The following is a 115,013-nucleotide window of genomic DNA, read 5'->3' as shown; positions in this document are numbered from 1 at the left end:
CACACCCGCCAAGACCACGACAAAATCGGTTTCTTGGGCGAACCCCTCTTCACGCGCTGCGCGCACGGCACTTACCACCGCCAGCTTAAAGCGGTCCAGCTCTTCGGTCAGGACACAATTCACACCCCAGCTGAGCGCCAGCCGCCGCGCCGTGCGGACAAGTGGTGTCAGTGCAATGATCGGCACACGCGGACGCTCACGGGCGGTCAATGCGGCAGTTGTGCCGGAATGGGTAAAGCAACAAATCGCTTTTACGTCCGTTGTCTCGGCGATCTCACGTGCCGCAGAAACCATAGCATCGGCAATGCCCGAGCGTGACGCAGTGCGGCTGGCCTCGATAATCTGCCGATATGTGGCGTCGCGCTCGACCTCAATGGCGACATTATCCATCGTTGCGACAGCTTCCAGAGGATAGCTACCTGCCGCCGACTCTGCCGACAACATCACACCATCCGCACCCTCATAGATCGCCGTTGCCACATCAGATACTTCGGCACGGGTAGGCATCGGGCTGTCGATCATGCTTTCCAGCATCTGCGTGGCAACGATCACAGGTTTTCCCACGGCACGACAGCGGCGCACCAATCGCTTCTGGATCGGCGGCACAGCAGAAACAGGCAGTTCAACCCCTAAATCACCCCGTGCGACCATAATACCATCGCTCACTGCCAGAATATCATCAAACCGCTCAACTGCGGATGGTTTTTCAATCTTGGAGAGGATCGCAGCGCGCCCTTTGGTGAGCACACGTGCCTCATCCACATCCTCGGGCCGCTGAACAAAGCTCAGCGCGAGCCAATCAACGCCAAGGTCGCAGACAAATTCCAAATCAGCGCGGTCTTTGTCACTCAACGCCGCAAGCGGCAGTAATACATCGGGTACATTCACGCCTTTGCGGTTTGAGATCGCCCCGCCGAACACAACTTCGCATTCAGCAAAATCGGCCCCACAGGTTTTAACCTTGAGCCTGATCTTACCATCATTAACCAAAAGGGAGGCGCCTTCCTCCAATGCTGCAAAAATCTCGGGATGGGGCAGACAAACACGGCTGGCATCTCCCGGTGTCTCGTCCAGATCCAGTCGGAACGATGCACCTTCAACCAGATCTTCACTCTCTTTCGCAAAAACACCCACCCGCAGCTTTGGTCCCTGCAAATCCGCCAGAATGCCAATGGTAGACCCCAACTCCTCTTCAACCGCACGGATCATCGCGTGTTTGGCACGGATTTCCTCATGGCTGCCGTGGCTCATGTTCAGGCGAAACACATCTGCGCCCTGCTTGTGCAGCGCTGCTATCATCTCATGCGTGTCAGAAGCCGGCCCCAGCGTTGCCACGATTTTCACATTGCGTTGGCGTCTCATTCCGGTCTTCCTCACATCATTAGAAATAAAATATGCCTACAGTCCAAGCATAGCCCGTGTTTACTTCGGGACCAGGTGAACGTGAACCAGAAAATGGTTTCAAATAGATGACAGCGCTACTCACCTCTCCACCTTGACCAAGGCGCTCCATCCCCCCATCTAGAAGGAAACCACAGGAGCCCCCATGTCAGATCACAGCCAGCAAGAAATCGAACTGCAAGCCGCCGCTTTTCGCCGCCTCCAACAGCACCTGATGCAAGACCGTACAGACGTGCAAAACATCGACATGATGAACCTTGCCGGTTTTTGCCGGAACTGCCTGTCGCGTTGGTATCAAGAGGCGGCAGCAGAACGCGGCATAGAGATCGGCAAGACCGAAGCCCGCGAACTGTTTTACGGGATGACTATGGAAGACTGGAAAGCCAATTATCAAAACGAATCAACTGACACACAGCAAGAGGCGTTTGCTGTCGCCTTTAAGGAAAACGTCGGAGGTAAGTGAGCCTTTTTGGTCACAGTAGTGCCGTTTTGGGCCCGATCCACCCCGGAAACAGTCAATTCCCACACGGCATCAGCTCTTTTTCTCACATTTTCGCCTCATTTGGCTTCTAGATACCTCCAAAGTTAACGTTTTATTAACCTGAGGTTATTTCAGATGCTCGCACTCTTCATACTCCCCGCCCTTATTGGCCTAGCCCTTCTCATTGATACGAACAGTGACGACGACGACACAGTCGACACACCAGATGTACCTGAGACTCCCGATACCGAGACAACTCAGCTGACAGACGGCATTCCCGACTTCTTGGGCACCTCAAGCCCTGAACATGTTATCGGCACCGACGGCGACAACTTGATCGATGGCCAAGGCGGGAATGACTTTATTGAAGGTAAAGACGGCGACGACAGCATTGATGGCGGTAGCGGCAGTGACCGGATATTCGCAGGTGACGGCGATGACGCTGTCCTCGGTGGCGAAGGCAACGACCGCGTATTCCTTGGCGACGGCGACGATTCATACATCGGCACAGAAAGCGACAATGAGGGTGAAGGCAACGACTTCATTCGCGGCGGTAGCGGCAAAGATCTTATCCTGGACCAGAGCGGCAGCGACACCATCTTCGGTGACGTCGGCAATGACTCTATCGGCGCCTTCGGCGAAGATGACGAAGCTGATACATTGAACGGTGGTTACGGCAGCGACACTATCGTAGGTGACAACGGCGATCTGATGATCGGCGGCCAAGGCAACGACCTGTTCAGTGTCATCAAAGCAGATAACACCACCCCTGAAAACGTGACAGTAGATGACTTCAACACCGACGATGATACATTCCAACTGCTGGTTAACGCCCCACAAGAATCGGAAGCCGTCAATTTCGGCTATGATGAAGCCAAAGGTGGCGTCACCGCATCATGGCGCGGTGAGGAAGTTGCCATTTTGAAGGGCCTCACAGAAGCCGACATCCCGAACATTAACACATCTATTCGGGATCTGGACGGCGTAGAGAGCGGTACATCTATTTTTGACCTTGTTGCTCAACAAACCGAGACAACTCAGCTGACAGACGACACTCCCGACTTCTTGGGCACCTCTAGCTCCGAACATGTTATCGGCTCAGACGGCGCCAACTTGATCGAAGGCCAAGGCGGAAATGACTTTATTGAAGGTAAAGGCGGAGCAGACCGCATTGATGGCGGTAACGGCAGCGACCGGATTTTCGCAGGTGGCGGGAATGACGCTGTCATCGGTGGCGAAGGCAACGACCGTGTATTCCTAGGTGATGGCAACGATGCCTACATCGGCACAGCTGAAAATGGTGCGGGCAACGACTTCATTCGCGGCGGTAGCGGCAAAGATCTTATCCTGGACCAGAGCGGCAGCGACACCATCTTTGGTGACGTCGGCAATGACTCTATCGGCGCCTTCGGCGAAGATGACGAAGCTGATACATTGAACGGTGGTTACGGCAGCGACACTATCGTAGGTGACAACGGCGATCTGATGATCGGCGGCCAAGGCAACGACCTGTTCAGTGTCATCAAAGAGAATGGCACGACCCCTGACAGCGTGACAGTTGACGACTTCAACACCAACGAGGATACATTCCAACTGCTCGTCGGAGACGCGAACGAAGGGGAAGCAATCGATTTCAGCTATAATGAAACCGAGGGTGGCGTCAGCGCAACATGGCGCGGTGAAGAGGTCGCCTTTTTGAAGGGTCTTACAGAAGCCGACATTCCGAACATTGCGACATCTGTTGTTGACGTGGAAGATCTAGAGGACGGCGCTTCGGTTTTTGACATTAATCCGCAACTACCAGAACCAGAGGAACAAATCGTCAGTGACGGCTACATCGGCACAGATGCTTCAGAACTGCTGCGCGTTGACGAAGAAGGCGGTGACGTAAATGCGGGTCGCGGTGCCGATACAATCTACGGCTCCGACCAAGACGATATCTTGCGCGGTGGCCGTGGGGATGACTCGATCCTCTCTGGCGCAGGTGACGATTCAGTTGCAGGCGGCACAGGCAATGATTTCATTACCATGGGTGACGGCGATGACGTATCCCCGCTGGCCTATTCCCACGGCGCAGAAGCCAATGCAAACGCAGGCGACGACACCATCAGTGGCGGAAGTGGCGACGATGTGATCGTAGATCGTCAAGGCTCCAACAAGCTTAATGGCGGCCTACACCATGACCATCTCGAAGCTCTTGATGGCCCGACAGAAGACCTGAGTGGCAACAACCCTGTTCAAATCGGTACAGTTGACACTCTGAATGGCGGCTATGGAAACGATACTCTGGTCGGTGACGCTGGCGATATCATGACCGGTGGGGAAGGCGACGATCAATTCTATGTTGCCGACTATCAAGATGTTGACGTGGAAGAAGTGCGTATCACTGACTTTGTCACTGACGAAGATACGCTGACAATCTTGCACCGTGGCGAGTCGGAAGACAGTGAACCAGTGCTGGAAGTAACCCCAGAAGGTGTGACCGTTTCCTATGACGGTAAGGCCGTTGCGGTGCTGGAAGGGCTGACCGAAAGCGATCTTCCGAATATCGAAGTCGCGATCACACGCTTGAGCGATCAAGAAGCAGCATAACCTAACAAAGTGCCGCGCTTGGACAATCCCAAGCGCGGCACTTTAACCTACACGGCGGCTTTGCGCATCTCGTCAATATAGATTTCCCGCAGACGCAGCGCGACTTTGCCGGGCACACCATCGCCCAGCGCCACACCGTCTAATTCGACCACAGGCATCACAAAGGCACTTGCCGAAGTGGTGAACGCCTCATCGGCTTGCTGTGCTTCCTTGATTGAGAAAGACCGCTCTTCAACTTCCATCTGCGCCTCACGGGCCATGCGCAACACAGCAACACGGGTGATGCCGTGCAAGATGTCATTGCTCAACTGACGCGTGATGATCTTGTTACCCTTCACGATATACGCATTGTTGGATGTGCCTTCGGTCACAAAACCGTCTTCAACCATCCATGCATCATCGCAACCCGCCTTCTTGGCCATCATCTTGCCCATGCTTGGATAAAGCAGTTGAACAGTTTTGATGTCACGACGGCCCCAGCGGATGTCCTCGATGCTGATGATCTTCGCGCCCTTCTTGGCCGCAGGGTTATCCGCCAGACCGGGCTTGTTCTGTGTGAACAGCACAATGGTCGGCGCGGTTGTCTCGGGATCAGGGAAAGCGAAATCGCGGTCGCCCGCAGAACCACGTGTGATCTGGAGGTAAATCAAACCCTCGTCAATCTCGTTCACACGCACCAATTCGCGGTGCACTTCCAGTAAATCTTCTTTGCTGATCGGATTACGCATGTCCAACTCATCCAAAGACCGCGCCAAGCGCACGATATGGCCTTCAAAATCAATCAACTTGCCGTCCAGCACGGATGTGACTTCATACACACCATCGGCCATCAAAAAACCGCGATCAAAGATCGAGACCGTAGCTTCGGTCTCTGGCAGGTATTCGCCGTTCAAATAAACTGTCCGCATTCTCTTATCCCCAAAGCTCGCGGCTGGCGGGATGTACGCCTTCCGCATCAAATGTCATTGCCGCATCGCGGTCTTCTGCCAGCAATAGCGGCCCGTCAAGGTCTACGATCTGCGCACCCTGTGCGACCAGTAATGCCGGTGCCATCGCCAATGATGATCCAACCATACAGCCAACCATCACGTCATAGCCTTCGGCCAAAGCCGCTTCGCGAAGCGCCAGCGCCTCGGTCAACCCGCCTGTTTTGTCCAGCTTGATGTTTACCACATCATATTTACCCTTCAGCGAAGGCAGGCTGGCACGGTCATGGCAGCTCTCGTCGGCGCAAACAGGCACAGGGCGGTCCATCCCGAGCAGGGCATCATCCTCACCGGCAGGCAAAGGTTGCTCAACCAAGGCGACGCCCAGCCGTACCAGATGCGGCGCAAGATCGGCATAGACCGCAGCCGACCACCCCTCATTTGCATCAATAATAATCGTACTATCAGGCGCACCCGCACGCACAGCCTCAAGGCGAGGCATGTCGTCAGGCGTACCCAGCTTGATTTTCAACAGGGGCCGAAACGCATTTTTCGCTGCCTGCTCACGCATCTTTTCGGGCGTATCCAATGACAATGTATAGGCCGTGATTTCAGGCTTCAAAGGTGCAAGCCCTGCCAATTCCCAAACGGGCGTGCCTGTCTGCTTGGCTTCCAGATCCCACAAGGCGCAATCAACGGCATTCCGCGCCGCGCCCGCAGGCAACAGATCATACAAAGCCGCCCGCGTGAGCACGCCTGACAATCCTTCAACCTGTGCCGTCACACTTTCCAATGTCTCGCCGTAGCGCGCATAAGGAACACATTCCCCCATACCCGTCACACCGCCATCCGTAATCCGAACCGTCAGCACTTGTGCCTCCGTCCGCGATCCGCGCGAAATCGTAAACACTTGCGCCAGACGAAATACGTCCCGACTTACCTCAATTTGCATAAAGCACCCTCTCTTTTAAAAAGGACGCACCCCATCTCAAATAGCGTGCGCCCCTTTTCTCTAATTTGCCTTTAAACTCAATTCCGCACCCTTTTCAGGCACAGCTGCTCAAAGAGCTTCCAACGCCTCGGCCAAACGCTCTGCACCATGGCGGAACGGGTCAACCGCCGGCAAGCCCATTTCGGCTTCAACCTTAGCCAAATAGGCACGCGCCTCGTCTTCGGACATATGTTGCGTGTTAATCGAAACGCCCACGACTTTACAATCAGGGTTCCCAACCTGCGCCAGCGACAAAGCAACATCGCGGATCGCTTGCATTGTTGGCACTTTATAATCAGGCAAACCGCGCATGTGCGTGCGTGTCGGCTCATGGCAGATGATCAACGCATCCGGCTGCCCCCCATGGACCAACGCCAATGTCACACCTGAATAGCTGACATGATGCAGGCTACCCTGCCCCTCGATCACATCCCAATGATCCGCGTCATTGTCTGGCGTCAAATATTCAATCGACCCCGCCATGAAGTCCGCAACAACCGCATCCAACGGGACGCCTTCGCCAGTGATCAGAATACCTGTCTGGCCAGTCGCACGGAATGTGCTTTTCATACCGCGCTCACGCATCGCTGCATCCAGCGCCAATGCTGTGTACATTTTCCCAACGGAACAATCTGTACCTACGGCCAGCACACGTTTGCCTGTGCGCTTGACGCCGCTTGCAATCGGGTAATCGACTGTCGGGATACGTACGTCATGCAAGCTACGCCCGTGCTTTTCAGCCGCGGCAACCAGATCTGCCTCGTCGTTCAACAGATTGTGCAGGCCAGATGCCAAATCATAACCAGCTTCAATCGCTTCAATCAGAACGGCTTTCCACGCCTGTGAAATATGTCCGCCACGGTTGGCCACGCCAATCACCAATGTCTTGGCACCCGCCGCCTGCGCCTGCGCCAGCGTCATATCTTCAAGACCGAGATCTGCCTTGCATCCGTCCATACGGAATTGGCCAACAGCATTTTCAGGACGCCAGTCCTTAATGCCCTGCGCAACTTTCGCAGCAAGTTGATCCGGCGCATCGCCCAAGAACAGCAGGTAAGGTGTTTGAATCATGATCCGAATCTCCGTTGATAAAAGTGTTATGCGCAAATTGACGCAAAGCGGGCGCAAATCAATCTCATAAACGCGGTCAAACCCGATTTGGACGCACATATCACTCGCAACTGGCCTTAATCGCGCATTAATTTTGCACACAACAGAAATGCTGCGCTTGCAAATCCCCTCTTGCAGCAGGTCGCGCAATTTTATAACCAAGTCGGGCAAATATACGACATTTTATGTCTTGAAAGGAAAATTCCTCATGAGCTTCCGCCTTCAGCCAACACCTCCAGCCCGCCCCAACCGCTGCCAGCTGTTTGGCCCTGGTTCAAACACCAAACTCTTTGCCAAAATGGCCGCTTCCGAGGCTGACGTTATTAACCTTGATCTGGAAGACAGCGTCGCGCCCACAGACAAAGACATGGCCCGTGCCAATATCATCGAAGCAATCAACACCATCGATTGGGGTACTAAAACCCTCTCGGTGCGGATCAACAGCCTTGATACCCCGTACTGGTACCGCGATGTGGTGGACCTGCTGGAGCAAGCGTCCGAGCGTCTTGACCAGATCATGATCCCCAAAGTTGGCTGTGCCGAGGATGTCTACGCCGTTGATGCGCTTGTCTCGGCGATCGAAACTGCAAAAGGCCGCAAAAAGCGGATTGCCTTTGAAGTCATCATCGAATCCGCCGCAGGCATCGCCCATGTCGAAGCCATCGCAGCGTCGTCCCCACGCCTAGAAGCGATGAGCCTCGGCGCGGCAGATTTCGCAGCCTCTATGGGCATGCAAACTACCGGTATCGGCGGCACGCAAGAAAACTATTACATGCTACATGAAGGGCAGAAACACTGGTCTGATCCTTGGCATTGGGCACAAACCGCCATCGTCGCCGCCTGCCGCACACATGGCATCTTGCCCGTAGACGGCCCCTTTGGTGATTTCTCGGATGACGAAGGTTTCCGCGCACAGGCGCGCCGCTCGGCGACATTGGGCATGGTGGGTAAATGGGCCATCCACCCCAAACAAATCGCCACCGCAAACGAGGTCTTTACCCCCTCTGATGAAGCAGTTGCCGAAGCCCGCGAAATCCTTGCGGCGATGGAAACCGCCAAGGCAAACGGCGAAGGCGCAACAGTGTACAAAGGCCGTCTGGTGGACATCGCCTCCATCAAACAAGCCGAGGTCATCGTGCGCCAATCAGAAATGATCGCAGGCAAATAAGCCAAACCAAAAATCAGACAAACGGCCCGCCTCGTGCGGGCCGTTTTGTATTCAACCGTCAGCGCCCGCTATGACAGCAGCATCCATAGGGCAACCGCCGCCAGAATTCCGCCAAACATCACATTCAGTTTTTGTGCGCTTTCTGGGGTTCTAAAATATCCAGAAATCCTGTCTCCGACAAACGCCCAGAGCGAAAATACGATGAGGTTATTAAGCGTGAAAACAGTAGTGATCAAAACCACTGCGGCGAGGGTTCCCATTTCTGACTGATCCAGAAATTGGGTGAACATCAGCGCAATGATCACATATGCCTTTGGATTCAGAACGAGCAGGATAACACCGTCTGTAAATGTCGCGGCTTTAGCGGCCTCATTCCCGTCCAGCGTGCCTGCGCGAAACATTTTCCATGCAATCCAAAGCACATAGAGAGAACCTGCAACTTTTAGCACAGTAAACACCTGCGGGAACTGTTCCAATGCGGCCATGAAACCAAAGCCGATTGCGGCTGTCACGATCCAAGTGGCAACGTGATAACCAATATTGGCAGGTACAGTTGCCCTAAATCCAAACCGTGCGCTATTGGCCGCAAAGAACATGTTGCCGGGGCCGGGGCTATACGCCAATGGAAAGAGGAAAAGGAGAAGCGCAATTGTCTTCTGTATCATGTCGAGACACCTTGTGTTTTTCAGGCATTAAACGCCAACCAAACAGATGAAATCGACCCGAAACATGCGCATTGCCGCCTAAGCCCGTTCATCCTTGGGCGATCCCATCACAACATAGGATGTGATCGTCGCGACCTGCGGCAGCGCCCCCAGATGATCCGTGTGAAACCGTTTATAATCGGCCAAATCCGCACATTCGATCCGCAGCAGATACTCAATGGTGCCGGTGATATTGTGGCACTCCCGCACTTCGGGTGCGCGCGCAACAGCGCGTTCAAACGCCTCTTGCGACGCTTTGGTGTGGTTGCTTAACCCCACCCCGATATAGGCCACAAACCCCGCCCCCATTGCGGCACGGTCCAGCACCGCACGGTAGCCCTTGATCACCCCGCGCCGCTCCAACTCTTGCACACGGCGCAGACAGGCTGACGGCGAAAGCCCCACACGCTCGGCCAGCTCCAGATTGCTGATCCGCCCATCAGCAGTCAAAACTTGCAATATACGCTCAGATTTTGAGTCAATATCCGTCATAAGTTGTGCAACCTCCTACTTTACGCTTAAGTTTGCAATTTCATGCCTCACATTTCAATCAATCATTGCGCATGACATATGAAACCCTCACCGCTCTCGCGATTTTCGCCTTTGTAAGCTCCGCCACACCGGGGCCAAACAACCTGATGCTCATGGCCTCAGGTGCCAACTTTGGCTTTCGCCGCAGCATCCCACATATGCTGGGCATCTCCATTGGCTTTATGCTGATGGTCTTTGCTGTTGGTGCAGGCTTGGTACAGATATTTGACCAATTCCCCGTCATCTATGACATCCTGAAAGTCGTCAGTGTGGTCTATATGATCTGGCTTGCGTGGAAGATCGCAAATGCCGCCCCTGTCACCAAAAGCGCAGAGGCAGGTGCGCCAATGACATTCCTGCAAGCCGCTGCTTTTCAATGGGTAAACCCAAAAGCATGGGCAATGGCCCTGACAGCCATCACCGTTTACGTCGGCGAAGCAGGGCTGACATGGCTGGCCGCTGGCGCCCTGATCTTTGCCGTGGTCAATCTGCCCTCAGTTTCCATGTGGACAGTCGCAGGCCAGCAACTCCAGCGGTTCCTCACCAATCCCAGCCGCCTGCGCGTCTATAACTGGACCATGGCCGCCCTGCTGATTACTTCGCTTTACCCTGTGCTGGGCACTTCTCAGTAGTCGCGCAACGCAATCTTACCTGCATCACAAAGCGCGCGGCAGTCTTTGGCATCTTTGCCAATGTCTTCGCGCAGTTGAACCCCGTCTGATCCCGGCCCCTCGAACCGATAATCGTCACATTCACCGTCACCCGCCCATTCAGACGAATTATCACCGTAGTTCACCTTGTCACATTGGGTCGCCGCACGGGCTTGCACAAAGTCCCAGACCTTTAGCTCCCCCATGTCGAAACCGCGTTTGCAATCTGTGCGGTCCTTGCCGATGTCGTCTTCATCCAGACCGTTGGCCATACCAGCTCCGTAAAAGCGGCGGTCGTCACACTCATTGTCATTAGACCATTCGCTGCTGTCATCGCCAAAGCTGATTGATTGCGCCATTCCAGACTGTGGAAGCGTCACCAACAAGCCCATTGCCAAAAAAATATGCTTCATTACTCGTCCCCAAATTTCCTTCTCGAAGGGTAACGCGCCTGCCACGCGTTGCAAACCGTCAAATTGACAGCCATATAAAGCACAACACCAGTGTGGAGCGCGTGATGACCCAATATATGGATTTTGAAAAACCCCTCGCCGAGATCGAAGGCAAAGCAGAAGAACTGCGTGCCATGGCGCGGCGTGACCCTGACACCGATATGACAGCCGAGGCAAAAGCACTGGACGTCAAAGCCGCAAAGATGCTGGATGATCTGTATAAGAACCTGACACCGTGGCGCAAATGCCAGGTGGCCCGTCACCCCGACCGCCCCCATTGCAAAGATTACATCGACGCATTGTTCACCGAATACACGCCGCTGGCGGGTGACAGGAACTTTGCCGATGACCATGCCGTCATGGGGGGGCTTGCCCGTTTTAACGATATGCCAGTGATCGTGATCGGCCATGAAAAGGGAAATGATACCAAATCGCGGATCGAACGGAACTTTGGCATGGCCCGTCCCGAGGGCTATCGCAAAGCCGTGCGCCTGATGGATATGGCCCACCGTTTTGGCCTGCCTGTGATCACCCTTGTTGACACCCCCGGTGCTTATCCCGGCAAAGGCGCCGAAGAACGCGGTCAATCAGAAGCCATCGCACGCGCCACAGAAAAATGCCTCGCTATCGGCGTGCCGCTGGTCAGCGTTGTCATCGGCGAAGGCGGATCAGGCGGCGCTGTCGCTTTTGCCACCGCCAACCGTCTAGCGATGTTGGAGCATTCAGTCTACTCTGTCATCTCTCCCGAAGGTTGCGCCTCGATCCTGTGGAAAGACGCCGAGAAAATGCGCGAAGCCGCCGAAGCCCTGCGCCTCACTGCGCAAGACCTCAAGCAGCTGGGCGTGAATGATCACATCATCCCCGAGCCCAAAGGCGGCGCGCACCGCGACCCTCAAACAGCTATTGCTTCGGTGGCAGCCGCGATCACCGAGATGCTCAAATCTCTTGAGGGCAAAAAGCCCAAAGCACTGATCAAGGACCGCCGCGACAAATACTTGAACATGGGTGATCGCGGATTAGCCGCCTGAGCACGCTCTACCCCCTGATAGACAACCTGCCGGGCGCGCTCTTTATAACCGCGCGCCCGCAGGTACTGCCCAACGATTTGAACAGCATCAAAAGCGCTGGCATCGACACCATTATTTCCCTGCTAGAACCGTCAGAGGCCGCAACATTGGGCCTCTAGTCCGAGCCTGAAATTTGCGCCGCACTTGGCATCACATTCCTCAACCACCCGATCCGCGATATGCACCTGCCCGCCCCTGTGGCCTTCGGTATATGTGTCGCAGAAACCGCAACGCGCCTGCGCAATGGCTCCAACATTGCGATCCACTGTTACGCCAGCATAGGCCGCTCTGGCATGCTTGTTTGCGCCGTTCTGGGGCACTTCGGCTATACGCCCCCGCATGCCATCGCTCATGTCTCAAAAATGCGCGGCGTTCCCGTCCCTGACACCGCTGAACAAGCGGCCTTCATCCACCAGATCATGACAACGCCCGCCCCCTGAACTCAACAAACTCACCACTTCATGCGAAACCGCGCGCCAGAGACTGGTAAATCCTCAAACCCCGCCGCACGGTACACCGCCTGTGCTGCGCGATTGTCAGGATGCGTACCCACTGTCAGATAGCGGCACTCCTGCGCCTTGGCATGTGCAATCGATGCGTCGATCAGCGCACGCCCCACGCCAGAACCGCGTACAGATTCAACTACAAACAAATGATGCATATCCATCCCGCGCACACCAAATTGTAACTGCACCAGCGGGCATAAAGCGGCATAGCCCAGCCCCGGTGCCACCAGAACTTGCAGCCAAGGGTGCATGCCCAGCGCATCGCGGCGCAAATCCTCCAGCGTTGTGACAGGAGCATCCCCATGATGCGCAGCAAGCGCGTGTATCATGGACAAGACTTCGGGAAGGTCGATTTCAAGAATAGGGCGAATCAAGGTCATGAGTCAGGCTCCATATGCAGGCCGCCCATGCCATTGCCCGCACAGACGGCGGCACAATCAGATTAAAGAATTGGGGGATTGTCCGCGTGCTATCAGGAGCGGCGGTAATACGAAGAGATAAAGGCGTTCGACATTTTCATACGCCCACCATTGTCTGATTCGGCTCTTGCGTCAACTTGCCAACATGCGCAGACCTTGCGTGACGTCTGATCGCACGGCCAGTCGCAAACCCGGCTCATCCCCCGCACGCAACGCAGCGATGATCAGCTTGTGATAATGCGGCGGCTCGGTCCTGCGCAAACGCCCATAGAGTGCGCGCATCGTCGGCCCCATCTGCAACCAAACCGTTTCAGCCATCGCCAACATCGCCGGCGCTTGCGCACGCAGATACAAGGTCCGGTGGAATTCCAGATTAGTGCGGATATAGCTAACAGCATCACGGTGCGCGACAGCCTCTCCAACTTTAGCATTGATGTTTTGCAAGCGCTCAATCAGGGCCAGATGCGCCCGCGGCAAGGCACGGCTGGCCAGCTCCACTTCGATCAACGCCCGCAAGGCTGCCAGCTCTTCGATCCGCTCGTTACTCAGCAACGGTGTCGATATCCGCCCCGAATTCGACATGCTCAGCGCCCCCTCGGCAACCAAACGGCGCACTGATTCGCGGGCGGGTGTCATAGACACCTCATACTCCGCGCCAATTCCGCGCAGGGTCAGCGCATGACCGGGCGGGATATCGCCATGCATAATCCGCGACCGCAAATGCCGATAGACGCGGTCATGGGCCAATGGGGCAGGATCAACAGTGCGTGAAATAAGGGTCATACGCCCTTGTGATCACAAAAGGCAGGACCGTCAAGAAGCTGCATCTAGAACTTATATCGGTGCAATGTGCTGCCATGGGTGCGCAGCCAGTTTCGCGCTTGCGCATAATCCCCATAAATCCGTGTCACCCCCGCCCAAAACGCAGCTGAGTGATTCATTTCCGCCAGGTGGGCCACCTCATGTGCGGCCACATAATCCAGCACCGCTGGCGGGGCCATAATCAACCGCCAAGAGTACATCAGCCCCCCATCCGAGGTGCAGGACCCCCAGCGCGAGCGCGTATCGCGCAGTGATAACCGTGTGTAACTACGACCCAACCGTGCGGCATAATCGTCACTGGCCCCCGCCAAACGGTCCCGTGCAATTTCTTTCAGATGTGCGCCCAGTCTCTTACCCACACTCTCGGCAGGGCCGGGCACAAATATCCCGTCAGGCGTGATTTGCACCCGTCGCCCTGTGCCGGTTTGCACAAGATACTCTTGCCCACCGACAGGCAGTTTGGCACCGATCCCCACCTGCACATCCTCGCCGCGTGCCTCTAAGTGCTTGCGAATCCACTCTTCCTTGCTGCGGGCAAAATCCATCGCTTCGCGCTCGGCCAACCGTTTGGGCATGGTTAACGTCACCCGCCCATCCAACTGGCTGATCCGCAGCGAAATGCGTCTTGCCTGCGCAGAGCGCCGCAAAATCAGGGGAATCGGTGGGTCTCCGGGCAAATGCAGGTCAGACATGCGGTGCTCTTGATTTAGGGGCAAATGGCTTTGGGCTGGACAGCATGGCTTGCATATGGCAATTGCCCTCGGAACTGAATACATCATTATCTAGACACAACACCAAGCATCAAAGGGGAAATACATGCCCAACGAAGAATGGGGAACCAAGCGCCTGTGCCCCACCACGGGCAAGCGTTTCTATGACCTGAACAAAAACCCGATCATCAGCCCCTATACGGGTGAGGTTGTGGAAATTGACCAGGCCAAATCACGCATGATTGCAGCCGATGAAGCAGACGCAGCATCCGCAAAAGCAAACGCATCAACAGCTACAGACGACGATGATCTGGTAGATGACGACGATGTAGATGTGGATCTGGACGATGATCTGCTGGACGACGATGAAGACGATGAAGATACAGTCCCCCTCGAAGAGATTGCGGACGTTACGACAAACGACGACGATTAAAAAACTTAGGCGGCGGACAATGCGTTTTTTCGCTTGATCCCGCCGCCGGTTGTGCCTAGTACACGGCGCAGAACGATCGACACTTTACAGTGTCACACTCAGATCCTCTAGGGGATACCAATCCACGCTTGCGTGATTTGGGGCATTAGCTCAGCTGGGAGAGCGCCTGCATGGCATGCAGGAGGTCAGCGGTTCGATCCCGCTATGCTCCACCAATCCTCCCCTGATATGCGCCTCTTAATAACTTATTTTTGGCAGCATATCTTTTCCATTCACCCAGCACGGTCCATCAACGGACCTTCACCCACTATGCGGCGAAGGTGTCCAAAGATCCTATTTTGACCGATGCTGCGCCGTGGACGTACGGCTACTTCTGAAGACTATTGGAGCTGGCAGCAATCGTCGGAAGTGAAATAGGGATCAACGCACCCCGGTGCAGCTTTCTTTCTCTATATTGCCTTTGTTGAAGCAAGAATTAGTCAATATTCCAGAATAGGTGTGAAAAAGCTCTCGAAAGGCCTGCTAATGTTCCGATTCACCACGTCCACATGCTTACTCCTCTTTTCGTTTATTTCTTTGCCTCAGACCGCCCAAGCTGCAAATTTTGGATTTGTCCGCTGGCCGGGTTACCTTGACATGCCAATTATCGCTGCGATGCTCATGACAGGCCTGTCGTTCGTCTTGCTAAAAACGCAGATGCCTAAGGGTGCGAAGGACTTTGTATCTGTACCAAAAGATGAGCGCTCTGTAATGCTCAAGGCAAGTGCGTTCCTCATGCTCGTATCCTTTGTCGTTTGCCTTGGAATGATATTCGTGGGAATGGGTTTGCAGCGCGCTGTGGAATAGTGATTTTGCGGCAATTTCTTGTCGGCCATTGCTTTCGCCCCCAATATGTCAGTAGCGAACTTCCCTGCGGTGGTAATCGTCGAAACCCAAAGGAACTGCTAGCAGGTTAAAGTTGCTTTTCATGGCCAATTCTCGAAAGCAGTCGTTGGCACAATCACAGCGAATGTCTCGAAACTCCCGCACAGCGGCCAACTGAGCATCACATTGACGAACACTCCCCAGCAAACTCCTGCTAACAGCACAGCCTTTCCATTCTTGGAAGAATCGGCAGCTTTGCCAAAGCTGAGCCGTTGAGCAAACTAAACTGGCAACGCTCATACTTTGGCAGGTCCCCGCATTCTGACGCGGTTTGAAACTAGAGATCCGACGCATCACCGTGACTTGCGCCTGTAATTTTTTGCAAGGTCGGACCAAGAGTATCGTGGCGAAATACAAACCCGCTATCGAGGAGGCGAGATGGTACAACACGCTGCCCAGCCAACATGGTTTCGCGCCCCATATCACCGAGTACGCCAGACAGCAGCCAGTGTGGGAAACGAAGCAAAAGCGGGCGATGAAGTGCTGTGGCCAAGGCGCGGGAGAACGCGTCGTTTCGCACTGGGTTGGGGGCCACAGCATTGACCGCGCCGGACATAGTGCCAGTCGCCATCGCGAAGGCAATCACGCGGATCATGTCGTCATGTTCAATCCACGACATCCACTGGCGTCCATGCCCCATGATACCGCCGCCGCCGAACTCAAACGGAGTCAAAAGTTTTGCCATTATACCGCCATCGACGCCCAGAACGAGACCGATCCGCAAGACCACCACACGCACACCTTGCGCGCTGATCGGGAGGGTTTCGCGTTCCCACGCCTCGCAGATATCATGCACAAAGGCAGGTTTCGAAGCCGCATCTTCGGACAGTTTGGTATCGTCACCGTCGTCTTGCAACCCGTACCACCCCACCGCAGAACCATTGATCAAACAGGCGGGCTTGTGGCTGAGCCTATCGATCAGAGCGTGCAGAGCGCGGTTCATTTCCACACGTGATGCGATGATTTTCATGCGCTTCTTTTTGGTCCATAGCCCCCCCGCAATCGCATCGCCTGCAAGGTTCACGATAGCATCAAAATGGTCGAGGTCATCAATCAAGTCCAAGCTTGAAATCACGCGGACTGGATGGGCCAGCTGATCTGCTTTGCGCGGATCACGGGTTAGAACAGTGACGTGATGGCGCGCGGCGACCAAGGCTTCAACTAAACGGGTGCCAATAAAACCTGTCCCACCTGTCACCAAAATGGATTGGCGTGGCTCCAAGCCTGCCACCAACACAGCAGGGTCACCGCGATCAAGCCGGTCGCTTCGTGCAGCCGCCAAAAGATCACGCGCACTGAACACTCCTACGCCAAAGGCTGAAATGGTGGCCATGACGCTCCACCAGCCATAGCTGACGGGGATCAAAGCGTTTGGCATAAAGGCCCATTTCCAAAGATAGGGTGCGGCCAATGTCAGGATCGCGCCGTAGTTCAGTGCCAATAAGGTGTGGTTGATGCGTTCGGTCGCGGGAAGTTTGCGGGTCATGTCTTCTTCGACGAAATCCCACAGCGTAATCAGAACTTCGACGGTTAAGATACCAGCCAGAATAATTGTGTAGATTCCATGAGGTTCAAGCCACGCAAAGCTCATGAAGATAACTGCATAAAAGAAGTTGCGCACACCGTGCAAACGCAATTCGTGTTTTTGTGACGCGCGCCACGCCAGACGTTCAGTGCCTTCATGATGCACAAGCGTGTCGAACGCGCCCATGAAAACCTGTACTGAAATCAAGCTCCAGAGGATCGGGTTATCCATTATCTATTCCTTTGCGTCGTTAAAAATTGCGTCTTGGCAAATCATCTGGCCAAACAAGCGATGGCTCAGATCGAGGGAAAACCGGAACTGCCGATTGCCGCTATCGTCGGCCCCCAAATCATAATGGCCGATGACCAACACACCTGGGCTGAAGGCTTTGGGGAGGCGGATGCGTCGCCCAAAAACCTGCATGAAGTAATGGTCGCTCTTGAACAGCAGGTCTTGGCCTTCTGCGCAGACATTCAGGGCCATGCCGATGCCATAGCCGATGTATTCTTCAAGCCCGGTTGGACCCGCAAACCGTTTCGAGCTTTGGACGACCTGAGGAAAGCCTGCCTTCCGCCCATACTGCCTGATCCAGAACTGGCCACTACCGGCGATGTCTTCGGTTACAGTCACGATGGCGGGTTGATTGACGCTGGACATGTCATAAGGCAGAGGCGCACCGATGATGCGGGCCAAATACGCAAGGGTACGCCCCGCAAAGTTCATCCGCATTGACACGACCTGACCCTGATAGGTGACGCTGACTCCCCCTTTAAGGCGTTTGCCAAACCGCTTGCGAACTGCCGCAGGGAGCGCGCGCCATGCGGTGCGCCCCACGAGATTGGCAAACCGGTCATCTGGATCACTACCGATTGAGAAGTCACTAAGTTTCATAACGCCCATCAATTCCAAAAAGACTGTTATTTCTGTAATTACAGAAACTAATGACATTCATGCGCGAATGTCAACAGACTTACCAATCCCGTCGGGCGATGATGACATAAACAACGCCCTTTCATACCGTTCTTAGATGGCAAAACGCCTCCACATGAAAACCGTCAGAAACTATCAAGCTTGCTAGTCGGGTTTATGTAACGATACTCTGACACAATATGGGACGATTTTTCTCTCGGGGAGGAGAGCGAATGAATACACGTAAGACAGTAAGCCAGCGCAGCGATTATCCGCAGTTCTGTGACATTCAGACAAGATGGCAGGACAACGACGTGTATCAGCACGTGAACAATGTCACCTATTATGCGTTTTTTGACACCGCAGTTAACCAACACCTGATCGCCAATGATGTTCTTGATATCCTCAATGGAGACTTAATCGGCTTGGTTGTGGAAAGCGGGTGCCGTTATCTCAGCCCGATTTCCTTTCCCGACCAACTTGAGGTCGGGCTAAAGGTCAGCAAACTGGGAAATAGCAGCGTTACCTACGCATTGGCGGTATTTGTACGGGGTGACGAAACGCCTGCTGCCGAGGGTCACTTTGTGCATGTCTTTGTAGACCGCCAGACACGGCGGCCTGTGCCAATGCCAGACGATCTGCGTGCAGTGCTGGGGGCATTACAAGCTAATTAAAATACCCTAGGCATCCTCGATCAAGATTGCGCGGAAATCATTCACATTTGTCCCCGTTGGGCCGGGTTTAAAAATGGAACCCGCCGCGTCAAACGCACCCCACGCATCATTGCGCCGCTGGGCATCCGCAGGGTCAACACCCGCCGCCCGCATCTGCGCGGCGGTTTCGCCATTGGCAAAAGCGCCAGCGTTATCTTCTGAGCCGTCAATCCCATCGGTATCAGCCGCCAGCGCCGTGATGCCCGCCACGCCATCAATAGCCTGTGCAAAGCCCAGCAAAAACGCCGTGTTCCGCCCGCCGCGTCCGCCTTTGTGGCGCAGAGTTACTGTGGTCTCGCCTCCAGACAAAATCACAACAGGCGCTTTGAACGGTCTGCCTTGTGCCACAACCTCACGTGCAATCGCCGCATGCATCTGCCCGATCACATCCGCCTCGCCCTCTATCGCATCCGATAATATCACCGCAGGCACACCCGCCGCTTCGGCCGCACGCGCCGCTGCCTCAAGGGACAACCGCGCCGAGGCGATGACACGCACCTCATGCCCTGCAAAAATCGGATCATCCGGCATCGGGGCGCTTTGCAGGCGCGCCACCACCTGCGCGGGCAGTTCAATCCCCCGCGCCGCAATCAATGCCTTAGCATCTTCCAACGTGACTGCATCCGGCACCGTCGGGCCAGACGCCACTTGCGCAGGGTCATCCCCCGGGACATCGGACACAACAAGGCTGACCACTTTGGCGGGATAAGCCGCAGCCGCCAGACGGCCGCCTTTGATCCCACTGGCATGTTTGCGGATCGCATTCATCACACCAATCGGCGCACCAGAGGCCAATAGCGCTTCATTCAATGCTTGTTCATCCGCCAACGTCAGCCCCTCGGGAGGAGAGGGCAGCAATGCCGATCCCCCACCACAGACCAAAGCCACCACCAGATCATCTGGCCCCAGCCCCGCAACAGCATCAAACATGGCCTGCGTCGCCTGCATCCCTGCGGCATCAGGCACAGGGTGTGCCGCCTCCATCACGCGGATGTGCTGCGTCGCACAGGCATAGCCATAGCCATAGCGCGTGACAACAACGCCCTCTACAGGCGCGTCCCACAGCGCCTCAAACGCTGCGGCCAGTTGCGCAGCACCCTTGCCAGCGCCCACCACCACCGTGCGTCCCTTGGGACGTGTAGGCAGGTGGGGCGCAAGCGCCGCCTTGGCATCCGCCGCCGTCACAGCCGCTTCGAACAAATGCGTCAAAAACGCCTGTTTAGCAGGATCAATCACCCGCCGAACTCTGCTCGCAAGGCAACCTTTTGCACTTTGCCCATCGTGTTACGGGGCAATTCGTCGATCACACGGTATTCACGGGGCTGCTTGAACCGCGCCAATGCCGCCCCTGCCGCTGCTTTCACTGCGTCCAGATCAATTTGCGCGCCCGGCAGTGGCACCAGCACCGCCAAAGGCACTTCGCCCATATCAGCATGTGGCACGCCAATCACGGCGCTCTCCAACACGCCGTCTTGCGCGTCCAGCAGCAGCTCTAGTTCTTTGGGATAGATGTTATACCCGCCAGAAATGATCAAATCCTTGCCACGCCCGACAATGGTCACATAGCCCGCTTCGTCCTGCACCCCCAGATCGCCCGTGATAAAGAACCCGTCGGCGCGCATGTCTTCGGCGGTCTTTTCGGGCATGTTCCAATACCCCTGAAAGACATTCGCACCTCGCACTTCGACCACACCCGTTTCGCCACGCGGCAGCTCCACACCATCCGCATCTGCCACGCGCAGCTCTACATCAGGCAGCGGCAGACCAACTGTTCCTGCACGGCGCTCCCCCTCATAGGGGTTGGACGTGCTCATATTCGTTTCTGTCATGCCGTAGCGTTCCAGAATACGGTGGCCTGTCCGTTCCTCAAACGCCACATGCGCATCCGCCAACAACGGCGCAGACCCCGAGATAAACAGCCGCATCCCCGCCGTTAGGTCACGGTCAAACCGCGCATCATCCAGCAGACGTGTGTAGAATGTCGGCACCCCCATCAGCGCCGTGGCGCGGGGCATCCATGCAATCAACTGATCAATGTCCAATTTGGGCATGAACACCATCGCACCGCCTGCCATCAGCATCACATTCGTGGCCACAAACAACCCATGGGTATGGAAAATTGGCAGACCATGCAGCAACACGTCCTCTTTGGTGAACTGCCACAGGTTTGTCAGCGTCGCAGCATTGCTGATCAGGTTCTTCTGGCTCAGCATCGCGCCTTTGGAGCGCCCCGTCGTACCAGAGGTATACAAAAACGCCGCCAGATCATCTTCGCTCCGCGCAACCGTCTCAAACGAATCCCCCTGCTCATCGGCACAATCAGACAGCGTACCGCCTGCCGCATCCAATGTCGCAAAAGCCGCGCCAGCGTCCTGTGCTACGGCGTTCAGCTCCTGCGCGCGTGCAGGCGCGCCCACCAACAAGGCCGCTCCGCTATCGCCAACAAAATACGCAAGCTCGGTTCCTGTGTAAGCAGTATTCAGCGGCAAGAAAATCGCCCCCAACTGGGCGCAGGCCGCGTAAAGCGCCAGCATATCAGGACATTTTTCAACTTGAACCGCCACACGGTCACCCGTTTTCACGCCAAATTTGCTCAGCGCATGTGCCAATTGCGCGGCGCGGCGTATGAAATCAGCGTGGCTGATTACGCCACCTTCAGGCAAATACAAGAACGGCGTGCCCTGCCCAGCATGGGGCGCAAACATCGTATCATAAAGCGGGTTGTTCATCGTGTAACCTTCATATAGTTTGCCTTACCTTAACCCAGCAAATTCTGCGTGCAAATCACCAGATGTCGGGACCTCTTACTGGCCGCCCTACCACCAAGGCAAAGGGCACTTCACAACGGCTTAGCCCGCGCGCAATGGCGCTGCGGGTAATCATCCGTATACAAATGCACCTTAACCCAGTAGGGGCAGGGGCAACTCCACCTTTATCCGCTCAGGAAATTTCCCTTGATTCAGACGATCGCAGACGCACTAGCCGCTCAAGGCTATGATAAAATGACACCCGTTCAGGACGCCGTTATTGCGCCCGAACTTGACGGCGCAGACCTGTTGGTTTCCGCTCAAACTGGCTCCGGCAAAACCGTGGCTTTCGGCCTTGCCATCGCCCCCACATTGCTGGGCGACGAAACACATTTCGGCCGCGCAGCAGCGCCTCTGGCCCTTGTGATCGCCCCTACCCGTGAATTGGCGATGCAAGTTAGTCGTGAATTGACATGGCTTTACGGCAAAGCGGGCGCAATTGTCGCCACTTGCGTTGGTGGCATGGACACCCGTACCGAGCGCCGCACGCTGGACCGTGGCGCACATATCGTTGTCGCCACGCCGGGCCGCCTATGTGACCACATCAAACGCAACAACATTGATCTGACTGATCTGCGCGCCGTGGTGCTGGATGAAGCCGACGAAATGCTGGATCTGGGTTTCCGCGAAGACCTCGAATTCATTCTCGGCGAATCCCCAGCGACACGCCGCACGCTGATGTTCTCGGCAACTGTGCCAGCGGCTATTGGCAAACTTGCCAAAAGCTATCAGCGCGATGCACAGCGCGTTTCTGTTGTCTCCGACGGCAAACAGCACTCGGACATCGAATACCGCGCCCTGACCGTGAACCCCCGCGACACCGAGAATGCGATTCTCAACATCTTGCGCTTCTATGAAGCCAAGAACGCGATTGTGTTCTGTAACACCCGCGCCGCTGTCGCCCGCCTGACTGCCCGCCTGACAAACCGCAACTTCTCGGTTGTGGCGCTGTCTGGCGAACTGTCCCAGACCGAGCGTACGAACGCCCTGCAATCCTTGCGCGATGGCCGTGCCCGCGTTTGTGTGGCAACCGATGTTGCTGCCCGTGGTATTGACCTTCCAAACCTTGAATTGGTTATCCATGCGGATTTGCCCACCAACGCTGACACGCTTTTGCACCGCTCGGGCCGTACAGGTCGTGCGGGCCGCAAAGGTGTTTCCGCGCTGATCGTACCGCCAAAAATGCGCTCCAAAGCAACTCGCCTGATGGGCTGGGCCAAACTGGATGCAGAATGGGCCCTGCCCCCTTCCGCCGCCGAAGTAAACGCTGCGGATCAAGAGCGCCTGCTCAACGATGAAGCATGGACAACACCAGCGCCCGAAGATGCCGTGGAATTCGTGGCCGAATTGGTTGAGCGTTACACGCCTGCGCAGCTTGCGACCGCCTTTGTGAACCTGCACCGCTCACGCGGCTCCGCGCCCGAAGAGCTTTCTAACCCTGGCGACGGCAAAGAAAACGCGCCGCGCATGGAATTCGGTAAATCCATCTGGTTCTCCATCTCTACAGGCCGCAACGATGGCGCCGAGCCGCGCACGCTGTTGCCTATGTTGTGCCGCGTCGGTGACATGACCCGTGATGACATTGGCGCGATCCGCGTCCAGCCGCGCCACTCCTACGTTGAAGTGGCCGAAGGTGCCGTTCCTAAACTGGTGAACGCGCTGGGCAAAGACATGAAGGCCGAAGATGGCGTGACCCTCACCCGTCTGGACGGCGTGCCAGATTTTGGGCCCCGTACCGGACGCCCCGAGAACAAAGGCAGCGGTAAACCCCGTTTCGACAAAGAGGCCAAGCCTCCGCACCGCGGCAAACCTGCCTATGATCCCGACGCGCCCAAGCCAGCACGCAAGCCACGCCCCCCGCGTGATGACGCAGCACCGGCCGAATACAAACCACGCACTGCCGAGAGCAAACCACGCAGCGCACCTGCGGCCAAGCCAAAGCGCGATGCAACCCGCCCGCCAAAGTCGCACAAGACTGAGCGGACACCGATGAAGGCTGGCGAGAAGCCAAAGTCGAAACCCGTGTGGAAAGACAAACCAGCAGGCGCAGCCAGCGACAAACCTGCTGCGCGTGCAAAAGCAGTCTGGAAAAAACCCGCCAAAGAAGGCGCACCCAGCCGCGATGCAAAACCGACAGGCGGCTACAACCGCGCCTCGGACGCCTCCAAACGCTTTACACCTCCCGGCAAAGGTAAAGGCCCGAAGAAGTAAGAATTGGGAATGGGGTACTTGAAAAACCGTTTCCCTTGCGAAGCTAAGAAACGACAAAAAGGCCAGTGTATTTGCGCTGGCCTTTTTCGTTTGATTTACCCCCGATGCCCTGCCCCACGTATAAATTGCACAATAATAGGGCACTTCTCTTTTTCATTTGCCAAAGCGATGGCTATGCATTCCACTCCCTAGGAAGCGCACATGAACAGAAAATCCTCATGTATTGAGCTTTATCCAGCCTGCGCCAAGCATCGCTTGATAGAGCAGACTCTCCCATTTTTCGAAATCTGGCTCTAAACTTCCGCCCCTCTGGACCTATTTAGTTTTCGATTTTCTCTGTCTAGTAGGGCACAAGTCAGACCAAGACTCCTGATTTCCCTGTTTCCCGCTCAATCGAAAGGTCGCCATCATGGACGGTACATTCAACGAAAATGACATCTCCCGCATCGTGGAGGCTGACCGCGCCCACGTTTGGCACCACCTGAGCCAGCATAAACCCTATGAAACAAGCGATCCGCGCATCATCGTTGAGGGCAAAGGCCTGCGCGTCTGGGACCAGTATGGCAAAGAAAGCATTGATGCCGTCTCGGGTGGCGTTTGGACCGTCAACGTCGGCTATGGCCGCGAATCAATCGCAGATGCCGTGCGTGACCAATTGGTTAAATTGAACTTTTTCGGCGGTACAGTCGGCTCTATCCCCGGTTCCATCTTCTCCGAGATGCTGATCGACAAAATGCCCGGCATGAGCCGCGTTTATTATTGCTCCTCCGGTTCCGAGGCGAATGAAAAAGCCTATAAAATGGTGCGCCAGATCGCCCACAAACGCTTTGGCGGCAAAAAGCACAAAATTCTCTACCGTGACCGCGATTACCACGGCTCCACCATTGGCGCGATGGCATGTGGCGGCCAAGACGAACGTAACCTGCAATATGGCCCCTTCCCTGACGGTTTCATCCGCGTGCCCCATTGCCTTGAATACCGCAAACACGAACAAGCCGGCGCGCCCGAGGAAAACTACGGCATCTGGGCTGCCAATGAGATCGAAAAAATCATTCTGCGCGAAGGCCCGGAAACCGTGGGCGCATTGTGCCTAGAGCCTGTGACAGCGGGCGGCGGTGTCATCACGCCTCCAGATGGTTATTGGGAACGCATCCGCGAAATCTGCGACCAATATGAAATTCTGCTGCACATCGACGAAGTCGTCTGCGGTGTAGGTCGCACAGGCACATGGTTTGGGTATCAGCATTACGGTATCAAACCTGACATGGTCAGCATGGCCAAAGGTGTCGCCTCTGGCTACGCGGCCATCTCTTGCCTTGTCACAACTGAAGCCGTGTTTGACATGTTCAAAGACGATCCTTCCGATGTTCTGAACTACTTCCGCGATATCTCAACCTTTGGTGGATGCACCGCTGGCCCCGCCGCAGCGATTGAGAACATGAAGATCATCGAGCGCGAAAACCTACTGGAAAATACCATCAACATGGGCGACTACATGCTCGATCAACTCAGCGCCCTGCAAGACAAGCACAATGCCATCGGCCAAGTGCGCGGCAAAGGTCTGTTCCTTGGTGCCGAGCTGGTCACGGACCGTGCTACCAAAGAACCCCTGCCTGAAAAAACCGTTGGCGCGATCGTTGCGGATTGCAGCAAAAACGGCGTTATCATCGGGGCAACCAACCGCTCCATTCCGGGCCAAAACAACACATTGTGCTTCTCGCCAGCGCTGATCTGTACCAAAGACGACATCAACCAGATCGTCGAAGCCGTAGACGGCGCGTTGGGCCGCGTTCTAGGCTGAACAAGTGCACAATAGGTGTCAATCTTGGCTCACCCTTTTGGGTGGGCCATTTTTTCGCGCGCACCCCATTTTCCAATATCTCCTTAATCTTGCGGAACCTTTTGACCCAGACAGCGTTAGGTACTCAGACACACAGGGAGATATTTTATGAAAAAGTTCTTGATTGCAGTACCTATGATCGCAGCCCTCGCCGCATGTGAAACACCAGACCGCACATTGGCTGCCACGTCATTGGCCGGGGCCGCAGTTGGTGCCACCGTTTCAGGCGGCGGCGACAAAGCCAAAGGCGCAATCGTCGGCGGTGCCGCGGGTTTAGCCGCGGGTGCATTGATCAACCGCCAGAACAACGGAAACTGCCTCTATCAACGTCCAAACGGCACGCAGTATTCGGCAGCTTGCCCGTAACAGTCAAAAACACCAATTCATTTGACCTAAAAGGCCCCGCTTCACTGCGGGGTCTTTTGCTTTTCACCCATAACGCACGCCCATTTCCCCTTCACACTTCCACCATATTCAACGACTAATCTCTGCATGCTATCAGTTCCTTTAGCAGACTGGAGATGCCCCCAGAAATGCCCGCCCTATTCCGTTTCGCTTTTGCCAGCCTGTTCCCCGCCGCACTCCTTCTGCTCGCTTGCGCTTTTGGCGGCATTTGGCCTGCACTTGGCGCACTCAGCATCACAGTGTTTGTCTTTATCCTTGATCGCAGGGCTGGCCGTATTTGGGCCACGCCAAAACAGGCATCAGGGCATAGACTCTCATTATGCCTCGCAGCTATGCATTTCACTTTACTTGCCGCCAGCGTCTGGGCCATTTCCCAAAACGCCGACCTGTCGGTCACAGATAAAATCCTCATCTTCACTGGCACGGGTCTCTGGCTGGGCCAAATCTCAAACTCGAACGCGCATGAGATGATCCACCGAAGCAACCGCACAGCGCGGCGCGTGGGCGTAGCGATCTATTCTTCGCTACTGTTCGGCCACCACGCAAGCGCCCACCCAAAGGTGCACCACATCCACGTCGCAACCGATCAAGACCCCAATTCAGCCCGCTACGGCGAAGGGTTTTACCGATTTTTCCTGCGCGCTTGGGCTGGCGGATTCAGGGCGGGACTTCACGCTGAAAACGCACAACGCAAAAGGGCGCAAAATCCTGCCCCCGTTTGGCAGCACCCCTATGTCAGCTACATATCGGGTGCCGTTGCAACTTTGCTTGCAGCTGCATTTCTAGGCGGTATCCCAGCCATTGCCGTACTTTGCGCCCTAGCAGGCTATGCACAACTTCAGTTGCTTTTATCTGACTATGTCCAACACTATGGCTTAAGGCGTCAATACGACGAAAATGGCCGCGCTGTACCAGTTGGCCCTCAACACTCATGGAACGCGCCACATTGGTACTCTAGCGCAATGATGTTGAATGCACCCCGCCACTCGGATCACCACATGCATCCTGCCCGCAGCTTTCCAGCGCTTGAATTAAAGGCCGGTGAAATGCCTATGTTACCCCATTCTTTGCCCGTGATGGCCGCGATCGCCTTATATCCAAGGCTTTGGCGGCGGGTGATGGACAAGCGTGTCAACAAGTGGATGGTCAACTAACGATCCCGAATTCATTTCGCTCCAACGTATATCCAGATTGCACTGCAATTAAGGCCAGCCTACAGTCTCCACATGGCCCTTCCTGTAGAAACCTTTTTCCTCCAGCCCGACGCCCAAGGCACCCTGCAATCGCAGATCCAACAGATGATCGCCCGAGGCATTTTATCGGGCAGGTTCCAGCATGGTGAAAAGCTCCCCTCCACCCGCAAATTGGCGCAGCATTTGGGCGTCAGCCGGATCACTGTGACCATCGCCTATACCGAGCTGCTGGCGAATGACTACCTGAGCTCAAAGGGGCGTTCAGGCTATTATGTGTCTGAGAACGCCCCCAGCCCTCCTGCATTTTCCCAAGCGCCAGACACGCAAGACGCCATTGACTGGACCCGCGCCATCGGCCAGCGGTTTAGCGGCGGCGTCACCCCGCGCAAGCCCCAAGACTGGTCCGATTACCGCTATCCGTTTGTGTATGGTCAAGTAGATCAATCCATGTTCGATCACGCCAATTGGCGGCTCTGCGCCCTTCAGGCATTGGGGCAACGCGACTTTACGTCGATGACATCGGACTATTACGACCAAGACGATCCGCAATTGATCGAGTTCATTCTGCGCCATACATTGCCCCGCCGTGGCATCACTGCAGCGCCCGAACAAATCCTGATTACCATGGGCGCACAAAACGCGCTTTGGCTAACGGCCCAAGTCCTGCTGACACAACGCAGACGCGCCGCGTTGGAAGACCCATGTTACCACGCCCTGCGCGATATTCTTGTGCAATCACGGTGCCATGTGACCCCCGTGCGTGTCGACCAAGACGGCCTGCCCCCCGAGGCCATCCCGCCTGATACGGATGTAATTTTTACCACACCCAGCCATCAATGCCCCACAAACGCGACCATGCCGATGTCACGCCGACACAGGCTTTTGGCCCGCGCACGTGAAATAGATGCCCTGATCGTTGAGGATGATTACGAGTTCGAAACCTCCTTCCTGCGCCCGCCCTCGCCTGCGTTGAAATCGCTGGATACAGAAGGGCGCGTCATCTATGTGGGCAGTTTCTCAAAATCTCTTTTCCCCGGATTACGCCTTGGGTATCTTGTCGGTTCCGAGCCCTTCATCCGCGAAGCACGGGCGCTGCGCGCCTCGGTTTTGCGTCATCCCCCGGGTCATATCCAACGCACCACCTCCTATTTTCTATCGCTTGGCCATTATGATGCTTTGGTCCGCCGCATGGGCAGCGCCCTGCACGAACGCCGCACAAAGATGGAAGAAGGCATTGCGAAATTCGGGCTGACCATCGCAGGGCAAGGCGCGCATGGTGGCTCCTCTTTCTGGATGCGCGCGCCAGAAGGGATCGACGCCAAACTGCTGGCCTCCCGCCTGCGCAATCGCGGTGTTTTAATCGAACCCGGTCAATCGTTTTTCGGAGGCGAGGATAAACCCCAAAACTTCTTTCGCCTCGGCTATTCCTCTATCCACCCCAACCGTATCGTAAACGGCCTGCAAGAACTGGCTGCCGAGATTGAAGAGATGATGCCCTCTGGCTCTATTCGGCGCTAAAAACTGGCCCTAACCCTTTGACCCTACAGGCCGTAACCTGCCGTCAATCTGTTTCCACGCGCCCTCATACCCAAGGATAAGCCCCAATGAAGATGACCACCGAAGAAGCTTTTGTCAAAACGCTGCAACGCCACGGCATCCAGCACGCATTTGGCATTATCGGCTCTGCCATGATGCCGATCTCGGACATCTTTCCAAAGGCGGGGATCACCTTTTGGGACTGCGCGCATGAAGGTTCGGCAGGTATGATGTCAGATGGCTACACCCGCGCCACTGGTAAAATGTCGATGATGATCGCCCAAAACGGGCCGGGCATTACGAACTTTGTTACCGCTGTCAAAACGGCATATTGGAACCACACGCCTTTGCTGTTGATTACGCCACAAGCCGCAAACAAGACCATCGGCCAAGGGGGCTTCCAAGAGATGGAGCAAATGAACCTCTTTGCGGATTGCGTTGCCTACCAAGAAGAAGTCCGCGATCCGTCCCGCATCGCCGAGACACTGAACCGCGTGATCATGCAAGCCAAACGCGCCTCTGCCCCTGCCCAGATCAACGTTCCACGTGATTTCTGGACACAGGTGATCGACATTGAAATCCCCGAAGTTGTTGATTTTGAGCTGCCCCAAGGTGGCGAAAACGCCATCGCCAACGCAGCAGAGATGCTCTCCACCGCCAAGTTCCCTGTAATCTTAAACGGCGCGGGTGTGGTATTGGCCAAAGGCGGCATCGAAGCCTCGCGCGTCTTGGCTGAAAAACTGGATGCACCCGTATGTGTGGGCTACCAGCACAATGACGCTTTCCCCGGAAACCATCCGCTGTTCGCAGGCCCGCTGGGCTACAACGGCTCAAAAGCGGGGATGGAGCTGATCTCAAAGGCCGATGTCGTCTTGTGCCTTGGCACCCGCCTGAATCCTTTCTCGACTTTGCCGGGCTACGGCATTGATTACTGGCCAACGCAGGCCAAAGTCATTCAGGTGGATATCAATCCAGACCGCATCGGGCTGACTAAAAAGGTGACTGTAGGTATTGTCGGGGATGCGGCCAAAGTGGCCAAAGCGATCACCACACAACTGGCTGATACCGCTGGCGATGCGGGCCGTGATGACCGCAAGGCGCTGATCGGTCAAACCAAATCCGCTTGGGCGCAAGAGCTCACTTCAATGACAAATGAGGCCGACGATCCGGGCACAGATTGGAACGTGCGTGCCCGCGCCGCCAAACCCGACTGGATGAGCCCGCGTATGGCATGGCGTGCGATCCAGCAGGCTCTCCCGCAAGAGGCAATCATCTCGTCCGACATCGGCAACAACTGCGCCATCGGCAACGCCTATCCCTCCTTTACCGAGGGCCGTAAATATCTGGCACCCGGTCTGTTTGGCCCCTGTGGCTATGGCCTGCCCGCCATTGTTGGTGCCAAGATCGGTCAACCTGACGTGCCTGTTGTCGGCTTTGCCGGTGATGGCGCATTTGGCATCTCGGTAAATGAGCTGACGGCAATTGGCCGTGGCGAATGGCCTGCCGTGACGCAGGTTGTTTTCCGCAACTATCAATGGGGCGCCGAAAAGCGCAACAGCACGCTGTGGTTCGATGACAATTTCGTCGGCACCGAGCTGGACGAAGACGTATCCTATTGCGGAATCGCCAAAGCCTGTGGCCTGCAAGGCGTGATCGCCCGCACCCAAGAAGAGCTGACAGCCGCCCTTGCCAAGGCCATCGACGATCAGATGAACCACGGTAAAACCACGTTGATCGAAGCGATGATCAACCAAGAACTGGGCGACCCGTTCCGCCGCGATGCGATGAAAAATCCGGTCATCGTTGCAGGAATTGATGCCGCCGACATGCGCGAACAGTCGGTTTAAGGTTTTGCCCCGCCCCTCCATATTGGTGATGAACGCAGGTTCGTCATCAATCAAGACAGCGCTCTTTGACAGGGCGCTGTCCGAGGTCTTGCGACTGGAGGCAACAGGCATCGGCACAGGCGGCGCAGTGACGATTGCGGGCGAAACACAGGCGGTTTCGCTGCCTGATAACGCCACGGCCCTGAACGCGATTTTTGATGCCCTTGCCGCCCGTGGCATCACCGTGGCCGACCTGGACGCAACCGCCCACCGCGTTGTGCACGGCGGCACAGACCTGACCACCGCGCAACGTATCACACCTGATGTGATCGATGCCGTCACCCGCTGTGTTCCCTTGGCCCCTCTGCACAATCCCCACCATCTGGCTGCCATTCACGCCGTCACCGCCATCGCCCCTGACCTGCCCCAATACGCCAGTTTCGACACCGCCTTTCACGCCACCATCCCGCCACTGGCCCATCGCTTTGCGCTGCCTGATCTGCCTGATCTACCGGGCCTGCGGCGGTATGGTTTTCACGGCACCAGCTATGCGGCCTTGGTGCATGCACTCCCCGATCAAAGCAAAACACTGCCCCGCCGCCTGTTGGCGATGCATCTGGGCAACGGCGTGTCGCTCTGTGCCATTCACAACGGCCGGTCCGTCGCAACAACGATGGGCTACTCACCGCTAGGGGGGCTGACCATGGGCACCCGCGCAGGCGAAATTGATGCCGGTGCCGTGCTGCGCCTTGTGCGGGAACGCGGCTTGGATGCCGCCGATGATGTACTGCACCGGCAATCTGGCCTGTTGGGCCTGTCCGGCCTGAGCAGTGACATGCGCACCCTAGAGGCCAGCGCCACCCCAGAGGCCCATTTTGCCGTTGATCATTTTTGCTATTGGATCGTGCGACAGGCAGGGTCACTCATTGCCGCGATGGGGGGTATTGATGCAATCGCATTCACAGGCGGCATTGGCGAGAATTCTAAACATGTCCGCGACAGCGTGACCGCACAACTGCGCTGGCTGGGCGCATTCCCCACCTACATCGTCCCCGCCCAAGAAGAGCTTCACATCGCCCGCGAAGCAAAAACACTGTTAGGCCTTCGGGCCGCCCAAGAGGATCACAATGTCGCATAAACAGCCCGCGCTGGACCTAAGCCCAAAAGTCTCGGACGAGATCCGCAAAACCACCTGTTATATGTGTGCCTGCCGTTGCGGCATTAACGTTCACATGAAAAAAGACCCGTTGGGCGATCTGAAAGTGGCCTATATTGAGGGCAACCGCGATCACCCCGTCAACAAGGGTGTGCTCTGCGCCAAAGGGTCGGCTGGCATCATGCAGCACAATGCCCCCTCGCGGCTACGCGCGCCGATGAAGCGGGTCGGCGAAAGAGGGTCAGGCGAGTTTGAGGAAATCAGCTGGGACGAAGCCTATGACATCGCCGCAGGGTGGCTAAGACCCATCCGCGAAACCAATCCCGAGAAGCTGGCGTTTTTCACAGGGCGCGATCAATCTCAGAGCTTTACCTCGCTCTGGGCGCAGTCCTTTGGCACCCCCAACTATGCGGCACATGGCGGTTTTTGCTCCGTCAATATGGCCGCAGCAGGCATCTACACCATGGGCGGCGCGTTTTGGGAATTTGGCCAACCCGATTGGGACCACACAAAACTGTTTATGCTGTTCGGCGTGGCCGAAGACCACGACAGCAATCCGATCAAAATGGGCATCGGTAAAATCAAAAAACGCGGCGCGCGCGTGATTGGCGTCAATCCGATCCGCACAGGCTATAACGCTGTGGCAGATGACTGGGTCGGCATCACCCCGGGCACTGACGGATTATTCATCTTGTCGATGATCCATTGCCTGATGCAGGCAGGCAAGATGGACCTGCATTATCTGGCGCAATACACCGATGCTGCTGTGTTGCTCAACTGCGATGAAAAATCTCCTGAATTTGGCCTGAAACTGCGCGATGAAGACGGTAAGGAATTGGTGATCGACCGCACCACAGGCAAACCCGCACCCTATGACCGCAAAGGCGTGCGCCCCGATTTGGCCGCGACCTACCGCGTGGCAGGCATCACCCATCGTCCCGTCTTCCACCAAATGGCCGAGATGTATCTAGACGCACAATACGCGCCCGAGGCCGTGGCCGAACGCTGCGGCATTTCCGCCAAGCGCATCCGCACTTTGGCGGCGGAACTGGCGCGCGTGGCCTTTGACGAGGCATTCGAGCTGGATCACGAATGGACGGATTTCCGCGGCGAGCATCACAAGACCATGACAGGCCGCCCTGTTTCCTTCCACGCCATGCGCGGGATTTCGGCCCATGCCAACGGGTTCCAGACCTGTCGCGCCTTGCACACACTGCAAATCATCCTTGGCACCGTCGAAGTGCCGGGCGGCTTCAGGTTCAAACCCCCCTACCCCAAACCCGCCACAGCCCATCCTAAACCCCATTGCAAAGTCACGCCAAACGCACCGCTAGACGGGCCGCACCTTGGCTTTGTGCAAGGCCCTGACGATCTGGCGCTAAAGGAAGACGGCACGCCTGCCCGCATCGACAAAGCCTTCACATGGGAAAATCCAATGTCGGCGCATGGGTTGATGCATATGGTGATTTCTAACGCCTATGCGGGTGATCCCTACAAGATCGACACGCTGTTCATGTATATGGCCAATATGTCGTGGAACTCCTCCATGAACACCTCAGGCGTCACACAGATGCTCACGGACAAAGACGAAAACGGCGAATACGTGATCCCCCGTATCATCTATTCCGATGCCTATAGCTCGGAAATGGTGGCTTATTCCGACCTGATCCTGCCCGACACCACCTACCTCGAGCGCCACGATTGCATCTCGCTATTGGACCGCCCGATTTGCGAAGCAGACGCCGTGGCCGATGCCATCCGCTGGCCGGTGGTAGAGCCTGATCGCAACGTCAAAGGCTTTCAATCCGCGCTGTGTGATCTGGGTGCGCGCCTTGGTCTGCCCGCCTTTACCAATGAGAACGGCAGCCAGAAATACGCCGATTACGCCGATTACATCATCAACCATCAACGCCGCCCGGGTGTCGGGCCGTTGGCGGGGTGGCGCATGGGCGAACACGGCCCCCAAGGCGGGCGCGGCGATGTGAATCACAGCCAGCTTGATAACTACATTGCAAACGGCGGTTTCTTTGTTGAACACATCCCCGATGGCGCAAATTACTATAAACCGTGGAACGCAGACTATCAGGATTGGGCCGTAAAAATGGGCCTGTATGATACGCCCCAGCCCTACCTCTTTTCGCTCTATGCCGAACCTATGCGCAAATTCCAACTGGCTGCAGAGGGCCACGGCGAGCGCCAGCCCCCCGACCACCTGCGCGCCCGCCTGCGCGAAAAAATGTCCCCTCTTCCGATCTGGTACGAGACCGACCAGCAAGGCAACGAAGGTTTCACCATCACCGCGCTGACCCAGCGACCCATGGCGATGTACCATTCATGGGGCAGCCAAAACGCATGGCTGCGCCAGTTACATGGCCGCAACCCGATGTATATCCCAACCAAACTGATGCGCGAACATGGTCTGCAAGATGGCGATTGGGCGCAGATCACTTCCCCCCACGGCGCGATCACCGTCCCCGTCATGGAAATGGCCGCGCTGAACGAAAACACAATCTGGACGTGGAATGCGATTGGCAAACGCAAAGGTGCATGGGCGCTGGACAAAGACGCGCCCGAGGCCACCAAAGGTTTCCTGCTCAACCATCTCATTCACGAATTGTTGCCCCCCAAAGGCGACGGGCTGCGATGGGCCAATTCGGACCCGATAACAGGACAAGCCGCATGGTTTGACCTAAAGGTGTCCATCCAGAAAGTTGCCGCACCTGCAGGGGCAGAATCTCAGCCCGCCCTGCCGCCCCTTAAATCTCCGGTGCCCCAAGCGCCGAAAAACCTGACATGGAAGGTAGGCCAATGACCCAGCTTCCCACACAAACCACCAAAAAACTGGGCCTCGTCATTGATCTGGATACCTGCGTTGGCTGCCACGCCTGCGTGATTTCGTGCAAAGGCTGGAACACGGAAAACTACGGCGCGCCCCTTTCGGATCAAGACGCTTACGGCGCAGACCCATCTGGGACCTTTTTGAACCGCGTGCACAGTTATGAGGTCCAGCCAACCCAAGGTGACGCACAGCTGGTCCACTTTCCAAAATCCTGCCTACACTGCGAAGACGCCCCCTGCGTCACCGTCTGTCCGACAGGGGCCAGCTATAAACGTGTCGAGGACGGCATTGTTTTGGTGAATGAAATCGACTGTATCGGCTGCGGCCTTTGTGCATGGGCCTGCCCCTACGGTGCGCGTGAACTTGATGCAGCCGAAGGCGTGATGAAGAAATGCACCCTGTGCGTGGACCGTATCTATAACGAAAACCTGCCCGAGATCGACCGCACCCCCTCTTGCGTGCGCACCTGCCCGTCCAATGCCCGCCACTTTGGCGATCTGGGCGACCCTGACAGCGATGTAAGCAAGCTGGTGGCGGAGCGTGGCGGAATCGACCTGATGCCAGAGCAAGGCACAAAACCCGTCAACAAATACCTGCCGCCCCGCCCCAAAGACCAACTGGCGCAAAGCGATGAGCAGATTGACATCCTCGCCCCCTTCCTTGATCCCGTCGCAACAGAGGCCAAAGGCTTTCTCAGCTGGCTCGACAAGACACTGGAGAAACTCTGATGCACCCCGCACCTTCCGTCATCTTCTTCTCCACCTTCTCGGGCTTGGGCTTTGGCCTGCTGATATTTCTCGGCCTCGGCATGCCTGCCGTGACAGGGCTCAGCGCCTTTGCCTTTTTCGCCATCGCTTATGTGCTGGCTGTGGGCGGTCTCATTTCCTCGACCTTCCACTTGGGCCGCCCCGAACGTGCACTCAAAGCCTTCAGCCAATGGCGCACAAGCTGGCTATCGCGCGAAGCGTGGTGTGCGGTTGCCGCGCTGATCCTCATGGCGCTCTACGGCGCTGGGTTGGTTTTCTTTGATCAACGCTGGACCCTCTTGGGCCTGCTGGGCGCAGCGGCATCATTGGGCACCGTGTTCACAACATCCATGATCTACGCCCAGCTCAAAACCGTGCCGCGCTGGAACAGCCCCCTCACCCCTGCCAATTTCTTGTCGATCTGCATCGCAGGCGGCGCGTTGATGTCAGGGCAGGTGACTTGGGCCATTGTGCTGTTGCTGTTAGCGGGCGGCATCCAGATCGCCACATGGATGCGTGGGGATACCGCCTTTGCGGACAGCGGCACAGACATGGCCACCGCAACAGGTTTGGGCAGCATCGGCACCGTGCGTGCGTTTGAGCCGCCCCATACTGGCACAAACTATCTGTTGCGCGAATTTGTCTATGTGATCGGGCGTAAACACGCACTGAAACTGCGGATCATTGCCATCTCACTGATGGTGATCTTACCCGTATTTTTCCTGCTGCTGTCGTTTAACCATTGGCTGGGGCTACTGGCTGCGCTGGCCCATATCACTGGCGTGTTCGCCGCCCGCTGGCTGTTTTTTGCACAGGCCGAACATGTCGTCGGCCTGTACTATGGTAAACGCTAACCCCGTCAAAGCGGCAGGCGTTTTTCCACCACCCGCGCCATCACAGAAGCACCAATCGGCAAGATTGCAGGGTCTAGCATGAATGACGGGTTATGCAGCGGAACCGTGCCTGCATGACCCAGCACACAATAGGCCCCCGGAACCACCTTGAGCATATCCGCGAAATCCTCTGACCCCGTTGCGGGCTCGGAATTGTCATAGGTGTTTTCCACCCCAACGATATCCGCAGCGGCGTCCAGATAAGCATCTGACAGGTCGTTGTCATTGACCAACACATCAAACACGTTGCGCAAATCGCAAGTGATCTCCACCGCATGCGCCAATGCAAAACCCTCACAAATCGCCTTCATCCGGCCAGAGACCAGTTCATAAACATCGTCTTTAAAATAGCGGATTGTTCCCGCCAAAGTGGCGGTTTCAGGCACCACATTATAGGCAGCACCCGCATGCATCTGCGTCACGGACAACACGCAGGTGTCCAGTGCGGGCACATTGCGGCTGAGGATTGTCTGCAACTCGGTCGCAAGGCTGGCCGCAATGATCAGCGCATCTTTCCCATCAGACGGACGCGCCGCATGGCTGCCTTTGCCCGTCACCTTAATGTCAAAAAACGCTGCGCCCGCCATGGCAGCGCCTTTGCAGATGCCGACCTTACCGTGCTGGCCATCGGGCATATTGTGCATGCCGTAAATTTCATCGCAGGGGAACTGTTCAAACAACCCATCTGCGATCATCTGGCGCGCGCCCCCCAAACCCTCTTCGGCTGGTTGGAACACAAGCACAACCGTACCGTCAAAATCGCGTGTGGCGGCCAAATGTTTAGCCGCCCCCAGCAGCATGGTTGTATGCCCGTCATGGCCGCAGGCATGCATCACGCCATCATTCTGCGAGGCGTACTCCAACCCCGTGATTTCATGAATAGGCAGCGCATCCATATCAGCACGCAAGCCCACACGCCGATTGCCCTTTTGCTTGCCGTGAATCAGGCCAACAACACCTGTTTTCCCCAAACCTGTATAAACCTCGTCCACACCATAATCGCGCAGCTTCTGCGCTACGATTGCGCTGGTGCGCTCTTCGGTAAAGCCGATTTCAGGATGCGCGTGCAGGTCGCGAAAAATCGCGGTCAGCTCATCTGTGCTTTCGGCAATAAGGGGAAGGATTTTCATAGTCAGGCTCCGGAGATAGGTGGGTTTGATCCCAGCCTACGTCCGAAAGCCGTCTATGTGTAGAGCGCCAATGCGCCCCAAGCGGATTTATAGCAATCCGGCGTGCTTCAGACCCGCATCAACCAGCTTGCGCGTCTCATCGCTCAGCTCGGTCAGGGGCAGACGTACTTCTTCAGAGCACAGGCCCAAACGGGACATGGCGTATTTAACACCAACCAAACCTGGTTCGGTAAAGATCGCTTTGTGCAGCGGCATCAGCTTGTCTTGAGCTTTCAAGGCCCGCGCGTAATCACCCGCAAAGCAAGCCGCTTGCAGACGTGCACATAGCTCTGGTGCGACGTTCGCCGTAACCGAAATACAACCAACGCCACCTTGGGCATTGAACCCATGTGCGGTCGCATCCTCGCCGGAAAGCTGGATGAAATCCGGCCCACAGGTCAAACGCTGATCACAGACACGCGCCAGATCGCCTGTGGCATCTTTCACACCGACAATGCGCGGCAGCTTGGCCAGCTCGCCCATCGTCTCGGGTGTCATGTCCACAACCGAACGGCCGGGGATGTTATAAATAATGATCGGCAATTCGCAGCAGTCATGAACCGCAGTGAAATGCGCAATCAACCCACGTTGGGTGGGCTTGTTGTAGTAGGGGGTCACCACCAGAATACCGTTTGCGCCCACTTTTTCAGCGTGCTGTGCAAGACGAATGGATTCCAGCGTGTTGTTGCTACCAGCGCCCGCAATCACCGGGATACGGCCAGCGGCGGCTTTCACCACTTCTTCCACAACCAACTCATGTTCGCGGTGGGTCAACGTGGGCGATTCGCCAGTGGTGCCCACAGGTACAAGCCCGTTCGAGCCTTCACCGATGTGCCATTCCACGAGTTTCTTCAGCGTTTCAATATCCAGCTCGCCGTTGCGAAACGGCGTGACGAGGGCAGGCATAGAACCTGAAAACATGTGCACGCTCCTTTATGTGCTAGAGACCGAAATTGGCCGCCGAGGATGAAAACGCCCCTGATGTTGGGAACGTCGGGAAAGACCGCCGGCACGCTAAGGCATCAATTGAACCTGCGCGCAGATAGTCTATGCTCTAGGCTGTACTGTGTGCAGGGTAGGAAATGCAAGCCATGAGACACCATCTAACGGCCCTTTTGCTGATCTGTACCGTCGCGTTACCCGCGTCGGCACAGCAGCGCCCCCGCCCGCTAGGCTGGGCAGTGGACGCCATGCGCAATGGTAATTTTGCAGCGGCAGAACGGATCGCTGAACGTGATGGTATTGTCGCACGTGACGTCATCTTGTGGCACCGACTGCGTGCTGGCCAAGGCAATTTTGACCAGATTACAGATTTCATCAAACGCCGCCCCGACTGGCCCGGCATGGACTACCTCTATCGCCGCTCAGAACCCGAGGTGATCAAGCAAAGCGATGAACAGATCATCGCATTCTTTGACCAAGTAGCACCGCAAACCCCTATGGGGGTACTGGCCCATGCACGCGCCCTGATTGCTAAGGGACTAACAGGAACCGCGCAGACCAATCTAGTGCTGGCATGGCGCACCATGCCAATGAATGCGAATTCCCAAGCGGCCTTTCTAGACGCGCACGCGGCCCTGTTAAAACCGCACCATGACGCACGGTTGGATGCGATGGTCTGGCAACGCGAATACGACGAAGCGGCCCAGATGTATGATATCGCCAGTAGCAACGCCAAGGCCGCGGCACAGTCTCGGATTGCCTTCTATCGCCGCCTCGATAGTGCAGTTTCGGAGTATGAAGCCCTGCCCGCCACCCTGAAAATCACGGGCGGAGTGAACCATGCGCGATTTGAATGGCGCATTCGCTCGGGCCGTAGCGACGATGCCAAAGACCTCATGCTGGAGGCCTCCAAAAGCATCGAAGGGCTGGGCAACCCTGCCGCATGGGGCAACCGCCGCCGTGCTTTGGCGCGAGATGAAATGCGCAATGGCGACCCCAAGCGCGCCTATGCCATGGCCTCGCAGCACTGGCTGACAGAGGGATCGGACTTTGCTGATCTGGAATGGCTATCGGGCTATATCGCCCTGCGCTTCCTCAATGATCCTGCACAAGCATTGAAGCATTTCAAACAGCATGACAGTGCCGTTGAATCCCCCATCAGTCAGGGCCGTGCAGGATATTGGCAGGGCCGCGCCCTAGAGGAAATGGGCGATAATGAAGGGGCCTCCGCCGCCTATAAAATGGGGGCGGGTTTCCAAACCTCTTTCTACGGGTTGCTGGCCGCAGAACGCGCACGCATCCCCTTCCCTGACAAGCTGAAAGGCCTGCCGCCCGAGCAGGACTGGCGCACCAGCCCGCTGGCCTCGGCCCCCTTGTTCGAGGCAGGGCTACTGCTGCAAGCCTCTGGTGAATTGGACTTGGCTGAACGTTTCTGGACACATCTGGCAGACCAACTGCTAGAACCAGATCTGGAGCTGTTGGGCCAAGCCGCCATTGATGTAGAGCAACCCCATCTTGCCGTGATGATTGGCAAACGTGCTGCAAGGCGCGGCTTGGAGATTGCGTCGGCCTATTACGCGCTCCACCCGGCAGGGGCCGCCGACTTACCGATGGCACCAGAAATGACACTGGCGATTGCACGCAGGGAAAGCGAATTCGACCCCATTGTGCAATCCTCGGTGGGGGCACGCGGCTTGATGCAATTGATGCCCGCCACCGCCAAGGAAGTGGCGCAGGGCCTTGGTATTTCACCGCAACACACAACCGAGCGTTTGACCGCCGATCCTGTCTACAACGCACGCCTAGGGGCGCAATATCTGGCCGAACTGGCGGGCCGTTTTGACGGTAATGTCGTGATGGTGTCAGCAGGCTATAACGCGGGCCCCAGCCGTCCGATCCGCTGGATGCAAGATTACGGCGACCCGCGCCAAGGCGACATCTATATCGTTGATTGGGTTGAAATGGTGCCGTTCCGTGAAACGCAAAACTACATCATGCGCGTCACAGAAAGCTTACCCATCTACCGTGCGCGTCTGGGCAAAGTGGCGTTGCCGATCCCGTTCTACGATGAATTGACCGGATCAACTCTTAAGGCGTTCGCGCCAAAAGGTGAATAATCCCGCCGCCACGATAATCGCGCAACCGATGGCTACATTGGCACTGACTGTTTCGCCAAAGAAACTGATGCCGATGATGGATACAAACGCCAACTGAAGATAGGCAAAAGGCTGCACCGCGCTGGCCTCTGCCACTTCATAACAGCGAATAAGCAACCAGTGGCCCGACACCCCCGTCACACACAATAGGCCCATCCAAATCCAGTCTTGACCGCTCATCGGTTCCCAAAACCATACGCCGAGCAACGTCATCGCAACAGCGCCCACAGTGCCGGTCCAGAAAAAGCTGGTGGCCGTGCTATCGCGCCGCCCTGCATAGCGCGTGAGCAGACCGTAGATTGCGAACATAGCAGCAGCCAGCAGCGGGATAAGCGCACGCAGATCAAATACTTGCCCGCCCGGTTGCAGAATAATCATCACCCCGATGAACCCCACCGCAATCGCAGCCCACCGCCGCCAGCCGACACTCTCGCCCAGAACAGGACCAGAAAGGGCGGCAACCAGCAAAGGATAAGAGGTAAATACCGCATGGCTTTCAACCAACCCCAGAATGGTGAAGGCCGCAATCATCACACAAATCTCAAAGGCCAGCAGCAGGCCACGGGTGATCTGGATCAGCGGTTGCTGGGTCTGCGCCGCAGCACGAATACCGCCCGCATGCCGTTTCGCAATGGTGATCACAAAGGCCGCAAAGAACCAATAGCGGATCATCACCACCATCAGCACGTTGTACTGCCCCGCCAGATGCCGCGACAGCCCGTCCTGCACCGCAAAGACAAGTGTCGTGGCAATCATCAGCATGATGCCCAGCGGGATGTTATTGCTTTGCTTGGTCATAGCCGTACCGCCCGCGTCATATGCCGCTTGCGGCCATAGCCTTGCACGCGGGCCACTTCAAATCCCGCATCCGCCAACCCACGCCGCACAAACCCTGCGGCTGTGTAAGTTGCCGCCGTGCCGCCCTGTGCCGTATGCGCGGCAACATCTGCCATCAATTCAGGTGACCAGAGTTCAGGGTTTTTGGCAGGTGAAAACCCGTCCAGAAACCACGCATCTGCTTGGCCGTCCCAGTTGGGCAACATCTCACGTGCATCGCCAATCACAACTCGCAGTTCAAAATCCGCGCCCTCCAGATGGTCGGGAAATGTGGTGACCTGCGCCAGATCATCGGGCAGCCCGTCAAAGGCACGCAGGGAGGCGTGCAGATCAGACATGGCCATCGGATAAGCCTCAAAGCTGGTAAAGCGCAATTTCCCACCGCAGCCACAGGCGCGAAACGCCTGCAAGGCCACAAGGAAATTCAGCCCCGTGCCAAACCCCAATTCAGCCACATGAAATCCATCGACAAAGCGTTCAGGCAGGTCATTCCCCCCCAAAAACACATGTTTGGTTTCTTCCATGCCATTATCGAGGCTAAAGTAGGGGTCATCAAAACGTGTCGATACGGGAATAACTCCGTCACGCCATTCAATATCTGCTGTCTGGTCCTGCACGGTGATGCCCTGTATCTGTCATTCCAGCGCAATCTGCGCCCAAAGAGAGGCAGGATCAATGACCGATATCACAATACGGGGCGCGGGGATATTCGGGCTGTCGATTGCATGGGCCTGTGTGCAGCGCGGCGCCCGTGTCCAGATCATTGATCCCAACGGCCCCGCCGCAGGCAGCAGTGGCGGCATCGTCGGCGCCTTGGCCCCGCATGTGCCTGAAAACTGGAATCCTAAAAAGGCGTTTCAACTTGAAAGCCTGCTAATGGCGGAAGGGTTTTGGCGCGGTGTGGAACAGGCTGGGGGCAAGCCATCAGGCTATGCCCGCACAGGCCGTTTACAACCCATCGCAGATACCGCCGCACGCGCCCTTGCCCAGCGCCGTACCGAGTCTGCAAAGGATCTGTGGCAGCATAATGCAACGTGGGAGATCATACCTGCCCCAGATACCCCATGGCAACCTAACAGCCCCGATGGCCACCTGATCCGCGACACGCTCAGCGCCCATCTACACCCGCGCCAAGCATGCGAAGCACTGGTTGCCGCCCTTCACAATCACGGCGTTCAAGTGCAGCAAGAAGGCGACGACAAAGGCCGTGTTTTATGGGCGACAGGTGTGGCGGGGCTGGAAGCGCTGAACATCGGGCGCACGCGGATCATGGGGAACGGGGTAAAAGGACAAGCCGCGCTGCTGCGTTATGACGCCGCCGGCGCACCGCAACTGTTTGCAGGCGGCGTGCATGTCATCCCCCATCTGGATGGCACAATTGCCATCGGTTCCACCTCCGAGCGCGATTATGAGGCCCCCACGAGCACCGATGCGCAGCTTGACGATGTGATCGCTGCCGCCCGTGCGGCTGTGCCAGCGCTAAAAGATGCGCCCGTGATTGCCCGCTGGGCTGGCGTACGTCCACGTGCGCGGTCCCGTGCGCCGATGTTGGGTGCTTGGCCTGATCGCGACGGTCACTTCATTGCGAATGGGGGGTTTAAAATCGGGTTTGGCATGGCCCCCAAAATTGCACAGGTCATGGCGGATGTGCTGCTAGAAAACAAAGACACCATTCCAGACGGCTTTCGCGTGGAGGACAATCTATGAACCCGCAGCTGATCACACTCGACCATTTTGTCCTGACCGTTAAGGACATCCCAACGACGCTTGCCTTCTATGAACAGGTGTTGGGTATGACACGGACTCCCTTCACCGTCGCCGATGGCAGCACCCGTTACGCGTTGCACTTTGGGTCGATGAAAATCAATCTGCACCAATGCGGCGCAGAGTTTGAACCCAAAGCAGGTCATGTGCAGGCACAGGTTCTGCTGATCTGTGTTTCTTAACCCAAACGCCCTTGATGGAGTGGCAAAACCATCTGGCACGTCTAGGCGTCACAATAGAAACGGGTCCGGTGCAGCGTACAGGCGCAACCGGACCCATTATGTCGCTTTATATACGCGACCCAGACGACAATCTCATCGAGATTGGCATATTGGTTTAGCGTGTCATCTCGGCGCGTAGGTTCTGCATCAACTGGGTCAACTCGTTGATGTACATCTCGCCCGTAAGCTGCCCATTGGCGTCAAACGCCTCATAGCTGGCCGCCAAATGAATTTCCGGCCCCTGCAAAATGCGTGGACGGAACGGCACCATGAATCCCCGCAGAACGCTTTGCGCACGCTCGCCGCCCGCACGACCCGCCGTTGCGGACATCACGACGACGGGTTTGTTGGTCCACGGTTTGGTTGCGGAACGGCTGATCCAGTCCAAGGCATTTTTCAACGCACCTGACGGGCCTTTGTTATACTCGGGTGAGGAAATCAGCACCGCATCCGAATCCGCAATCTGCTGCACCAAAGCCTCTACAGCCGCAGGCACGCCATGCGCCTCTTCGTCGTCGCCGTTGTAGAGAGGTAGATTGATATCAGCTTGGGTATATTGTGCATCGCCGAACAGGCGCGCTGCCTCGGCCAACAAAAGCGAATTGTGGCTTTCCTTGCGCAAAGAGCCAGAAATGCCGAGAAGTTTAGGAGAAGCCATTGATACCGTCCTTATTCAAATAACTGTTGCCTAAGTATGTGAGAGTTCAGGGTGTAACCTCAAGAGACCAAGCCACACAGGCTCTGTGCATCTTTGCACCGCGCATAAAAAAGGCCCCGATGCATACCTGCACCGGAGCCTGTATCAGAATGCTATGCGCAATCAGGTCGCGTTTGGTAGGATCACAATCTCAACGCGGCGGTTTTGTGCCTTGCCTTGTGGATTCAGGTTGCTTGACACAGGCTGGCTTTCGCCACGGCCAAATGACTGAACCCGCGCGCTAGAGATGCCATTGTTCAGCAGAACATTGGCAACAGCCTGGGCGCGGCTTTCGGAGAGCTGCTGGTTATAGCTGGCTTCGCCATCGCTATCTGTGTGACCGATGATCTGAATTGTCGAATTCGGATAGGCCTGAAGGTTGCCGGCAACGGCACCCAGATCACGTTGCAGATCAGGACGCACGGCGCTGGAACCTGTTGAAAACAGGATGTCCTGCGGCAAGGTCACAATCAGACGGTCGCCTGTGTTGTTGATCGTCACGTTGTCATTGCCAAGGCTGGCACGCAGATCGCGCTCTTGCTTGTCCAGCAAAGCACCGCCGCCTGCACCCAATGCCGCACCAATCAACGCGCCCTGCAACGCGCCTTTATCACGGTTGCCGTCACCTTTGGACAGCGCACCGATTACAGCGCCCGCACCGGCACCAATCAAGGCGCCGTTTTTCAGGTTTTTATTAGAATCGCCGTTTTGGGCCAAAATTGAGCCGTTTGGATCTGTACACGCGCCCAGCGCCACAACACCCGCCATCGCAACAACGAGAGGGAATTTCATGATTGTCATAGTCTACTGCCTTACTGTTTCGGCTCCGTTCGGGCGAAGCATCTTTTCGGTAAACGCAGCATAAGGCGAAATGGTTCCCGACAAAATGCCGCATTGCGGGGAATAAGCGACATCTTGCGCATATTTTGTTACAACACCTCTGCCCGTGCCGCTTCATATCCCAACATCGCCCGCTTCATCGGCAGCCCCCAATGATAGCCGCCCAACTCCCCCGACTTGCGCAACACGCGGTGGCACGGGATCAAATAACCGATCGGATTGCGCCCCACGGCGGTTCCGACCGCACGCACTGCTTTTGGACTGCCGACAGCTTTGGCGATTTCACCATAGGTGGTCACTTGCCCCTCTGGCAGATGCAGCAGCGCCTCCCAAACCTTGATTTGAAACGGCGCGCCCATCAGATACAGCGGCGCAGGATCGCGGCCTGCATCCATCCCGAACGCGGCCAATACCCACGGACGCAATGCATCGGGGTTTTCACTAAACTGCGCAGCAGGCCAACGCGCCCGTAAATCCGCCAGCGCGGCCTCCTCGCCCAGTTCGGCGGCAAAAGCCACGCCGCAAATACCCCGATCTGTTCCCATCACCACCACGCGGCCAAACGGGCTGTCAAACCAGCCCCACGATATCTCCAGTCCAGCACCGCCTGTGGCAAACTCTCCGGGACTCATCGCTTCCCAGCGCACAAACAAATCATGCAAACGGCCTGTTCCCGACAGCCCCGTAGACAGCGCCGCCTCTAGTGTTGTGAAACGGTCGCGCAGCAACGTCTTGGCATGACCCAATGTCAGATATTGTTGATACCGTTTGGGCGACACCCCCGCCCAACTAGAAAACACACGCTGGAAATGCGCAGCACTCATCCCCACCTCACCTGCCAATGCCTCAAGGCTTAGCGGCGTATCAGCGGCATCAATCGCGGCAATCGCACGGGCAATCACCCCGTAATGATAGGCGTTCTCGGATGTATCTGGACTGTGGATCATCTGTTTCATGGTCCTACAATATGCCGCCCCCGTCTTGCACGCGACCCGAAACCTGCGCATACCTTGCCCTTATGAGCACAGCAACAAAACAACTCGATTACCACACGATCCGCGCCATCATGGAACGCTTTCAAGAAGCCGATCCAGAACCAAAAGGCGAGCTGGATCACACCAACGTCTATACGCTGGTGGTCGCGGTGGCGCTGTCGGCGCAATCTACAGATGTGGGCGTGAACAAAGCCACCCGCGCGCTGTTCCAGATCGTGGACACGCCGCAGAAAATGGTGGACCTCGGGCTTGAGGCCTTGACCGACCACATCAAAACCATCGGTCTGTTTCGCCAAAAAGCCAAAAACGTCATGAAGCTGAGCCAGATATTGGTGGATGACTATGACGGCATCGTGCCCAATTCCCGCGCCGCACTGCAATCTTTGCCCGGCGTCGGGCGCAAAACTGCGAATGTTGTGCTGAACATGTGGTGGCAGCAACCTGCACAAGCTGTGGACACGCATATCTACCGTGTTGGCAATCGCACGGGCATTGCTGTTGGCAAAACCGTTGAATCAGTTGAACGTGCCGTAGAAGATAACATCCCCGCTGATTTCCAGCTTCACGCCCACCATTGGCTTATTCTCCACGGGCGATACCATTGCAAAGCCCGCAAACCCCAATGCAGAACCTGCATCATCAGGGACCTATGCGAATACAAGGACAAGACAGAATGAAAACTTACGATCTCGTAGGCATCGGCAACGCCGTAGTAGATGTAATCAGCCATTCGGATGATGCGTTTCTAGATAATATGGGCATTGAAAAAGGCATCATGCAACTGGTGCCACAGGACCGCGCCGAGCAGTTGTACGGCGCGATGACCGACCGCCTGCAAACCCCCGGCGGTGCTGTGGCCAACACAATTGCTGGCGTTGGTGCGCTGGGTCTGGACACTGCCTTTATCGGGCGGGTGCGCGATGATGGGCTGGGCCGTTTCTATGCCAATGCAATGACAGACAATGGCATAGATTTTGTGAACCCGCCTGTGGTCGAGGGCGAAACGCCCACCTCGCGCAGCATGATCTTTGTCACGCCAGATGGCGAGCGCTCCATGAATACCTATCTGGGCATCTCCACAGGATTGTCTTCGACGGATGTTCCTGCGGAAGTTGCAGGCAATGCCAAGATCATGTTCCTAGAGGGTTATTTGTTCGACGAAGACGCTGGCAAAACAGCCTTCCGCGAGGCCGCACGCGCCGCCAAAGCGGGCGGCGGTATGGCGGGTATCACCATCTCCGATCCCTTCTGCGTAGAACGCCACCGCCCCGACTTCTTGCAGATGATCGAACATGAACTGGATTATGTGATCGGCAATGAGGCCGAAATCAAATCCCTGTTCGAAACCGATGATCTGGAAGACGCCATGGCGAAAACTTCGGCGATGTGCCCTATCATGGTCTGTACCCGTGGTGGCGATGGCGTCACCCTGATCCGCGGCGGAGAGCGCGTGGACATCCCCGCCCCGGAACGCATCACCCCCGTTGACGCCACTGGCGCAGGCGATCAATTCGCCGCTGGCTTCCTCTATGGCATGGCCACTGGGCGTGACCTTGAAACATGCGGGCGTATGGGCAATCTATGCGGCTCCGAAGTCATCTCTCACGTTGGTCCGCGCCCCGAGAAAGACATGATGGAAATCTTTCGCGCCGAGGGTTTGCTATGACGCTTGAGAACGGATTGTTTGACGTCCCCGCAGGCAAGCTCCCTGTGATCATCACCCATTTGCAAATGCACGCGGCCCCCGCCCTAAAGGACATCACCCTGCCCGAGGGCGTGACCTTCAGACAAGTCACCCCAACGCTGGAATGGTACCGCGATGTATTCAACCGCGTCGGCACCCAAGAATGGCTCTGGACCGAGCGCCTTGAATTGACCGATACCGATCTCCAAGCAATTCTGGACAACCCCGATGTCGCTTTTTTCACCCTCTCCAAAGACGGGCAGGACGAAGCACTGCTGGAATTAGACTTCCGCCAGAAGGACGAATGTGAGCTGGCCTATTTCGGCATGACACGGGCGTTGATCGGCTCGGGTGCGGGGCGTTACCTGATGAACCAAGCCATCACCCGCGCATGGGCGCAGAACATCACCCGCTTTCATGTGCACACCTGCACCGCAGACAGCCCGCAAGCAGTTGGTTTTTATATCAGATCGGGCTTTACCCCGTTCAAACGTCAAATCGAGATCGAAGATGATCCACGCCTGACAGGTTTCTTGCCACGTGACACCGCCCCTGCCATCCCGATCATCTGATCGAGGTGCAGGCCCCTCCGGCAAAGCAGGTTTTGACCGCACGGATCATCTTGGGCGTGGGTGTGCCAAACAGATTGCCCCCGCAAGGGTTGATCGAGATAACATTCCCCTGCGCGCCTAATTCCACAAACGCCAACACTTCGGTGCCGCGTTGGGCGCTGGCGCACCACGGGCCGAAACAAGCAACCGACAACGTCACATCTTGGTTGTACGGCGTGGAAAATCCTTTCGCCGAGAGGGACGTGCCCTTCAACCGCGCAGCGATCCGGGTTTGCTCTGGCGTCGCCCTCTGGTCCTTGCGGTTCGTTTTTGGCAATTTGCGCGCGTCGAACTCAAGCCGCCCACGGACCACCAAAAACTTAGCCTCCGACTCCTGCGCTTGCTGGAAAGCGGCCTGAACCGAATGCGGCATACAAGACAGCGCCGCGGCGGCCACAGGCGTGCAAGCAACCACAGCCGCAAGGATAATTTTCTTCATAGATACTCACTAAACTCTTTAACAACACGCGTATAAACCTCGCGCTTGAACGGCACAATACCATCTAACATTTCCGCTGGGGCCAACCACCGCCAGCTTGAAAACTCGGGAATTTCGGTTTGAATGTTCACCTGATCGTCGGTGCCATTGAACCGCAATAAAAACCACATCTGCTCTTGGCCACGATACCGGCCTTTCCAGATTTTCGGCGCCACATCATGAGGCAGATCATAAGGCAGCCATTCTGCGGTCTGCGCCTCGATGCTGACCAGATCGCGGGTGATGCCGGTTTCTTCTTCCAGCTCACGCAGGGCGGCGTCGCGGGGCTCTTCGCCTTTGTCCACGCCGCCTTGCGGCATTTGCCACGCATCATAATCGCGGTCCATCCGCTGGCCAACAAACACCTCACCTTTGGCATTCAACACCATGATACCCACACAAGGGCGGTACGGCAGTTTTTCAATTTCTTCCGGCGTCATGGGGGCATCACTTTCTCTGAACATTTCTTCGCGCCACCCTACATCACAGCAGCCTGCCCCGAAAGCACCCGCTGCTTGACGCGGCGTTTTTAATGACAAGGGCACAGGCTACCGCCATTCTCTTTCTATCATATAAACGCCAGAAGGGTTTTCCCATGTCCAGCTATCCCCATATGCTCGCCCCGCTTGATCTGGGCTTTACCACCCTCAAAAACCGCGTCCTTATGGGCTCCATGCACACAGGCCTTGAAGAAACCAAGGACTGGAACCGCGTGGCAGAGTTTTACGCCGCGCGCGCGCGGGGCGGTGTGGGCCTGATGGTGACTGGCGGCATCGGCCCCAACCCTGAAGGCTCGGTTGCGCCGGGGGCCTCAATGATGGTCAGCGCTGATGATGTGGCGAACCACAAGATCGTGACAGACCGCGTGCATGAGGCTGGCGGCAAAATCGCCATGCAAATTCTACACGCAGGCCGCTATGCCTTTAGCCCCAAATGCGTGGCCCCTTCTGCCATCAAATCCCCCATCTCTCCTTTCCCGCCCACGGAATTGGACGCCGCAGGGATCGAGAAACAGATCGCCGATATCGCCCATTGCGCCGCCCGCGCCAAAGAGGCGGGGTATGACGGCGTGGAGGTCATGGGGTCTGAAGGGTACTTCCTGAACCAGTTCTTGGTCAGCCACACCAACAAGCGCACCGATGAATGGGGCGGCAGCTATGAGAACCGCATGCGCCTGCCGATTGAGGTGGTCAAACGGGTGCGCGAGGCTGTCGGCACTGACTTCATCGTGATCTATCGCCTGTCGATGATCGATCTGATCCCCAATGGCTCCACCTATGAAGAAGTTGTGCAATTGGCTGTCGAGATCGAAAAAGCAGGCGCGACGATCATCAACACAGGCATCGGCTGGCACGAAGCACGCATCCCCACCATTGCGACATCTGTTCCACGGGCAGCTTTTGCTTGGGTTACGAAAAAGCTGATGGGCCAAGTCTCCATTCCGCTGATCGCGTCCAACCGTATCAACACCCCCGACGTTGCCGAAGATGTCATCGCCAGCGGCTGCGCCGATATGGTTTCCATGGCGCGCCCGATGTTGGCCGATGCCGATTTCGTCAACAAAGCCGCCAAGGGCCGCGCTGACCACATCGCGCCCTGCATCGGCTGTAACCAGGCCTGCCTTGATCACACATTCGGCGGCAAAATCTCTTCCTGCCTTGTGAACCCCCGTGCCTGTTATGAAACAGAACTGGTGCTGGAACCCGTCACAACCGCCAAAACCATCGCAATTGTCGGCGCTGGCCCCGCAGGCCTCTCTGCCGCCATCGCCTCAGCCGAGCGCGGCCACAATGTGACGATCTTTGACCGCGCTTCCGAGATCGGCGGTCAGCTGAACCTTGCAAAACAGGTTGCTGGCAAAGAAGAGTTCTGGGGGTTTGTCGATTGGTACCGCACCATGGTCGCCCATCACGGCATCACCGTAAACCTGAACACCGAAGTTTCCGCCAATGATCTGGACGGGTTTGACGAAGTCATCATCGCCACAGGTGTGGTGCCACGTGATCCGCAGATTGAGGGACAGAACCGCGACAACGTTGTCAGCTATATTGACGTGCTGAACGGTACTGCCAAGGTCGGCAAAAATGTGGCTGTGATCGGCGCGGGTGGCATCGGTTTTGATGTGTCCGAATTCCTTGTGCAAAACGGCCAAAGCACCACGCTGAACCTGCCTGACTGGATGCGTGAATGGGGCGTTGCAGATACATCCGATCACCGCTCCGGCCTTGCCCCCGAAGGGCCACAGCCCCATAAACCCGCCCGCGCCGTGACGATGATGCAGCGCAAACCCACCAAACCGGGTAAGGGATTGGGTAAAACCACAGGCTGGATTCACCGCGCCTCACTCACCATGATGGACGTGCAGATGATGGCAGGCGTGAACTATGAACGCATCGACGACGCAGGCGTGCACATCAGCTTTGGCGAAGCGCGGGAAAACCCGCAAGTCATCGCGGCCGATACGGTTGTGCTCTGCGCGGGCCAACTCTCGGATCGCACGCTGGCGGATGCGCTAGAGGCCAAAGGCAAAACCTGCCACGTCATCGGCGGCGCGGATGTGGCCTCTGAACTAGACGCGAAACGCGCCATTGATCAGGGCACAAGGCTGGCCGCAACACTGTGATCTAAGCGCCCAAACATAAATCGCCGCGCCACATTACCTTGGCGCGGCGGAACTCCACAGACGGTCAGGCAAACCACAAATCTTTAACGCCTGCTTTGCGTCCAATCGCTGCAAACTCAGTAATGAACCTAATAAACGAAGCGTTCAACAAAGGGTGGTTTTGATTGCGTTAAAAGGTGCCGCTTTTGCTTGCGTAAAAAAGGAGGGCTTTAGAATCAAGATGGGCTGAGCTTGACGGCCAAGAAGTTCAATTCTTAAACATTAGGAAAACTCTATTCTTCCTGCCAACAGAGATTAGCCAGAAAGTGAGTCCAGCGCAGAATCCCGTGACTAACCCAAATATGAAATAGGCCATATTTACTGCTATCCCCATCAATCCTCCAATGAGGATAGAACCGAGAACCGGTGGTATCCACCATCCAATGGACGACTTTTTCCAACATAGAATCACCCACAAGAGTAACGCACAAATACTCACAATCGCGGCCATCAAACCGCCGTACGCAAAGTATACAAATAGACCTAACCAAACAGGTTTATCGTGGGTAATATCCCAATCAAAAAATTGACCCCCTACATACATAGTAAGGATTGCAACAAGGGATGCACCAAAGAGGCCTAACATGACGTCAATGATGTGTGGCGAGCTATTCATGGTCATGTTCCCGAATTCTCTGTGATGACGAACATCGTTGCTTTGATTTTAAACAACCATGCTCAAAATAGATACCTTTTAGATGCTAAACGCACCCTTCCAGAACCACTCTTTTCAGTAACAAGCGCACAACACCCCGCTAGGCGCCGCCTCACCCGTGATTGCGCATATGTGTAATACCGTGCATCACTGGCGATAGAGTTAAACAGTATGCCTGATCACAGACAAAGGACGTGTTATGCCCATCTGCGTTTTTGACATTGCCGAAGACGGTAGCACCACAATCCCGACCACCAAGGACCTGACAGGACCTGCACGCTATCGCTGGTGGCACTTTGATTTGTCTGACCCGAATTTGGCTAGCTGGTGTGAGACGCATCTGGCTCCCATCCCAGCGGGGGCATTGCTACAGCCGGAAACCCGTCCCAGATGTGACAGTTTTGAGGACGGGCTGATCCTGAATCTGCGCGGCATCAACCTGAACCCCGGCCAACCCGCCGAGGAAATGGTATCCGTTCGCATGTGGGTTACGGATAGCGCAGTGGTGACGGTGCGCGTGCGCCGCGTCTTTGCCATTGATGAAATCCGCCAAGGTGCCGATGCCCATATGGCACCGCCTACACCTGCCATATTTGTCACCGAACTGGTGACCCGCCTGACTGCCCGTGTGCAGACAGAAGTCAACTCCATCAGCAAGATCACCGAATTCTTCGAAGCGGATCTGGAAGATGAAACAACTCCAACCCCGTTAGAGCTGCCCCAGACCCGCCGCCGTGTCATCCGTCTGCGCCGCTATCTTGATCCACAACGCGCCGCGCTGAACTCGCTTGCGACCGCCACGCTGATCCCCGTCAAAGATCACCCTGCCCTGCGCGAAATCACCAACCGCACCACAATGGCGGTTGAAGAATTGGAAGCCCTGCAAGAACGTCTGAACACCGTGCAGGATGACCACGATTTGGACGTGGCCCGCAATCAGGCCCGCAACAGTTTTATTCTGTCTGTCGGTGCGGGTATCTTCCTGCCGATCAGTTTTCTCACAGGGCTATTTGGCGTCAACGTCGGCGGCATGCCGGGCATCGACAACCCGTGGGCCTTCACAATTCTATGCGTTTCAATGATTATCCTCGCGCTCGCGCTTTTACTGTTTATCCGCAAGAAGCAGTGGCTTTAATCTAGGCGCGAAACACACTGTTCCCCTGTTTCCTGCCTTGCAACGGTTTTGCAATTACCTTGCTACTGTCCCATAGCTGCCCCTATTGCGCCCCATTCTGCCTTCATAGCTGGCCCTCGAACTAGGAAAAGAAGGGGACGGCCGATGGACCGCCTGACAGAAATGGAAGCATTCGCCACTGTGGTGGATCAAGGGGGCTTTACCGATGCCGCCAAGAAGATGGGGATTTCAAAATCCGCTGTCTCAAAGCATGTCTCGTCACTGGAGGCTCGCCTTGGTGCCCGCCTTCTTAACCGGACAACACGCCGCGTATCGCCGACTGAAATCGGCCTTGCCTACTACGACCGCGCCCGTCGCGTTCTGAACGACGCAGGTGAAGCGGATGCCCTTGTGACATCCATGCAATCCGCGCCGTCGGGCTTGCTGCGTATTTCGGTGGCAACCGATTTCGGGGTTAATCATCTCTCGCCGGTTTTATCAGAATTCCTTGGGGATTTCCCTGACATCACGGTGAACATGGTCCTCAACAACCGCTATGTCGAGCTGATCTCAGAAGGCTTTGACATGGCCGTTCGCATCGGTGAGCTGGAAGACAGCACCCTGCGGGCACGTAAGCTGACCGAAACAACAAAACGCATGATCGCCTCGCCTGCCTATTTCGAAAAATATGGCCGCCCCGAGAAGATTGACGATCTGAATGATCACAAACTGCTGCATTACTCCAACCAATCCAGCGGCAACGTCTGGAAGCTGACAGCCCCCTCTGGCGAAAAGCGTCAGGTGCGTACAGCAGGGTGGCTTTCGGTCAATGACGGGCAATCCTTGCTAAATGCTGCCATCTCCGGACTTGGCATCGCCTACCTGCCCAGCTTCCTCTACTCGGAAGCCATGGCAAAGGGCCTTATTGAAGACGCAATTCCCGAATTGCCGCTAGAAACCCAAGGTATCTACGCGGTCTATCCTCCGGGGCGCTTCACCCAGCCCAAGGTCCGCGCCTTCATCGACTTTTTGGTCCATTCCTTTGCCGAAAAAGGCCCAAGCGACTGGTAAACCAATCTCCCGACACCATTTCCCCTCGGTGACTTTCCCCGATATCGTGCAAGCGGTATCGGGTTTTTCGTGAACTGCGCTGGCGCTTTACGGCGCGAGCACAACCGCCTCAACGCGTCTGTTGGCCTCACGTCCAAGCTCTGTCTGGTTGGTCGTAATCGGGGAAAGATACCCCATGCCTTCAGCCTCAAGCCGCGATGCTGCGATGCCGTAGGCGTCAATCAGGCGACGACGCACCGCATTGGCACGGCCACGCGACACTCCGATATTCACATCAAGACCACCGACATTGTCCGTATGCCCCACCAGCGCCAACCGCATATCAGGCGCATCCCGCAAGGCCTGCGCCAATTGTTCAATAATCGCAAAAGGCCCAGCGCCCAGATTTGATGTTCCCGTATCAAAATCCAAAGCAGACAGAACCACATAGCCCTGTTGCACAAGCGTCTGTGACAAACTGCCGTCAATTACTGCGCCACCAATAGCAGGCACATCCGCCGTGGGCTGCACATCGGTATCCGTATTCTCACTGCCCGCCTGAATGATCTGCACAAAAGACGCGCCATCGGACGCGCTGGCGATGATATTCACAGCGCGCGTTGGCGCGGTTTTCGGCCCGATCACGGCTGTCAGTGCATTAAAACTGCGGATGTTGACCTGCATGTTAGGCGCGGGCAGAATTTCGGCGGCAAAGCGGAAATCATAGCCGCCACATTCCTGCGCACCGCAATCCAGCACAATATCGTATCCCGCAGCGACAAGCTGATCTCGCAAAGGCGCGATCAGCTGAAGCGGCGTCAGCCCGCCCACATCAATACGCCAAGAACTGCGTGCCACTTGCCCCTCAATAGCCACCGTAGGCAAACTGTCATCTGCAAAAACACCGATGGGCACCAGGAATCTGTCTTGTTCGGTATCCCGCGTTATCATTTGGCGCGCACCTGACGGCAGGCGCAGCTCAACCGCTTGAGCCGCACCCGCCAGCACAATCAGTAACGCAACTATGCCTGCCTTCATCGTGATTGCGCGTGGTATTCTTTGTTCGGGCGCATGTCAGAGGCGCTGGCCACGCGGTTTGTCATGTTAAAGAAGGCCGCCACCGAGGCGATATCCCAGATGTCACGATCGCTAAAGCCGATTGCCCGCAGCGCTTCTCGGTCATCTTCTTCGATGATCTCGGGCGCTTCGGTCAGCTTGACCGCAAAATCCAGCATCATGCGCGTTTTCGGGTCCAGATCAGCAACACGGTAGTTCATCACCAGCGTTTCGCCCAAAATCGGATCACCAGACAGTTCACGTACAGCCGCCCCATGCGATGTGAGGCAATAGAAACATTTGTTCACCGCAGAAACGACAACCGCAATCATCTCGCGCTCAAGCTTGCTGAGGTTGCTATCGCCCAACATCAGATCGTTATACAGCGCGGTGAATGCGTTCAGTTTGTCGATATCAAACGCATAAGACCGCAGCACATTCGGGATCATGCCCAGTTTGTCTGTACAGATGTCAAAATACTTTTGCGTCGCTTCAGGCAACGGATTGACCATAGGCAGATCAAGGGCGGTTGGTGCATCATCAGACATAGAAAGTTCCTTTACTCAGGTGATTGACGGTAATGATAAGTGCCTGCGCGGGTAAAGCCCAGCTTGGTATAGAGCGCGTTAGCGGGTTTATTATCGGCAACGCATAAAACGGCAAGATGCTGCGCACCTTGCTTGGCCCCCCAAAAGGCAGCAGCACGCATCATCCACTGGGCAACACCCAATTTGCGTTGATGTGTCAGCACCTCAACCGCATGCACCATCGTGACGCCATTGTGCACAGCAGCAAAGGCCACCCCTGCGGGTTTTTCATTCCAACGGGTCAAGATGCCTGTCTTAACCTTGGCACGGTCCATCACAGCCAAACGTTCAGCCCCGATGCCACCACTGGCCCAAATCTCATTCATGATCGCCAGTGGTTTCCAAATGGAAAAACACGTCACACGCGGGACGGCTTGATCCGTCAACAGATCAATCGGCGCGACATAAACCACAACTTCGTCGATGCAGTCATAGCCACGTGTCGCCAGCAGCGCATCCAGTGCCTCTTCGCCTTCGCGGATCATGAACAGGCTGCGCTGGCCAATAGACTGCATAGCAGCTTCGGCTTGCACAACATCGGCCTCATCCACCTCACCAAGAGCGGTCGCCGCGCTGACCCGTTTGCCGCCCCCCGCACCATCGCGCAGGGTCCAGGGCCCTTCAACCCAGGTCCGTTCTGGCGGCCACGTGCCTTCGCTGACATCATAAAGGGTTGCGATATCGGGGATCATGCAAAAGCCTCCGCCAGTTTGGCCATCGCCTCATCCAGCATTGCCGTATCCTGCCCGCGAATGACCAGCGTCGCCCCGTATTTCCCATCCCGCTGGAAGGGATAACTGCCCATAGACAGCGCAGGATAAGCCGCAGCCAAAGCACCAAACGGCCCCGCGATATCGCCCTCACCACGGTGAACGGTCAGCGTTTTACTGATCAGCGGCGCACCTCCGGTTAGGGTCGGCAGCACGCTTGCCACCATCGCCTTAAACACACTCGGCACACCCGCCATCACATAGACGTTTTCAATTTTAAACCCCGGCGCAGAGGAAACAGGGTTTTCGATCAAGTCAGCATCCGCAGGGATACGCGCCATACGCAACCGCGCTTCGTTCATTTGCGTGCCTGATTTATCGTAATGCGCTTGCAGGATCGCACGGGCATCATCGCGCACATCAATACTTTGGCCAAAGGCCTGCGCCATACAATCAGCCGTAATATCATCATGTGTCGGCCCGATGCCGCCAGAGGTGAACACCGTGTCATATGCCGCCGACAAAGCCCGCACTGCATTGATGATCGCCTCTGCATCATCCGCAACGATACGCACTTCGGCCATAGTTATCCCGACCTCGGCCAACTCACCCGCCAAGTGATGCATATTCGCGTCCCGCGTCCGCCCCGAGAGGATCTCATCCCCGATCACCAACATTGCTGCCGTTGGATTTGTCATTTCGCCTCTCCTTGAGCCTGCCTTGTTTACGGTATAGCCCCAAGTCATGCGCTTTCAAACCGATCTTGTCCCTGCCCGCCTCATCCGACGCTATAAACGCTTTCTGGCCGATTGCAGGCTCGAGGACGGCAGCGAGGTAACAGCCCATTGCGCCAACCCCGGATCAATGATGGGGCTGGCGATTGAGGGCAGTAAAATATGGCTGGAACCCAATGACGACCCCAAGAAAAAGCTGAACTATGGCTGGCGTCTGGTGGATCATGAGAACGACCATTTCACCGGCGTTGATACCTCTCTTCCCAACCGCGTTTTGCGTGCAGCGCTAGAAGCACGCCAAGTCGCGCCGCTGGCGGCCTACGCCACCGTGCGACCCGAAGTGAAATATGGCACCAATTCGCGGGTCGATTTCCTGCTGACCCAAGAAGGTCTGCCCGATGCCTATGTTGAAGTGAAATCCGTCACGCTCAGCCGCAGCAGCGGGTTTGCAGAATTTCCCGACTCAGTCACCACACGGGGCGCGAAACACATGAACGAACTGGCCACAGTTGCACGTGCAGGCCACCGTGCTGTGCTGCTTTATCTGGTGCAGCGCACCGATTGCACCCACGTCGATATCGCCGCAGATATTGACCCGACTTATGCCGCCGCCCATGCAGATGCCACAAAAGCAGGCGTTGAAACCCTGTGCCTCGGCACACACATCACACCCCAAGGCATCACCCTTGCCGCCCCTCTGGCCCTTGGCCGCCCTACAGGTTACACAGCCGCCAACAAATGATGGAGAGCCCCGTGTCAGATATTCACAAAGGTCGCACAACAAAAGATGGCATCCGCATCCATGAGGCTGCGGATTTTGATGGCATGCGTGCCGCAGGCCGCCTTGCCGCGACCATCCTAGACGAAATTGCCGAACATGTCGTGCCGGGGCAAACCACTGCCGCGATCGACAAAATCATCGAAGACAAAGTAAACGCAGCAGGCGCAAAATCTGCGACCATCGGATACAAAGGCTATCAACACGCCAGCTGTATCTCGATCAACCATGTCGTGTGCCACGGCATTCCGGGCGACAAAAAGCTGAAAGACGGCGATATCGTCAACATCGACGTCACTGTCATTGTGGACGGCTGGTTTGGCGATACATCGCGGATGTATGTGGCAGGCAAACTGTCCCGTAAGGCCGAGCGCCTGATCGACATCACCCACGAAGCCCTGCTGAAGGGCATCGAAGCCGTGAAACCGGGGAATACCTTTGGTGATATCGGCCATGCAATCCAGACCTTCGTCGAAGGGCACCGCATGTCAGTGGTCACTGACTTTTGCGGTCATGGCCTTGGCCGCGTGTTTCACGCGCCGCCAAACGTGCTGCACTATGGCAAAGCAGGAACCAAACCTGTTCTGGAACCCGGCATGTTCTTCACAATTGAACCGATGGTGAACCTTGGACGCGCCGAGACCAAGACACTGGCCGATGACTGGACGGCTGTGACCCGCGACAAATCTCTGTCAGCGCAATTCGAACACTCCATCGGTGTGACAGAAGACGGATGCGAAATCTTCACGCTGTCGCCATCAGGCAAGTTCCACCCAACGTATTAAGGCCTCAGGCGCGGCGGACTGTGGGCGTAGGCACCAATTGACAGACACAAATCGTAAAGGGCCGATGTGGCGCCACACGCCCCAATCAGGCTAGAGGCATGTGGCGCGACACATACCTCTTCCTTTTTGGATCGCTAAATCATTGATTATCAACCATCGGCAAAACACACTGCGCACCAACCTTACCTTTTGCGCCCCATAGAGTTGCCTTTTCCCGAAAGCGGTCATGGGTGCAAATTGCAGCGGAAGGCAGATTTGAGCCCATTGTGAACGATGCTGCAAAATGCATGAATGTCTGTTAACGATGAATGTCTGATTTTGGAGAAAGGCTCTAACGATGTGGGAAAAGTGCTGCGCGGCTGCAATGTTGCTTGTGTTGTGTTGTGGACTTTTCTCTCCTGCGCAGGCGCATTCGCCATACTTTGGTCAACGCGAGAAAATTAATAGTCCAGACTTTGAAGCTATAGAGTTTGCTGTGCTGTACGGGGATGGCATAATCTTCTCTAATCCGGCGCAGGTTGTTGTCTTTGATAGTGAGGGTCATCTGTTGGCTGCGACGCCTCTGTCGACAGCTTTGCTTATTCGATGCGACAGATCAGACGTACAACCTACTTGTCTTGCCTATGACGAATTGCAGGGGATTGTGTTTGAACCTGAATACGAAAAATGGGCGCAAGGCAGGATAATTGAAGAAGAAGGCAGACCGCCTCGTGATGCTTATCCAGAATATTTGGATATTGAGTATGGCTTCGCTCAACGCCCTGCGACGTTTATCGAAAAAATATCTTTCAGTGCAGTGAGTATGGTGAATTCACCAATTGCCACACTTCTGTCTGTTCTTTGGTGGGCTATAGCTTGGTCATTTGTTGCCCGCCCTTTTTGGCGGTGGAAGCGCAATGGGTTGCAAATAATACCACTTAAAGGATGGTCAGCTGCTTTGACTGTTCTTAGTATTCTGGCTTTTTTGGGAATGAGCTTCTTGGCTGCTTGCGCATGGTTGATACAGCCATACTCAATCCATTTTCTCTTTTTTGTTTTCATCTTAGGCGCGGTTATCGCTGTGGTTCTCACGCGAAGAAAAGCCGTCGTTGAAGCCGACTAATCGAAGGGCCGTTTTGTCCCGCATTGCAGACCTCGCTATTGAGCGCAACGAATGTCAGCAACCGCCCATATCCCCGTAAACACAGACCTAGGGGCAGGCGTTCTGAAACGCTCTGCTCAAAACCAGTTTGAAAGGGAAAACATGGCAGACATCATCATAATCGATCAAAGGCAAAACTATGTGTCGTTTCGCAAGGCGTGCACGATACAAGCCGTCAGGCCGTGCACGCCTCTGTCCATAGGTCAGGACCCTTAGGTCAAATCTTGCGCTAACATCAGCGCGTTTCCATCGGGGTCATAAAACGTCGCGGTCTTGACCATGCCCTCGACAACATCCGTTTCCCCGTCAAATTTCACATTGGCTTGCTCCAGCTTCTGACGGGCACTGTCCAAATCACTAATCCCAAAGACAGGTACACAATTACCTGGCGCAGGTTTTGTATGCTCCCCAAGGCCGATTGTGACGCCGTTGGTTTTTGTGTTCAGCTCAGACCAACCAGCCTCATCAGCGTGGTAAACTACCTCAAACCCCAGCATGTCCTGATACCATTGCGCGCTGGCGTGACGATCTGAAACCGACATCGCAATCGTGATGGTGTCTTCCAAAGAAACAAGCGCCATAGTCTTTCCTTCTGATTCAAAATATACTAACTATACTTTATGGACATTAAGCTTTTTGTCAACATCACTTCAAGAGCATGGGCATTGCCCATTCTGGCAAACCTTCACGCAGGTATAGCAGGCCGACAGGCAACATTGCTGACCGCAACAGGGGCCAGCCGAACCGCGTTTTCCAAAAGCATGGATCACTTGATTGAAATCGGCCTGTTAGAACGCAACCCCGGGCACGGCCACCCGCTGCGCCCCGAATTCCGCCTGACGCCACTTGGAAAAGGTGCAGCCGAAATGGCGCACAACATCCACAGCGTCACGCGCGGGGAAGATCAGACCCTGCTGCGCCGCACTTGGACAGTGCCAATCCTGACCTCACTTTACAGACCACGCCACTTCAACGAAATCCGCGGCACTTTGCCCGCCATCACAGATCGGGCTTTGTCCCAGTCATTGATATCCATGGAAGATAGAAACTGGGTGCGCCGAAGCGTCATTGAAACGGCCCGCCCCCCGCGCCCGATCTATTCTGCGGTCAATGCTGGCGAGATGATCAGCAGGATCACAGGCCCTGAAATTTCATTGGTGACATAACCACGGCGCCTTAGGGCCTGTTAGGCTCGAATTAGGCCCAATATTAGGCCGTCCAAAATCGTATGCCATGTTTGTGCACGGCAGGTGTACACCTCAATCGGCCTTCAAAAAGGTTACATGGGTATCGCCGTATTTACGGCGGTCCTCACGCGTGAACCCCTGCGGCGCATCCATCGGCGCGTTTTCTTCCCAGACAATCAGCGCGTCTTTTGCCAACCAGCCGCCTGCACGCGCAGCCGTCAATGCCTGCTGCCCCATGCCTTTGCCATATGGCGGATCAAGAAACACAAGATCAAAGGGCGCAGCAATCCAAGCGCCCAACTGCGTCGCGTCATTACGCATCACCGTTGTTTGGTGCTCAACGCGCAGCTTCTTGATATTCTGCGCCAGCAGTTTTTGCCCCACGCGGCCATTCTCCATAAAAACAACCTCACGCGCCCCACGTGATAGCGCCTCAAGCCCCAGCGCGCCCGTACCCGCAAACAGGTCCAAGACCCGCGCATCATGGATCACGCCCAGATGGGCCAACATCGAAAACAAGCTTTCGCGCACACGGTCGGACGTGGGCCGCAAATGCGCCTCCGCGTCACCTGCACCTACATCGGCCAACACCGTACCGCGGCTTTTCCCTGCAATGATCCTCACGCTTTTAGCAATGCTTTGATATCCGTTTCCATATCGGACACCATAGAGGGCGCAGGGGATTTACCGCTTTCGATCAATCGCTTACCCACCATATAGCCACGCGGATCATTTGCGGCATCTACAGCCAGTAATGTATCCCCCTGATAATACCAGAACGATACCGGACCCGGTGCCGCGCCCCGTGTCACCACATTGTCGTAACCCGTGTTCAGCCCCGCAATCTGTAATTTCACGTCGTATTGATCCGACCAAAACCATGGCTTGGCGGTGTAATCTTTACCCGCCCCCATCAGGTTTTCCGCAATGGTTTCAGCCTGCTCAATGGCATTTGGAACACTTTCCAACCGGATGCGTACATCACGGTAGGGAAAGGATGCACAATCACCTGCAGACCAGACGTGCGGCACGCTGGTGCGCCCATGGCTATCAACCGCAATCCCGTTATCCAACGCAATCCCCGCCGCCTCGGCCAGCGCTGTGGCAGGGGCGACGCCAACGCCGACGATCACAAAATCAACGGCCAGTTCGGTGCCATCTGTCAAGGTTGCGCCGCTCACAGCGCCCTCCCCTGTCAACCGCTCCAACCCGATGCCTTCGCGGATATCGACGCCGTGTCCCTTGTGCAGGGCACGAAAGAAATCAGATGTCTCTGGCGCTGCGACACGCTGCAAAATGCGCGGGGCCATCTCAACCAATGTGACCTCAAGCCCCAGCTTCGCCGCAACAGAAGCCGCCTCAAGCCCGATGTAGCCACCGCCGACAATCAACACACGCGCCCCCGTCACAAAGCGCGGGGCCATGGCATCGACATCCGCCAAACCGCGCACAACATGTACACCATCCAACGCGCCCCCCATCGAAGCGGGCAAGCGATGCGGGATTGATCCGGTGGTCAGCACCAGATCATCATAGGTCAAAACCTCATCTGTCAGCGCAATCTGGCGGGCGTCTGTGTCAATGCTTTGCACCGTTGCGCCCAGCCGCAGATCAATGCCATGTTCAGCGTAGAAACTATGCGGGCGCAAATACAAGCGCTCCAACGCCATGTCGCCCAGCAGATACGCCTTCGACAATGGTGGGCGCTGATAGGGAGGCTGATCCTCGGAGCCGATGAGGGTGATTTTCCCATCAAAGCCGCCATTGCGCAGCTTTACCACACAAGACGATCCCGCCTGCCCTGCTCCGATCACTACGATATGGCGCATGGATATTCTCCTCTAATGCACTGGTCCCGTCCGCGTGCAGACCCTATATCTGGAGTAAGGCCAAATACAATCACATGAAAGGTTCCCCAATGCCAATTTCCCAAGGTGACACGCTGCCAGACGCAACACTGGTACAAATGGGCCCCGAAGGCCCAACACAAGTAAAGATGAGCGAGAAGACCAAAGGCCGTAAGGTTGTGGTATTCGCCGTTCCCGGTGCCTTCACGCCCACTTGTCACTCCGCCCATGTGCCCAGCTTTGTGCGTACCAAAGATCAGTTCGACGCCAAAGGCGTGGACGAAGTGATCTGCGTCTCGTGCAACGATCCCTTTGTCATGCAGGCATGGGGCGAAGCGACAGGCGCAAACGCCGCAGGCATCACAATGCTGGGTGACGCATCATCCGAGTTCACCAAAGCCATCGGCATGGATTTCGACGCAGCGCCGGCTGGCCTTGTTGCCCGCTCCAAACGCTACGCAATGCTGGTTGATGACGGCAAAGTAACGCTGCTTCAAGCCGAGGAAAATTCCGGCGTATGCGAAGTATCAGGCGGCGAAAGCCTGCTCGACAACATGTAAACGAAAAAGGCCGGAGCATTTCACCGCTCCGGCCTTCACTACTTATTTGGCTTGGATCATTGTCCGCGTCGGGAACGGAATATCAATTCCGCCTGCATCCAATGCTTCTTTGACATTACGGGTCATATCCGCGCGAAAAGCGAAATACACCGACGCATCACACCACACCCGCACCAGAAAATCGACTGAGCTATCGCCAAGATTTGTCACCTGAATGAACGGTTCTGGCGATGTGTGTGCTCTTTCATCCGCCATGATCGTCTCGCGGATGATGGTTTCTGCTTCTTTCAGGTTCGCACCATAACCCACACCGAATTTCCATTCGGCACGGCGGATCGTGTTGGTGGAGTAGTTTGTAATGATATTGCCCCAAACTTTTGCATTGGGGACAATCACCTGAACATTGCTCAAATCCGCCATTTCAGTAAAGTTCAGGCTGATCTCTTTGACTGTCCCCATCATGCCAGCGACCTCAACAAAATCACCGATTTTGATCGGGCGAAACAGGATCAACATGACCCCTGCTGCCACGTTAGAGAGCGTACCCTGCAAAGCCAGACCAATTGCCAGACCCGCAGCACCGATGATGGCCACCACTGATGTCGTCTGTACGCCAAAGGTGTTCAGCACAAACAGGATCGTGAATCCCATAATAAAATAACGTGCGATCGAGGCTAAAAACTCGAACAACATATCATCAAGATGCCGGTTCTTCTTGCTGAGCCAGACAATACGCCGCTGCGCCCAAGCGGATAGGAACCAGCCCACCAACAAGATCGCAACAGCCCCCAGAACAGAGCCCGCAGCCGAAGCCAAAAATTGCAACGTCAGAAGATCGGATAGCGTTTTGCCATTCATAATCTCCGCACTCATTAACTTATTAAGCGTTTCCATACTCTTACAATCCGTCCATTTTCCGTGCCAGTTTCGCGTCCAACGTGCTTAACCCGTCAACCTCATGCGTCGATAGGGTAACAACCACCGTGTCATAACAATTTGCCCATTCGGGGTGGTGATCCCATTTTTCGGCCCAGATCGCTACGCGAGTCATCCAGCCAAAAGCATCCGCAAAATCCTTGAACTTGAAGGTTTTGACAATCGCGTCACGCCCTTCAACCATTTCCCAGCCCGTCTGCCATAACGGGTCCAGTAACGGGCCTCGCGTTTCGGCGCTCAATTTCTCTGTCATTCCTGTTCCTCAACTTCTACTTTTTTAAAGGGGCCATATTCCGTCAGCACCTCGATTTCTTCTTCAACGGCTGCGCGCTCCGCCTCCAGATAATCGCCCACAGCGCGGGCAAATCCTGCGTCCCGCATCCAGTGCAAAGACCATGTAGGCGTCGGCAAATACCCCCGCGCCAGCTTGTGTTCACCCTGTGCGCCCGCCTCGACCGCGCCCAATCCCATTGAGATTGCGATATCAATGGCTTGGTAATAGCACAACTCAAAGTGCAAACAGGAATGATGTTCAACACAGCCCCAATACCTGCCGTATAGCGCATCTGCCCCGACAAAGTTCAGCGCCCCTGCAATCCATTTGCCATCACGCTGCGCCAAAACCAGTGCCAGATCATCGCGCAGTACGTCTTGGGCGATATTGAAAAACTCCCGCGTCAAATAGGGTTGCCCCCATTTACGTGCGCCGGTGTCTTGGTAGAACTCCCAGAAAGCGTCCCAATGCTCGGGCAGCAGATCATCGCCCGTAAAGGTCTGGATGCTACCGCCAAAGCTTTGAGCCGTCGCGCGTTCCTTGCGCATGTTTTTACGTTTACGGGAGCTCAACGTGGCAAGAAAACCATCGAAATCCGCATACCCTTGGTTACGCCAGTGAAATTGCTGCGTTTTACGCACCATCAGGCCCAATTCTTGCGCAAGGGCGGCTTCCTTGCCCGTGCAAAAAGTGGCGTGAAGGGAGCTGATATTGTTGTTTTCCGTCAACTGCACAGCGCCCTGCACCAGAGCATTAAAGCCCGCCTCTTCAAAGCCTTCCCGTGTAAGAAACCGACGACCCGTTGCTGGCGTATGGGGCACCGCGATCTGGAGCTTGGGGTAATAATGCCCACCCGCATGCTCATAGGCATGCGCCCATGAGTGATCGAAAATATACTCACCCTGCGAATGGGATTTCACATAAAGCGGTGCAACCCCGATGATCTGCCCTGAAATGCGTGCGGTCAAATATTGCGGCTGCCACCCTGTGCCAGCCCCCACACTGCCGCTGTCCTCCAGCGCCTTTAGAAATCGATGTGTGGTGAAAGGATCAATAGGTCGCGCACCGCCTGCCGCCTCTGGGCAAGCGCAGGCATCCCAATCCGCTGCATCAATCTGAGACAGCGAATTGACAATGGTGATTTCGACCTCTTGTGCGCTCATGCCATTATCCGCTTGCTGTGCTACCTTTTAAGGTGGGGCGACTTGCGCAATCTTCAAGCGTCGATTGCAGCCAAATAGCCCTCAAACGTGATGTTATCCGCCACGCGCCGCGCTGCCGCCTCTTCTTCGGTGCTGCGGATCGTCCAGCTACAGATAACCGCCCCCTCTTGCTTGAGTTCACCGACTCGCGGATTGTCCAGATCATCAGCCTCATGGCTGATGAAACAGGCACCAACGCGACTGTAATCGGGGATCTCCCGCAGCGCGTCACAGGTGGCTGTGGGCAGCGGCCAATCCATGGGGCGATAGGAACAGGTGGTAATCCCACGGGGCACATCCGGACACAGCTGCTGCATCATTGCGACAGAATGGGGATTAAACGACATCACGGCCACGTCCCCTTGATAGCCTTGGAGCGCTTGCGCCGTGGCACGCTCTAGCGCGCCAACATTGGTGCCCATGGCACCGTCTTGATCCTTCACTTCGACCAACAACGGCACCTGCCCCGCGACCAAGGCCAGAACCTCGCCCAGATCAGGGATCGTTTCATCCCCCCCCCGCAGCGGGATTGCTTTGAGCGCCGCAGCACTAAGCAAACGCACAGGGCCTTTCGCCTCGGTCAGGCGATCAAGCTGATAGTCGTGAAAGACCATCGCCACGCCATCGGCGCTTAACTGCACGTCAATTTCAATCCCATAGCCTGCATCGATCGCAGCCTGAATAGCCGCGCGAGAATTCTCAGGGCGACCATTTTCGATATCATGCAGCGCACGGTGCGCCAGCGGTTGCGTTACAAAGCTGCGTGGTAGTAGTTTTGCGGTCATGATACTTCAAAGATGCCTTCGATCTCAACAGCAACGCCCATCGGCAGTGCAACGGCGGATACTGCCGAACGTGCGTGACGGCCAGCATCACCCAGCGCCTCAACCAGAAAGTCGGAACAGCCATTGATCACTTTGGGCTGATCGGTGAAATCTTTGGTAGAGTTCACAAATCCGGTCAGTTTCACAACGCGCACAAGGCGATCCATATCGCCCCCACATGCGGCCTTCACCTGCGCCAACAATTGCAGTGCACATGTTTTTGCCGCCGCAGCGCCGTCTTCAATGCTCATATCGTCGCCCAGAACGCCTGTAATCAACCCGTCGTCATTGCGCGAAATCTGTCCCGACACATAGACGATATTTCCGACCTGCACAAAAGGCACATAGTTGGCGGCGGGAGCGGATGCGTCAGGTAGGGTGATGCCCTGATCGGTCAGGCGTTTTGCTAGGCTCATGGTGTGGGTCCTTTGATCGATTATACTGGCCGGACGCTAGCCTTGTTGTTGCGAGGGGGAAAGACCCCGCATCAACTTTCGCGCCACGACCTTGCAAAATAATCAGCCATAGGTTTGAGCAGATAGGTCAGCGGTGAGCGGTCACCCGTCTTGATAAACGCATCCACCGGCATCCCCGGCAAAAGGATTGTGCCCTCCTCCAGCCGCTCAATCTCTCCGGGAGACAGCGTGATCTCAGCGCGGAAATAGCTGAGGCCTGTTCCCTCATCCGTCAAAGCATCCGCCGAGATCAACATGACCTGACCTGTCAACTCAGGCGTGGTGCGCTGATCCAGAGACGATAGGCGCAATTTTACTTCCTGACCCACCGAGACTTCATCAATATTCGTCGGCATCACCCGCGCCGCGATGACCAGCGGCCGATCTTGCGGCACCAGAAACATCAGCGGCTCCGCCGACCGAATAACAGAACGTGGCGTGGTCACTTGCATGGAATAAACGATTCCAGACACAGGCGCACGGATATCCAGACGGTCAATCGTGGCCAGCAATGCGCGGCGCTGTTCAATAAGAGACAGTTCACGATACCGAATTTCACGCAACTGGGTGATCGCCTCTTCACGCCCCGATGTACCTAGTTTCAGGCCCATAATCTCGATCTCGGTAATACGTCCCTCTGCTTGAGCACGTGATGCAACCAATCTCCCGACTTCACCTGTTAGGCTGGCCTTCTCTTGTTGAAGCCTCAGAACCGAGGCCGCCTGCGCCAGCCCACTGTCCAACAGCTTTTGCTGGTTGACCAATTGCGGCTCAATCAACTCTAACTGGGCCGCAAGCGAGGTTTCTTGCGCACGGATTCCCGAAATTTGGTCTTCGATCTGACTGGCCTGCTTGGCCAATTGCTCACGTTCCTGAAAAACACTGTTACGGCGCGCCTCAAAGAGGTTGCGCTGGCCATTCATCAACTCTTGAGCATCTTCATTTGTCTTGGCGACGTCCAAAAGTGCAGGTGGGAATTTAATCTCATCCGCCTCGTCGCGCTGCGCCTGCAAACGGCCACGCCGCGCCATCAGTTCAAACAACTGCCCTTCAACCAAGGTCAATTCAGACCCCGCCTGTTCCGGGTCCAACTGGATCAACAGATCACCTGCCTTTACCAGATCCCCCTCGCGGACAAGAATCTCTTCCACAGTCCCACCAGTGTCATGCTGTACGACTTGCCGGTTACGATCCACCTCAATCCGGCCAGAAGCCACGATGGCCCCCGCGATATTGGACATAACAGCCCAAGTACCGAACCCGCCGAAAAGTACCAAAATCGCCAAACTGCCAAACAGGACAGGACGCCATGCGCTCCATTTGTTGGACCCGCTCATGCCACGCCCCCTGCGCCTTTGGGCGCTTGTTGAATTTGCTGATGGTTCTTTACCATGCCCTTCAGCACCTCGTCTTTAGGGCCAAAGGCCATTCGAACGCCGCCATCCAGTACCAGCAACCTGTCGCACTCCTGTATCGCCGCAGGCCGATGTGCCATGATCAACACCGATCCCCCTGCGGCTTTCATTGTGCGGATCGCCTGATTCAGGGCTTGCGAGCCGATGTTGTCCAGATTGGAGTTTGGTTCATCCAAAATCAGAATGACAGGATCGTCATAAAGCGCCCGCGCCAGACCGATGCGTTGCATTTGCCCGCCTGACAGGCGCACCTGACCAGAGCGTATCATCGTATCGTACCCGTCTGGAAACTCCAAAATCATCTCATGTGCCGCTGCCATTTTAGCCGCCGCGACAACTTTGGCATCATTGGGGTTTTCCAGAAGGCGCGAGATATTTTGGGCAATCGTTCCATCAAACAGCGACACCCGCTGCGGAAGATACCCGATATAGCGGCCTAATGTCTCGCTTCCGTAATGCTCTAGCGCGGCACCATCTAGGCGAATGGACCCACCCGCAGGACGCCAAACACCAGTCAAAGCACGCGCCAACGTAGATTTCCCCGCACCAGACGGGCCGATCACACCAACAGCCTGGCCCGGCTCAACTGTAAATGAGATTGATTTAAGCGCGGCTTGTTTGTCGCCGGGCGGTACGACAATCAGGTTTTTGGCCGCCAGTATTGCACGTGGTTTCGGCAGTTCAGTACGTTGCCCTTCCGGCGCGACAGTCCCCAATAGTTGCGCCAAATTGCGCCATCCCGTTACCCCGCGCTGCACAACCGGCCATTGGCCCAGCCCCAATTCCACAGGGGCCAAAGCCCGCCCCAGTAAGATTGAACCAGCAATCATCGCCCCTGCGGTCATTTCGTTTTGCAAGACCAGATAGGCCCCCAAACCCAACATCGCAGATTGCAAAAACAGGCGCAGCGTTTTTGTCATAGACGTAAATGTACCGCCCACATCCGTGGCCCGCACATGGCTGACCAAGGCTTCGCTGCGGGCTTTTTGCCATCTGGTAAAGGCCGCATCGCGCATACCCATCGCCTGCACCATTTCCGCCTCGGTGCGAATTTGATCAGACATCCCCGTTGCTTGCTGCCCTGCCACGGCAGCACGCGCCTGTGCGCCACGTGACAGAAATTGGTTGGCGATCGCTATCGCGACAAGAACAGCCGCGCCGACCAATGCAAGATACCCCAGATAGGGATGAAACAGAAAAATCGCAGCAAAGAAGATGGGCGTCCAAGGTAAGTCAAAAGCTGCCATGAGAACTGGCGATGTGATGGTCCGTTGGACAGCCTCTAAATCCGCAAGGCTGGCATTGGTTTTATCGTCAGGTGCAATTGCGGACTTACGCACCACCGCATCAAAAACACGTCGATCCAGATCATCCTGAAAACGCGCCCCCACGCGCGCCATAATCCGCCCGCGGGCATAGTCCAGAATACCCATCACTGCATAAAGAAACACAACCAACAGCGACAAAGCCATCAGTGTTTCTTCGCTGCCCGATCCCAACACGCGGTCATAGACCTGCAACATATACAATGGGCCCGTCAGCATCAGCAGGTTTGCAAAAGCCGAGAAAACACCGACCGTCCAATATAACGTCCGGCTGCGTTTACGGGTTTGACGCAGTTCTTCGCGTCCGCGTGTTGTAATTTCGGTCTGCATCGACACCCTCCGTACACCACAAAGGATGTCACACGATTAAATTCTTCATCGTCTGGCCCGATAGCCGGGGCAATACCACCCCGTGCCTAGCCCCCAGTCAAGCATCAACTCTGCTCAGAAGCTAAACAGATTCACTTAAAGAACGATTGAGACACACTGGTTCATTCTTTTACCGGTTGCTCCCGGTCGGTTCGCCAGAGCGCCCACCGCCCCCACCGCCGCCAAAGATGTCCTGCAAAACCTGATCAATGATGTTCGTCGGTCGATCAGGTTGCCTTGTCGGCGCTTGCTGTTCCAACGGCACAACTTCGTTCACGTCGCCTTGGAACACGACTTGCGCCGGGGCTGGCTGTACCATTGGCAAAGGCCGCTCTGGCACGCCTTCATGAACCCGCAACATCACCTCGCGCCAAATTTCCGCAGGCAAGCCACCGCCCGTCACGCCCTTGAGCGGCGTATTATCGTCATACCCCATCCAAACGCCCGCGACATAGTCAGCCGAAAATCCGATAAACCACGCATCTTTCGCCGCAGAAGTGGTGCCCGTTTTACCAGCCAACTGGCGACCCCCAAATTTTGCGCGCCCGCCGGTCCCCTCGGAGACGACTTTCTCCATCATGTAAATCAACTGCCCAGCCGCATTTTCTTGAATAACCCGTTCGCCGATACCACCACCGGTGCCCATCATCGGCTCGCTATCGCCGCGCAGACGTAGATCAATCAGCCCATAAGGCGTGACCGAAGACCCCCCGTTAAGGATGCCTGCAAAAGCACCTGTCATTTCAATCAATGTGCTTTCAGACGAACCCAGTGCCATCGCAGGCCCAGCAGCCAAATCGCTTTTGATACCGAATTGCGATGCAACAGTGGCAACTGTTTCACGGCCCACAGATTCTGATATCTTGACCGCTGGAATGTTCAGCGATTGCGCCAGTGCGTTTGTCATCGTGGTTTGGCCGATAAAACGATTGGTATAGTTCTTGGGACACCATTGGCCTGAGCCAGGGACGTTCAGGCAGTAAGGACTGTCATCCACCAGATCGTTCGGAGAATACCCCAGATCAAGTGCCGCCGCGTAGATGAAAGGTTTGAATGCCGATCCCGTCTGACGCATCGCCTGCGTGGCACGGTTGAACGCGCCTGACACTTTGGTATTGCGCCCGCCAACCATCGCACGCACGGCACCATCGGCACTCATCACAACAATCGCCGCTTCGGCCTTTGACCCCGAGCGGACCTTGTTTTCGAAGATATAATTCAACCCCTCAACGGCTGCCCGTTGCATCCGCTGATCCAAGGTTGTGCGGATAATCACGTCTTCCGTGGTTTTGCGGGTAAAGAACTCAGGCCCCGTCGACATCACCCAATCGGCAAAATACCCACCAGCCCGCGCTTCGGCTGCCTCCGATAGTACGGCAGGGTTTGCTTGCCCCAACGCCGCTTCCTCATCGGTCAGATAGCCTTGCTCGGCCATCAAGCGCAGCACGGTTGCCGCACGATTTTGAGACCGTTCAAGGTTGGCCGTAGGGGCCAGCGTACTTGGTGCGGTCAGCAATCCCGCAATCATTGCCGCCTCTGACGGATTAACTTCTGAAGCGTGTTTTCCAAAGAACCGTTCGGATGCGGCCTCGGCACCATAAGCACCGCCGCCCAAATAGGCGCGATTCAGGTAGATCGACAGAATTTCATTCTTGGAGTATTTCGCCTCCATCGCCAGCGCGAAAACCGCCTCTTTTGCTTTTCGTACAAGGGAACCACGGCGGCACTCTGCCTCATATTGCGCTTCGGTTATGCCTGCAGTCGGATCAAAAGGCTCTCCCAGACACAACAGTTTCGCAGTCTGCTGGGTAATGGTCGAACCACCGTGGCCAGACAATGGACCGCGCCCTTCGCTGAGGTTGATGCGCACAGCCGAGGCGATACCACGCGGGCTGAGGCCGAAATGCTGGTAGAACCGCTTGTCTTCTGTTGCGATCACAGCATTCTTAAGATGCGGCGAGACGTTTTCGGCCGTCACCATGCCGCCAAACTGATCCCCGCGCCACGCAAACGTCGTGCCGTTGTTGTCCAGCAAAGTCACAGAGCCACTAGCGCGGCCATCCGTGAACTCTTCAAATGGAGGCAAAGTTGTGTAGAAATAGCCGACAATCAGGCCCAAAACGATACACCCGACCAATACCGAGCGCGATGTCACCACCCAGATCAATCGCATAATCCAGCGCACCAATCCCAACAACAGCCCCAAGATACCCCCACGGCGCGGGCGCTGCGGCTTGCGGGTACGTTTCGCTTTGGGCTTGGCTTTGGGTTTTGCTGCGGCCTTCGGTGCTGCAGCAGCCTTGCGGCCATAACGGTTGTCCGCAACCAAAGTACGCTTGCGCTTGGATGAATCACTCATATTTCGGGCCTGCTCGCCTATTGTTTTGCTGCATCTTAGACGGTTGAGTGAGAATTGTTTAGCGCCTGATCCACCTCACGGCTTCATAATTTTGCCCACATTTTACGCACATCTCTACATTTGCGCATTAATTAAGCATCCAAGCCAGACAATACGGTTCAAATCCCCTCACAACCTTTCCTTCGACCAGCCTTATCCAGTTTTCTCAAACGGCATTATGCAGGGAAAACCTGCGAACCAAGAGGGGACAATTAGGTGAAACTCATCATTGCCACAATCAAACCATTCAAACTCGAAGAGGTCCGCGAAGCGCTGAGCGAAGCGGGCGTTCGTGGTCTGATGGTCACTGAGATCAAGGGCTTCGGCGCTCAATCCGGCCATACAGAAATCTATCGCGGCGCTGAATACGTCGTGAACTTTGTGCCGAAGGTCAAACTGGAGCTGGTCGTCGCCGACGGCGTTGCGGACCAAATGGTCGAAGTCATCAGCAAGACCGCCCAAACCGGCAAGATCGGTGACGGCAAGATCTTTGTGCTCGATGTCGAGCAAGCGGTGCGCGTGCGTACCGGTGAAACCGGCGAAGACGCTATTTGATCTTCTTAAGATTGAGGAAATGACAACATGAAATCACGTATTCTCCTTCCATTGGCCGCCACAGCTGCGCTGTTGCCGTCTTTGGCGCTGGCACAGGACGTCGAGTATGCAACCGCATCCGAGACGGCCTTTATCTTCAACACACTACTGTTCCTGATCGGTGGCTTTTTGGTATTCTGGATGGCCGCAGGCTTCTCGATGCTCGAAGCAGGTCTGGTGCGTTCCAAGAACGTAACAACACAGCTGACCAAGAACATCGCATTGTTTGCGCTGGCGGCCATCATGTACTGGCTGGTAGGCTATAACATCATGTACCCGGGCGACGCATGGACGATCCAAGGCGTGCTGGGTTCTTTCGGCACAAAAGACATCAAAACAACAATCGACGCGGGTGGCTACTCTAACGCCTCCGACTTCTTCTTTCAGTTGATGTTCTGTGCAACCACAGCCTCGATCGTTTCCGGCACATTGGCCGAGCGCATCAAACTGTGGCCCTTCCTGATCTTTACCGTGATCCTGACGGGCTTCATCTACCCGATCGAAGCAAGCTGGCAGTGGGGCGCAGGCTGGTTGTCTGACGCAGGCTTTAGCGACTTTGCAGGTTCCACATTGGTACACGCGGCTGGTGGTTTTGCTGCACTTGCAGGTGCAATCATTCTTGGACCGCGTATCGGCAAGTACAAAGGTGGCCGCGTTATGCCAATGCAAGGCTCCAACCTGCCCTTGGCAACACTGGGTACCTTTATCCTGTGGTTGGGTTGGTTCGGCTTCAATGGCGCATCACAGCTGGCCATGGGCTCCATGGTTGATGCAGATGCCATCGCGCAAATCTTTGCAAACACCAACATGGCCGCTGCAGCCGGTGCCATTGCCGCACTTGCTCTGACACAGATCATGTACAAAAAGGTCGACCTGACGATGGTTCTGAACGGCGCACTTGCCGGTCTGGTATCCATCACAGCTGGTCCGCTTGACCCAACTCTGTTTGGTGCGCTTTGGATTGGTGCAGTTGGTGGCGCGATCGTGGTCTTCGCGGTTCCCTTCCTCGACAAGCTCAAGATCGATGACGTTGTCGGCGCGATCCCCGTTCACCTGCTGGCAGGCTTCTGGGGGACGCTGGTTGTTCCCGTCTACACCGCAGACACATCCTTTGCGACACAGATCATGGGCTTTGCCGCCATCGGTGCCTTCGTCTTCGTCGTCTCCTCGATCGTCTGGATGATCCTTAAATCAACCGTAGGTATCCGCGTCAGCGAAGAAGCCGAGATCGCAGGTCTCGACATTTCCGAGTTGGGCATGGAAGCCTACCCCGAGTTCTCCAAAAGCTAAACCGCCTGCCCACAGGCAAGCGAGACGCAAAGATCAAGCCCCGCGCGGAAACGTTCGGGGCTTTTTCATGTCTGATGACCACTAACGCAAAAACGCCGCGCTCGGGTGTGAGCGCGGCGTTCTATCGAAATCAGAAGGTGGGCAGGGTCAGATGCCTGCGTCGATGATCGCCTTGGCAAGGATCGGCACTGTCTGCGCGTTCAATCCAGCGATGTTCATGCGGCTGTCACCCACCATGTAAATCCCGTGATCCGCACGCAGTTTCTCAACCATCTGTGGCGTTGTGCCCAAACGCGAGAACATGCCACGGTGCTGCCCAATGAACCCAAAACGATCCGATCCAGACAAGCGTTGCAATTCCGCTGCAAGCTGGCTGCGCAGACCCAACATAGACAGACGCACATCTTCCAATTCGGCCTGCCAATCGGCGCGCAACTCGGCATCATTCAGGATCATCGTGACCAGACGCGCACCGTGATCAGGCGGGAAACTAAAGTTCTGGCGGTTCAGATAGGCCAAGGAACCTTGGTTTAACGCCTGCGCGCTGCTATCCGCACTCACCACCATCAACAGGCCTGTGCGTTCGCGGTAGATGCCAAAATTCTTGGAACAGCTTGCCGCGATCAGGCACTCAGGCACAGCCGCCGCCACCTTGCGCGTGGCCGCTGCATCTTCTTGCAGCCCATCGCCAAAGCCTTGATAAGCGATGTCGATCATCGGGGTTGCGCCAGTTTCCAGCAAAACCTTGATAACTTCATCCCATTCAGCACCATTCAGGTTCGCACCTGTCGGGTTGTGGCAACATCCGTGCAACAGCACCAAATCGCCTTTTTTCGCCGTCTTCAGATCAGCAATCAGCCCGTCAAAATCAACGCCGCGTGTTTCTTCGTCAAAGTAGCGGTAAGGCACCATTTCCATACCCAGATAGGCCAGAATGGATAGATGGTTGGGCCATGTCGGGTTAGACACAAACACACGCGCATCAGGCCGCGCCATCTGCACCAGTTCAAACGCCTGCCGCACGGCACCCGTGCCACCCGGCGTGGCCGCTGCCGCCACATTGGCCCGTGGCACAGAGCCGCCCAAAACCAGATCAACCATCGCATCGCCAAAGGCAGGATCACCTGCAAGACCCGTATAGGCTTTGCTGTTTTGAGTTTCCCACAGCTGCATCTCGGCGGCTTTAACAGCGCGCATAACAGGCGTCAGTCCGGTGGCATCTTTGTAGACACCAACGCCAAGGTCTACCTTGTTGTCACGTGGATCATCGCGGTACATCTGGATCAGTGCCAGAATTTTATCTGCGGGTTGCTGCTTTAAGGTCTCGAACATTACGCTTCTCCGGTAGCGACTGGGACGGTGGGGAACATCCCCCACTCACTCCATGATCCGTCATACAAGGCCCACTCGTGGTGGCCCATTCTTTCCAATGCCAATGCCAGCACCGCTGCCGTCACACCGGACCCGCAGGATGTGATAACAGGCAAGCCCAGATCAACACCAGCGGCCTCAAAAATGGCGCGGGTTTCATCAGGGGATTTCATTGTTTTATCCGCGTTCAACAGCGTCCCAAATGGCACATTGCGCGATTTTGGGATGTGACCTGCACGCAGACCTTCACGCGGTTCTGGCGCATCGCCACGAAAACGCTCGGCGGCGCGCGCATCGACAATTTGCGGCGCACCCAATTTGGAGGCATGGGCCACTTGCGTAACATCGCGCACCAAATGGTTCTGGAAGCGTACCGTCATATGGCGATCACGCGGCATCGGCGGCATGTCTTCGGTTGCGCGGCCCTCGGCCACCCATTTGGGCATACCACCATCCAACACGGCCACGTTCTCTTGGCCCATCAGTTTGAACAGCCACCACACACGCGGCGCAGACATGATGCCCGATCCGTCATAGACAACAACCTGATGGCCATCCCCCACACCCATCGCCCGCATCCGCGACATGAATTTTTCAATCGGGGGGGCCATATGCGGCAGGCTTGAACGGCCATCCGAAATTTCATCAATGTCAAAAAACCGTGCGCCGGGAATATGGGCAGCTTCGTACTCTGCCTTTGGATCACGCGCGGCTGCTGGTAAATACCACGACGCATCCAGAATGCGCAAATCAGGGTCTTTGAGGTGTTTTGCCAACCATTCGGTTGAAACAAGTGTTTTTGGATCATCAGTCATGGCAGGTTCCTCATTGTGACACCCATCCTGACTACTCCGACATGAAAATCGGGGCAAGGCAATGCACGCACTGCTAGAGGTCTTTTAGAGAAAAACAGCTCACGGAATACGTCAAAAGGCAGCGTTTGCGCCCTTAGCTGTGTTCTTTAAGCAGGCGTGACTTCTGGCGTGACCAATCCCGTTTGGCAGAGTCCGCACGCTTATCGTGCAGCTGTTTACCTTTGGCGATGCCGATTTTGATCTTGGCCTTGCCGCGATGGTTGAAATACATCACCAACGGCACAAGGGTCATCCCCTTACGCTGAGTAGCGTTCCACATCTCTACCAGTTGCTTGCGGCTGACCAGCAGCTTGCGGCGACGGCGCTCTTCATGGCCAAATGTCTTGGCCTGTTTGTAGGGCGCGATGTAGCTGTTCACCAACCACAGTTCACCATCCTCCACCGCTGCATAGCTCTCGGCGATGTTAGAGCCGCCCATACGCAGGCTCTTGACCTCGGACCCTTCCAGAATAATGCCGCATTCGACATCGTCCTCGATTGCATAATCAAACCGCGCGCGGCGGTTTTCTGCGATGACCTTATAGTTAGGGTCGGATTTGGATGATGATTTTACCTGTGCCATAGCAGACGATGTAGGACGCGAATGCGCGCCGCGCAAGGGTAACCCCTAGCGCAACCCGTCACGTGCGATAAATTTGGCAAGGTCCAGCACGATTTGCCCCCGTGCTTTGGCGATAGCCGCTGGGCCCCCGTCGGCATCATAGGCAAGATTCAGGTCAAACAGGCCAGAACGCTCGCGCCCGCCATAGACACCTACGAAATACTGACCCGTTGCGCGAAACACGCCGTCGGTCCCCGCAACCAAATCCGCAAAACGCACATCCAGCGTAGCGGCTGCGCTTTCTTCAAACGGCCATGGCTCTGCTGCGACCCGTGCTTTGGTCATACGCGCAAGGTTGCGGCTAAGCTCAAGCCCGATTGCACGCTCAGGCGCATCCGCCCACAGTACCTTGGAGGTGACCATAGAGCCGTCAGGCGCTTGCTGTGCGATTTCATCAGCAGCAGCGTAGCTGGGCAAAGACACGTCTTTCACCTCAACCGAGCGGAAAGCGATCCGCACCGTTTCGGTCACAGCAGGCGGCTGTACCGCGATGCTATTTGGAGTGCCGCAAGCGGTCAGGAATGCCAGCGTGGCAGCGGTGACAAGTGGTTTCATAAAAGTCATATTATCTTCCCAGCAGCAGAGAATTAGGATTTCGTTCGATGGTACGCGCCAGCTTCTCCAGCGCGCCCGCAGCTTGTTGAATGTCACGCAGTGCAGCCTCGGCAGCACGGCTGAGCTGATCACCTTTGTTATAGCCATCAATGGTCTGGCCCGCTTGCACAAATAGCGCATTCAGGCGGGTGATCATCTGCGGCAGGTCACGGGCAGAAACCGCGATACTATCCGCCGCATTACGCGCCGATGCCAAGGTCAGATTGACGTTTTGCACGGCTCCGCCCTCACGCAACTCTTTCAAAGTCGCGTTCAATTGATCCAATGCGCCCGCCAAAGCCACAGGCAATTGCGCGGTTTCCGGGCTACTGATCAACGCCTCGGCAGAAGAGGTCAGCGAGGTCAGTTCTTGAATAAGAACATCAAACTCCAGTGTCGCCGCTTTGTCAGCAACGGTCTGAAGTTCGGCGATCAACTCGGGCACACCCTCTACAGAAGAGGTCACCGCATCAGCTGCTTCGGCAGCAGCCGTCAGGGTTTTACCCAGTGTCTCGGCGATCCGCTGTTTCTCCAGTTCTGCGACCAGTCCCTCAACCCGCATTAGTGTCGCATTCAGCGCAACAGGAATGTTTTGCACATCATCAGAGGTCACGATCTCTGAAATGTCTTTCAGCAAGGTACTCACGTCACCCGGAACCTTTTGCAAATCGCCGTTGGACATCAACATCTCGGCCGAGTTCATCACGTTTATCGCGCTGTTCAACAGCTCTTCGATGGGCAGGTTGTTGATACGGGTAAATACGCCCTCCACAGTTGCCGCCGCATCCGAAGTCAGGCTTTCTGTCGTCGGCATGATCGGCAGATCAAGACCATTGGCCGTCAATTCGGCAGCAGGTGCATCCTCAACCTCCAGTAATTCAACTTTCAAACCACCAGTCAGCAGGCTGGCCGATGCCAACCGCGCACGCAGCCCATTCACAACGCGGTCTTTCATCAAGGCCAGCGCCCCGTCAGCCGACACATCGTCCTGAAGACCCAAGCGCGACGGCTGTATCGACAAAATCACATTCAACCGGACACGGCTGTCACCGAATTTGGCGACATCAACGATACCAGAGAGACTTTCAACAGAACCGATGCGAAAGCCGCTCAACTCCACTGGCGCACCAACCGACAAGCCGGATACGTTTTCATCAAAGATCACGCTCATCCGCAGAGGATCAACTTCTGAAGTTGTGAACAGACTGTTCCTTGCAGCCTCTTTCTCTCCGAAAACCTCAAAGACTTGACCGTCACGCGCAGGCGCTCCGCCAGACACAAATGTATCAAAAGTAATCCCGCCCCCAATCAATGTCGCCAAGGAGCTAAAGTCAATTTCTGCACCTGTTGGCCCGACAGAAAAGCTGAAGCCGGAAGTGTCCCAGAACCGCGTGGACGAGCTGATCAAATTGCGGTGTTCTTCATAAATCAGGCCCTCACTGATCGCAAACGCCCCACTGCGGGCAATCTGTGCGCGGCCAACTTGACCCACCTGAATGCCGCGAAACATGATCGGCGCGTTGTCCGTCAACGTTCCATTGGTGGTCGTGCGGAACGCAATCTGTAGGCCACTGCCACCCGGTTTGATCAAAGGTGCCACATCAGACCCTTTGAACCGATCCGCATCTGGGCCAATCTCATTATCCCACGAGCCCTCAATATAGACACCGCTTAGAACTGTGCTTAGGCCCGTGATACCTTGCGCGGTCACTTCGGGCTGTACAATCCAGAAAACAGAGCTCTCATCAATATATTCCGCGACATTCTTTTGCAGACGGATATGCGCCTCAACCCGCGACAAATCTCCGGTAAAGGTCACATTCTCTACGATGCCAACTTCGACATCGCGGTACTTCAATGCGGTTTCACCGGCGGTGATGCCGGCGCCATCACTGAATTCGACCACAATCAAAGGACCGCGTGAGGCATAAGATTGCCAAGCAACCCCAAACGCCACAACAAGGGCAAGCATCGGAATGATCCAGATAAAGGACGCACCCGAAAGCCATGCCTTTTTAGTGGACTGGATTTCTACTTTGGGGGGGGTATCAGCCATGGTCAGGCACCTCGTTGTCGTTGTCTTGCGCATCCCAGATCATGCGAGGATCGAATGCCTGAGCAGATAACATAGTGAAAATAACAGATAGGGCAAAAAAGAACGCAGCTGGCCCCGGATTAATCGTAACAAGGCCTTTGATCTGCACCAAGGCAGACAAGATTGCGACCACAAATATGTCAATCATCGACCAGCGGCCAATATATTCGACAACTTCGAACATCAGCAACCTGCGATGCGATGCGATGCCACCTTGCTTCCGTACGCTCACAGCAAGAAAGGCAATCGCCCAAAACTTGCCCAGCGGGATGACAACAGAGGCAATAAGAATGATCGCAGCAATGCCAAATGCCCCGTGATGCGCCAGATCAACAGCGCCGCTGATGATGGTGCTATCCGTCTCGGTGAACAATTGCCGCGTGAGTAGCATCGGATAAAGATTGGCCGGGAAATAGCATATCAACCCGACAATCCACAGCGCCCAAACACGTTGCAGGCTGTTCTCTTTGCGCGACACCAATTTGGCGCCACAACGCCCGCAGACAGGCGTGCCCAAAGGCCACGCCCGCGCGCAGCGCGTACATGCAACCAAACCTGCCTCACGGGCGGTTATCGTTTTTTGGGATGTTCCAGAGAGTTCCATACAGACCACTTACACAAAAAACTATCTTGCACGATCACAAGAACAACCAAAACGCCAAACATCCAAAAAGCAGGACCAAATCCAACGGTCGCCAAATCCGCCACTTTAACCAAGGCCACCGCACAGCCAAGCGCGAAAATCTCGGCCATCGACCAAGGGCGCAAAGCCTCTGACAAACGGAATGCCTGAACCGCATGCCGTGCCGCCGGACGGTCAAGCACAACAGGGACCAGCACATAAATCGTCAACATCATACGCAGCAAAGGTACAAATAGGATGAATCCAGCTGTCAGCAAGGCCAACACCAGCATGGGTCCTTCAGTAAAGGACAACGCCGCATCAATAATAGAGACTGAATTGCTACGCCCCGCCGCCGATATCTTCAAAAACGGGAGCATACTGGCCGCAGAGATCAACACCACCACGGCCACGGCCACGGCAATGATCTGCATTCCCGCCTTGCGGCGCGGCGCGATCAGCACTTTGTGACACCGCACACAAACTGCGCGCTCACCATTTTTGGGGCGCTGCAACTGGTAGGTTGCATCACATACTGGACAAACAATCAGTTCTTCCAGAGGCGCGTGAGAAAGGTCGGCAACTTGAGACATCGACTATATATAGCCTTAGCAAGGGTGGGTTAACACTGTCATTTGCGTCCGGCGCAAGAATTCGCCACTTTTATCAATCGACAATGGCAATAATGTCAGCCTCTCCATACCCCAACGCCCCAAGCACTGCGGCAGTATCGGCCCCGACAGCAGCCGGAACTTTGGGCGCAGGCACTGCACTTCGGCTGAAGCGGGGAGCGGGGGCAGCCTGTAGAACACCTTGCGGCGCGATAAAGGTTTTGCGTGCGGCCATATGCGGATGAAACTGCGCCTCGGAAAAGGTTAGCACGGGCGCGACACAGGCATCGCTGCCGTCAAATATCGCCGCCCATTCATCCCTGCTTTTCTGTGCAAAGGCCTGCGTATACTGCGCATGCCGTCTGGGCCAATGTGTCTCATCGTTTTGACTGGCTTGATGGTCCTGCGGTAGCCCAGTCTTTTCCAACAGCAGCGCATGGAACTGCGGCTCCAGCGCCCCTACCGAGACAAAACCGCCACAAGAACAAGTATAGCAACGATAAAACGGTGCGCCGCCATCCAGCCAATTTGTGCCGCGCTCCTCAGTCCATCGGCCCTGCGCCAACATGCTGTGGATCAGGCCCATCATGGCAGGGACGCCATCCACCATCGCGGCATCCACCACCTGCCCTTTGCCAGAAATCCCGCGCTCTATCACCGCGCTCAGAATGCCCAACAGCAAAAACATTGTACCCCCGCCGTAATCGGCGACCATATTCAACGGCGGCACAGGCGGGCGGTCAGCGTCACCCATGGCGTGCAACGCCCCCGTCAGCGCCAGATAGTTGATGTCATGGCCCGCAGTTTGCGACAGCGGCCCCTCCTGCCCCCAGCCTGTCATGCGCGCATAGATCAACCGCTCGGGGCAGGAGTCAGGGCCGAGGCCCAACCGCTCCATCACACCCGGACGAAAGCCCTCAATCAACACATCACTGGCCTCGATCAGCCGATGCGCAGCCTCCAGTCCAACTGCATTTTTCAGGTCTAATACCACCGAGCGCTTGCCGCGTCTGTTTACATCTGTGGGATCAGCAGGCGCTGTCTTGCGGTCCACGGTGACCACATCAGCCCCCAGATCAGCCAGCAATTGCCCTGCAAGGGGCGCAGGCCCAAGGCCCGAAAATTCGACCACTTTCAACGATGCTAAGGGTCCAGCCATTATACCACTCCCGGCAGTGTCACCTCACGGGCGCCTTCTTCAAATTCTTTCAGTGACAGCGGCCAGACCACTCCGGGCCAGCGCAGCTCCATCTCTTGTTTGCGCGGTCGATAAACGGCGGTGTAGAGCGTGCCAAAACCATAGTTAAACGCCGTAGAGTACAACGGTGGGCGCAGAAATGCGTTGATGAATTTCTCTTCCGGGTCTTGGTGAAAGCGCAACCGGTGCAGCAAGAACCGCTCGCGCTCAACCGTTGCGGTAAACCGCGCATGGCTGATCCATTCCACGTTTTCTTGGTGGTTTGTCGCCACCGCGGCATGGGTGATCACCGCAGGGCGGTCTGGCGCCATCATCACCGTCAGGTAATTGCGTTTGCGGTCTAACACAGTCACATTATAGCTCATATGTGTCGGCACGCGGGCCAACACCTCGCCTGCTTCTTCCGCTGTTTCGCAGATTTGCAGGACATAGCGCAGGATCAACGGCACGCCAAATCCATCTCCCGCCACACGCCTGCCGCCAAAGGTCAGCGAGATGGACAAGCCTTTGTCGTTCACACCGTCCACCAGCCCCCACAGCCCGTCTGACGTGCCCATCACCGCACGACCCATCCAGCGCGTGCGTAAGACAAGGCTGTCAAACGCCTTTGGATTATAATCGTAATTGCGTACCAACACAGGCTGCTTGCCGCCCCAAACCGCTTGTGAGCAACTCGCCAGATAGGGCGGGGGTGTGTAAAAGCTTAGGAAGCGCGCTGCGTGGTCACCGCCGCCTGCCAGCTCGCACAGCTCTTCGTACAGCGGCACCATCTCGGGCATATGGGTACGCAAGGCCCTTAGACTTGCGGCATAGGTCGGGCGGGCGGTCTCACCTTCTTTGAGCCACCATGCCCGATAATTGGGCCAGTATTCACGGAAAAGCCCGGCCCATTTCGGGCCGGGCAAATCCTCGGAGATTGCGCGCCAATACATGGGCCGCCTTCCTATCAATTACCTTAAAGGATCTTGAACGCTGGATCAGAAAGCAAGGGATCTGCCGACGCCGCTGGCAATGGTTTGCCTTCTACTGCGCTTTTGATGCCGTGAATCCACTTTTTCGCACGTTCATTCAACTGGAAACTTTTCGTCATCGAACGCCCGCGCGTCACAAGAATACCAATGTCGGCCCCCTCATAGCGGTAATCACCTGGCCGCAAAATACGCAAGAAGAACGCTTCGTTTTCGCTCTCTACAGCGCGGCGGTGATAATCGAAACGGTCCCACACCACAGAGCCATCTTCACGCATCTTATAGATGCCAGTCTCCGGGGCTTCGGTGCAGATATCAACGCTGTCTTTGGTGTGTTTAATCACCATCTGGCTCCAGCTGTCGATGTTATCGGGCTCGGCCCAACGCGCGTTCAACTCGTCAACATCCAGATTGAATTTCTTCTTGGAGAATTCCAACAAGTGGAACAAGAACAACGGGGCATCCGCATGGGCAAATGCCGCGTGGTTGGTCATAGAGGACGCGCCCGTGATACGCGGATTCAACTCGCCCAACCAAAGCTCGCCTGTTTTTTTGTCGATCAGGAAGTCGAGCTCAAAATACCCGCGATAGCCTTCCTTGCGCAGCTGTTCCCCGAACTTGAAGGTCAGATCACGCGCCTGTTGGCGGACTTTGGGCGGGAAGGCAGTGGACAGGATTTCATTGCCACACCAACCGCCACGATAAGGCGTCAATTCGTTGAAACCGACCAGTTCCGTCATCAACGGACCAACGATTGTGCCCTCTTTGGTCGCGCAGGCCTCAATCGCGGCACCGCGGCAACTGATCCGTTTCATGATCTTGATCTCGCCCTCACCGATGATCTCGGATTGGTGGCGGCGGAAGTCGGCTTCGTTTTTGATAAAGAACGTCGTGTGGCCGCTGTCGCCAAAGGCAGATTGCAGCACCAGATCATGCCCGATGCCTGCCTTTTCGCAGGTCTTGCGCAGGTCTTCATAAGATTTCACTTCGGCCAATGTGTTCGGCACCGAAGGCACCCCCGCCTTGTTACCGATCCGCACGGTTTCGATCTTGTTGTCCATCTTGGTGCGCAGTTTCGCTTTCGGGAACCACACTTCTGCGCCCAATTCTTTGGACAAACGCTCCGTTTCCTCATCAAACATCAGGAACACGAACTTGGGCTTGCCTCCGCGCTTTTTGATAAAGTCGATGACTTCTTTATGCTGCAACAGATAGTTGTTGATATCCTCGATGGACTGGAACTCTGCATGGGGCTGCTCGGAGGGGCAGAACACGTTGGGGTGTTTGCCGCCGTAGCAGTCGATATAGCAGATATATTTGAAATTCTTCACCCATTCATCAAGGCCCAACAGGTTAAAGTTGGTCGCCGAGATGAAATAAACAGGGTCTTCGTTACGGTGAAAGAAACGGCGGATTTCCGAGATATTTCTAAGAACGGTAGCCATAGTCGTGCTCCTTATCTTTAATAATTAAGTCGATGTCTTTTTCGATGCTTTTGGCGCTGGTTTTTCCAACTGTGGCGTCTCCACTTGCGGGCTTTCTAATACCGCAACGGGCTTAGGCGTGCCCTCCGCGCCTTCAAGCGCCTCTTGCGTGAACACCCGCAGCCCTAAATCAGGCCGATAGCCGTGAATTTCGCTCACATCTAACGCGCGCATGAAGGACAGGATTTCCTGACTGATCACCTGCCCTGGCACCAGAATGGGAAAGCCCGGAGGATAGGGAATGATAAAGCTGGCCGATACAATCGTCTCGCTCCGCGCCATCGCATCTTTTAATGTGCCGTCCAACTCCAGATAATCACAATTCTTGTCATTATAAGCGAGGAAGAACGCCTTGCGAATATCCCCTTCGGCGCTATTGCCGCTTTCTAGGAACGCTTTGTGGAAGCGACTGAAATCAGGCAGCGGCGGGCAATTATCGAGCAGATTTTTCACGCGGCGGTCAAACGCCAGCTTTTCCATGCCCGAAGCGTCATCGTTCAATTCGTCCAGCGAATTCGCAATCTCGACCAAAACTTCGATCAGATAGGCGACGCTTGACCGTGTCGTGCCGATGTTGGTCATAAACAGAACTGTGTTGCGTGAGGTTTTGTTGATCTGGATACCGTATTTATCCATCAACACCTTGTTCTTAAAGGTATCTCCGTCCCAACCTGTACCACCAACCAGCAGCGTCACGCGGCTGGCGTCCAGCACAAATTCGTCGCGCTCCCAGCAATCCCACAGATCGGTCCAGCCTTGTTCAGCGTCGTAATAGCTGGTCACGCCACTTTCGCGGTGCTCTTCGGGGATCATGTCGCCGGCTGTCAGGACCTTAAAGTACTTTTGCAACAACGGGTGATCGCTGATGGCGCGGCGCATAGACATCGCAGCCTCGATCTGGCGCTGCACAAATTCAAAGCCTTCCAGTTCAACCTGACGGCGCCCCACATCCAGCGATGCGATGATCTGATAGTTCGGTGAAGTCGACGTGTGCGTCATATAGGCTTCGTGGAAGCTCTGCTCGACCTCGCCTTTAAAGTCCTGATCGTTGACGTGGATCATGCTGCCCTGACGCAGACTGGTCAGGGTTTTATGGGTGGACTGCGTGGAATAGACCCGCACCCGCGCTGTCGGCGGCGGGATCAGGCGGGTTTTCAGCAAGGTTTCGTGGCTTGCATCTTTCAGCTCTTCTTGCTGCGCCTCATAGGCCTCGCGATGTGCAGCGGTTTTGAACTTGGCGCGCAGCACATTGGCGGCGTTCATGCCTGTACGTTGGCGATATGTCGGGTTGAAACGGGCAAAGGCAAACCATGCCTCATCCCAGAGAAAGATCAGATCAGGCTTAATCGCCAGACATTCCTGCATCACCCGCTCGACGTTATAAACCAGCCCGTCGAACGTGCAGTTGGTCAGCAGCAGCATCCGCACGCGGTCCAGCTTGCCCTGTGCCTTCATCTGCAACAGGCGTTCTTTGATTTCACTCAGCGGCACCGCCCCATACATTGAGTATTTGCTGAGAGGATAGCTGTCTAGATAGCTGACCTGCGCACCTGCCAGCACCATGCCGTAATGGTGCGATTTGTGACAATCACGGTCAATCAGCACGATATCACCGGGTTGCAACAACGCCTGCACAACGATCTTGTTACAGGTCGATGTGCCGTTGGTGGCAAAAAACGTCTGTTTAGAGCCAAAAGCACGGCTGGCCAGCTCTTGCGCCTCTTTGATCGGACCGTGTGGTTCCAGCAAGCTGTCCAATCCCCCGGAAGTGGCCGAGGTTTCCGCAAGGAAGATATTGGGACCGTAAAACGCACCCATATCCTGAATCCAATGGGACCGCGTAATGGATTTCCCGCGGCTGATCGGCATCGCGTGGAAAACACCCGTCGGCTGTTTGGAGTATTCAACAAGCGCCGTAAAGAACGGCGATTTGTTCCGCGCCTGTACACCGCGCAGGATGTTCAGATGCAGTTCCATGAAGTCTTCGGAGTTATAGAAAACGCGGCGGCAAATTCCCAGTTCCAGACCTGCGATATCCTCAACCGAGCGTTCAGTCACCAGATAGGCATCCAGCTCGGGACGAACCTTGGCGATCATCCGGCACAATTCTGGGCCGTAATTCTCGGGCGGAATCGCGTCAATTTCGTCACGCCCCCCTGCACGCGCCAGATATCGCGTCAGGATTTCTTCCACTTTGTCAGAGTGCAAAACCAGTCCCGGGCGCACCACGATGGCCTGAATGTTGTGGTTAAACAACACCGCGATCAGTGCATCCTCAATCGAGGGTACAACAACGGCTTCATAAATGAACGGGTCTTCGGGGCGACGCATACCCGTCACATTGGCCTTCAGCCAGCGTTCCTGATGATCGTTCACACTATCCACGATCAGCACTTCGAAATAGGGCTTGGACAGCGCGCGCATCTCGACGCTCAGGTGTGCCTCGTCATCCTGCTCGTCCTGATCAACACTATCGCGCTCCAGCGGGATGGAACGGCGGCGATAGGCCCCAGTGGTCAACGCCCGCGTGATGCGGTTCACGGCAAAGCTGACGTCATCCAGTTTGCCTTGATCAAAGTGACGGCGGATCAGGGCAAAGGCCTGCTTGCCTGGGAAAGCCCAGTAGGACTCCATATCGCCTAGCGACTCAAACAAGCTTTCAACAGTACCGCGCAATTGCGACGCTTCCCCCGCACTTGGGTTGCGCGTCAAGGCGCTGGTGGCTTCGCGCAGAGCGCTCCACCGGTCGGATCGCAATTGGATCGCTGACGAATAGTCTCTCATCGCATGCATTCTGTCTCACTCCGCAAAGTCTGCGCAGCAAGGCGTTGCGATGAGAACGGAGCGGGTATTTACCCGCCCCGCGTGCAAACGCCTAGCCGCTAGATGTGTCTGTGTCCGTCGTTCCGGTAAGAACACCGGGTTTGACAGTTGGATTAGGAACGGTGGCCGCAGGTGCGACAACCGCAGTATGATCAACCACCGGCACAGCGGTGCCAGCAGTCGGGTTTGGCAAAGGCTCGGCAGGGAAGGCTGGCGGCACTTTGAAAGCAAAGCCCGGCAGACTGTCATTACCCGCCGTGTCAGGCGTATAGGGCACCCGCATCGCAGGGCTGGTGGTGTCTAGACCAGCAGTAGTTCCCTTGTGCGGTATCTCTAGTGGGCCCAACGTCTTGAGGTATTCATCGGTTCCGCTGGTACGGTCATAAACCGAAAAGTCGGTGGAGCGGTCGCGGAAGGATTTAAGAACCTGCCCCAAACCTTTCATGCCTGTTTCGCGCTGACGCCGCACCATATCGAGGTCGATCTCGATCGGGAACATATCTTCTTGGCCTGCGGATTGGTGCAACACCATCGAGGTTGGATCTACGACGCAGGATTTACCTACACCGCCAGCACCCAAGCCGTTTACGTCAATCACATAGCACTGGAACTGCGCCGCCGTCGCACGTGCAATCGCCAGTTCGGCGTCACGGTCGGTGGTGCCTGTCAGAACAGGGTGCAGCAAGACTTCGACGCCCTGTGATGTCAACTGGCGTGTGGTTTCGGGGAACCACATGTCATAGCAGATCGACAGGCCAAAGCGGCCCACATCCGGCACGTCAAACACACAGAAATCCGTACCCGCAGCGATGCCTGCCTCGTAGGGGCGGAATGGGAACATCTTGGCGTAGCGGCGGATGATTTCGCCCTGCGGGTTGATCACCACAGAGGTGTTATAGATGCGGCCGTCTTCGGGATCGGTAATGAACATCGACCCCGGGATCAACCAAACCCCATGTTTGACCGCAGCAGCCTGAAATTTCTCAAGTGCTTCGTTCTGGGGCGGCAGCGAATATTGGTCCAGCGGACCATAGGCCGCCAGTTCAGAGAACAGAACCATCTGGGTCCACGGGAATCGTGCCATCAGGATATCCAGTCGCTGGATCATGCCATCGACGTTGGGTTGAAGCGCGTTTACGTACATTTGTACGCCAGCAATTGCAAAAGGGGTCATAGATACTCACTCCGAAAAACACGGCTCTGGCCGTTTGAGCATGTCTTTACGCCCATTATTCCACAAGGGGAACAGCCCTTCCTTCGTGCGTTGATCACGAAGGAAGGAGTGAGTGATATCATGCCCAGAGCGCCGATGTTATGCGGCCGCCCGTTTGCGGGTGTCGCGGGCATTGCGGCCCCGCTGCATCATGACAACTGCCCCCAGCAGCAACAGCGCAGGGATGAACATCAGGTATTTGCTGGGCTGTGGCTGTGGCTTGAGCACACGAAGCACTTCTTGATCCCAATCCAAGCCCCCCTCAGCCGCAACCGACCCAAAGGCAACATTGTCGATGATCATCTTACCGCCATCGTCACGGAAGGTCAGACCCGCGGCTTGCAGGCGTTCTTCGCCGGTGCCATCGGTGATAATGGGCACCAAAGCAACAAACTCTAGCGGGTCACCGAAGCTATCCCTCCCCATCACACGCAGACGCAATTCATCGCCCAATGGTGTCAGGCCAGCGGCCTCGGAAATCTCGATAGGATCGACCTCAAGGTAAGGCGCTGAAACCATATCCATCCAGAACCCCGGACGGAACAGCGTGAAGGCGATCAGCAGCAAGGCGATGCTCTCATAGATGCGGTTTTTGGCAAGGAACCAACCTTGGGTCGCTGCCGCAAACAGCAGCATCGCTATGGTCGCGACAACAAAGACGAATATCCCCTGCGCCCATGTCACATCAATCAACAGCAATTCAGTGTTGTAGATAAACAGGAACGGCAAAGCCGCAGTGCGCAACGAATAGAAGAAGGCAACCACACCGGTTTTGATCGGATCACCGCCAGAAACAGCAGCCGCAGCAAAACTGGCCAGACCAACAGGCGGCGTCACATCCGCCATGATGCCAAAGTAGAACACAAACAAGTGCACAGCAATCAGCGGCACAATCAGCCCGTTTTGTTGACCCAGCATCACAATAACTGGGGCCAGCAACGCAGAAACCACGATGTAGTTCGCCGTAGTCGGTAGGCCCATCCCTAGGATCAGCGACAGCACAGCAGTCAGCGCTAGAATTGCCAGCATATGACCACCGGACAGGACTTCGACCACATCAGCAAGGGCCGCCCCCACGCCAGTCTGGCTGACAACACCCACAATGATACCTGCAGTTGCGGTTGCAATACCGATACCGATCATGTTGCGCGCGCCTGTCACCAGACCATCAATCAAGTCCAGAACGCCTTTTTTCATATCAGAGGAAAATTGGCTTTCGCCACGGAACATCGCCATCAAGGGGCGCTGTGTCAGCAAAATAAAGATCATGTAGGCCGTTGCCCAGAAGGCCGACAGACCGGGGCTGAGGCGGTCCACCATCAGCGCCCAGACCAGTACAACGATGGGCAGAATAAAGTGCAAACCAGAGCGCACTGTCGGACCTGGAACAGGCAAACGTGTCACAGGTTCGTTCGGATCATCCAGCTTGAGCGGCTCTTCGCGTGATGCGACATAAAGCAGGCCCACGTAGATCGCCGTCAGGAAGACAAAGATAATGTAACCCGCGCTTTGTGGAAAGGCAGGACGAATCCAGCCCATCAGGTAATACACAGCAAGGCTGAGCGCACAGATCGCGGCGATGATGAAGGCCGTGCCCATCAGACGCGCGACCCAAGGTTTGGGCGCAACCGCACGTGGCAAGCCGACCATGCCAGCCTTCAATGCTTCGAGGTGCACAATATAGACCAAGGCAATGTAGGAAATCGTTGCAGGCAAGAAGGCGTGTTTGACAACTTCGGGGTAAGGAATACCTACATATTCAACCATCAAAAAGGCAGCAGCGCCCATAACTGGCGGCATAATCTGACCGTTAACCGAAGAGGCAACCTCAACTGCACCCGCCTTTTCAGAGCTGAACCCCACCTTTTTCATCAGCGGAATTGTGAATGTGCCCGTTGTTACCACGTTCGCGATAGAAGAACCTGAAATCAGACCTGTCATGGCAGAAGAGACAACAGCCGCTTTCGCAGGCCCGCCTTTCATATGCCCCATCAAGCTGAACGCAACTTGGATAAAATAATTGCCTGCACCCGCACGGTCCAGCAGCGAGCCGAACAAAACGAACAAGAACACAAACGAAGTCGAAACACCCAGCGCGATGCCAAAGACACCTTCGGTCGTGATCCACTGGTGGTTCACGATCTCGGACAGGGAATTACCTTTATGCGCGATAATGCCCGGCATTTGAGGACCAAGCACAGTGTACATCAAGAACACACTCGCCACGATCATCAACGCTGGCCCCAGCGCACGGCGTGTGGCTTCCAGCAAGATCATCAGGCCAATAACGGCAACAACATAGTCTTGCATGATCGGTGCACCCACGCGGGAGGCGATATCACGGTAAAAGAAAAAGAGATAAAGGGCAGCCAATGCGCCTACGATGGCCAACGCCCATTCCCAGATAGGGATGCTGGACTTTGGAGAACCAAGAACAACTGTGGCCGCAATTGCGATGGCGGGAATAGGCACCCACCAGACTGCAACGCCATCTTTGGCGGAAATCATAAACAGAGCAGCCAGCGCCAGAGGCACCACAATGCCCAAGATCATCTGAAATTTCGTGCGCGCGGCCGGGAATGCAAGGATGCCAAGAAACAGTGCAAATGCAAGGTGGATCGAGCGTGCCAGCGTGTCGTTAAACAAACCGAAAGGCGACGCGATATAAAGCTGGAACAAGGACCATGCCAGCGCTGTCAACAACAGCAAAACACCAACCGGACCTTCAACAGAACGGCCGCCTGTGTCGGAGGATGCAACAAGTTCGTCTAGCTCATTCTGGGCAAGCCCCCCGCGTCCGGCGGCTTCGGCCTCTACAGCAGCTGCTTGGTGTTGGTCTGTCATGGAAATGTCCCCTATTGCGTGCCGCACCTTTTGCGGTGCGTGCAAATCTGCACATCTGATTTTTTTTGTGTGATGTGAAGCCGTTGAAGTGGCAGATCGTAATCCGCCACCCCGTATATCATAGCCTAGATGGCAAAGCCTAAGTGGCTTATTCCATCCAGCCACGCTCTTTGTAGTACTTCACAGCGCCGTCATGCAGAGGCGCGGAAAGACCAGCAGAGATCATTTCTTCTTCTTTCAGGTTTGCGAAAGCAGGGTGCAGGCTTTTGAAACGATCAAAGTTGTCGAACACGGCCTTAACAACCTGATAGATTGTCTCATCTGGCACATCTGCGGATGTCACAAACGTCGCACGTACACCAAAGGTGTTTGTGTCATCAGGCGAGCCTTTGTACATACCGCCGGGGATGACTGCTTTGGCATAGTAAGGGTTGTCTGCAACCAGTTTGTCGATTTCTGGGCCTTCAACAGAAACCAGTGTCGCATCAACGGTTGAGGACGCTTCTTGGATGGAGCCGTTCGGGTGACCAACAGTGTAAGTGATCGCGTCAACCTTGTTGTCGCCCAGTGCGGCGGCCTGCTCGGCTGGCTTCAGCTCGGATGCCAGTGAAAAGTCGGCCTTGGTCCAACCTTTGGCGTCCAGAACAACATCCATTGTACCCGCAGAACCGGAGCCAGGGTTACCCACGTTCACGCGTTTACCTTTGAGATCATCAAAAGCTTTTACGCCTGAATCTGTACGCGCCATGATGGTGAACGGCTCGCCGTGAACAGAGAACACAGCGCGTTCTTTGTCGAATTTGTTGCCTTCATATTCGGACGTACCGTTATACGCGTGGTACTGCCAATCGGACTGGGCCACGCCCATATCCATATCACCCGCTTTGATCGCGTTGATGTTGGCGATGGAACCACCAGTGGACGGCGCTGTGCACTTCAGACCGTGATCGGCTGTACCGCGGTTTACCAAACGGCAGATCGACTGACCTACAACAAAGTAAACGCCCGTTTGACCGCCCGTACCGATGGTGACGAATTTCTCCTGCGCAAAGGACGCAGTGCCCGACAGCATGGCGCCCGCAAAGGCACCCGCTACGGTCATTGTTTTGAACATCTTCATAGTGAACTCTCCCGTTACTATTTTGGAAGCAGCGTAAATCGCTGCATCAGATTCTGTACGAAAAGCTGTGTATGGATCACCGCGCCCCAGTGGCGCGCCCCTCCAATTCACCTAACCTCCCGCTCCGGTTGTGCGGCCTGTTTTACCCAAGCCTGCCCGAATTCTATTAATAAGCGTAGGCAGCTTTTCCAAGATGATCAAGTCTTGACTGTGAGTCAGTTGAAAATGCAACTAGGGCTATAATCTGTGGGGCAAAACCCTCTCACACCCGTCCGTTGGTCCTTGGCATCGAATACGAAATTGTGTTCCTTCAATGACATTGACAGCCTTGCCAAGCAGCATCGTAATACGTTCTACACATCTGCACGCTATCTTTTGTAAAAGACACCGGAGCACCCAATGCCAGATTTTTCCAGCCTCACCCGTTACAGTACCTTCGCGGGTGTTATTGTTCTCGCGGTTCTAAGCCTATTTTCAATGTTCATCTGGTCGGGTTGGTTTATTCTACCACTGCTTGTCTTCGGCGCTCTCAGCTTGCTTGGCCTGCATGACGTCCGGCAAACAGCGCATTCGATCTTGCGGAACTATCCCGTGCTGGGCCACCTGCGGTTTCTCTTTGAACAAATGCGCCCCGAACTTCGCCAATATCTGATCGAAGCAGACCAAGACGAGGTCCCCTTTAGCCGCGATGCACGTTCGCTGGTGTATCAACGCGCCAAAGGTCAAGAAGACGCCCGGCCCTTCGGGACACGTATGCGGGTGTATGATGCGGGCTATAGCTGGGTCACCCATTCCGTGCAGCCGACCCATATTGAGGACACTGATTTTCGCATCAAAATCGGCGGTAAAAACTGTGCAAAACCTTATAGCGCCTCCATCTACAACATCTCTGCCATGAGCTTTGGCGCGCTGTCTGCCAACGCCATTTCGGCACTGAACATGGGCGCGGCCAAGGGTGGATTTGCCCATGATACGGGTGAAGGCGGGATCAGTATCTATCACCGCCAAGCAGGCGGCGACCTGATCTATGAAATTGGCTCGGGCTATTTTGGGTGCCGCACCGAAGACGGGCAATTCAGCCCCGAAAAATTCGCCGAACAAGCCGCAAGAGATCAAGTCAAAATGATCGAAGTTAAGCTGTCTCAAGGTGCCAAGCCGGGTCATGGCGGCATGCTGCCCGCCGCGAAAATCACCAAGGAAATCTCAGATGCGCGGGGCGTCCCTATGGGGTTTGACTGCGTTTCGCCAGCATCGCACTCTGCCTTCTCTACCCCCATCGAAATGATGCATTTTCTGGGCCAGTTGCGCGAATTATCGGGCGGGAAACCTGTGGGGTTCAAGCTGTGTATCGGACACCAACGTGAATTCATGTGCATCGTAAAAGCCATGTTAGAGACGGGTATCATCCCTGACTTTATCGTTGTTGATGGCACCGAAGGCGGCACAGGCGCTGCGCCGCTGGAATTCGCCAACCACGTTGGTATGCCCATGGTCGAAGCACTGACCTTTGTACATAACACCCTGCGCGGCGCAGGCATCCGCGATCAGGTCAAGCTGGGCGCGGCGGGCAAGATCATCTCGGCGTTTGATATCGCAAGGGCGCTGGCACTAGGGGCAGATTGGTGCAATTCCGCACGCGGCTTCATGTTTGCCATCGGCTGTATTCAGGCCCAAGCCTGCCACACCAACCACTGCCCTGTGGGTGTCGCTACGCAGGATCCTTTGCGTTCAAAGGCATTGGACCCTTTGCATAAATCCGAAAGAGTCGCACGGTTCCACCGCAACACGCTCAAGGCCTTGGGTGAAATGACTGGCGCAGCTGGCCTATCCCACCCGATTGATTTCCTCCCGCATCACCTGATGCAACGCCAATCCGACCGTTCAATGGTACAAGGGAACCAAGCCTTCCCTTACCTGCCCGAAGGCTTCTTGGTAGATGATAAAGCCGCAGATCATATGGGTTATAAAGAGCGTTGGTCCCGCGCCCGCGCCGAAACGTTCAATCCGCCGGCAGAGTTGTAGCGCATCCTAACGCATCATACGCCGCTTCCAGCCCTATGGGGGCGGCGTATACCACACGCCCATCCAATACACAGCGTGTGATCAAGCTCCCCGCTTGGGGCATTGAGGCATCTTTTGCTGTGCCAATAATTCCGCTGCCGTGGATCATATAGGTTTGTGACGCAATCGGCAGCGACGCATAGCCCTGCCAAAGCGTCAGATCGACTTTTCCGCCGAACACCCCTTTCGACATGAGCCGCATCCCCAGCGCCGTCCCCTCAGGCGCTCCGCTAAACGTCCAGATGTCATTCCCGAAACCGTCTTGCGGCACCCGCGCCCCGTTAATTGTAGTGCCACCGATTTTCACAGGCTCGGTGCCTTCAACCCTATCAATCGCACCCGCCAGTTGCCCGTATCCATCCCAATCCACAGACCGCAGGTTGGTTGTGATAACTTTCTCGCCACTCCAAAGGCCGCTGACCGCAACCCATTGCCTCTTTTTAACAACAGCTTTCGGCGGCACATGAACAGCGGTTCCCATAACTGTGGCTGTACCTTCGGTCACAGTGGCGACCGGGCCTACAATGGGGAACACCTCCAACACCCGCGTGGCAACAAGTGTGCCATTGCTAAGCGTTGCGGCAATTGCCAGAGTATCACCAAGCTGAACCGCGCCCGATGGCCCAAGCGGACTAAGGATTCGCACACCTTCTGGTAGCAAAATCTCACGCCCTGCAACGACCAAGGGATTGACGGTTTCAACCACGCCAAACACAGCCAAACGCGGCGCATCCTGCGCATGCGCCTGATAGGCCAGACCAACGAAAATCAAAAAAGTCAAAAGGCGCATTGCAAAGCTCTCCCGCAACACCGCTACCCGAAAAGACCCGACCTCGGACAGCAAAAAACGCGCAGAGGTTTCCCTCCGCGCGCTTAAATTTTGATCCGACTTAGCGGCCTACTTACTTGCCTTCAGCGACGGCAGCAGAAAGTGCTTCTTCAAAAATCGCCAGACCTTCGTCAACGATTTCCTCAGAAGCCGTCAGCGGCACCATCACGCGAATGGCGTTACCTTGCATGCCACAGCTCAACAGCAGCAAACCACGCTTGAGCGCCTGCGCGATGATACGTTTTGTCAACGCGCCATCGGCTGCAATGCTCTCAAAGTCAGTGACGAATTCAACAGCAACCATCGCACCCAAACCACGGATGTCCCACATACGGTACGGCGCTGCACGTGCACCGATCTCGGCGAAACGCGCCTTGAGCTTGTCACCCATCGCGATGGATTTCGCGAGCAAATCTTCGTCTTCGATTACAGTAATCGCAGCCAAAGCTGCCGCACAGGCAACAGGGTTACCGCCGTATGTTCCGCCCAGACCGCCCGGGTCCATCGCGTCCATCACATCGGCGCGGCCAATGACACCCGCCAAAGGATAGCCACCCGCCATGGATTTCGCCACTGTGATCAGATCAGGCACAACGCCGGAATGTTCAATCGCAAACCATTTGCCAGTCCGGCCAAAGCCCGCCTGAACTTCGTCAGCGATCAGCATGATGCCGTGTTCGTCACAAATATCACGCAGCGCAGTCAGCATCTCAAACGGCACAGGCGTATAGCCGCCTTCACCCAAAACAGGCTCGATGATGATCGCCGCAATGCGCGCCGGATCAGCATCTGTCAGGAACAAGTTTTGCAACCCCGTCAGCGCGTCCTGAACGGTGATACCGTCACGCACATTCGGGAAAGGCGCACGGAAAACATCCGCAGGGAAAGGGCCAACGCCTTTTTTGTAAGGCGATACTTTGCCCGTCATGCCCAGCGTCAGCAGGGTGCGACCATGGTAAGCTCCTGTAAAGGCAATCACACCTGGGCGGCCAGTGGCAGCACGTGCGATTTTCACTGCGTTTTCCACAGCTTCGGCACCTGTGGTGACCAGCAGTGTTTTCTTGGGCGCGTCACCGGGGGCCAGCGCGTTCAGCTTTTCAGCCAACTCAACGTAAGGCGCGTAAGGCACAACTTGGAAAGATGTATGCGTATAGTGATCTTCTTGCGCTTTGGCCGCTGCAATCACACCCGGGTGACGGTGACCCGTGTTCAACACGCCAATGCCGCCTACGAAGTCGATATAGCGGTTGCCCTCAACATCCCACAACTCTGCATTTTCGGCGTAAGACGCATAAACAGGCGCGGCCGACGCCACGCCACGCGGCACAGCAGCTTCACGGCGCGCAACCAAATCAGCATTGGTGTACTTAACAGGAACCGCTTCTTCTACGATAGCGATCTGTGGAGTCTTTTTTGCGCCTTTGCGTGGCGCGCGTTTTGCAGTGCTGGCCATGACATATTCCTGAATGAGAGAAAAACGAACGCAATATACCTGCGTTTAAAATAGCCTTTTGCCCTGTTTAATTTAATTGTCAATCTGGATAATTCTGGCACTTGTACATTTCGCCAAGTGGTGATCATTTCGGGCCAAATCTTGCTGACCCTTGCCCAAGGTTTCGGCACGCATTTCAAGAACAGGAAAACCGCTTTGGACATCGGACAACGGCTCAAACAAATCCGTACAGAGCGCGGTCTGTCACAGCGCGAACTGGCAAGCCGTGCAGGGCTGACAAACGGAACGATCTCTTTGATCGAAACTGATAAAACCTCACCTTCGGTTGCATCTCTCAAAAGCTTGCTGGATGCGATCCCGATCTCCATGGCCGAATTTTTCGGATCCATCGAAGAGCCGGACACACCCAAAGTGTTCTACCGCGCAGATGAGTTCACACAGCTTGCCCCGAACGGCCCCGAACAGGTATCGCTGCGGCAATTGGGCAACGCCCGTAAACACAGCCTTCAGGTCCTCCACGAGACATACCCCCCCGGCGCCGATACAGGACCCGAGTTTTTGTCCCATGATGGCGAAGAAGCGGGAATCGTCACGCGCGGCCAGATTGAACTAACGGTAGGGGACAAGGTTGGGGTTTTAAACTGTGGGGACGGATATCTGTTCGACAGCCGACTACCTCACAGGTTCCGAAACATCAGCGACACCCCCTGCGAGATCGTAAGCGCCCTAACCCCACCCGTTTTCTAACGCCAAACGTCCAAAACAAAGGCCCTCCTGCAAGAGGAAGCCTTTGTTAATTTAGGCTCATTACCTGACAACCCCTGTTTTATCGATTTGTATCGGTTGGATTGCGATTTTTGCGAGGCTTATATTCCTCTTCATAGTCACTTTCGCCAGAATTATGCTTTGATGTCATCGCGATCACAATTCCGGCCACCAATGTCAGAATCATGAGGCCACCGATAAACAGTTCGTTTGTCATTGCCGCCTCCGTTTTTCAAAGTGTTCGCTTTAAAAACACCTCGCCTCATTCAAAGTTCCATAAAACCCGAAACTTAGTTAATATGGTCAGAAATCATTGGCTTTCTTTTCAGCTAAAGGCACTGGAAATGTAAGTTCAAGCTTATAAACATCCTCTGCCTCATCGATCTCGAGTGTCCCGCCTAGCTGCCGCGTGAACGCCTGTATCAAACGCGAGCCAAGGCCCGTTCCGCTTTCTGGCACCACATCCCCCAAGGTATTTTCAACCCGCAACTGTGCCGTCTCTGCTGCTGTTTTCTTGAGGCTGACCACAATTCTTTTAGCCCCACCTGTATCAGCGGATATGTACTTCAAAGCGTTTGTCACAGCTTCTGACACCAACAAGGACATCGGTGCCGCATCATCAGCGCCGATCATAATGTTGTCGTAATCCTCTTTAATATCGACATTGGCATTCGGGGGTAGCCCGACAGCCAGACTCTGCGATACGATTTCACGCAACAAAATCCCCGCATCAACACGTGACATTTCATCATCCTGATAGAGGCTTTTGTGCACCGTAGCGAGGCTAAGGATACGGTCCTGCAACCGTTGCAACACCTTGCGGTTTGCTTCGGTGGGTGCCTGACGGATTTGCATGCTCATGATCGAAGAGATCAATTGTAGGTTGTTCTTTACGCGGTGGTGAACCTCTTTCAAAAGGATATTTTTCTCACGCAGACTATCTTCCTGCCGCGCTTCATCTTGCAGAATTGATTTTGCCATTCCCAGAAACGTTTGTTCCATGGTGAATATCTCAAACGGGACGCGCTCGCCCAATGACATTCGCGGCAATGTCCGGTTTAACGCAAAGTGCCGCATCTGGCGGCCCAGTTTGCGGATATGGGTGATGGCAAGACGGTTCAAAGACCAAAAGGCAACGATCAGACTGGCCAACCACATGACAATCGGCAACAACGTGGAAATGCGGCCAGAGAAATCCGTTTGCAGCATCGGCGTATCGCTGGGCCAGACCGTCATCGCGAACGCAGTTCCCTGGATCAACGGCACCACAACATAGACCCGTTCAATGCCTGCCTGATTTTTGGCGGAAAACACCTGACGCGATGGGCCGGTAAGTTGGTTCAGCGTATAGGCAGCTGGCAACTCTTCGTCGGGCAGGCCGTAATGTTGATCAGTGGTGAGCAGTTGTCCAAGGTCATTGTATGTAAAAAAGGACAAAGGAGGCGCATCGAAATCCGCAATTTCGTGATCCTCCAACGTGTCGCGTGCGATGGAGATGTAGACAAAACCGATCACCTCTTCTCCATCAAACACGGGCACAGTCACAATCACCACTTGCCCATCCGTGACCACGGAACGCTCAACAGAAGAAACAGTCACCGTCCCCCGCTCCATAGCGGCCTGATACACGGGCGTATTCACCAGATCGTAAGGTTTGTCTGAGGATGAGCATGCCATCATGCCGTCATGCTGAACAAAACCGACCAACAAGAACTTCTTTGACTCATCATCATAGCCCCGAAGAATGCCGGAGCATTGCGCAGAATCCTCGCCAATCAGTTTGACCACCGCAGCCAAGGCACGCCCCGCGCCCAACGCTTCTTGCAATGTTGTGCGCTCGCCTGTTGCGGCCTGATCCGTCACTGCGATCAAGGACAATTCCGCCGAACTCTGGCTCTGGTCCGCAATCTGGCGGGTTTGCACCACTGCGATTAGCCCAATCGGCAGCAGTGCCAGAGACAAAAACAGCAGTATTCGAAATGTAAGTCCACCGAAGAAGCTATTGCGCAAGAAGCCTAATGTCATCTGCTAGAAACTCGAAACTTTCGACGCCGATAGAACAGACATCGTTGCATCATCTGTCATTTCCATCGCCTCATTTTCTTTCAGGCCCATCAATTCGGCCAATTGTGCTCGCGCCCGGTTTGTGCGGCTTTTGATGGTGCCCACAGCAACGCCGCACATCTCGGCAGCTTCCTCATAGGAAAACCCGGACGCACCGATCAATAACAACGCTTCGCGCTGCTCAACTTTCAATTTGCCCAACGCAACGCGGAAATCATTCATCTGAAGATGCCCGTCATGGGCGGGTTTCTCGGCAAGGCTCTCAGTAAACACGCCGTCAACATCCGCGACTTCGCGCTTGGCTTTGCGGCGAGACGAATAATACGTGTTTCGCAGGATCGTGAACAACCATGCGCGCATATTCGTGCCGACCTGAAATTTATCGATGTTGGTCCACGCTTTTACCAGCGTATCCTGCACCATATCATCCGCAATGGCCCCATTACGTGTCAACGAGATCGCAAAAGCGCGCATTGCGGGCAAATGCTCAACCAGTTCGTCGCGCGGGTCTGACCCCTTGGCGTCTGGATTACTCATTTTTTACTACCTTCACCGCTATCTTGCTGTTTGAGTTGCTCCAACAATGATTTAAAGCGATCTGGAACACCTTCATCCATCGCTTCTTGATATACGCGACGCAGGTTTTCATCGATCACCTCTTCACGCTGTTTATTCTGGTTTTGTCCCGACATTTGCCCTCGATCACACAAAAAGTTCAAAAAATACTATTGCTCATGGAACCTAACGCAGTTCACAGGCGTTAGGTTCCCGAAAAGATAATAAAAAGGACCAGCACTAATGACTGATGCATCACACGCCGAAACAGTGAGCGACCAACTGGGAAAATTCATTCCCTACCTGCGCCGCTATGCGCGTGCGCTCACCGGCAGCCAGACCAGCGGCGATAACTTTGCTGCGGCCTCGTTGGAAGCAATCCTGACAGACCGTTCCGTTTTGGACGGCACCGACGTAAAAACCGGTTTGTTCCGCGTGCTTTATGGTATTTGGTCCAGCGCAGGCGCCCCGATTGAAGAAGGCGAAAACGGCCCGCGCGCCAAAGCGCAGCGTCTTTTGAGCAAACTCACCGACAACAGCCGCGAGGCATTGCTGCTCTATACGATTGAGGGCTTTTCCTATGCCAATATTGGTACAATCATCGGTGTAGACGCAAATGAAGCAGAGGAATTAGTCGCCATCGCACGCCGCGAGATGGCGGATAATGTCGCTGGTTCGGTCATGATCATCGAGGATGAAGCCATCATTGCAATGGATATTGAAAGCATCGTCGCCGATATGGGCCACCGTGTCACTGGCGTTGCCCGCACCCGCGCCGAAGCCGTGGAGCTGGGCCGCGCAGATGTACCTGACCTGATCCTTGCGGATATTCAACTGGCAGATAACTCTTCCGGTATTGATGCGGTTAACGATCTGCTGGCCGAACTGGGCCACCGTCCTGTTATCTTTATCACGGCCTTCCCCGAGCGCCTGCTCACTGGAGACAAACCAGAACCCGCCTTCCTGATCTCCAAACCCTACACCGAAGATCAAGTTATCTCGGCTGTCAGTCAGGCGATGTTCTTCTCCTCGACCGAGACGTTGAACGCCTAAACTTCTCCCCACACATCCAAGCAAAGCCCCGCCGTTAATCACGGTGGGGCTTTTTCATTTGGAACATTTGCGCACCCCGCTGCGTTAACTCTGTGAAACACAGATAAACCACGGAGAATTTTGAAAATGGCAAATGCATCGAACGGAAAAAACGTATCAGTAGAAGACTTGTCGGCCCAGATGGAGATTCTGAGAAATGACTTGTCAAACCTGACGCAGACGCTGTCTGATTATGGTGTCAGCAAATCCGCAGAAGCAACACGTTATGCCAAAGCGACCGCCGCCGACCTAGAAGCAGCGGGGCGTAAGAAAGCCAGCGAAGCACAGGCACAGGCCGAAGAATTCGTTCACAATCAGCCCGCGACCTCGCTGGGTATTGCTGCTGGCATCGGCTTTCTTGTCGGCATGATGACGGCGCGCCGCTAAGATGGTTTCCGGCATGCTCGCAAAGGCCCGCGCACAGGCTGGCCATTCTGCACGCACCGTCGGCATCGGACTATTCGCGAGCCTCGCTCTTTTGGTGGGGCTCGCCTTTTGGACAGGTGCCGCGTGGTTTTTGTTGCTTACAGTGACAACCCCGCTCAACGCCTGTCTGGTCCTCGGGGCCGTTTACACAGGTGCTGCATTGGTCGCTTTTTCTGTGATGTCCATGCGCAGCAAAAAGCCAGTGGCGCCGCCGCAGCCGACCAAGGCCCCCGAAGCCAATATGGAAACGATGATGGCTGCCTTTATGACAGGTTTAAACGCCGGTTCGCGCCGTCGGTCCTGACATTTCGGCCTCGTCATCAGTCGAGTATAACTCACCGTCTTCATCCCTCTGCGCATCCTCTACCTCCTCAAAAGGAGAGGCCGCGTCAGGGGTTTTTTCATGATAAATGTGTTTTTCGACCTGCGCATTTACAACAGCACCCAGTAAAATCACAAAACTGCTCAGCCAGAGCCACACCAACATTGCGATCACCGCCCCGATTGAGCCGTAAACCTGATTATAATTCCCGAAATTCGCGACATAATGCGAAAACATGACCGAAAGCGCAGCCCAACTGATCACAGCAAAAATCGCCCCTGCCCTGATCGAACGGCGGCTGGATTGGCCACGGTTCGGGCCATACCGGTACAGTACGCTAACCCCTGCCAGCAAAACTCCGACAGCAATCGTCCAGCGCACCGCTTCGGCCAATACCCCCGCAATGCCGCCCAGTGGGAAAAATGCCAGCACAACAGGCGCAATTACCAATGTCACCAGTGACACAACGCCAACCCCCACCAGCGCCAGCGCCAGCAACAGCGCGCGCATGTAATGTGACGCCGTCGCGCGGTTCTTTTCGCCGTGCACGGCATTCAGGCCCGTCATCATCGCCGCAACCCCTGCCCGCGCCGACCACAACGCCGCCGCGATAGAAATGATACCTGCCCACCCCAATGTATCCGGGCTGGCAGTAACGAGGCTCACGATCTGGGCGTGGAAAATTTGATAGACGTCATCGGGCAACAGCCCCTGCATATCTTCTAGCTGTGCGATCACGACATCCGGATCGGACACAAGGCTCAGCAATGCGATCAAAGCCGCGATGGCGGGAAACAACGACAACATCCCGAAAAAACCAACGCCTGCTGAAACCAGCGATAGGTTGGTGTCTCCGATTTGTTTGAACCCGCCGCTCAGAAATGCCCAAGCGGTGGCAAAGGCACTCTTCGGTGCAACAGTTACGGATTGGTCACTCATTAATTTCCCCACTCAGTCTTTGGCTCCGGCTTTGACGTCGTCGCGCACCTGCCCCCACGCCACCAGCGTAAATACCACAGTACCGCCCATGACATTACCCGCAAGCACCGGCACAAAGAACCCCGTTATCGCATCTGTCACAGCTAAATCACCCTGTAGCAATAAAACCGCCATCTCAACCGACCCTGCAACGATATGGGTAAAGTCCCCCGCCGCGATGAGCCACGTGAACGACATGACGATGAAAAACTTGGCTTCCGCCGCTTGAGGCAGCATCCATACGATCAACGCGATGATCACCCCCGCAGGAATGGCCCGCCAGAAACTCACGGAAGAGGACATGCTCATCGCATGTTCAGACAGGGCCGTGACAGACAGCATAATGTCAGCAGGAAGCGCTGGCGTGAACACAAACAACGCCGCAGCAGCAAAACCGCCCAACACATTTGCCCCCAGCACAATCCCCCACAGGCGCAGCATCGCCCCGAACACCCGCCACGTCGGATCACGCATTAATGGCAACACCGTGGTGATGGTGTTTTCGGTGAACAACTGCATGCGGCTGGTGATCACGGCCAAAAAGCCCAGTGAGTAACCTAAATTCTCAACCAGATAACGCGAAGGCGTATCCGGCAAATACGTTCGCAGGACGGCTTCGCCCAGAACCGAGAGGCTGATCAAAATGCCCGCCGCAATGCCCGACCAGAAAAGCGACCTTCTGGTGCGCGATAGCTCTTCCTCACCATCCCGTCGGATCACCTCATAAATCAAGTGGGGCGACAAAGATGCCGCTTGTTCGACAGATTGTTCATCAGTCTCTTTGCGGGTTTCTTCTTGGCGTGTTTCACGTTGGGACATGTTCTTCCTACTCTTCAGATCGGCTGACTTCGAAAAAATTCAGCACTTGCACTCTGACGCCGTTCCGCAATGATGCGGTTTGACGGCGCAAACCCTTCGGGAGCTAACGCGCAACCTCTACATTTCGTTCAATAAAAAAGGATCCCAGATGACTACGCCGCTGACACAGGCCATCGCAGCCAAACGCGAAGAACTGATCGCTCTCACTCAGGATCTGATTCGTATTCCCACGCTGAACCCCCCCGGTCAGGACTATCTGGCGATCTGCGAATATCTGGACAAACGCCTAAAAGCACACGGGTTCGAAACCCAGCTTATCCGCGCCCATGGTACTCCGGGCGACAGCGCTAAATACCCGCGCTGGAACATCATCGCCCGCCGCGAAGGCACGCAAAAAGGCGAATGTGTACACTTTAACAGCCACACGGATGTGGTGGAGGAAGGCCAAGGCTGGACCTTTGATCCCTTTGGCGGCCAGTTGCACGAAGGCAAGATTTATGGACGCGGTGCATGTGACATGAAAGGCGGCCTCGCCACCTCTATCATCGCTGCCGAAGCCTTTATCGAAACCTACAAAGACTTTGCGGGCGCAATTGAAATTTCAGGCACTGCAGATGAGGAATCAGGTGGGTATGGCGGCGTCGCCTACCTTGCGGAGAAGGGTTTTTTCAACCCCGAGCGCGTGCAGCATGTCATCATCCCCGAACCTCTGCACAAAGATCGTATTTGCCTTGGTCACCGTGGTGGCTGGTGGGCCGAGATCGAAACAAAGGGCGAAATCGCCCATGGTTCCATGCCCTTCCTTGGTGATTGCGCCGTGCGCCACATGGGCGCGGTCCTATCCGAGTTTGAGACAAAACTGTTCCCTGCAATGGCCTCGCGCACCACGGATATGCCCGTTGTTCCCGAAGGGGCGCGCAGCTCAACCATGAACATCAACTCGATCCATGGCGGTGCCAAAGAACAAGATGATGATTTTGACGGCCTGCCGTCCCACTGCGTACCAGATAGTTGCCGCATCACAATTGACCGCCGCTTTCTCTCGGAAGAGCCGCTGGATCAGGTCCGCGATGAGGTGACTGGCCTGTTGGAAGGTCTGCGTGGCACCCGTCCTGACTTTGAATACACATTGACCGAATTGAATTCGGTTCTGCCCTCAATGACAGACCGCCAAGCGCCTGTTGTCCAAACCGTGGCCAAAGCGATCCAAGATGTCATGGGTAAAGCGCCTGAATATGTGGCATCCCCCGGCACCTATGATCAAAAACACATCGACCGCATCGGCAAGCTGAAAAATTGTATCGCCTATGGTCCGGGTGTTTTGGAGATGGCCCACAAGCCAAACGAATGGATTGGCGTTGACGATATGATCGACAGCGCCTGTGTTATGGGCGCGGCATTGGAAACCCTGCTGCTGCCACGCGGCTAACACATCGGCGGCTGAGGTCACGTCACGCAAACGCGCCTTCAGCCGCAAGCCCCAAACCATCGACAATCGCTGTCAGCGCAGAGCCATGATGCACCTGCGCCGACGGGAACACCGCCCCTAGTGCTGTGCGAGTGACTTGCATCAAGCTAGAGCCGCCCACAAACACCAGATGCGTCACATCCTCTGGCAAAGCACCTGCTTGAGCCACAGTCACCAAAGCCGCTTGCGCCATCTCAGCGGTCGACGGCAGCAACAATTCTTCCACTGTCTGCGCTTGCAGCACCACGGCCAACCCGCGCTCAATGACACGCAGGTCAATTTCCCCCGCGCCTGTAGTGTTTGCACCGATCTTGCCCGCCTCCACGGCGAAAGCAATGTCATGGCCCAACTCGTCATCCAGCACTGATATCAACCGCTCCAGCTTGGCTGGCTCAACCGCGTATTGCAGCAGGTCTTTTGCCAAACGGCGGCTGTCAGGCGCATAGAGAAATTGAATTTTTTGCCATGTCGCTAAGTCATTAAAGATGGTTGTTGGCGCTGTATGTGTCTCATTGCCAAAAGCATGGCGGATTTCGCTGTCTCGACCCAACAACGGCATAACAGTCTCTAAACTGACAATACGGTCAAAATCCGTGCCCCCCAAACGCACACCATAGCTGCCCAGAATGTCGATGCCATCAGCGCCGTTGCGAAACAGCGTGAAATCCGATGTACCGCCGCCGATATCCACAATCAGCCCCAGATCGCCTTGCGCCAGAACCTCGCGATTGGCCAACGCGGCCGCTTCGGGTTCGTACATAAAGGCGACATCCTCAAAACCTGCCCGCATGTAAGCCTCGCGCAGATCAACTTCGGCTTGGGCATTGCGCGCATCATCCGGATGAAACCGCACGGGACGGCCCGACAATGCCCGCGTAAAGGTTTCGCCTGTCTGCGCTTCGGCGGCGGCTTTGACCTGCCCCAAAAAACGCGACACGATATCAATGAAATCCAGCTTCTCACCCAGCAGGTTGCGCTTTTCACGCATAAGCGGCGCGCCCAGCAGGCTTTTGAGGGCACGCATATAACGCCCCTCATCCCCTGCCAGCAAAGCCGCGCCCGCGGCGCCACCAATCAGCATTTTCTTGCGGTCAAAATCAAAGAACACCGCCGTAGGCAGCGTCATCTCGCCGCTCTCCAGCGCAATCATATGCGCCGCACCATCACGCGCCACGGCTGCCGCCGAATTCGACGTCCCGAAATCTATGCCCAAAACCGCCATGCTTTGATCCCTTTGTACAATAAAGTTCCACCGCATAACGCCCCCCTGCACGGGTCGCAAGGTTTCTCCTAGTAAACCTGTAAATCGTCGCCTAACCTTTGCTCATAACAAAAAACTAGGGAGTCTCTCATGTTACACCTTCGTCCCCTTTTACTGGGCGTCAGCGCTGCCGCGCTTCTGGCGGGTGCCGCCGCTGCAAAAGACGATATCACCATCGGTATCCAACTAGAGCCGCCGCACATGGACCCGACCAGCGCCGCCGCGGGTGCAATTGATTCCGTGCTCTATTCCAATGTTTTCGAAGGGCTTACCCGCTTTGACAGCAGCGGCGCAGTGATCCCCGGCCTCGCCAAAAGCTGGGAAATCTCCGACGATGGGCTGACTTATACCTTTACCCTGAACGAGGGCGTGACCTTCCATGACGGCACCACAATGGACGCCGAAGATGTCAAATTCTCGCTGGACCGGATCGGCGCAGAAAACAGCGCCAATGCGCAAAAGGCGCTCTACTCCGCGATAGCAGAGGTCAACGTGATTGACTCTACCACGGTCGAGGTCAAACTCTCCGAAGCGAACGGCAACATGCTGTTCAACCTCGCATGGGGTGACGCGGTAATTGTTGCACCCGAAAGCATCGAGAACATCAAGCAAACCCCGATCGGCACAGGCGCATTCAAGTTTGACAGCTGGTCCCAAGGCGACAAAGTCGAGCTGTCACGTTATGATAGCTATTGGGGTACGCCAGCGGTTCTGACATCCGCCACATTCAAATTCATCTCCGACCCTACCGCCGCCTTCTCGGCGATGATGGCCGAAGATATTGATGTGTTCTCGGGCTTCCCTGCCCCTGAAAACCTGCCCATGTTCGAGGCTGACCCGCGTTTCCAAGTACTTGTCGGTTCTACCGAAGGTGAAACCATCCTTGCGATGAACAACAAACAAGCACCTTTCGACAACGTCAAAGTACGCGAAGCAGTGGCCCATGCGATTGATCGCCAAGCCATCATTGACGGCGCGATGTTCGGCTATGGCACGCCCATCGGCACCCATTTCGCGCCCCACAATCCCGCCTATGTCGATCTGACAGGCGACAGCGCGTTTGATCCTGAAAAGTCCAAAGCCTTATTGGCCGAAGCCGGCTTTGCCGACGGGTTTGAGACAACCCTGTTCCTGCCGCCGCCCTCTTACGCCCGTCGCGGTGGTGAAATCATCGCCGCGCAACTGGCACAGGTCGGGATCAAGGCACAGATCACCAATGTTGAATGGGCGCAGTGGCTTGAATCCGTGTTCAAAGGCAAAAACTTTGGCCTCACCATCGTCAGCCATACCGAGCCAATGGACATCAACATCTACGCCAACCCGGACTATTATTTCCAATACGACAACCCCGCGTTTCAAGAGCTGATCGCGGCGTTCAACGTGGAGACGGATACGGCGAAACGCACTGAAATGCTGGGCGAAGCACAGCGCATCATTGCTGGTGATTATGTGAACGGTTACCTGTTTCAGCTGGCATTCCCGACAGTCGCAAAAGCAGGCATCACCGGCCTTTGGGCAGATCAACCGACCCAATCGAACGACCTGACAGCAGTAAGTTGGTCGCAATAGCCCCGGCTGCCACAAAATAACCCAACAAAGGCCCTGAATTTCGGGGCCTTTGTTACGTTATACGTGTTGAAAATTTGCCTCTCAGGTTTTCATACATGCTTATTTTCACAGCTATATTTGCGATCTATTTTATCGCTATCAACGCAATCGCGTACCGCGCCTTTGCCAATGACAAAAGGTATGCCACCGAGAAACTGCGACGCACCCCCGAAATCAAACTGTTGTACTGGGCCACCATAGGCGGTTGGGTAGGCGCCAAATACGCACAACAAAAGTTGAGGCATAAAAGCTATAAACAGCCCTTTGGCCAACAGCTCAATGACATAGGCACCCTCCACGCCATGATCCTTGGGGTTTGTATGGCTGTGGGGCTCGTTTTACTGCTCACCCCGACGCCAAGCGTTACCACGCAAACCGCACAAGCCAGCATACAAGTATTTCAACCCGCTAACGTACCACCTCACGCATCACTGCGCCCTCCAGTTGTGCGTCCTGTGACGTGGTAAAAAAATATAGTGCTGGGTAAGCCGCTAATATTGCAATAAATCTGTGTTCAGAGCGTGCGGCAGGCTATAATAATCTTCAAATTGGATTTCGGGTAACCATGGAAACCGCTCCACGACATCCTTTTCAGATTGCCAATCGGCCATCTCACTCCATTTGTCTCTTACAATAGCATGTGAATCGTTAACGTTACTTAAAGTTCTAATATACATAGGTTTTTTGCCATCGGTTCTGAACCCAAAAGTTTTTGGTGCTTGACGATGACTTATGCCAAAAATATTTTTTTGATTTGAGTTACCTATCATTGTCAGACCCAGATTTATGAACTTGTAATCATGCCTCCATAAACGCGTGCTTTCGGCTCGAAGACCCAATGCATACCCTTTCGGAAATGTAATAAAATGAAGGTTTTCGTCTGAGGCGGAGTAATCCATGGAATTCAAGTGAGTGCATAGATTTTCGACAAAATCTGATGATAAAGCATCATCATCGTCGAGAACCACCTGAGCAACAGGATCTTCTCCTGCGAAATTCATCAGAGCAAAGCGTTGAAATTTTCTTGCACGGCCAGGTCGGGCAAACCTAATTGTATAATTTTCATTACCTAAATATTTATCGCAGCTCTCAACCAATCTCACTTGAGCCCACTCAGGCATCATATTGCTTGATAAGATAAAGCAGTGAAAATCTTTGTTCGTTTGCGCCTTAAGACTAGGCAGAGTTATTTTTTCAAAAAGCCAAAATCTCTGGTTCAACCTATTAACATCAAACAACATCTCTGGATTAGTCGAAAAATCACTTTTCCAACCAGACTGTCCAAAAAATGAAAACCTCGTAGATATAAGAATTTTAGGTACCATTAACTCTAACTATTTCTAATGTATGTTTCTCTTCAAATTACAGCCAACTGTTTCCAGTTAGGTGGTCCTATTCTTTAGAACAGTTTTGGGGTTGGCTAAGATGTATATTCTTAAAGTCCATGCCGCTTTTCCTGCCTCCAAGTCACCGAAGCATACAATATCTGGTGCTTGTTTATCAAGGGCAGCACGAGAGCGCTCCGTGTTGTAGAACTCCTTACAGTCACAATAATTCAATTTACTTGGAAACCGTCAGTAGCTTCATCTTAAAACACTGTCCGGTTTTGCCGGACCATTTGGTACTGGAGGGCTCGGATTGCACATTTATCATCCCTGAACTCAAATCTCCAATCACTGCACTGTTCAACAATGGCTAAAGACCAACTCATGTACCGATTGTCATGACCTCCAAAAAAACCACCATTTTTGAACGGTTCGCCAAAGCGAATCTCGGACACGTAATCAAAAGAGTTGAACAATCCACACCACAGGTCTCGATAAATATCTGATCTGGGACAAGACTGCTTGATATTACCCAAGTATCCGCGGCATCGCGTCAGAGACAAACCAACTGATCGGCCCCACTGAAACCAATCACGACCCGCACAAAGGAAAGGGGCCGCGTTTCCGCAGCCCCTTGGTTGTAGATTAGGTTACCGGCAGATCTTATTTAACGCCGCCAGCACGGATACCAGCAGCAGCATCGATCACCATAACTTCGCCCGGGCCTTCACAGACTTCATTCAGCAAAGCGATGTCTTCGGCGTAAATATCCATGTTCGCGGGATCAGTCATGCCATCACCAGAAGCATTCTCGGCAGCGGCTTCATCTTTTTCTGTGCCGTCTGTAATCGCACCGCCGACATTCACATCTGATTCAACTGTCTCACCCGAAGCGTTTTCGGCAGCAGTTACATCTTTGGCCAATTCAGCGACATTTGCGTCGTCGTTGGAAATATCGGACGCCGTACCCGCACCTGCGTTTGCATGGTCAATCGCCATCACAGCGACCTTGTTGCGGTCAGCTTCGGACAGGTCGTTATAAGATGCGCAGCTCATCGTTTCCAAGTCCATGTGACCTGCTGCAAAAGCAGGCATTGCAGTGGAAGCAACAAGAGCGGCGATGGCAGTCGATTTAAGAAAACGTGTCATATTTTTAATCCTTTATCTGATGGGGCGTGAACTTCGTTGCCCCGTTGCAGATATAACAGCGGATCTTTTAATTAAGTTCCGCCCTCATTTCAGGCACTTCGAAAAAAATACTCTATCCCGCTGTTTAAAAACCACTTTTTACGGTGACATTCTTCTGGACCCTCCCTCAGAGAGGGCCTACGCTCTGCGTTATGATACGCTATACCCTCAAACGTTTACTCTCGCTGGTGATCAGCCTCGCTGTTGCCTCAGTGGTGATTTTCACTGTGATCGAGGTCGCCCCCGGCGATCCCGCCTCTTTCATGCTCGGCCTCAATGCACAGCCTGAAACTTTGGCAGCTTTACGCACGGAGCTAGGGCTGGATGCCTCCAAGCTCGAACGTTACGTGACATGGATCACAGGGATGCTCAGCGGTGATTTCGGCACCTCCTATACCTACCGCACCCCCGTGGCGGATATGGTCACCCAACGGATGTGGGTCTCTGTACCGCTGGCGGTGTATGCACTGGCCTTGTCCACCGTCATCGCCTTTCCTGCTGGCATCTATGCCGCTGCAAGGCGTGGACGTGCAGGCGATGTCGGCGTGATGAGCGCGACCCAACTGGGCGTCGCCATTCCCAACTTCTGGTTTGCGATGATGCTGGTGCTGTTGTTTGCAATCAAACTGCGCTGGTTCTCTGCGGGCGGTTTTGTCGGCTGGGACAAAGGGCTGTTTGCAGGGCTGCACTCGCTTACCTTGCCCGCCATTGCGCTGGCTTTGCCGCAGGCCGCGATACTTGCGCGCGTCATGCGCTCGGCGCTGCTGGATGTCTTGGGCGAAGATTTCATGCGCACCGCCCGCGCCAAAGGCCTAACCGCGCGCCAAGCGCTCTGGCGGCACGGGCTGCGTAACGCGATGATCCCTGTTCTCACAATCATTGGTTTGCAATTCTCATTCCTGTTGGCAGGAGGGATCATCATCGAACAGGTTTTCTATCTTCCCGGTCTTGGGCGGCTGATCTTCCAATCCATCTCGGCCCGCGATCTGATTGTTGTGGAAAGCGTGACCATGTTGCTGGTCTTTGCCGTTATCTTTGTAAACTTTACTGTGGATATGGCCTATGCCGCCGTCGATCCCCGCTTGAGGGCCCGCACATGAACCGCAACCTGATCATCGGCAGCCTTCTGTCTGCCCTCTTTCTCCTTGCCGCATTGGTATCCTTTATCTGGACGCCATTTGACTATACCGCGCTCAGCATCCCTGACCGGCTGCAATCCCCCAATGGTACACATATTCTGGGCACCGATCACTTTGGCCGCGACATCCTAAGCCTGATCATGGTCGGGGCGCGTACCTCTATCGCTGTGGCGCTGGTGGCTGTGGGCATTGGCATGGGCATCGGTATTCCACTGGGTCTTTGGGCAGCAGCACGGCGCGGCAGCCTGATCGACGAAGTCATCATGCGCGGCAATGATCTGGTCTTTGCCTTTCCCAGCCTTGTCATCGCCATCCTGATCACTGCCGTATTCGGCGCCGGCGCGATCAACGCCATCATCGCCATTGGTATTTTCAACATCCCCGTTTTCGCCCGCATCACCCGTGGCGCGGCCCTGTCTCTGTGGGAACGTGAATTCATCCTTGCAGCCCGTGTGGCGGGTAAATCTGCGGCGCGTATTTCCGTTGAACATATCCTGCCCAACGTCACCAACTTGCTGATCGTCCAAGGCACCATCCAGTTTTCCCTTGGCATCTTGGCCGAAGCAGGCCTCAGCTATGTGGGCCTTGGGGCGCAACCACCGATTCCGTCATGGGGACGGATGTTGGCAGATGCACAAACCATGGTCAGCCTCGCACCGCATATGGCCTTGATGCCCGGTTTTGCGATCATCCTGACAGTGCTGGGCCTGAACCTGATGGGGGACGGTTTGCGCGACTACCTTGATCCCCGCCTGCGGAGGACACGCTCATGAGCCTCCTTTCTATCCAAAACCTGACACTGTCGATCCATAGCTTCGACATTTTGCATGATGTTTCCTTTAACATCGACGCAGGCGAGATCGTCGCCATCACAGGCGAAAGCGGTTCGGGCAAATCCATGACCGCTCTTGCAGCGATGCAATTGCTGCCCCAAGGCGCGCAGACCACGGGCCGCGTGATGCTGGGCGATGATGATCTGACCCAGCGCAGCGAAGCCGAGCTGTGCGCGATGCGGGGCAATGACATCGGCATGGTGTTTCAAGAGCCGATGACGGCATTGAATCCTGTCAAAACAATCGGCGATCAAGTGGCCGAAACCATTCTGATCCACGAAAAAACCACCAAGGCCGAAGCTCATAAACGCGCCGCTGATACGCTGACCCGCGTGGGGCTTCCGCAGCCGCGCTTCCCATTGTCGCGGTTTCCTCATGAACTGTCGGGGGGCCAGCGTCAGCGCGTGGTGATCGCCATGGCCATCGCCCTGCGCCCACGCCTGCTCATCGCGGATGAACCGACAACCGCGCTGGACGTGACAACACAGGCGCAAATCCTCGAGCTGCTTGTCAAACTCGCTCGCGAAGACGGTATGGGCCTGATGATGATCACCCATGATCTGGCCGTTGTCGCCGCTATGGCCGACCGCATCATCGTTATGCGCAAAGGCGAAGTGGTAGAGCAAGGCGATACCGCCAGACTACTGCACGACATGCAGCACCCCTATACCAAGATGCTTTTCGCCGCCTCCTCACATGAAGTCACGCTGCCCGATATCACGGCAACCGAACCCCTGCTTGAGGTGAAAAACGTCTGTCGTGACTACCGGACGCCGCGCAAAACCCTGTTTGGCAAACCGGGCAGCTTTCGCGCTGTGAATAACGTCAGCTTTGAGCTGAAACGTGGTGAGCGTCTGGGGCTGGTCGGAGAAAGCGGCTGTGGCAAATCCACCCTCACCCGCGCACTTCTGGGGTTGGAACCCATCGAAGAAGGCAGCATTACCTTGTGCGGAGAGCCTGTTTTCACAGGCACCAAACCCAACCTTGCCGTGCGCCGCCACATGCAAGTAGTGTTCCAAGACCCCTACGGCAGCTTCAACCCCCGCCACCGTGTGTCCCGCCAGATCACCGAACCGTTCCACTTGCTCGATACCCCCCCCACAGGCGCCGAACGGCAACAGGTCATTGACGAAGCCCTGATCGCGGTCGGCCTTACCCCCGCAGACGCCGATAAATACATCCACGAATTTTCGGGCGGCCAGCGCCAGCGCATCGCCATTGCCCGCGCCCTGATCATCCGCCCCGATTTGATCTTGTTTGATGAAGCGGTCAGCGCACTGGATGTTTCCGTACGTGCTCAAATCCTCGATCTGCTGGCCGAGCTGTGCGAGACTCATAACCTCAGCTACCTGTTCATCTCCCATGATCTCAGCGTGGTGCGCACCATCACGGACCGCGTTCTGGTGATGAAATCAGGCGAGATCGTCGAACAAGGCCAAACCGAAGACGTGTTTACCAACCCGCAACATCCTTACACAAAAACTCTCATTGAGGCAGCCCCCGTGCTGCCCGACCTCAAAGGTGCCACCACATGAAAACCGTGAACCTGCTGGATAAATTGAACCAATTCTCGTCCCATT

Annotated in this window: 110 protein-coding genes and 1 tRNA gene (2 of these 111 cut by a window edge); 48 read left to right on the top strand and 63 right to left on the bottom strand. The window is 55.5% G+C overall.

Features of this window, described 5'->3' with window-relative positions:
- Nucleotides 1-1,362 carry the 5' portion of a pyruvate kinase gene (gene pyk / locus GGR95_RS00820; protein ID WP_184561806.1) on the bottom strand. The gene continues 84 nt to the left of window position 1, outside the view, so 1,362 of the gene's 1,446 nt are visible here — the first part of the coding sequence; its start codon is at nt 1,360-1,362; its stop codon lies beyond the left edge, outside the window.
- A gap of 184 nt (nt 1,363-1,546) precedes the next feature.
- Here pyk and GGR95_RS00815 point away from each other — a divergent pair, with 184 nt between their 5' ends.
- Both GGR95_RS00815 and GGR95_RS00810 read left to right on the top strand, forming a co-directional pair.
- Nucleotides 1,547-1,864: a DUF1244 domain-containing protein gene (locus GGR95_RS00815; protein ID WP_184561804.1), complete on the top strand. Its 318-nt coding sequence runs from the start codon at nt 1,547-1,549 to the stop codon at nt 1,862-1,864.
- A gap of 153 nt (nt 1,865-2,017) precedes the next feature.
- On the top strand, nt 2,018-4,474 hold the full coding sequence (locus GGR95_RS00810) for a calcium-binding protein (protein ID WP_184561802.1): 2,457 nt from the start codon (nt 2,018-2,020) through the stop codon (nt 4,472-4,474).
- Nucleotides 4,475-4,521: 47 nt separating this feature from the next.
- Here the strand turns inward: GGR95_RS00810 and GGR95_RS00805 are convergent, their stop codons facing one another.
- The 3 genes from GGR95_RS00805 to dgcN all read right to left on the bottom strand — a co-directional run bounded on the left by GGR95_RS00805 (nt 4,522) and on the right by dgcN (nt 7,462).
- A complete protein-coding gene (locus GGR95_RS00805) occupies nt 4,522-5,382 on the bottom strand; it encodes a D-amino-acid transaminase (RefSeq protein ID WP_184561800.1) in 861 nt (286 codons plus the stop codon).
- A gap of 4 nt (nt 5,383-5,386) precedes the next feature.
- Nucleotides 5,387-6,352: an N-acetyl-D-Glu racemase DgcA gene (gene dgcA / locus GGR95_RS00800; RefSeq protein ID WP_184561798.1), complete on the bottom strand. Its 966-nt coding sequence runs from the start codon at nt 6,350-6,352 to the stop codon at nt 5,387-5,389.
- A 108-nt stretch (nt 6,353-6,460) separates the two neighbouring features.
- On the bottom strand, nt 6,461-7,462 hold the full coding sequence (dgcN, locus tag GGR95_RS00795; protein ID WP_184561796.1) for an N-acetyltransferase DgcN: 1,002 nt from the start codon (nt 7,460-7,462) through the stop codon (nt 6,461-6,463).
- Nucleotides 7,463-7,709: 247 nt separating this feature from the next.
- On the opposite strand from dgcN, the gene GGR95_RS00790 reads away from it, so the two are divergent.
- Nucleotides 7,710-8,669, top strand: coding sequence for an L-malyl-CoA/beta-methylmalyl-CoA lyase (locus GGR95_RS00790; protein ID WP_184561794.1), 960 nt, complete (start codon nt 7,710-7,712; stop codon nt 8,667-8,669).
- 68 nt (nt 8,670-8,737) lie between these two features.
- Here GGR95_RS00790 and GGR95_RS00785 read toward each other — a convergent pair whose 3' ends face one another.
- Together GGR95_RS00785 and GGR95_RS00780 are read right to left on the bottom strand one after the other, a co-directional pair.
- Nucleotides 8,738-9,334 carry a LysE family translocator gene (locus GGR95_RS00785; protein ID WP_184561792.1) on the bottom strand — a complete coding sequence of 199 codons (597 nt, stop codon included), beginning with the start codon at nt 9,332-9,334 and terminating at the stop codon, nt 8,738-8,740.
- A gap of 78 nt (nt 9,335-9,412) precedes the next feature.
- Nucleotides 9,413-9,865 carry an Lrp/AsnC family transcriptional regulator gene (locus tag GGR95_RS00780; RefSeq protein ID WP_184561790.1) on the bottom strand — a complete coding sequence of 151 codons (453 nt, stop codon included), beginning with the start codon at nt 9,863-9,865 and terminating at the stop codon, nt 9,413-9,415.
- A gap of 71 nt (nt 9,866-9,936) precedes the next feature.
- On the opposite strand from GGR95_RS00780, the gene GGR95_RS00775 reads away from it, so the two are divergent.
- Nucleotides 9,937-10,536 (top strand): LysE family translocator, encoded by a 600-nt coding sequence (locus GGR95_RS00775; RefSeq protein WP_184561788.1) that lies wholly within the window; start codon nt 9,937-9,939, stop codon nt 10,534-10,536.
- Here the strand turns inward: GGR95_RS00775 and GGR95_RS00770 are convergent.
- Complete coding sequence (locus GGR95_RS00770) at nt 10,530-10,967, bottom strand: hypothetical protein (RefSeq protein ID WP_184561786.1); 438 nt, start codon at nt 10,965-10,967, stop codon at nt 10,530-10,532. The genes GGR95_RS00775 and GGR95_RS00770 overlap by 7 nt on opposite strands.
- Nucleotides 10,968-11,071: 104 nt before the next feature.
- On the opposite strand from GGR95_RS00770, the gene GGR95_RS00765 reads away from it, so the two are divergent.
- Together GGR95_RS00765 and GGR95_RS00760 are read left to right on the top strand one after the other, a co-directional pair.
- Nucleotides 11,072-12,034 (top strand): acetyl-CoA carboxylase carboxyltransferase subunit alpha, encoded by a 963-nt coding sequence (locus tag GGR95_RS00765; RefSeq protein ID WP_184561784.1) that lies wholly within the window; start codon nt 11,072-11,074, stop codon nt 12,032-12,034.
- Between the two features lie 170 nt (nt 12,035-12,204).
- Nucleotides 12,205-12,513: a protein-tyrosine phosphatase family protein gene (locus GGR95_RS00760; protein ID WP_343042044.1), complete on the top strand. Its 309-nt coding sequence runs from the start codon at nt 12,205-12,207 to the stop codon at nt 12,511-12,513.
- Between the two features lie 11 nt (nt 12,514-12,524).
- Here the strand turns inward: GGR95_RS00760 and GGR95_RS00755 are convergent, their stop codons facing one another.
- From GGR95_RS00755 to GGR95_RS00745, 3 genes are all read right to left on the bottom strand, one after another.
- Entirely contained in the window at nt 12,525-12,959 is a 435-nt protein-coding gene (locus GGR95_RS00755) for a GNAT family N-acetyltransferase (protein ID WP_184561780.1), read from the bottom strand.
- Between the two features lie 171 nt (nt 12,960-13,130).
- Complete coding sequence (locus tag GGR95_RS00750) at nt 13,131-13,781, bottom strand: GntR family transcriptional regulator (protein ID WP_184561778.1); 651 nt, start codon at nt 13,779-13,781, stop codon at nt 13,131-13,133.
- Between the two features lie 44 nt (nt 13,782-13,825).
- Nucleotides 13,826-14,512, bottom strand: coding sequence for a M48 family metallopeptidase (locus tag GGR95_RS00745; protein WP_184561776.1), 687 nt, complete (start codon nt 14,510-14,512; stop codon nt 13,826-13,828).
- Between the two features lie 124 nt (nt 14,513-14,636).
- Here GGR95_RS00745 and GGR95_RS00740 point away from each other — a divergent pair, with 124 nt between their 5' ends.
- The 3 genes from GGR95_RS00740 to GGR95_RS00730 all read left to right on the top strand — a co-directional run bounded on the left by GGR95_RS00740 (nt 14,637) and on the right by GGR95_RS00730 (nt 15,809).
- Nucleotides 14,637-14,963: a TIGR02300 family protein gene (locus tag GGR95_RS00740; RefSeq protein WP_184561774.1), complete on the top strand. Its 327-nt coding sequence runs from the start codon at nt 14,637-14,639 to the stop codon at nt 14,961-14,963.
- Nucleotides 14,964-15,102: 139 nt separating this feature from the next.
- A tRNA-Ala gene (locus GGR95_RS00735) sits at nt 15,103-15,178 on the top strand.
- Nucleotides 15,179-15,488: 310 nt separating this feature from the next.
- A complete protein-coding gene (locus GGR95_RS00730; RefSeq protein ID WP_184561772.1) occupies nt 15,489-15,809 on the top strand; it encodes a hypothetical protein in 321 nt (106 codons plus the stop codon).
- A 355-nt stretch (nt 15,810-16,164) separates the two neighbouring features.
- On the opposite strand, the gene GGR95_RS00725 is transcribed toward GGR95_RS00730, so the two are convergent.
- Together GGR95_RS00725 and GGR95_RS00720 are read right to left on the bottom strand one after the other, a co-directional pair.
- Nucleotides 16,165-17,643, bottom strand: a complete 1,479-nt coding sequence (locus tag GGR95_RS00725; RefSeq protein WP_184561770.1) for a TIGR01777 family oxidoreductase — start codon at nt 17,641-17,643, stop codon at nt 16,165-16,167.
- A 3-nt stretch (nt 17,644-17,646) separates the two neighbouring features.
- Nucleotides 17,647-18,303 carry a DUF4166 domain-containing protein gene (locus tag GGR95_RS00720; protein ID WP_184561768.1) on the bottom strand — a complete coding sequence of 219 codons (657 nt, stop codon included), beginning with the start codon at nt 18,301-18,303 and terminating at the stop codon, nt 17,647-17,649.
- 251 nt (nt 18,304-18,554) lie between these two features.
- Here GGR95_RS00720 and GGR95_RS00715 point away from each other — a divergent pair, with 251 nt between their 5' ends.
- Complete coding sequence (locus tag GGR95_RS00715) at nt 18,555-18,995, top strand: acyl-CoA thioesterase (protein WP_184561766.1); 441 nt, start codon at nt 18,555-18,557, stop codon at nt 18,993-18,995.
- Nucleotides 18,996-19,001: 6 nt separating this feature from the next.
- Here GGR95_RS00715 and GGR95_RS00710 read toward each other — a convergent pair whose 3' ends face one another.
- A complete protein-coding gene (locus GGR95_RS00710) occupies nt 19,002-20,267 on the bottom strand; it encodes a DUF4147 domain-containing protein (protein WP_184562744.1) in 1,266 nt (421 codons plus the stop codon).
- Nucleotides 20,267-21,763, bottom strand: coding sequence for a malonate--CoA ligase (locus tag GGR95_RS00705; protein WP_184561764.1), 1,497 nt, complete (start codon nt 21,761-21,763; stop codon nt 20,267-20,269). The genes GGR95_RS00710 and GGR95_RS00705 overlap by 1 nt, the downstream gene beginning before the upstream one ends.
- A gap of 225 nt (nt 21,764-21,988) precedes the next feature.
- On the opposite strand from GGR95_RS00705, the gene GGR95_RS00700 reads away from it, so the two are divergent.
- The 10 genes from GGR95_RS00700 (at nt 21,989) to GGR95_RS00655 (ending at nt 36,447) form a co-directional block, all read left to right on the top strand.
- A complete protein-coding gene (locus GGR95_RS00700) occupies nt 21,989-24,052 on the top strand; it encodes a DEAD/DEAH box helicase (RefSeq protein WP_184561762.1) in 2,064 nt (687 codons plus the stop codon).
- Nucleotides 24,053-24,461: 409 nt separating this feature from the next.
- Nucleotides 24,462-25,853, top strand: a complete 1,392-nt coding sequence (locus GGR95_RS00695) for an aminotransferase family protein (protein WP_184561760.1) — start codon at nt 24,462-24,464, stop codon at nt 25,851-25,853.
- Nucleotides 25,854-26,000: 147 nt separating this feature from the next.
- Nucleotides 26,001-26,258, top strand: a complete 258-nt coding sequence (locus GGR95_RS00690; protein WP_184561758.1) for a hypothetical protein — start codon at nt 26,001-26,003, stop codon at nt 26,256-26,258.
- A 371-nt stretch (nt 26,259-26,629) separates the two neighbouring features.
- Nucleotides 26,630-27,451 (top strand): alkane 1-monooxygenase, encoded by an 822-nt coding sequence (locus GGR95_RS00685; protein WP_246423247.1) that lies wholly within the window; start codon nt 26,630-26,632, stop codon nt 27,449-27,451.
- Between the two features lie 72 nt (nt 27,452-27,523).
- Nucleotides 27,524-29,008: a MocR-like pyridoxine biosynthesis transcription factor PdxR gene (pdxR, locus tag GGR95_RS00680; protein WP_184561756.1), complete on the top strand. Its 1,485-nt coding sequence runs from the start codon at nt 27,524-27,526 to the stop codon at nt 29,006-29,008.
- Nucleotides 29,009-29,094: 86 nt separating this feature from the next.
- Nucleotides 29,095-30,873 (top strand): sulfoacetaldehyde acetyltransferase, encoded by a 1,779-nt coding sequence (gene xsc, locus GGR95_RS00675; RefSeq protein ID WP_184561754.1) that lies wholly within the window; start codon nt 29,095-29,097, stop codon nt 30,871-30,873.
- Nucleotides 30,842-31,990, top strand: a complete 1,149-nt coding sequence (locus GGR95_RS00670) for an acetate/propionate family kinase (RefSeq protein WP_184561753.1) — start codon at nt 30,842-30,844, stop codon at nt 31,988-31,990. Before xsc ends, GGR95_RS00670 begins: the two co-directional genes overlap by 32 nt.
- Nucleotides 31,980-34,820 carry a molybdopterin oxidoreductase family protein gene (locus GGR95_RS00665; RefSeq protein ID WP_184561751.1) on the top strand — a complete coding sequence of 947 codons (2,841 nt, stop codon included), beginning with the start codon at nt 31,980-31,982 and terminating at the stop codon, nt 34,818-34,820. Before GGR95_RS00670 ends, GGR95_RS00665 begins: the two co-directional genes overlap by 11 nt.
- A complete protein-coding gene (locus GGR95_RS00660) occupies nt 34,817-35,575 on the top strand; it encodes a 4Fe-4S dicluster domain-containing protein (protein ID WP_184561749.1) in 759 nt (252 codons plus the stop codon). Before GGR95_RS00665 ends, GGR95_RS00660 begins: the two co-directional genes overlap by 4 nt.
- Nucleotides 35,575-36,447, top strand: a complete 873-nt coding sequence (locus GGR95_RS00655) for a dimethyl sulfoxide reductase anchor subunit family protein (protein ID WP_184561747.1) — start codon at nt 35,575-35,577, stop codon at nt 36,445-36,447. The genes GGR95_RS00660 and GGR95_RS00655 overlap by 1 nt, the downstream gene beginning before the upstream one ends.
- Before the next feature lie 5 nt (nt 36,448-36,452).
- Here the strand turns inward: GGR95_RS00655 and GGR95_RS00650 are convergent, their stop codons facing one another.
- Complete coding sequence (locus tag GGR95_RS00650) at nt 36,453-37,616, bottom strand: M20 aminoacylase family protein (RefSeq protein WP_184561745.1); 1,164 nt, start codon at nt 37,614-37,616, stop codon at nt 36,453-36,455.
- 87 nt (nt 37,617-37,703) lie between these two features.
- Nucleotides 37,704-38,576 carry a 4-hydroxy-tetrahydrodipicolinate synthase gene (dapA, locus tag GGR95_RS00645; protein WP_184561743.1) on the bottom strand — a complete coding sequence of 291 codons (873 nt, stop codon included), beginning with the start codon at nt 38,574-38,576 and terminating at the stop codon, nt 37,704-37,706.
- Between the two features lie 161 nt (nt 38,577-38,737).
- Between dapA and GGR95_RS00640 the strand changes: the two genes are divergently transcribed.
- On the top strand, nt 38,738-40,714 hold the full coding sequence (locus GGR95_RS00640) for a lytic transglycosylase domain-containing protein (protein WP_184561741.1): 1,977 nt from the start codon (nt 38,738-38,740) through the stop codon (nt 40,712-40,714).
- On the opposite strand, the gene GGR95_RS00635 is transcribed toward GGR95_RS00640, so the two are convergent.
- The gene (locus tag GGR95_RS00635) at nt 40,679-41,551 is read right to left on the bottom strand and encodes a DMT family transporter (RefSeq protein WP_184561739.1); all 873 of its coding nucleotides are present in this window, start codon (nt 41,549-41,551) and stop codon (nt 40,679-40,681) included. The genes GGR95_RS00640 and GGR95_RS00635 overlap by 36 nt on opposite strands.
- Nucleotides 41,548-42,207, bottom strand: a complete 660-nt coding sequence (mnmC2, locus tag GGR95_RS00630) for a tRNA (5-methylaminomethyl-2-thiouridine)(34)-methyltransferase MnmC2 (protein WP_184561737.1) — start codon at nt 42,205-42,207, stop codon at nt 41,548-41,550. The genes GGR95_RS00635 and mnmC2 overlap by 4 nt, the downstream gene beginning before the upstream one ends.
- Nucleotides 42,208-42,265: 58 nt before the next feature.
- On the opposite strand from mnmC2, the gene GGR95_RS00625 reads away from it, so the two are divergent.
- Both GGR95_RS00625 and GGR95_RS19095 read left to right on the top strand, forming a co-directional pair.
- The gene (locus GGR95_RS00625; protein WP_184561735.1) at nt 42,266-43,297 is read left to right on the top strand and encodes an NAD(P)/FAD-dependent oxidoreductase; all 1,032 of its coding nucleotides are present in this window, start codon (nt 42,266-42,268) and stop codon (nt 43,295-43,297) included.
- Nucleotides 43,294-43,536, top strand: a complete 243-nt coding sequence (locus GGR95_RS19095; protein ID WP_343042021.1) for a VOC family protein — start codon at nt 43,294-43,296, stop codon at nt 43,534-43,536. The genes GGR95_RS00625 and GGR95_RS19095 overlap by 4 nt, the downstream gene beginning before the upstream one ends.
- Nucleotides 43,537-43,690: 154 nt before the next feature.
- Here the strand turns inward: GGR95_RS19095 and GGR95_RS00615 are convergent, their stop codons facing one another.
- The 3 genes from GGR95_RS00615 to GGR95_RS00605 all read right to left on the bottom strand — a co-directional run bounded on the left by GGR95_RS00615 (nt 43,691) and on the right by GGR95_RS00605 (nt 46,059).
- Nucleotides 43,691-44,233: an NADPH-dependent FMN reductase gene (locus GGR95_RS00615; RefSeq protein ID WP_184561733.1), complete on the bottom strand. Its 543-nt coding sequence runs from the start codon at nt 44,231-44,233 to the stop codon at nt 43,691-43,693.
- Nucleotides 44,234-44,395: 162 nt separating this feature from the next.
- Nucleotides 44,396-45,073 (bottom strand): YiaD family glycine zipper/OmpA-like lipoprotein, encoded by a 678-nt coding sequence (locus GGR95_RS00610; protein WP_184561731.1) that lies wholly within the window; start codon nt 45,071-45,073, stop codon nt 44,396-44,398.
- Nucleotides 45,074-45,201: 128 nt separating this feature from the next.
- A complete protein-coding gene (locus tag GGR95_RS00605; protein WP_184561729.1) occupies nt 45,202-46,059 on the bottom strand; it encodes a methylated-DNA--[protein]-cysteine S-methyltransferase in 858 nt (285 codons plus the stop codon).
- Between the two features lie 71 nt (nt 46,060-46,130).
- Between GGR95_RS00605 and nth the strand changes: the two genes are divergently transcribed.
- Genes nth through GGR95_RS00590 form a run of 3 tightly spaced genes read left to right on the top strand, consistent with a single transcriptional unit; the run spans nt 46,131 to nt 48,363 of the window.
- Nucleotides 46,131-46,784, top strand: a complete 654-nt coding sequence (gene nth, locus GGR95_RS00600) for an endonuclease III (protein ID WP_184561726.1) — start codon at nt 46,131-46,133, stop codon at nt 46,782-46,784.
- The gene (locus GGR95_RS00595) at nt 46,781-47,773 is read left to right on the top strand and encodes an adenosine kinase (protein WP_184561724.1); all 993 of its coding nucleotides are present in this window, start codon (nt 46,781-46,783) and stop codon (nt 47,771-47,773) included. Before nth ends, GGR95_RS00595 begins: the two co-directional genes overlap by 4 nt.
- A complete protein-coding gene (locus tag GGR95_RS00590; protein WP_184561722.1) occupies nt 47,770-48,363 on the top strand; it encodes a GNAT family N-acetyltransferase in 594 nt (197 codons plus the stop codon). The genes GGR95_RS00595 and GGR95_RS00590 overlap by 4 nt, the downstream gene beginning before the upstream one ends.
- On the opposite strand, the gene GGR95_RS00585 is transcribed toward GGR95_RS00590, so the two are convergent.
- Nucleotides 48,356-48,841 (bottom strand): hypothetical protein, encoded by a 486-nt coding sequence (locus GGR95_RS00585; protein ID WP_184561720.1) that lies wholly within the window; start codon nt 48,839-48,841, stop codon nt 48,356-48,358. The two genes, GGR95_RS00590 and GGR95_RS00585, sit on opposite strands and share 8 nt — an antisense overlap.
- Entirely contained in the window at nt 48,838-49,320 is a 483-nt protein-coding gene (locus GGR95_RS00580) for an RNA pyrophosphohydrolase (protein WP_184562740.1), read from the bottom strand. Before GGR95_RS00580 ends, GGR95_RS00585 begins: the two co-directional genes overlap by 4 nt.
- Before the next feature lie 155 nt (nt 49,321-49,475).
- On the opposite strand from GGR95_RS00580, the gene GGR95_RS00575 reads away from it, so the two are divergent.
- From GGR95_RS00575 to GGR95_RS00565, 3 genes are all read left to right on the top strand, one after another.
- Nucleotides 49,476-51,503: an NADPH-dependent 2,4-dienoyl-CoA reductase gene (locus tag GGR95_RS00575; RefSeq protein WP_184561718.1), complete on the top strand. Its 2,028-nt coding sequence runs from the start codon at nt 49,476-49,478 to the stop codon at nt 51,501-51,503.
- A gap of 893 nt (nt 51,504-52,396) precedes the next feature.
- Complete coding sequence (locus tag GGR95_RS00570; RefSeq protein WP_184561716.1) at nt 52,397-53,332, top strand: CorA family divalent cation transporter; 936 nt, start codon at nt 52,397-52,399, stop codon at nt 53,330-53,332.
- A 144-nt stretch (nt 53,333-53,476) separates the two neighbouring features.
- The gene (locus tag GGR95_RS00565) at nt 53,477-54,382 is read left to right on the top strand and encodes a LysR family transcriptional regulator (protein ID WP_184561714.1); all 906 of its coding nucleotides are present in this window, start codon (nt 53,477-53,479) and stop codon (nt 54,380-54,382) included.
- A gap of 87 nt (nt 54,383-54,469) precedes the next feature.
- On the opposite strand, the gene GGR95_RS00560 is transcribed toward GGR95_RS00565, so the two are convergent.
- The 4 genes from GGR95_RS00560 to GGR95_RS00545 are packed head-to-tail and all read right to left on the bottom strand — an operon-like array spanning nt 54,470 to nt 57,412.
- Nucleotides 54,470-55,399 carry an OmpA family protein gene (locus GGR95_RS00560; protein ID WP_184561712.1) on the bottom strand — a complete coding sequence of 310 codons (930 nt, stop codon included), beginning with the start codon at nt 55,397-55,399 and terminating at the stop codon, nt 54,470-54,472.
- On the bottom strand, nt 55,396-55,965 hold the full coding sequence (locus tag GGR95_RS00555) for a peroxidase-related enzyme (RefSeq protein ID WP_184561710.1): 570 nt from the start codon (nt 55,963-55,965) through the stop codon (nt 55,396-55,398). Before GGR95_RS00555 ends, GGR95_RS00560 begins: the two co-directional genes overlap by 4 nt.
- A gap of 11 nt (nt 55,966-55,976) precedes the next feature.
- Nucleotides 55,977-56,696 carry a GNAT family N-acetyltransferase gene (locus GGR95_RS00550; protein ID WP_184561708.1) on the bottom strand — a complete coding sequence of 240 codons (720 nt, stop codon included), beginning with the start codon at nt 56,694-56,696 and terminating at the stop codon, nt 55,977-55,979.
- Nucleotides 56,693-57,412, bottom strand: coding sequence for a competence/damage-inducible protein A (locus GGR95_RS00545; protein WP_184561705.1), 720 nt, complete (start codon nt 57,410-57,412; stop codon nt 56,693-56,695). The genes GGR95_RS00550 and GGR95_RS00545 overlap by 4 nt, the downstream gene beginning before the upstream one ends.
- A 46-nt stretch (nt 57,413-57,458) precedes the next feature.
- Between GGR95_RS00545 and sfsA the strand changes: the two genes are divergently transcribed.
- From sfsA to GGR95_RS00530, 3 genes are all read left to right on the top strand, one after another.
- Nucleotides 57,459-58,190 carry a DNA/RNA nuclease SfsA gene (gene sfsA / locus GGR95_RS00540; RefSeq protein WP_184561703.1) on the top strand — a complete coding sequence of 244 codons (732 nt, stop codon included), beginning with the start codon at nt 57,459-57,461 and terminating at the stop codon, nt 58,188-58,190.
- Nucleotides 58,190-59,011, top strand: coding sequence for a type I methionyl aminopeptidase (gene map, locus GGR95_RS00535; protein ID WP_425506369.1), 822 nt, complete (start codon nt 58,190-58,192; stop codon nt 59,009-59,011). Before sfsA ends, map begins: the two co-directional genes overlap by 1 nt.
- 337 nt (nt 59,012-59,348) lie before the next feature.
- Entirely contained in the window at nt 59,349-60,113 is a 765-nt protein-coding gene (locus GGR95_RS00530) for a hypothetical protein (protein ID WP_184561699.1), read from the top strand.
- Nucleotides 60,114-60,364: 251 nt separating this feature from the next.
- On the opposite strand, the gene GGR95_RS00525 is transcribed toward GGR95_RS00530, so the two are convergent.
- Complete coding sequence (locus GGR95_RS00525) at nt 60,365-60,733, bottom strand: VOC family protein (protein WP_184561697.1); 369 nt, start codon at nt 60,731-60,733, stop codon at nt 60,365-60,367.
- Nucleotides 60,734-60,772: 39 nt separating this feature from the next.
- On the opposite strand from GGR95_RS00525, the gene GGR95_RS00520 reads away from it, so the two are divergent.
- Complete coding sequence (locus GGR95_RS00520; RefSeq protein WP_184561695.1) at nt 60,773-61,318, top strand: winged helix-turn-helix transcriptional regulator; 546 nt, start codon at nt 60,773-60,775, stop codon at nt 61,316-61,318.
- 93 nt (nt 61,319-61,411) lie between these two features.
- Here the strand turns inward: GGR95_RS00520 and rsmD are convergent, their stop codons facing one another.
- Nucleotides 61,412-61,963 carry a 16S rRNA (guanine(966)-N(2))-methyltransferase RsmD gene (gene rsmD, locus GGR95_RS00515; protein WP_184561693.1) on the bottom strand — a complete coding sequence of 184 codons (552 nt, stop codon included), beginning with the start codon at nt 61,961-61,963 and terminating at the stop codon, nt 61,412-61,414.
- On the bottom strand, nt 61,960-63,168 hold the full coding sequence (locus GGR95_RS00510; RefSeq protein WP_184561691.1) for an NAD(P)/FAD-dependent oxidoreductase: 1,209 nt from the start codon (nt 63,166-63,168) through the stop codon (nt 61,960-61,962). Before GGR95_RS00510 ends, rsmD begins: the two co-directional genes overlap by 4 nt.
- Nucleotides 63,169-63,257: 89 nt before the next feature.
- Between GGR95_RS00510 and GGR95_RS00505 the strand changes: the two genes are divergently transcribed.
- Nucleotides 63,258-63,746, top strand: a complete 489-nt coding sequence (locus tag GGR95_RS00505; protein WP_184562738.1) for a peroxiredoxin — start codon at nt 63,258-63,260, stop codon at nt 63,744-63,746.
- A 42-nt stretch (nt 63,747-63,788) separates the two neighbouring features.
- On the opposite strand, the gene GGR95_RS00500 is transcribed toward GGR95_RS00505, so the two are convergent.
- The 8 genes from GGR95_RS00500 to GGR95_RS00465 all read right to left on the bottom strand — a co-directional run bounded on the left by GGR95_RS00500 (nt 63,789) and on the right by GGR95_RS00465 (nt 72,905).
- On the bottom strand, nt 63,789-64,640 hold the full coding sequence (locus tag GGR95_RS00500) for a mechanosensitive ion channel family protein (RefSeq protein WP_184561689.1): 852 nt from the start codon (nt 64,638-64,640) through the stop codon (nt 63,789-63,791).
- A 4-nt stretch (nt 64,641-64,644) separates the two neighbouring features.
- A complete protein-coding gene (locus tag GGR95_RS00495) occupies nt 64,645-64,935 on the bottom strand; it encodes a 4a-hydroxytetrahydrobiopterin dehydratase (RefSeq protein ID WP_184561687.1) in 291 nt (96 codons plus the stop codon).
- Entirely contained in the window at nt 64,932-66,119 is a 1,188-nt protein-coding gene (locus GGR95_RS00490; RefSeq protein ID WP_184561685.1) for a GNAT family N-acetyltransferase, read from the bottom strand. The genes GGR95_RS00495 and GGR95_RS00490 overlap by 4 nt, the downstream gene beginning before the upstream one ends.
- 53 nt (nt 66,120-66,172) lie before the next feature.
- Nucleotides 66,173-66,943 carry a glycerophosphodiester phosphodiesterase family protein gene (locus GGR95_RS00485; RefSeq protein ID WP_184561683.1) on the bottom strand — a complete coding sequence of 257 codons (771 nt, stop codon included), beginning with the start codon at nt 66,941-66,943 and terminating at the stop codon, nt 66,173-66,175.
- Nucleotides 66,940-67,398 (bottom strand): RidA family protein, encoded by a 459-nt coding sequence (locus GGR95_RS00480; RefSeq protein ID WP_184561681.1) that lies wholly within the window; start codon nt 67,396-67,398, stop codon nt 66,940-66,942. Before GGR95_RS00480 ends, GGR95_RS00485 begins: the two co-directional genes overlap by 4 nt.
- A 71-nt stretch (nt 67,399-67,469) precedes the next feature.
- Entirely contained in the window at nt 67,470-68,774 is a 1,305-nt protein-coding gene (locus tag GGR95_RS00475; RefSeq protein ID WP_184561679.1) for an HlyD family type I secretion periplasmic adaptor subunit, read from the bottom strand.
- Entirely contained in the window at nt 68,771-70,507 is a 1,737-nt protein-coding gene (locus GGR95_RS00470) for a type I secretion system permease/ATPase (protein ID WP_184561677.1), read from the bottom strand. The genes GGR95_RS00475 and GGR95_RS00470 overlap by 4 nt, the downstream gene beginning before the upstream one ends.
- 169 nt (nt 70,508-70,676) lie before the next feature.
- Nucleotides 70,677-72,905, bottom strand: coding sequence for a transglycosylase domain-containing protein (locus GGR95_RS00465; protein ID WP_184561675.1), 2,229 nt, complete (start codon nt 72,903-72,905; stop codon nt 70,677-70,679).
- Between the two features lie 255 nt (nt 72,906-73,160).
- On the opposite strand from GGR95_RS00465, the gene GGR95_RS00460 reads away from it, so the two are divergent.
- The gene (locus GGR95_RS00460; protein ID WP_184561673.1) at nt 73,161-73,499 is read left to right on the top strand and encodes a P-II family nitrogen regulator; all 339 of its coding nucleotides are present in this window, start codon (nt 73,161-73,163) and stop codon (nt 73,497-73,499) included.
- A gap of 27 nt (nt 73,500-73,526) precedes the next feature.
- Entirely contained in the window at nt 73,527-74,828 is a 1,302-nt protein-coding gene (locus tag GGR95_RS00455) for an ammonium transporter (RefSeq protein ID WP_184561671.1), read from the top strand.
- A 147-nt stretch (nt 74,829-74,975) separates the two neighbouring features.
- Here GGR95_RS00455 and GGR95_RS00450 read toward each other — a convergent pair whose 3' ends face one another.
- The 14 genes from GGR95_RS00450 to GGR95_RS00385 form a co-directional block, all read right to left on the bottom strand.
- Nucleotides 74,976-76,160, bottom strand: coding sequence for an amino acid aminotransferase (locus GGR95_RS00450; RefSeq protein WP_184561669.1), 1,185 nt, complete (start codon nt 76,158-76,160; stop codon nt 74,976-74,978).
- Nucleotides 76,160-77,014, bottom strand: a complete 855-nt coding sequence (sseA, locus tag GGR95_RS00445; protein WP_184561667.1) for a 3-mercaptopyruvate sulfurtransferase — start codon at nt 77,012-77,014, stop codon at nt 76,160-76,162. Before sseA ends, GGR95_RS00450 begins: the two co-directional genes overlap by 1 nt.
- Before the next feature lie 133 nt (nt 77,015-77,147).
- On the bottom strand, nt 77,148-77,636 hold the full coding sequence (gene smpB, locus GGR95_RS00440; protein WP_184561665.1) for an SsrA-binding protein SmpB: 489 nt from the start codon (nt 77,634-77,636) through the stop codon (nt 77,148-77,150).
- 45 nt (nt 77,637-77,681) lie between these two features.
- Nucleotides 77,682-78,239: a PqiC family protein gene (locus tag GGR95_RS00435; protein ID WP_184561663.1), complete on the bottom strand. Its 558-nt coding sequence runs from the start codon at nt 78,237-78,239 to the stop codon at nt 77,682-77,684.
- Between the two features lies 1 nt (nt 78,240).
- A complete protein-coding gene (locus tag GGR95_RS00430; protein WP_184561661.1) occupies nt 78,241-80,325 on the bottom strand; it encodes a PqiB family protein in 2,085 nt (694 codons plus the stop codon).
- On the bottom strand, nt 80,318-80,968 hold the full coding sequence (locus tag GGR95_RS00425) for a paraquat-inducible protein A (RefSeq protein ID WP_184561658.1): 651 nt from the start codon (nt 80,966-80,968) through the stop codon (nt 80,318-80,320). Before GGR95_RS00425 ends, GGR95_RS00430 begins: the two co-directional genes overlap by 8 nt.
- Nucleotides 80,935-81,579 (bottom strand): paraquat-inducible protein A, encoded by a 645-nt coding sequence (locus GGR95_RS00420; RefSeq protein ID WP_184561656.1) that lies wholly within the window; start codon nt 81,577-81,579, stop codon nt 80,935-80,937. The genes GGR95_RS00425 and GGR95_RS00420 overlap by 34 nt, the downstream gene beginning before the upstream one ends.
- A 73-nt stretch (nt 81,580-81,652) precedes the next feature.
- Nucleotides 81,653-82,756, bottom strand: coding sequence for a CaiB/BaiF CoA transferase family protein (locus GGR95_RS00415; RefSeq protein ID WP_184561654.1), 1,104 nt, complete (start codon nt 82,754-82,756; stop codon nt 81,653-81,655).
- Nucleotides 82,756-83,727 (bottom strand): C45 family autoproteolytic acyltransferase/hydrolase, encoded by a 972-nt coding sequence (locus GGR95_RS00410; RefSeq protein ID WP_184561652.1) that lies wholly within the window; start codon nt 83,725-83,727, stop codon nt 82,756-82,758. The genes GGR95_RS00415 and GGR95_RS00410 overlap by 1 nt, the downstream gene beginning before the upstream one ends.
- 23 nt (nt 83,728-83,750) lie before the next feature.
- A complete protein-coding gene (locus GGR95_RS00405) occupies nt 83,751-85,208 on the bottom strand; it encodes a biotin carboxylase (protein ID WP_184561650.1) in 1,458 nt (485 codons plus the stop codon).
- 24 nt (nt 85,209-85,232) lie between these two features.
- A complete protein-coding gene (locus GGR95_RS00400) occupies nt 85,233-88,040 on the bottom strand; it encodes an aminotransferase class I/II-fold pyridoxal phosphate-dependent enzyme (protein WP_184561648.1) in 2,808 nt (935 codons plus the stop codon).
- Nucleotides 88,041-88,122: 82 nt separating this feature from the next.
- Entirely contained in the window at nt 88,123-89,244 is a 1,122-nt protein-coding gene (locus GGR95_RS00395; RefSeq protein ID WP_184561646.1) for a carbon-nitrogen hydrolase family protein, read from the bottom strand.
- Between the two features lie 138 nt (nt 89,245-89,382).
- Nucleotides 89,383-92,127, bottom strand: a complete 2,745-nt coding sequence (locus GGR95_RS00390) for a TRAP transporter permease (protein WP_221384646.1) — start codon at nt 92,125-92,127, stop codon at nt 89,383-89,385.
- A gap of 148 nt (nt 92,128-92,275) precedes the next feature.
- Nucleotides 92,276-93,241, bottom strand: coding sequence for a TAXI family TRAP transporter solute-binding subunit (locus GGR95_RS00385; protein WP_425506368.1), 966 nt, complete (start codon nt 93,239-93,241; stop codon nt 92,276-92,278).
- 405 nt (nt 93,242-93,646) lie between these two features.
- Between GGR95_RS00385 and GGR95_RS00380 the strand changes: the two genes are divergently transcribed.
- On the top strand, nt 93,647-95,269 hold the full coding sequence (locus GGR95_RS00380) for an FMN-binding glutamate synthase family protein (RefSeq protein WP_184561641.1): 1,623 nt from the start codon (nt 93,647-93,649) through the stop codon (nt 95,267-95,269).
- Here GGR95_RS00380 and GGR95_RS00375 read toward each other — a convergent pair.
- Both GGR95_RS00375 and gabT read right to left on the bottom strand, forming a co-directional pair.
- Nucleotides 95,247-96,098 carry a hypothetical protein gene (locus GGR95_RS00375; protein ID WP_184561639.1) on the bottom strand — a complete coding sequence of 284 codons (852 nt, stop codon included), beginning with the start codon at nt 96,096-96,098 and terminating at the stop codon, nt 95,247-95,249. The two genes, GGR95_RS00380 and GGR95_RS00375, sit on opposite strands and share 23 nt — an antisense overlap.
- Nucleotides 96,099-96,210: 112 nt before the next feature.
- On the bottom strand, nt 96,211-97,590 hold the full coding sequence (gene gabT / locus GGR95_RS00370) for a 4-aminobutyrate--2-oxoglutarate transaminase (RefSeq protein WP_184561637.1): 1,380 nt from the start codon (nt 97,588-97,590) through the stop codon (nt 96,211-96,213).
- Nucleotides 97,591-97,785: 195 nt separating this feature from the next.
- On the opposite strand from gabT, the gene GGR95_RS00365 reads away from it, so the two are divergent.
- A complete protein-coding gene (locus GGR95_RS00365; RefSeq protein WP_184562733.1) occupies nt 97,786-98,337 on the top strand; it encodes a cupin domain-containing protein in 552 nt (183 codons plus the stop codon).
- Nucleotides 98,338-98,416: 79 nt separating this feature from the next.
- On the opposite strand, the gene GGR95_RS00360 is transcribed toward GGR95_RS00365, so the two are convergent.
- The 4 genes from GGR95_RS00360 to GGR95_RS00345 form a co-directional block, all read right to left on the bottom strand.
- Nucleotides 98,417-98,572: a hypothetical protein gene (locus GGR95_RS00360; protein WP_184561635.1), complete on the bottom strand. Its 156-nt coding sequence runs from the start codon at nt 98,570-98,572 to the stop codon at nt 98,417-98,419.
- A gap of 86 nt (nt 98,573-98,658) precedes the next feature.
- The gene (locus tag GGR95_RS00355; RefSeq protein ID WP_246423246.1) at nt 98,659-100,317 is read right to left on the bottom strand and encodes a sensor histidine kinase; all 1,659 of its coding nucleotides are present in this window, start codon (nt 100,315-100,317) and stop codon (nt 98,659-98,661) included.
- Between the two features lie 66 nt (nt 100,318-100,383).
- A complete protein-coding gene (locus GGR95_RS00350; protein WP_184561631.1) occupies nt 100,384-100,956 on the bottom strand; it encodes an RNA polymerase sigma factor in 573 nt (190 codons plus the stop codon).
- A complete protein-coding gene (locus GGR95_RS00345) occupies nt 100,953-101,075 on the bottom strand; it encodes a NepR family anti-sigma factor (protein ID WP_343042018.1) in 123 nt (40 codons plus the stop codon). The genes GGR95_RS00350 and GGR95_RS00345 overlap by 4 nt, the downstream gene beginning before the upstream one ends.
- 142 nt (nt 101,076-101,217) lie before the next feature.
- On the opposite strand from GGR95_RS00345, the gene GGR95_RS00340 reads away from it, so the two are divergent.
- From GGR95_RS00340 to GGR95_RS00330, 3 genes are all read left to right on the top strand, one after another.
- Nucleotides 101,218-102,027 (top strand): response regulator, encoded by an 810-nt coding sequence (locus tag GGR95_RS00340; RefSeq protein WP_184561627.1) that lies wholly within the window; start codon nt 101,218-101,220, stop codon nt 102,025-102,027.
- A gap of 126 nt (nt 102,028-102,153) precedes the next feature.
- On the top strand, nt 102,154-102,453 hold the full coding sequence (locus tag GGR95_RS00335) for an ElaB/YgaM/YqjD family protein (RefSeq protein ID WP_184561625.1): 300 nt from the start codon (nt 102,154-102,156) through the stop codon (nt 102,451-102,453).
- 13 nt (nt 102,454-102,466) lie between these two features.
- Nucleotides 102,467-102,796 (top strand): phage holin family protein, encoded by a 330-nt coding sequence (locus GGR95_RS00330; RefSeq protein WP_184561623.1) that lies wholly within the window; start codon nt 102,467-102,469, stop codon nt 102,794-102,796.
- Here GGR95_RS00330 and GGR95_RS00325 read toward each other — a convergent pair.
- Together GGR95_RS00325 and GGR95_RS00320 are read right to left on the bottom strand one after the other, a co-directional pair.
- On the bottom strand, nt 102,767-103,753 hold the full coding sequence (locus GGR95_RS00325; protein WP_184561621.1) for a YihY/virulence factor BrkB family protein: 987 nt from the start codon (nt 103,751-103,753) through the stop codon (nt 102,767-102,769). The two genes, GGR95_RS00330 and GGR95_RS00325, sit on opposite strands and share 30 nt — an antisense overlap.
- A 12-nt stretch (nt 103,754-103,765) precedes the next feature.
- Nucleotides 103,766-104,611 carry a formate/nitrite transporter family protein gene (locus GGR95_RS00320; RefSeq protein ID WP_184561619.1) on the bottom strand — a complete coding sequence of 282 codons (846 nt, stop codon included), beginning with the start codon at nt 104,609-104,611 and terminating at the stop codon, nt 103,766-103,768.
- A gap of 148 nt (nt 104,612-104,759) precedes the next feature.
- On the opposite strand from GGR95_RS00320, the gene GGR95_RS00315 reads away from it, so the two are divergent.
- Nucleotides 104,760-106,040, top strand: coding sequence for an acetylornithine deacetylase/succinyl-diaminopimelate desuccinylase family protein (locus GGR95_RS00315; RefSeq protein WP_184561617.1), 1,281 nt, complete (start codon nt 104,760-104,762; stop codon nt 106,038-106,040).
- A 22-nt stretch (nt 106,041-106,062) separates the two neighbouring features.
- On the opposite strand, the gene GGR95_RS00310 is transcribed toward GGR95_RS00315, so the two are convergent.
- A complete protein-coding gene (locus tag GGR95_RS00310; RefSeq protein ID WP_246423245.1) occupies nt 106,063-107,337 on the bottom strand; it encodes an Hsp70 family protein in 1,275 nt (424 codons plus the stop codon).
- A 93-nt stretch (nt 107,338-107,430) separates the two neighbouring features.
- On the opposite strand from GGR95_RS00310, the gene GGR95_RS00305 reads away from it, so the two are divergent.
- Entirely contained in the window at nt 107,431-108,909 is a 1,479-nt protein-coding gene (locus GGR95_RS00305) for an ABC transporter substrate-binding protein (RefSeq protein WP_184561615.1), read from the top strand.
- A gap of 95 nt (nt 108,910-109,004) precedes the next feature.
- On the top strand, nt 109,005-109,415 hold the full coding sequence (locus GGR95_RS00300; RefSeq protein WP_184561613.1) for a DUF1294 domain-containing protein: 411 nt from the start codon (nt 109,005-109,007) through the stop codon (nt 109,413-109,415).
- A 24-nt stretch (nt 109,416-109,439) separates the two neighbouring features.
- Here GGR95_RS00300 and GGR95_RS00295 read toward each other — a convergent pair whose 3' ends face one another.
- Nucleotides 109,440-110,273 carry a glycosyltransferase gene (locus tag GGR95_RS00295; protein ID WP_184561611.1) on the bottom strand — a complete coding sequence of 278 codons (834 nt, stop codon included), beginning with the start codon at nt 110,271-110,273 and terminating at the stop codon, nt 109,440-109,442.
- Nucleotides 110,274-110,936: 663 nt separating this feature from the next.
- Nucleotides 110,937-111,422 carry an HdeA/HdeB family chaperone gene (locus GGR95_RS00290; RefSeq protein WP_184561609.1) on the bottom strand — a complete coding sequence of 162 codons (486 nt, stop codon included), beginning with the start codon at nt 111,420-111,422 and terminating at the stop codon, nt 110,937-110,939.
- A gap of 191 nt (nt 111,423-111,613) precedes the next feature.
- Between GGR95_RS00290 and GGR95_RS00285 the strand changes: the two genes are divergently transcribed.
- The 4 genes in view from GGR95_RS00285 to GGR95_RS00270 are tightly spaced (each overlapping or abutting the next) and all read left to right on the top strand, a layout consistent with a single transcriptional unit that may run on beyond the window.
- Nucleotides 111,614-112,561: an ABC transporter permease gene (locus GGR95_RS00285; protein ID WP_184561607.1), complete on the top strand. Its 948-nt coding sequence runs from the start codon at nt 111,614-111,616 to the stop codon at nt 112,559-112,561.
- On the top strand, nt 112,558-113,373 hold the full coding sequence (locus tag GGR95_RS00280) for an ABC transporter permease (RefSeq protein WP_184561605.1): 816 nt from the start codon (nt 112,558-112,560) through the stop codon (nt 113,371-113,373). Before GGR95_RS00285 ends, GGR95_RS00280 begins: the two co-directional genes overlap by 4 nt.
- Entirely contained in the window at nt 113,370-114,968 is a 1,599-nt protein-coding gene (locus GGR95_RS00275; RefSeq protein ID WP_184561603.1) for an ABC transporter ATP-binding protein, read from the top strand. The genes GGR95_RS00280 and GGR95_RS00275 overlap by 4 nt, the downstream gene beginning before the upstream one ends.
- On the top strand, nt 114,965-115,013 hold the 5' end (the start) of the coding sequence (locus GGR95_RS00270) for a cupin domain-containing protein (protein WP_184561601.1). Its footprint extends 302 nt past the window's final position; the window shows 49 of its 351 coding nt (coding positions 1-49); the start codon lies at nt 114,965-114,967; the stop codon falls past the right edge of the window. The genes GGR95_RS00275 and GGR95_RS00270 overlap by 4 nt, the downstream gene beginning before the upstream one ends.

Source organism: Sulfitobacter undariae (genome assembly GCF_014196805.1).
Lineage (GTDB): Bacteria > Pseudomonadota > Alphaproteobacteria > Rhodobacterales > Rhodobacteraceae > Sulfitobacter > Sulfitobacter undariae.
Note: the sequence above shows the minus strand (reverse complement) of the source record. Positions and strands in the feature narration are given on the sequence as shown.

Coding starts and splice junctions, on each gene's coding strand:
- GGR95_RS00555 (WP_184561710.1), bottom strand. CDS start 55,965: ATGTCTGATGATGCACCAACCGCCCTTGATCTGCCTATGGTCAATCCG.
- sseA (WP_184561667.1), bottom strand. CDS start 77,014: ATGACTGATGATCCAAAAACACTTGTTTCAACCGAATGGTTGGCAAAA.
- dgcA (WP_184561798.1), bottom strand. CDS start 6,352: ATGCAAATTGAGGTAAGTCGGGACGTATTTCGTCTGGCGCAAGTGTTT.
- GGR95_RS00525 (WP_184561697.1), bottom strand. CDS start 60,733: ATGGCGCTTGTTTCTTTGGAAGACACCATCACGATTGCGATGTCGGTT.
- GGR95_RS00575 (WP_184561718.1), top strand. CDS start 49,476: ATGTCCAGCTATCCCCATATGCTCGCCCCGCTTGATCTGGGCTTTACC.
- GGR95_RS00705 (WP_184561764.1), bottom strand. CDS start 21,763: ATGAACAACCCGCTTTATGATACGATGTTTGCGCCCCATGCTGGGCAG.
- GGR95_RS00755 (WP_184561780.1), bottom strand. CDS start 12,959: ATGACCTTGATTCGCCCTATTCTTGAAATCGACCTTCCCGAAGTCTTG.
- GGR95_RS00410 (WP_184561652.1), bottom strand. CDS start 83,727: ATGTATTGGCGCGCAATCTCCGAGGATTTGCCCGGCCCGAAATGGGCC.
- GGR95_RS00350 (WP_184561631.1), bottom strand. CDS start 100,956: ATGAGTAATCCAGACGCCAAGGGGTCAGACCCGCGCGACGAACTGGTT.
- GGR95_RS00560 (WP_184561712.1), bottom strand. CDS start 55,399: ATGAAGGCAGGCATAGTTGCGTTACTGATTGTGCTGGCGGGTGCGGCT.
- GGR95_RS00490 (WP_184561685.1), bottom strand. CDS start 66,119: ATGAGCGCACAAGAGGTCGAAATCACCATTGTCAATTCGCTGTCTCAG.
- GGR95_RS00325 (WP_184561621.1), bottom strand. CDS start 103,753: ATGAGTGACCAATCCGTAACTGTTGCACCGAAGAGTGCCTTTGCCACC.
- GGR95_RS00455 (WP_184561671.1), top strand. CDS start 73,527: ATGAAATCACGTATTCTCCTTCCATTGGCCGCCACAGCTGCGCTGTTG.
- GGR95_RS00550 (WP_184561708.1), bottom strand. CDS start 56,696: ATGATCCCCGATATCGCAACCCTTTATGATGTCAGCGAAGGCACGTGG.
- GGR95_RS00285 (WP_184561607.1), top strand. CDS start 111,614: ATGATACGCTATACCCTCAAACGTTTACTCTCGCTGGTGATCAGCCTC.
- GGR95_RS00425 (WP_184561658.1), bottom strand. CDS start 80,968: ATGGAACTCTCTGGAACATCCCAAAAAACGATAACCGCCCGTGAGGCA.
- GGR95_RS00765 (WP_184561784.1), top strand. CDS start 11,072: ATGACCCAATATATGGATTTTGAAAAACCCCTCGCCGAGATCGAAGGC.
- GGR95_RS00305 (WP_184561615.1), top strand. CDS start 107,431: ATGTTACACCTTCGTCCCCTTTTACTGGGCGTCAGCGCTGCCGCGCTT.
- GGR95_RS00695 (WP_184561760.1), top strand. CDS start 24,462: ATGGACGGTACATTCAACGAAAATGACATCTCCCGCATCGTGGAGGCT.
- GGR95_RS00335 (WP_184561625.1), top strand. CDS start 102,154: ATGGCAAATGCATCGAACGGAAAAAACGTATCAGTAGAAGACTTGTCG.
- GGR95_RS00650 (WP_184561745.1), bottom strand. CDS start 37,616: ATGAAAATCCTTCCCCTTATTGCCGAAAGCACAGATGAGCTGACCGCG.
- GGR95_RS00390 (WP_221384646.1), bottom strand. CDS start 92,127: ATGACAGACCAACACCAAGCAGCTGCTGTAGAGGCCGAAGCCGCCGGA.
- GGR95_RS00640 (WP_184561741.1), top strand. CDS start 38,738: ATGCAAGCCATGAGACACCATCTAACGGCCCTTTTGCTGATCTGTACC.
- GGR95_RS00655 (WP_184561747.1), top strand. CDS start 35,575: ATGCACCCCGCACCTTCCGTCATCTTCTTCTCCACCTTCTCGGGCTTG.
- GGR95_RS00530 (WP_184561699.1), top strand. CDS start 59,349: ATGTGGGAAAAGTGCTGCGCGGCTGCAATGTTGCTTGTGTTGTGTTGT.
- GGR95_RS00775 (WP_184561788.1), top strand. CDS start 9,937: ATGACATATGAAACCCTCACCGCTCTCGCGATTTTCGCCTTTGTAAGC.
- GGR95_RS00330 (WP_184561623.1), top strand. CDS start 102,467: ATGCTCGCAAAGGCCCGCGCACAGGCTGGCCATTCTGCACGCACCGTC.
- GGR95_RS00310 (WP_246423245.1), bottom strand. CDS start 107,337: ATGCGGTGGAACTTTATTGTACAAAGGGATCAAAGCATGGCGGTTTTG.
- GGR95_RS19095 (WP_343042021.1), top strand. CDS start 43,294: ATGAACCCGCAGCTGATCACACTCGACCATTTTGTCCTGACCGTTAAG.
- GGR95_RS00625 (WP_184561735.1), top strand. CDS start 42,266: ATGACCGATATCACAATACGGGGCGCGGGGATATTCGGGCTGTCGATT.
- GGR95_RS00470 (WP_184561677.1), bottom strand. CDS start 70,507: ATGCAGACCGAAATTACAACACGCGGACGCGAAGAACTGCGTCAAACC.
- GGR95_RS00290 (WP_184561609.1), bottom strand. CDS start 111,422: ATGACACGTTTTCTTAAATCGACTGCCATCGCCGCTCTTGTTGCTTCC.
- GGR95_RS00570 (WP_184561716.1), top strand. CDS start 52,397: ATGCCCATCTGCGTTTTTGACATTGCCGAAGACGGTAGCACCACAATC.
- GGR95_RS00790 (WP_184561794.1), top strand. CDS start 7,710: ATGAGCTTCCGCCTTCAGCCAACACCTCCAGCCCGCCCCAACCGCTGC.
- GGR95_RS00730 (WP_184561772.1), top strand. CDS start 15,489: ATGTTCCGATTCACCACGTCCACATGCTTACTCCTCTTTTCGTTTATT.
- pdxR (WP_184561756.1), top strand. CDS start 27,524: ATGGCCCTTCCTGTAGAAACCTTTTTCCTCCAGCCCGACGCCCAAGGC.
- GGR95_RS00780 (WP_184561790.1), bottom strand. CDS start 9,865: ATGACGGATATTGACTCAAAATCTGAGCGTATATTGCAAGTTTTGACT.
- GGR95_RS00590 (WP_184561722.1), top strand. CDS start 47,770: ATGACGCTTGAGAACGGATTGTTTGACGTCCCCGCAGGCAAGCTCCCT.
- GGR95_RS00585 (WP_184561720.1), bottom strand. CDS start 48,841: ATGAAGAAAATTATCCTTGCGGCTGTGGTTGCTTGCACGCCTGTGGCC.
- GGR95_RS00715 (WP_184561766.1), top strand. CDS start 18,555: ATGAATACACGTAAGACAGTAAGCCAGCGCAGCGATTATCCGCAGTTC.
- GGR95_RS00400 (WP_184561648.1), bottom strand. CDS start 88,040: ATGCATGCGATGAGAGACTATTCGTCAGCGATCCAATTGCGATCCGAC.
- GGR95_RS00300 (WP_184561613.1), top strand. CDS start 109,005: ATGCTTATTTTCACAGCTATATTTGCGATCTATTTTATCGCTATCAAC.
- GGR95_RS00500 (WP_184561689.1), bottom strand. CDS start 64,640: ATGGAAACGCTTAATAAGTTAATGAGTGCGGAGATTATGAATGGCAAA.
- GGR95_RS00405 (WP_184561650.1), bottom strand. CDS start 85,208: ATGGCTACCGTTCTTAGAAATATCTCGGAAATCCGCCGTTTCTTTCAC.
- GGR95_RS00740 (WP_184561774.1), top strand. CDS start 14,637: ATGCCCAACGAAGAATGGGGAACCAAGCGCCTGTGCCCCACCACGGGC.
- GGR95_RS00340 (WP_184561627.1), top strand. CDS start 101,218: ATGACTGATGCATCACACGCCGAAACAGTGAGCGACCAACTGGGAAAA.
- GGR95_RS00610 (WP_184561731.1), bottom strand. CDS start 45,073: ATGACAATCATGAAATTCCCTCTCGTTGTTGCGATGGCGGGTGTTGTG.
- GGR95_RS00545 (WP_184561705.1), bottom strand. CDS start 57,412: ATGACAAATCCAACGGCAGCAATGTTGGTGATCGGGGATGAGATCCTC.
- GGR95_RS00510 (WP_184561691.1), bottom strand. CDS start 63,168: ATGCGCCATATCGTAGTGATCGGAGCAGGGCAGGCGGGATCGTCTTGT.
- GGR95_RS00565 (WP_184561714.1), top strand. CDS start 53,477: ATGGACCGCCTGACAGAAATGGAAGCATTCGCCACTGTGGTGGATCAA.
- GGR95_RS00480 (WP_184561681.1), bottom strand. CDS start 67,398: ATGAGCCTAGCAAAACGCCTGACCGATCAGGGCATCACCCTACCTGAC.
- GGR95_RS00770 (WP_184561786.1), bottom strand. CDS start 10,967: ATGAAGCATATTTTTTTGGCAATGGGCTTGTTGGTGACGCTTCCACAG.
- GGR95_RS00720 (WP_184561768.1), bottom strand. CDS start 18,303: ATGAAACTTAGTGACTTCTCAATCGGTAGTGATCCAGATGACCGGTTT.
- GGR95_RS00295 (WP_184561611.1), bottom strand. CDS start 110,273: ATGGTACCTAAAATTCTTATATCTACGAGGTTTTCATTTTTTGGACAG.
- dgcN (WP_184561796.1), bottom strand. CDS start 7,462: ATGATTCAAACACCTTACCTGCTGTTCTTGGGCGATGCGCCGGATCAA.
- map (WP_425506369.1), top strand. CDS start 58,190: ATGGAGAGCCCCGTGTCAGATATTCACAAAGGTCGCACAACAAAAGAT.
- GGR95_RS00665 (WP_184561751.1), top strand. CDS start 31,980: ATGTCGCATAAACAGCCCGCGCTGGACCTAAGCCCAAAAGTCTCGGAC.
- xsc (WP_184561754.1), top strand. CDS start 29,095: ATGAAGATGACCACCGAAGAAGCTTTTGTCAAAACGCTGCAACGCCAC.
- GGR95_RS00725 (WP_184561770.1), bottom strand. CDS start 17,643: ATGGATAACCCGATCCTCTGGAGCTTGATTTCAGTACAGGTTTTCATG.
- GGR95_RS00690 (WP_184561758.1), top strand. CDS start 26,001: ATGAAAAAGTTCTTGATTGCAGTACCTATGATCGCAGCCCTCGCCGCA.
- smpB (WP_184561665.1), bottom strand. CDS start 77,636: ATGGCACAGGTAAAATCATCATCCAAATCCGACCCTAACTATAAGGTC.
- GGR95_RS00605 (WP_184561729.1), bottom strand. CDS start 46,059: ATGATCCACAGTCCAGATACATCCGAGAACGCCTATCATTACGGGGTG.
- GGR95_RS00685 (WP_246423247.1), top strand. CDS start 26,630: ATGCATTTCACTTTACTTGCCGCCAGCGTCTGGGCCATTTCCCAAAAC.
- GGR95_RS00395 (WP_184561646.1), bottom strand. CDS start 89,244: ATGACCCCTTTTGCAATTGCTGGCGTACAAATGTACGTAAACGCGCTT.
- GGR95_RS00615 (WP_184561733.1), bottom strand. CDS start 44,233: ATGGCTTCTCCTAAACTTCTCGGCATTTCTGGCTCTTTGCGCAAGGAA.
- GGR95_RS00415 (WP_184561654.1), bottom strand. CDS start 82,756: ATGGCTGGACCCTTAGCATCGTTGAAAGTGGTCGAATTTTCGGGCCTT.
- GGR95_RS00815 (WP_184561804.1), top strand. CDS start 1,547: ATGTCAGATCACAGCCAGCAAGAAATCGAACTGCAAGCCGCCGCTTTT.
- GGR95_RS00505 (WP_184562738.1), top strand. CDS start 63,258: ATGCCAATTTCCCAAGGTGACACGCTGCCAGACGCAACACTGGTACAA.
- GGR95_RS00485 (WP_184561683.1), bottom strand. CDS start 66,943: ATGACCGCAAAACTACTACCACGCAGCTTTGTAACGCAACCGCTGGCG.
- GGR95_RS00315 (WP_184561617.1), top strand. CDS start 104,760: ATGACTACGCCGCTGACACAGGCCATCGCAGCCAAACGCGAAGAACTG.
- GGR95_RS00465 (WP_184561675.1), bottom strand. CDS start 72,905: ATGAGTGATTCATCCAAGCGCAAGCGTACTTTGGTTGCGGACAACCGT.
- sfsA (WP_184561703.1), top strand. CDS start 57,459: ATGCGCTTTCAAACCGATCTTGTCCCTGCCCGCCTCATCCGACGCTAT.
- GGR95_RS00785 (WP_184561792.1), bottom strand. CDS start 9,334: ATGATACAGAAGACAATTGCGCTTCTCCTTTTCCTCTTTCCATTGGCG.
- GGR95_RS00275 (WP_184561603.1), top strand. CDS start 113,370: ATGAGCCTCCTTTCTATCCAAAACCTGACACTGTCGATCCATAGCTTC.
- dapA (WP_184561743.1), bottom strand. CDS start 38,576: ATGTTTTCAGGTTCTATGCCTGCCCTCGTCACGCCGTTTCGCAACGGC.
- nth (WP_184561726.1), top strand. CDS start 46,131: ATGAGCACAGCAACAAAACAACTCGATTACCACACGATCCGCGCCATC.
- GGR95_RS00495 (WP_184561687.1), bottom strand. CDS start 64,935: ATGACAGAGAAATTGAGCGCCGAAACGCGAGGCCCGTTACTGGACCCG.
- GGR95_RS00375 (WP_184561639.1), bottom strand. CDS start 96,098: ATGCGCCTTTTGACTTTTTTGATTTTCGTTGGTCTGGCCTATCAGGCG.
- GGR95_RS00320 (WP_184561619.1), bottom strand. CDS start 104,611: ATGTCCCAACGTGAAACACGCCAAGAAGAAACCCGCAAAGAGACTGAT.
- GGR95_RS00380 (WP_184561641.1), top strand. CDS start 93,647: ATGCCAGATTTTTCCAGCCTCACCCGTTACAGTACCTTCGCGGGTGTT.
- gabT (WP_184561637.1), bottom strand. CDS start 97,590: ATGGCCAGCACTGCAAAACGCGCGCCACGCAAAGGCGCAAAAAAGACT.
- GGR95_RS00805 (WP_184561800.1), bottom strand. CDS start 5,382: ATGCGGACAGTTTATTTGAACGGCGAATACCTGCCAGAGACCGAAGCT.
- GGR95_RS00745 (WP_184561776.1), bottom strand. CDS start 14,512: ATGTCTGACCTGCATTTGCCCGGAGACCCACCGATTCCCCTGATTTTG.
- GGR95_RS00435 (WP_184561663.1), bottom strand. CDS start 78,239: ATGACTTTTATGAAACCACTTGTCACCGCTGCCACGCTGGCATTCCTG.
- GGR95_RS00635 (WP_184561739.1), bottom strand. CDS start 41,551: ATGACCAAGCAAAGCAATAACATCCCGCTGGGCATCATGCTGATGATT.
- GGR95_RS00520 (WP_184561695.1), top strand. CDS start 60,773: ATGGACATTAAGCTTTTTGTCAACATCACTTCAAGAGCATGGGCATTG.
- GGR95_RS00430 (WP_184561661.1), bottom strand. CDS start 80,325: ATGGCTGATACCCCCCCCAAAGTAGAAATCCAGTCCACTAAAAAGGCA.
- GGR95_RS00360 (WP_184561635.1), bottom strand. CDS start 98,572: ATGACAAACGAACTGTTTATCGGTGGCCTCATGATTCTGACATTGGTG.
- GGR95_RS00450 (WP_184561669.1), bottom strand. CDS start 76,160: ATGTTCGAGACCTTAAAGCAGCAACCCGCAGATAAAATTCTGGCACTG.
- GGR95_RS00280 (WP_184561605.1), top strand. CDS start 112,558: ATGAACCGCAACCTGATCATCGGCAGCCTTCTGTCTGCCCTCTTTCTC.
- GGR95_RS00420 (WP_184561656.1), bottom strand. CDS start 81,579: ATGTCTCAAGTTGCCGACCTTTCTCACGCGCCTCTGGAAGAACTGATT.
- GGR95_RS00670 (WP_184561753.1), top strand. CDS start 30,842: ATGCCGCCGACATGCGCGAACAGTCGGTTTAAGGTTTTGCCCCGCCCC.
- GGR95_RS00750 (WP_184561778.1), bottom strand. CDS start 13,781: ATGACCCTTATTTCACGCACTGTTGATCCTGCCCCATTGGCCCATGAC.
- GGR95_RS00475 (WP_184561679.1), bottom strand. CDS start 68,774: ATGAGCGGGTCCAACAAATGGAGCGCATGGCGTCCTGTCCTGTTTGGC.
- GGR95_RS00385 (WP_425506368.1), bottom strand. CDS start 93,241: ATGTTCAAAACAATGACCGTAGCGGGTGCCTTTGCGGGCGCCATGCTG.
- GGR95_RS00810 (WP_184561802.1), top strand. CDS start 2,018: ATGCTCGCACTCTTCATACTCCCCGCCCTTATTGGCCTAGCCCTTCTC.
- GGR95_RS00580 (WP_184562740.1), bottom strand. CDS start 49,320: ATGACGCCGGAAGAAATTGAAAAACTGCCGTACCGCCCTTGTGTGGGT.
- GGR95_RS00595 (WP_184561724.1), top strand. CDS start 46,781: ATGAAAACTTACGATCTCGTAGGCATCGGCAACGCCGTAGTAGATGTA.
- GGR95_RS00660 (WP_184561749.1), top strand. CDS start 34,817: ATGACCCAGCTTCCCACACAAACCACCAAAAAACTGGGCCTCGTCATT.